The sequence below is a fragment of the Crossiella sp. NPDC003009 genome (genome assembly GCF_053591555.1).
Window position 1 is genome coordinate 1 of the sequence record NZ_JBSFUA010000040.1, and the last position, 85,179, is coordinate 85,179.

The following is an 85,179-nucleotide window of genomic DNA, read 5'->3' on the forward strand; positions in this document are numbered from 1 at the left end:
GACCTGGGCGGCCAGCGCGCCCGGCGCGTCGGTCCGGGCCAGCAGCACGACCTGCTCGGCGTGGATCCCGCACAACACGGCGAACCCGGCGGCGGCCGCGGCCAGCCGCCGCCGGGACACGCCGTCGGCGTGCACCACGAGCACCGCATGCCCGGCGGTCAGGTCCACGCCGAGCCGCTTGCCGCGGTCGACCAGCGTGCCGGGTTTGCGCTCGGGCGCGGTGAGCAGGTCGGTGAGCAGCTCGCCGCGGACCTCGTCCTCGGCCTTGGCCACCGACCGGCGCAACAGTTGCAGCAGCGCGGTGACCACGGCGGCGCGCTCGAACAGGCGCCGGTCGGCATCGCTGAGCGCGGCGCCGGTGCGCAGCACGATGCTGCCCAGCAGCTCCGGCCCGGCCTGCACCGCGCACACCCAGCCGTGCTCGGTGGCGGTGGCCCGGCCGGAGTTGTAGGAGGCGGTGACCGTCTCCGGGGCCGGGGCCGCGGTGGGCAGCCCGGCGTGCGCGAGCTCCGCGCCGCCCGCGGTGTAGACGCCGATGCCGCCACCCAGCACATCGGCGACCGCGGCGGCCACCGCGGGCAGTTCGCCGCCGCGCAGCACCAGGTCCATCAGCCGGTCGTGCGCCTGCTCGGCGCGCTCGACGTCCTGGCTGTGCGCGCTGACCTCGGCCAGCAGCCGCGCGTTGTCCAGCGCGACCGCCGCGTGGTCGGCCAGCGAGGACAGCAGCGCGATCTCCTCCGGGGTGAACTCCCGGGCGGCGCGATCGGCCGCGTACAGCACGCCGATGACGGTCTCGCCCACCGCGAGCGGCACCGCCAGCAGCGCGGTCAGCCCTTCGTCGCGCACCGCCTCGTCCACCGGCCCGGAGTGCAGGAAGTGCTCATCGGAGAGGTAGTCGGGGGTGGCGTAGGGCAGCGCCGTCTGCGCCACCAGCCCACCCAGCCCCACGCCCATCTTCATCCGCACCTCGGGGAACAGCGTGGACACCGAGCCGTCGGTCACCCGCATGTAGGTGATGCCCGCCTCGGCGTCGTTGAGCGTCAGGTAGGACAGGTCGACGCCGAGCAGCCTGCGCGCGCGGCGCACGATGGAGCGCAGCACCTCATCCGGGTCACGCAGCCGCGCCAGGTCGCCCGCGGTGTCCACCAGCGCCGACAGCTCGGCCTCCCGCCGCCGATGGCCGTGCACCGTGGCGTTGATCCGCAGCGCCAGCTCGACCGCGGTCGCGGACCGCGGCTCGGCCACCGCGAAGCGCGCCAGCTCGGCGCTGTCCGCCCCACCCGCGAGCAACTCCAGCAACCGGAAAGCGAAGTCCTCCACCCAGCCCGCCTCCTCACTCCCTGGCGCGGACCGTCCGCCGCTCGATCCGCTTGTCCACATCCCGGCCCACGTGCACCACCCGCTGCACGAACACACCGGGCAGGTGGACCTCGTCGGGGTCCAGCTCACCGGGCTCGACGAGGTCCTCGACCTCGGCGATGGTGACGCGGCCGGCCATCGCGCACAGCGGGTTGAAGTTGCGGGCCGACCGGGAGAACACCAGGTTGCCGTGCCGGTCCCCGGCCGCGGCGTGCACCAGGGCGTAGTCGCAGGTGATGGCGTGTTCGAGCACGAACCGCTCGCGCCGGCCGCCGACGGCGAAGGCCCGGACCTCCTTGGCCGGTGAGGCGATGAGAACCGCGCCGTCCGGGCCGTAGCGCAGCGGAACGCCACCCTCGGCGACCTGCGTGCCCAGGCCCGTCGCGGTGTAGAAGGCGGGAATGCCCGCACCGCCGGCGCGCAACCGCTCCGCGAGGGTGCCCTGCGGCACCAGCTCGACCTCCAGCTCCCCGGCGCTGAACTGCCGGGCGAACTCCTTGTTCTCCCCGACGTAGGAGCTGGTCATGCGCGCGATGCGGTGGTCGGCGAGCAGCACGCCCAGCCCGAAGTCGGCCACCCCGCAGTTGTTCGACACCACCCGCAGCTCGCCGACACCGGCGGCGTGCAGAGCCGTGATCAGCTCCACCGGGATGCCGCACAGCCCAAAACCGCCCACCGCCAGGCTCGCGCCTGCGGGGATGTCGGCCACGGCGGCGGCCGCGGTGTCGACCAGCTTGTCCATGCTGTCCCCTTCGCCCAAGGTCATGTGGACGACAACACTGCTGACCCGGCGACCACCGCGGCAATGTCCGGCGAACACATGCCTGAGCAGGCCATTATGTGTCGGCGCACATTGGTTCGCGAGGGGAGCGGACCTAGCGTTCCGCGGCATGAGCACAGCCGCCGCCTCGCCAGCGCGAGCACAGACCCGGATCGGCCGCGTGCTGGCCGCCAGCCTCGTCGGCACCGCCGTGGAGTGGTACGACTTCTTCCTCTACGGCTCCGCCGCCGCGCTGGTGTTCAACAAGCTGTTCTTCCCGGAGAGCGATCCCTTGGTCGGCACCATGCTGGCCTTCCTCACCTACGCCCTCGGTTTTGTCGCCCGGCCACTGGGCGGGCTCGTCTTCGGCCACTACGGCGACCGCCTCGGCCGCAAGAAGCTGCTGATGGTCAGCCTGGTCATGATGGGCGTGGCCACCGCGGCGATCGGCCTGCTGCCCACCTACGCCAGCATCGGGATCTGGGCCGCGGTCCTGCTCACCGCGCTGCGGCTGGTGCAGGGTTTCGCCATCGGCGGTGAGTGGGGCGGGGCGGTGCTGCTGGTCAGCGAGCACGGCTCGGCCCGGCACCGCGGGTTCTGGGCCAGCTGGCCCCAGGCCGGTGTCCCGGTGGGCAACCTGCTGGCCACCGGCGTGCTCGCCATCCTGGCCGCGACCATGGACGACGCGGCGTTCGAGAGCTGGGGCTGGCGGATCCCGTTCCTGTTGTCCGCGGTGCTGATCATCCTCGGCTACTGGATCCGCTCCTCCATCGAGGACGCGCCCGTGTTCACCGAGGCCCGCGCGAAGGCCGAGGCCGCGGGCGAGCCGAAGCGGGCGCCCGCGCTGGAGGCGTTGCGGCGCTACCCCAAGGAGATCGGCGTCTGCATCTCGGCGCGGCTGGTGGAGAACATCTCCTACTACGTGCTCACCGCGTTCGTGCTCACCTACGTCACCAGCCACCTCAAGCTCGACAAGAGCCTGGTGCTCAACGCGTTGCTGGTGGCCAACGTCGTGCACCTGGTCGCCATCCCCGCCTTCGGGGCGCTGTCGGACCGCCTCGGCCGCAAACCGGTCTACCTGGCGGGCACGATCGGCATGGGCCTGTGGGCGCTGGTGTTCTTCCAACTGCTGGACACCCGCAACGCCTGGCTGATCACCCTGGCCATCGCGGGCGGGCTGATCGCGCACGCGGCGATGTACGGGCCGCAGGCGGCGTTCTTCGCCGAACAGTTCGACACCAGCGTCCGCTACTCCGGCACCTCCATCGGCTACCAGGTCACCTCCATCATCGCCGGCTCCCTGGCGCCGCTGATCGCCACCGCCCTGCTCACCAGCTACGGCGGCCCCGCCCCGGTGGCCCTCTACGTCATCATCGCCGCGATCATCTCCACCGCGGGCGTGCTGATGGCCACCGAAACCCGTTCCCGCGACCTGGCGGAGGTGCCCGCCCGATGAGCCTCACCCGCGCGCAGATGGCCGCCCGCGCCGCCCGCGAGCTGCCCGACGACGGCTACGTCAACCTCGGCATCGGCCTGCCCACCCTCATCGCCGACCACCTCCCCCCTGGCAAACACGTCGTGCTGCAGTCCGAGAACGGCATCCTCGGCGTCGGCCCGTACCCCGTCGACGGCGCCGAGGACCCGGACCTGATCAACGCGGGCAAGGAGACCGTCACCGTCCAGGCAGGCGCCTCCTACTTCGACTCCGCGCTGTCCTTCGCGATGATCCGCGGCGGCCACATCGACGTCGCCGTGCTCGGCGCCATGCAGGTCTCGGCCACTGGCGACCTGGCGAACTGGATGATCCCCGGCGCCATGGTCAAAGGCATGGGCGGCGCCATGGACCTGGTGCACGGCGCGAAGAAGGTCATCGTCCTGATGGAACACACCGCCAAGGACGGCGCCGCGAAGCTGGTGCGCACCTGCACCCTGCCCACCACCGGTAGCCGCGTCGTGCACCGGGTGATCACCGACCTGGCGGTCATCGACATCACCCCCCACGGCCCGGCCCTGCGCGAGCTCGCCCCCGGCGTCACCATCCCCGACGTCCAGTCCGCCACCGAAGCCGAACTGCACGTGCCCACCTACCTGGGCGCCATGCGGTGACCGGCACGAGATTCTCCTGGGACCAGGAGCAACGGACCGCCGCCCGCTACGCCGCCCGCCACCTCCCGCACCCCCACCACCAAGCCGACCCAGCCGAGTTCGGCGTGGTCTGGGCGAACATGGCGCGCGGCTTCCACCTCGGCGAGCTCCGCGAACTGCCCCGGCTGGCAGAGGCTTTTCACGAGTGGCTCAACGAGTTCCGGCCGGCCCGGACGGAGCGGCAGCGGTGCACAACCCGGATTCGCCTCACCGGTCAACGCCGATGAGGCTCAGTGCCCGGGTGCGCGGTGGACCGAGACGGCGTAGTCACCGCCGGTGAACGGCTTCCGGTCCCAGGTGGCGTAGCGCTCGACGAGGGTGAGCCCCGCGGCCGCGCAGTGGGCGTCGTAGTCCTCGGCGGAGTAGCCGCGGTCGAGGGAGAAGCCCGCGATGAGCACGCCGCCGGGCGCGACGTGGGCGGCCACGCCGGAGACGAGGGCCTGCTGGGTGCCCTCCGGGGTGAACAGGGGGACGTTGCCCGCCATGACGACGACGTCGAAGCGGCGGTCGAGGGCCAGGCTCGTGAGATCGCGGCGGTGCCAGGTGACGTGCGGCGCGCGTTTCCTGGCGACCTCGAGCATGGAGGCGTCCACGTCGACCCCGACGACGTCGATGTCGTGCCGGGCCAGCTCGATGGCGACCCTGCCGGTGCCGCAGCCCGCGTCGAGGACCGAGCCCGGCCGGTAGTCACGGACGAAGTCGGCCTCACCGTGCACATCGGCGCCGGTGTCGGCCAGGCGGTCGAAGCGGCGCTGGTAGTCCTCGCCATCCCAGGTCATGGCGCCCACCTTGGCACAGGACCGGGGTGGGTCAGGGACAAACCCTGATGGCAGGGCGCCGGGCCGAGGGCACCATGGTCGTGTCAAGGCAGTTCCGCAGCACGAGGAGAATCATGAGCGAGCCCAACTCCGAGTCCACCCGTTCCGCCGCCGACTCCGTGGTCGACGCCGTTCGCGGGCTGGTCAGCGAAGGCATCAACCGTCGCGTGGTCGTGCGTGACAGCAAGGACGACGTGGTTCTGGAGGTGCCGGTGGCCATCGGCCTGGTCGCGGCGCTGGCCGCTCCGGTGGCGATGACGATCGGCGCCGGCGTCGCCCTGGTCGGCAAGTGCGGCATCAAGCTCGAGAACCGCCAGCAGCCCGGCGCCGCACCCGCGACGACGGTCGACGCCGAGCGCGTGTAGTCAGTCGCGGGGCACCGCAACGACGACGGCCCCGCCCGCACCAGCCAGGTCTGGCCCCACCGCGAACCAGCGAGACCCTTGCGCCGCAACGGGTCCGGCTGCTTCCGGTGGGGCTGGAACAGGCTGCCCCGGGTGGGCCGGACGCACGCGTGGGATCAGCCCGGGGACGGGCTGCCCGCGAGCCCGTCCCTACCTGTCCCGGTCGCCGGATTCGTCGCGGATCAGCCGCTGCACCTGCTCGACGATCGGCAGCAGCGAGGCGCGGCCGGCTCGGTCCGCGGAGCGCTCATCGGCGGCATCGGCCGGGATTCCCAGCAGCCGCCGCAGGCCCGAGCGCATCAGGGACCCGTCGACCGTGGCGACGCCGCTGAGCGCGAGCACCGACGCGCCCTGGTCGAGCGCGGCCATGAGCTGGGCGACCTCGTCGACCGCGAGCTCCTCCTCGGCCGTGCGATGGGTGGCGGCGACCCGCCCGTAGGCATTGAGCAACATCTGGACCCGGGCGCGCAGCGCGGGTATGAGCATCTCATCCCGTGCGGCGGTGGTGATGAACTCGAGCGTCGCGAGTCCGAACCCGCGCACCAGCCGCTCAGCCTCGCGCTCCTGGCCACCGGTCGGCCCGGGAGCGCATTCGGCCGCCGTCGCCGCGGAGGCGAGGGGATCCCAGCCCTCGCCGCGCAGTGCGCCCAGGTTGTAGTCGAGCACGGCGAGGAACAGTTCGGCCTTGCTGCCGAAGTTCGAGTAGACCGCGCCCTTGGAGAATCCGGCCTCGTTGGCGATCCCGTCGAGCGCCGCGCCGTGGTAGCCGTCGCGGCTGAAGACCACGAGACCTGCCTCGATCAGGGCATCGCGGGTCTCGCGCTTCTGTTCGGCTCTGGTGCGTCGCGTCCGTGGCGCGGGCATCACCCCGGGCTGATCCATGGCCGCATCCTAGCTTCTTGACGCACCGTCGGTATCTTCGTACCGTCGGTATCAATATACCGCTGGTATTCGAAGCCCGTGGTGTGAGGTGCCGTGCTGACTACGGAGATCACGATGATTGACGCAGTGCTGGAGATCGAGGGTCTGACAAGACGGTTCGGCACGGTTGTCGTTAACGACGAGGTGAACCTGCGAATCCGGCCCGGCGAGGTGGTCGGACTGCTGGGCCACAACGGCGCTGGCAAAACCACGCTTGTCTCGCAGGTCGTGGGGCTACTGCGCCCCACCAGTGGGTCCATCCGGGTGGCCGGGGTGGACGCGGTCGCGGACCCGGCGACGGCGCGACAGTGCGTTGCGCTGCAAGCCCAGGCCCAGGCTCCCCTCGACGGACTGACCCCGGGGGAGGCGATCGAGATCGCCGGGCGGCTGCGTGGCATGTCCCGGGCCGCCGCGCGGGCGAACGCCGAATCCCTGGCCGACGACCTGGACATCCGGGAGTGGATCGGCAGGCGGGCGAGACCGGACGGCGGTGGGATCTCCGGCGGGGTTCGTCGCCTGACCGCCTTCGCGATGGCCGCGGTGGCACCGGTGCCGCTGATCATCCTCGACGAACCGACCAACGACGTCGACGCGGCCCGCCGGCGGCGGCTGTGGACGATCATCCGCCGACTCGGCGACCAGGGCGCCGGCGTCCTGCTGGTCACCCACAACGTCGCTGAGGCCGAACACGTGGTGGACGAGCTCGTGGTGCTCGACCGCGGCCGGGTCGTCGCCACCGGATCGCCGAGTCAGCTTCGGGGGACCGACGAGGACCTGCGCCTCGAGCTCTCCCTGCCGCCGGACGGCGAGGAGCCGTCCGAGTCACCGGAGCTGCCCGCCCCGTTCAGCCGCCGGATCCGCGCCGGCCGCCGGGTGCTGCTGACCCTCCGCGCGGCCGATGCCGAGGCTGCGGTCGCGTGGGCAACCACCCTTCGCGCGGCCGACCGCATCGAGGGGTACACGCTCTCGCCCGTCACTCTCGAGGACGCCTACCTCGCGGCAACGGCCGGCTCCGGCGCCGCGCTCGCTGACGAGGAGCCCGCTCATGCCTGAGGCGACCACCGTCACGCACCCCGAGGCGCGGGTACCCGTCGGGATCCCGCCGCGCGCCGGCCTGGCGACGACGACCTGGACCCTGCTGCGCTGGACGATGGCCCAGACCGGGTCGATGCTGCCGCTGTTCGTCGTCGTCCAGGCGGCGATCGCGGCGGCCGTCATCATCGGATTCGGGTTCCTCATCCCCGACATCAACACGCGCACCGCGGAGCTGCTTTCTACCGGTGCCCCCACCGTCCTGATCATGGTTATCGGTCTGGTCCTGTGCCCGTGGGGCGTGGCTGGGGCCCGCACGAGCGGCACCTTCACCTACCAGCGCGCACTGCCCGTGCCACGCCCACTGCTGCTGGCGGCCGACCTGGTCGTCTGGCTGGTGATCGCGCTACCCGGTATCCCCGTCACGGTGCTGGTGGCTCGCCTGCGCTACGGGCTCGACTACTCCATCGACTGGCCGTTGCTGGTGGGCGCGGCGGTGCTGTCGACGGTCATGGCCGTCTCGGTGGGCTACGCGTTCGCGGTGCTGCTGTCCCCGGTGCTGTCCCAACTGGTCAGCCAGGTGCTGGTGTTCTTCGTGATGCTCTTCTCACCGATCACCTTCCCGAGTGGTCAGTTGCCTGGGTGGTTCCAGGCGGTCCACGACGTGCTCCCGTTCCGGCCTGCCGCCGACCTGCTTCGCGCTGGTCTGCTCTCAGACCGGTTCGGCGCGAGTGCTCAGGATCTGGTGGTGCTACTCGTCTGGTGCCTGCTGGGACTGGCCATCAGTGTCCGCGCCCTCATCCGACGTGGTTAGGAGGCCCGCTGTGGGTCGTTGGCTGGTACTGGGTGGCACTCGGTTCCTCTCCCGCGCGGTGGCAGCCACCGCAGTGGCGCATGGACACGAGGTGGTCTGCGCGGCGCGGGGGGAGTCCGGGACGGTTCCCGATGGCGCCCGATTGGTAAGAGTCGACCGTGACGTCGACGACGGGCTGGCCCCGCTGCGTGCGAGCGGTTCGACGCGGTGGTCGACGTCGCCATCATCTCCTACCGGTGGGTGCGCGAAGCCTTGGCCGAGCTGGGCGAGGCGGCCGGGCACTGGACTTTCGTCTCGACCATGAACGTCTATGCCGACCTGTCCCGCCGCCAGGGTGGCGTGGACGACCCGGTGCTGGAACCGCGCTACACGGACCCGGTGGGCCCCGAGGATTTTGGCGCGTACGGGTCGATCAAGGTGGCCTCCGAGCAGGCGGTCACCGAGACGGTCCGCGACCGCGCGCTTGTGGTGCGGCCCGGCCTGATCTGTGGACCCGGCGACGTGTCCGACCGGTTCGGGTACTGGCCGGTCCGGTTCGCCCGCGGCGGGCGCGCAGTGGTCCCCGACGCGCCCGACCAGCCGTGCCAGATCATCGACGTCCGCGACCTCGCCGAATGGGTTGTGGCCTGCGGCGAGCGCGGGATCACGGGCACCTTCGACGCCTCCGGCCCGCCCACGACCCTGGGCACCGTGCTCGACGAGGTCGCAGCCGCGGTCGGGGCCTCTGACTTGCAGCGGGTCCCGGTGTGCCCGGAGGAGCTCATCGCGGCTAGGGTGCTGCCCTGGCAGGGGCCACGTTCCCTGCCACTGTGGTTGCCAGAGAGCCACTTGGGCGTGGTTGACCGCGACACGGGTCCGGCCTGGGACGCCGGGTTGCGCTGCCGCCCGGTCGCCGAGACCGCCGTGGCGGCCCTCAATCACGAACGTGCGCTCGGGATCGAACGCGAATGGGAGGCCGGTTTGACCGCGGCGGAAGAAGCCGAACTGCTGGACCGGCGGTAAGACCGACTAGCACGTGGCCGACGCAGGCCGAGTGTGGCTAGGCCCGTCTTCCGCACATGGGAGCGGTTGACTTGGCCGGGTAGTCCGACAGCCTGCCCGACCAAAGGTTCTGCCAGGGTGTTCAATCCTGGATCAGCGTGAACAGCGGCATGCCCGATATGTCGCGGCGAGCGTAGAGAAGGCATTGGGCGCGTTGCCGGCGGTGGCCGACTACTGCCGCCGTCTGGACCTGTGCCGAAATCATCGACCAGGCCTGTCCGAAGCATGATCTCGCGCATCTGACGCATGGACAGGTGACCGAAACACTGGTCGCGAACTGGTTGGCCTCACCGACACCGCTGGACCGGGTGACCTACTGGGCACGCGAGTGGGCGGTCGAGGAAGTCTCCGGCATCGACCCGGCCATGGTGAATGATGATTGGAGGCCGGGCATTGGACGCGATCGTACCCGAGCTGGACCACATCGTCGGATCCGTTGGCGCGCAGGCGATCTCGACGTTCGGGATCGGTGTGTCCCGATGCCACTGGGACATGGCCTCGATCTCGCTGTAGGGGGCCTACGAGCGGACTGACTACGCCGCGCCGCGCTTCGGGCCAAGGTCACGATCTACGACTGGAGTTCTGGGTCTCGAAGAACTCGCCAAGATCACAAACAGGACCTTTGCTGAGGTGGAGGCATTGGCTCGACTAGACAAAAATGTGACAGATAGTGGAAAATCTCCACTTTTTACTGATAAGCGGTTTGTCTACCTCTAGTCTGTCTCCAACTTGCCACTGACGGAAAGGTTCAGACGTGCCGAATGAGGTTGTGGTCTCGATTCCGCTGACGCTCGTTGATGAGGGCGGAAGGTGGCTGGAGTCCTCGCCAGAAGGTGTTGGTATCGGAATGGTTCACCTGAACAGGTGGCAGATCCATCCAGTCAAGTTGGAGCCTGGTACTTTTGACGATTCCTCGGCTTTCCTGGTGAAGGTGAACTACCAGTTGGACCTGGAGCCAGACTGCCCGGCGCTGTCGTGGTTCGAGATCGGGATCCATTGCGACGGTGATGCCGCGGCTACCGTTTTGGACGCGGTACCTCACGGGGCACTCGATCCACGACCCGCGTGCTCCTACACCATCAACCGTCACACGCAACTCGTGGCAACCGAGTTGAGCGAGGACGCCCTTGCGTATCTTCCCGTCATTGATGAGCGAGTCGACCTGTACGGGATTGGCAGCTCATCGGTGCGTTGGCGGTATTCGACACAGGCTCGCGCGGGAACTCGACCAGGCTCAAGAGCAGCGTGGATGATCCTACTGACCCCTGATGGAATCAAGAAGCTAGACTGCCGACTCACCGTGCGATACGCGCTGCCGGTCGACGAGAACACCCCGTACCTGCCCACGCAGGAACCGGCCAGCTTCACGATTTCCCTGGACGATCCCCATCGCGGCTCAACGGTCAGCCCTTCGCAAACGGCAAGCTTGCGAACCTATCCGGTCGATAACCCCCGATCCGTGTTCATCTGCTACGCCCACGAGTCCCCCAAGTTCAAGTCGGATGCCCTGAGATTGGCGCAAGTCTTGCTGACCGTGGGGTTGGACGTACATATGGATCAGTTCGATGAAGGCCCGAGAATGCACTGGGGCGTTTGGTCACGCCGTCACTTCATGGAGCGAGACTTCACCCTGGTGCTCGCCTCACCGATGCTCCGGCGGGTCGGCGACGGCACGCTGGATGAAAATCGGCACCCTGGGCTACGCGCGGAGTGGAAGGTACTGGAGACGCTGTACCACCGCCATGCCGAATGGGCTCCGTATGTGCTCCCAGTCATCCTGCCCGGTCAGTCCAAGCTCGGCATCCCGCTGCTACTCGGCCCGGAGTGCGAGGACTACTACGAGGTGGACGACTTCACCCCGGAAGGCATGAGCACCTTGTTGAACGCGATCTTCACCACCGAACTCCGTAGCTGGAGGTTTGACTAGAGCAGCATCGACAAAGGTGGGTGCTGGCGCCGCCAGTCAGACTCGGCGGTGCCAGCACCCGGAAAGCCTCACCGTTTCCTGGATGTCATTCGTCGCCCGCTTCAGTCATCCGATACTCGGGGTGGTCCTTGTCCACCGCGATCCCCAGGTGCACAGGTCCGGGAGTGATCGTCCGGCCGTCCCAGGCAATGGGTTGTTCGCACAGCCGGGCCGCGAGAGCCGCCAGTTCCACCGGATCCCACAGTCCCGACCGGGCGATGACGATCTCTCGCGCGGTATAGGAATGCCAGGGTGTGCGCAGCTCCTTGCTGAGCTCGGCTGGAAGCGTCCAACGCGTGAACAACGCGCCGGTCCGGCCGTGTTTTGCCTCAAGGGACGCCGACTTGCCAGCGAAGAGCCAGGACGGCACGCTGCTCTCCACCAACCGGTAAACTCCCTTCCCCGGAGCGGCGGGCTGCAGCCTGTCCACTGCCTTGTTGCCCTCGTCGACACGGGTCACCGGTCTGCCGAGGTCAGCCATGTCGGCGTGCATGCGGATGACCGCGACGTCCAGTCCCTGTGCTCGCAGGGAGTCACCAGGCAGTGGTCCAGTCCCGAACCGGACGTTCTGCAAGCCGGACCAGATCGCTCTGGCTGCCTGGGCATCGACAAACACCGCGACCGGTACGTTCCGCAGATCCGCCGACACCAGCTCGGCAAGCCGATGCTCGACTTCCACGCGGGTGGTCTCCGCCTTCCCTTCAGCGCGACCAAGGTGGGTCACGCCGATAGCACCCGCGTGGAAGTCCGTCAGTCCCTCGGCGGCTCTGACCCAGCGCGCCTTGCTCTCGCTGTACATCAACACCCGCCACTGCTCGAGATCAGCAGGATCGGCGAGCACCGCGGTCATGGTCAGGACGAACGGGCGTTCTCCGTTCGCGGCGTTCTGTGCACGTGCGTTGATACCGAGCAGCAGGGTGCGACGGTCCAGCTTGTTCCGCAGCCTGTCCTTGGTAACCGCGTCGCGCATACGCTCATCGAGGACTCCTGCCGATCGCAGCAGGTCCCGGAGCGCCGATCGAGCCGCGTGCCGCTGGGTCTCCGGGCTGGCCCGTGTCGCCCCCTCCGGGAGGACGACCGGCTCGGTGGCGAGGAATTGGGTGGGGATGCCCAGGTGCCCGAACAGCCTTCTCAGGTGCGGCTTGGCATCGAACTCGGGGCGTTCCATGTCCGGGTGGAACTCCGTCTCCACCCATGCGACGACCAAGTGGTCCTCTTCCCTGGGCAAGTCCAGGTGGTCGAGGAACATGGCGCGGTTTGGTGTGCCGTGTTCAAGAAGCCGCGGGCAATGGCGTGCGACCAGGTTGAGTCGTTCGTGCACTGGCGTGAGAGACCCATCGGCGGCGGGACGGCACTTGGTCAGCTCGAGGAGCTGCTCCAGCATGCGGTCCCGAGCCTCGGCTGTCCGATAGAGACACGCGATGGTCATCTTCTTGTATCCGGTCGGTGCGATCGACTCCGGGAGCACCCCGTGCTTCGGGAATTTCTTGATCCGCTCGGGAAGGTTGATCTCCTTGTCCAGCTCGTAGGTCAACGGTACGAGCTGGGGGAGGTACTCTGTGATGTACTCATGCAGCCTTAGCATGAACCTCGGTCCAGGTCCACTGCCCAGCGACTGGGTTCCCCCCGAACTCAATCTCGGCCGGTGGGTCGCGGGACGGTCCGGGAACTTCTCCGGGAGCGACAGCGATTCCACCTGACACGCCTTCAGGATCGATGCGATGGCCGGATCGAGGTAGCGCTGCCACTCGCCCTCCACTTTGCGGATCCGGACAGGTAGGTCGAGCACAGGGGTTTCCGGTTTGCGATCGATCCAGATCCGCCTGTACCACGTGCCGCGTCGATCGAGCCGTGACAGGTGACCATCGAAAGTCAGTACCAGGTCTTGCACTCCAGGACGCGTCGTCAGGTTCACCGTCACGTTGGTCATGGCGAACGCCCTGCCACTGCTGGTGGCGATCAGATCATCGTCCTCCCAGGAGACGAGCCGGCCCGAGGTGTCCATGCGCAGCCGCACCGGGGCACGCCCGTCTATGACGAGAGGGTGGTAGGCAAGGGCTTTGGCGATCTGCCACGCTGCCACTCGGAACACCGAGTTGGGGGCGCGGGGTACCTCACCTGGCCGGAACTCGATGAAGCCGGCGAACTGGCGTGCCGGTTCCGGTTCGGGCAGGCAGTCGGGCAGGAGGAGCGGCCCGGAACCGCGGCTGTGCCGTTCCCATTCACGCACCGCGATCCGCAGGCGGTGGTCGAGAGCGGAGTCCGTCGTGAGCAGAAGTGCCTTCCCCCCGGACTCACGTTCCCGGTCCGCCAGATCACGCTCCCGGAAGAGCTGTACCGGCTTCCCGGTGGCGGCGACCAAGCCGGTGGCCAGGACGCCGTACCGGGGAGGTTGGGGAAGGGTTGCCCAGGCGTCCTGGAACCGGGCAGTCAGCGGGTAGGCGGTGACCGTGCCGAGGAGTTCGGCCAGGTGCTCGCGGGGAACTCGGTAGGCGAGTGTGATCAGCACCTTGCTGCTCCGTCTTCGGCTTTGGCGGCGTAGTCGAGGAAAGCATCGAGAGTGGAGCCGTAGTACTCGCGCATGTCGCGCAGTTGCTCCGGCCGCCATTCCTTCACCAGCTTGGCGATCAGGGTGGAGAGATCCGTGCCGCGATCACCGTCGTGGAAGGCTCCGTCAACCAGATGCAGCGTCGCGGACGTACCACCGCGCCTCGCCCGCCCGATGAGCTGGATGGCGCCAATGATGATCTCTGCCGCGACTCCCAGCTTCACCGGTTTGGGCTGGCTCTGGAAGTAGGGTGGGCAGCGGACGATCTCTTCGAGGAACCTGCCCGCTTCCTTGCGGCGCTCCTTGAGCAGTGCGCGCGGGTCGAGGACCGGGCCGGGGTGCTCGGCCAGCGCCCTCGCCTGGATGTGCGCCACCAGTTCCGCCGGCTCGTCGATGACCGGGATCGGCCGCACGATGAGCCAGACCGAGCCGAGAGCGGACTTCGAGTTCTTCCCGATGATGTTCACTCCGCGTTGCACGCGGGCGAGCGGTGCGATCAGGATGTCGGTACCGGACAACGAGGAGAACAGCTCGAGTTGGTCCGCGGCCAGCTCACGCCACAGCTGTTGGTCTGATGGCTTCGCCCCCGGCGGTACAGCAAGGCAAATCCTCCTGCCCTCGACTCCGGCTGCGACCAGGCCCTCCGCGACGTGCCGTCCGGCCACATAGGAGGTGGTGGCCAGCAGGACCCGCTGTCGTTCCTCATCCTCCGACGCCAAGCGTCTGAACTCCTGGGCGAGATGGCGCGTCCACAGCAGACCGGCGATCCGGCGGGTGGCCTCGGCCCTGGCCGTGCCCTGCACGCCTGAGATCCGGCTGGGGTTCCCTTCGTGATCGACGATGACCGCGGGGGCGATGGTCACCGTCCCACTCGAGTCATCACGCACCCACCACCGAGGCTGAGTGTGCACGTGGTGATGTGGGGCGAGTGGGAAATACGAGGTGGCGGACAATCCGAGGACGATGCGCCGGGTCCGGGCATGGGCCAGGGCTGTGACGTCCCCCAAACTCACGATGTGGGTGTGCGGGTCGCCGCCGAAGGCCGTGGTCGTCAGACGGGCCGGCTCGGTGCCGGCTCCGTCGTAGTACTCGGTGAAGGCGAAGACGAGTCTGCCGAGTGGGCCGGTCGGGGTGGCTCGCCACCGGCCGTAGGTGCCAAGGGCGTCCGCGACCGCCTGCGCCGACTCCACACCGATGTCCACCAGTTGGGAGTTGTTCGCCATCAACCGGTGCAGTGATCCCCTGATGTGTTCGAGGATGGCGCGGCGGAGCACCTCGTCGACGAACTCGCGCCGTTCCGTCTCGGACAGGGATGGAACCAGATGGCCAAGAACATGCCGAGCCTGTGGGATCGCGGTGCCCGCGGCTCCAGTCCGCACCGCTAGCTCGATCTGCCGCCTGGCTTCGGGGTATCCGTCGGGTTCGTTCGGCGCCGACGACGCGCTGCCAGAAAAGAGCGACAGGAATGCCCTCATCTGGTCTTCGCTGACCTGATCATCGGGATTGACGTTGAAGAGCCGCGCGGCAAGCCAGTTGTCCCGGTGGCGCGGGACGATCCAGGCCCGTCCTGGTCCGGGTTTGCGGGGCTTCTTGCTCCGTCTGGCCGGCCCGAGACGTTCATACGACAGGTGGCTGACGTAGTTCTCCGACAGGTAGCGGAGGTTGAAGTAGGCGTCGCGCACGTTCGCGTCGACCTCGTCGAGCAGTTTGCCGAAAGCCGCGCCGAAGTCCTCGTCGAGTGCACGCAGCGGTGTCCTCGTGTGCCCGGCCTGGTCCAGGACCAGGCCGCGGCCTGCCTGGTCGATCGCTGTCCGCTGGAACGAATCGACCTCGTCGATGACCACTACCTGGCACCGGCGCAACACCAGTTCCTCAACGCTGAGCCGGTCGTTCACGACATAGCCGTCGTACACCGGAGTCTGCAGGACACCCAGCAAAAGGTTCCCGTGGGTGGTAACGATGACGTCAGCTGTGCAGGCCGCTCTCGAAGCCTGGAAACGACCACAGGTGGTGCGCCACGGACAGGCCACGGCGCGCGCCTTTGCCTTCGGCACATGTGAGCGCAGGGTCGCGCACGGCTCTCGCCCGGGGATCCATCCGTCGACCGCGCCATCGCTGGTAGCCACAGCGGACAGGGCACACCCGTAGCCAAAACGGTCCCAGATCCAGTCGATGTCCGGACCCGTTCCGGAGACCCGGGAGCTTGCCTCCGTGGCGACGTGGATGCGCGAACGCGGCGAGGTGAGCGCGACGATCTCGCCGGTGAGCCCTACCGCTTCGACCGCCCGTTCGATCTGGTGAGTGACCTTCACGACATCGGCGTTCGTGGGCAGCACGAACGCGATCACGTGTTGCTGCCTGACCGCCCAGCACGCGAGCACCTCGACGAGGACGACCGACTTGCCAAAGCCCGTGTAGGCGAGGAGTGCGTTGAGCCTGCCAGCGGTGAGGTCAAGCCCCTTGACCTGGTCGGCCTCCCTTGACCGCACACACTTCTCGAACTTGCGCACCGCCCCCGTGCGGTGGTCCCCCGGGATATCCGGGCACCCGTCCAGCAGTTCGGCGATCTGCGCGAGTTCCTTGAAGGGCACCCACAGGTCGTCCAAAGGGGGTGAGTCGATGACAGTGGGCGGTGGCTGTGCGGGATCACGGTGGTGCGGCTGGATGTCGAAGCGGAAGTCGACGTAGCGATCAGCCGTCCCCTCGGGTCCTGGCACCCGGATGGACGTGGTGTGGGTGCCCGGCATCGCCGGAGGGAGAGCCTGTTTTCTGTTGGCGTGGAGGGTGTCCAGGTCGTCGAGAGCGGTGTCGATGAAATCCGCGAGTGACATGCCCGCGTCCACCACGATTTTGCCGCTCGCACCAGCCTTGTAGTCATCTCCGGCCCGACATCCACTTATCTTGCCGTCCAGCAGCAAGCGGTCGAGTGTGGTTCCCGCAGTCTCGGCGTTGGCGAGGTCGTTGAGGCGACGCTTGAGTAGAAGTGCGCAACGCAACCGGCGGCGTCCCGCCGCGATACCGGTGTCCGACCACCCCGACCACTCGGAGATGTGCCCGTCGAGCATGAACAGCACGTGTTCCCGGGTGGTGGTCCAGCTGATCCCGTCCCCATCGATCGGGAAGAGGTCCGCGGCCAATCCGGTCGCGGCGGCCATCACCCTGGGCAGGACCCTGCCGCCGTTGGTGTGGTTCGTGCGCTCGGTCACGAGTTCTCCTTGAGCTGCTTGCGGATCCTGGCGACGAACCGCCGCTCGGTCGTGACCCGCACGACCCTCGGCAGGGCATCCTTGAGAACCACGAGCTGATGTTCATGCGTGTCGGGCAGGACTATCTCGACGCCAGGTGGTGCGCCACGCAACTTGGCGAGGAGGCGCCTTACGGACTGGTACTCCTTGAGGTCCACCCTGTGCTTGGCGGTCCCCACCGTGACCAGGAGGTCATAGTCGTCGTGCTCTGGCCAAAGCTGAACCGAGGCACCGAGTTTGGCGAGAGCCTCGTACAGACGCAGCTCGCTGGCGCCAGGTACGACGACATAGCGCCAAATACCGGTCTCCACGCAGACGGCGTCGGCCGTGGGCCGCGCCACCGGCATGGCCACGCGCGGGCCCGAGTCGACACGGGTCAGCCTCGGCCGGGCCGAGGATCGCGAGTCCGGGGTGATCCGGTATGAAGTGGCATGTGGCCGGTAACGACACCGGACCCGGCTGCCGGTGACGGCCATCGGCCACCGGCAGGTAGGGCATGGCCACCACCAGCCCGGCCCGGCCCCCACCCGGTGGACCTGGTCGGTCGGGATCGGCTGGTACCCCCCGGGGGCGAGCTGGACTCCGCGTTCACTAATTGTTTCGCTCAGCTCTGCTTGGGACGCGGCAGCGGGATGCTCGATGAGGAACTTCCTGGAAGCCACGTAGTCCTCCTGCCTACCGGTCTCGCTCATGGCCTGATAGGCGGCCAGTTGGATCTGCTCGGCTCGCATCACCGTCCACGTGGGAAGCCACGCCGCCTTGTCGATGGCCTCTCCCAGCGGGGCCGCGTATTCGCAGGCGAGGTCGTAGGCGACATCGGTTAGGCGTCCCTCGGAGAGCAGGACCGCATGACTGATCGCTTCGTCGTCGCAGTCGGCGATCGCGGGCAACAGCCCGAGTCTGCCGTGCAGGGCGGTGGCGAACTCTCTTGGTGTCACCGGCCCGACGCCTGGCCCATGGGCGGCCATCACCACGCCGGTCATCCTTGCCACCTCGTGCATGGCCATGCTCTGCTCATGCCGCACCGACCAGGCATAGGCGGCCCGAAGTGCAGCGGCGAGGACCCGCTGCCATGGCGGAAGCGGGCCTACCGGGGAGTCGGTCATGGCTGGCCCTTCGACGCGTCCGGGCACCAACGGGCGTACGGGCAGTCGCGACATGCCCTGCCGGGTCTGGTCGGGTAAACCGTGTCGGTCAGCCAGTCCTCGACGAGCCCGGTGAGCACCGTGCGGGAACGGCTGAGCACGGCCGGATTACCGGCATTCACCCTGGTGAGGATCGGCCCGCGGCTGGTGAGCCGCTCCAGCTCTACCCGGAGCCGTGCCTTTCCCTCGGCCAACACGCCCGAGGCGGACAGCACTACCGCGAGTGCCAGCTGCGGGTAGTCCTGGAACAGTTCTCCATGGCTGGGAACACGCTGGGTCTTGACCTCCCGCAGGACCCAGCCCTCGTCATCCTGGTACAACAGGTCGGCTTTGATCCGCACCACCACGTTGACCGCCGGGTCGAACACGACGATCGAATGCTCCGGCAGTACCTGCGCATCGGCGGGCAGCCCCCGAATCGGGCACACCAGGGCGTGATCACCGATCATCTGCGACCCGAGCCTGGCCTGCACTCCCATGGCTTTCCACCCGCCGGAGTACCATGACTCAGTGGGCTCGGGGACGTCCGAAGCACGGCACGGGGTGTGCGGGACAGCCCGGTGTCGCTGTTCGATCCAGTGGTGCACAGCCCGTCCGCGACGAACGGCGTCCGAACCCTCCACCGCGCGGTCACCAGGCAGGAAGAGCCTGCCGAAGTGGGCTCGCGCGGGACAGTCCCGATATGTCCGTCCAGTGGTCACCGACCATGTCCGCCTCGGGAAGCTGCCTTCATCGACGCCGAGGAGCCCCGGCAGCGACGGCACGGCGGGGCAGACGTCAACCAGCACACAACGACCGCAGTCCTCCCCGGGGCGATAACCTCGTGCAGAGATGGCCTCGCCCACGGAATCGGCGACATCGCTGGCGTAGCGGCCCAATGCCTCCTGCGGGGTCCCCGAGAACAGGACCTGGGTGGAGGCGTCAGCGCATCCCACCTCCACCACCCGGACCCAGGTCGGTGCCTCGAACCGGCCGAGCCGGAACTCGTTGGCGGCCCATGGGTTGCTGAGCACGGGGCGGGCTTCGGCGACGACTCCGGCTGCGAACGCGACTTCGCGGTCGTCAATGGGCCGGTTCTTCACCGAGCCGTGCCGGAGGAGGCGGATCTCCCGGACGCCGTCCTCGTTCTCGTAGCGGCGTCCGTGCACCGTCTCCTCATACCTGCCCGGCTCACCAGTGGTGGCGGGACGCTGACGGGCCCACCACCGGGATACCGGAGCGAGACCTGTGGGCAGGCCCTCGATTCTCGCCTCGGCCGCCAACACGTTCGTCACCGCGTGGGTCACCCAGCGTTCGACACCGGGGTGCGGTGTTTCCCGATCCCGCCAACGGGCGATCGCGACGGCCGGGGCCAGCCGGTCGAACTCGACGGCGTCCAGCACGATGTGCACCCCCCGGTTGAGGGACGACTCGCTGTTCCGCCTCGCCTTCCCTCCGGTGCCGGTTCGTGAAAGCCCCGGATGGACCTCAACGGCGATCCGCTCGGGGCAGCGGTGGCTGAGGTCGCGAGCATGACCTGGGCGAATACGGACCAGCGACTTGTCCCCGGACAACACACTTGGTCTCGACCATTCGGTCAATGTCCTTCCCCCTGGAAGCCCGGGCAGTGCCCAATTTTCAATACCGAGTCAGCACGCTATCGTCCCGGACCAGCAATCCGCTACCAGGTCCGCACCTTTGTCGAAAAATTGGCGAGGAGAAGAAAACATGTCAGACGAGCGAGGGTTCCACGGGCTCTTCATCGGCGTGGACAAGTATCGGGACCCTGGGTTCACCGGCTTGAGATTCGCCAGAAGAGACGCGGAGGTCCTGCACGCGCTGTTCGCCGACACATTCGACTTGGATCCTGTTCTACTTCTCGACGAGGACGCCACCAAGGACAGAATCCTGACAGAAGTTCGTCAAATAGTTGCCACGAGCACTGCCTCGGACATCGTCGTCATCACTTTCTCCGGTCACGGCACTCGGACTGGCGAACTCGCCACACCGGACGCCCGCGTTGACCGGCTGGCTGAGACCGCGGTGCCGCTCGCGGAGTTCCTCGACCAGATCGCCCGTATCAAGGCCAAGCTGGTCATCGTAGTACTCGACTGCTGCTTCTCGGGAGCCGCTCTGACACCGGAGGGACTTCGTGGGACGACGTCCGTCGAGCATCAGGTCAGGGTGCTGCCCGAACCGGAGGAGAGGTACACCAGTCGCTCGTCAGACCCCGAGGTCAGCGCCCTTTTCCGTCAGGTTCAGGGCTCCGGGCACATCGTGCTGGCCGCGTCCGCGCCGGATGAGCGGGCCTACGAGAGCCCCGCGTTCAGACACGGCGTGCTCACCCACTACGTGCTCCAGGCATTGCTCGGTTATGGCGGTACCTTGGACGATGGCGAGATCTCGATGCTCGGGCTTGCGGACTATGTTCTGACAAACGTCGGCTGGCACAAGAATGGGATTGCACAACAGAGCCAGAACCCGATGTTGCGTGGCACGCTGTCCAGCGTCCGGCTCCCGGTGCTGCGCCCCGGCGCTCGGTACGCCAAGATCGAGGGCACGCCCCCGTCGCCGGCGACACACGCCCTGTCGTCACTCGAGAACCACGGCATCCATACCGCCTTCATCGAGACGTGGCGGCAGTCGATCAAACGACTGAACACGGTGCAGCTCAAGGCGATCAACGAAGCCGGTGTGTTGCGAGGCGAACCGGTGCTGGTGAGCGCCCCGACCGCAAGCGGGAAGACGATGATCGGTGAACTCGCGGCGATCAAGGCGAAGCAGGATGGTAGGCGGACTGTCTTCCTTCTGCCCAGCCGAGCACTGGTGCACGAACAGCATGAGCGGTTCCACGCCTTGTACGGGCCACTCGGGATCAAGACCATTCGTGCCACCGGGGACCTACGTGATCACCTACCCGACCTCTTCCGGGGCAACTACGACTTTGCCGTGCTGACGTACGAGAAGTTCGCCGGGCTGTTGAACGGCCGTCCCGATCTTCTCCGCCAGGTCGGTGTTCTGGTGGTCGACGAAGTCCAGTCGCTGTTCGACGTGACACGTGGTCCGGCCCTGGAAGCGTTGTTCACGCGGCTTCGGCGAATCCGGACAACGAGCACCGTCCCACAGCTCATCTGGCTCTCGGCCGTACTGGGCGATCCGAAGGGGCTCCAGCAGTGGCTGGGTATGGACTTGGTGCTCAGCGAGGAACGTCCCGTACCGCTTGTGGAAGGCGTCATCGGGCCGGACGGCCAGTACCACAGCCACCGCAGCGACAACGCTCTCCCACCCAAGGAGTTCCCGGAAGGCACGCGGCTCACCGAGGAGGTCCACAGTGGACTCAAAGACGATCTCCTAATCGCCCTGGTGGCCAAGCTGTTGGCGGAACAGAGGAACGTCATCGTCTTCCGCGCGACGCGCGCTGACGCCAAAAAGACTGCCGAGCGACTCGGGGGCGCGCTTGACCTGCCCGCCGCCGAATCGGCGATGGCCGAACTGCGGGGCGGTGACATTGGCGCCATGCACGACCAGCTGCGCAAGTGCCTCGTGCGCGGAGTCGCTTTCCACATCGCAGATCTCTCCGACCAGGAACGCCAGGTTGTCGAAAGGACATTCAGACAGGAAGACAGCCAACTCAGGGTCCTTGTGGCCACCACAACCCTGGCCCAAGGAGTCAACCTTCCCGCCGACTCCGTTGTGATCAGCGAACTCCAGCACCCTAGCGGTATTCCTTACTCGGTGTCGGAGTACAAGAACATGGTGGGCCGGGCAGGCCGGACGGATCGGCGGGGACTCGACGGCACCTCGTTCATCCTGACGGCCGGGGGCAACGACTCGGTGTCGAAGTGGGGCAACTACGTGACCGCCAAGCCCGATGCCAGGACGTCGGCGTTGCTGGCACCTGCCCAGGACCTGGGAACGCTGCTCCTCAACGTCGTGTCAGCGGTCGCGGCCGGCCAGGACAACTGCGGCGCCACCGACGTCCAGGATTTCCTCAACCACACCCTCGCCGCTCGGCAGGCGCGCTTCCAAGGGACACCAGAGCCGTTCCCGAACCACCAGGTCGCCACTGTCCTCGACCACCTGGTGCGGCAGGGCTTCCTGGCCTATTCCGACGCCGCGCCAGGGCTGGCTCCGACGAGGCTCGGCGAAATCGTCGTGCGGCACAACCTGAGGGTCTCCTCGGTGCGGACGGTCGCGGACGTACTCTCATCGCTGCCTCCCACCGACATGACGGAGCGCACCATGTTGTGTGCCGCGCAGCTCACAGAAGAGCTGCACGACAACCGTTTTGTGTGGAAGGCCAACGACCGGGGAGTCGTACTGCGCGGCCTGCAGAAGTGGCTCCGTGAGAGTCGGGTGTCACCCCAACTGGTTGATCTCCTGCCTGGCAAGGTCGAACCCGAAGTCCGAGGCCCGGCGAACGCGCGTCGGGCGCTCGCCAGCCTGCTGTGGGTGCGGGGCTGCTCACTGAACATGATCGAGCGCGCCGTACTGACGACCTCCCGCCCGAACAACGGCGCCAGCGATCCAGGACCGGTCCTATACGCGATGCGGCGAGCGGCAGACGTGATCAGCGCCGTGATCGACATCGCGAGTCACGTCCATCCGGCAGTTGACCTCGGTGACCTGCCGGAAACCCTCCCGGTCAGGCAGGAGCTGGGTATCGTCCCGGGTCACGTTCCCCTTGCTCGAAACCTCGACGCCGAACTCGACCGCAAGGTGTTCGTCGAGCTGACGAAGGCGGGACTGGACCACATCGCGGCGATCCTCGCCGCCGAGGACAATGTACTGCTGGACTGCGTGGGAGGGGACCACGCGATACTCGGCCAGCTGCGAGACGCGGCGAGGGTGGCCGAGGCGGAGGCGACCTGGCCGAAGCTCACCGACGTCATTCCTCCGTTGACCGACTGACGACCCTAACCTCGATGTACGCGTCGCGACGGACTGTCGAACCGGGCCACACCGTGCCGCCGAGAGAACCTCAGCGGCACGGTGTGAGCGGAGCAACGACGGCCCCTGCACGACCCGTGAACGACGGATCCGTCACGGTACGGGGTCAGTTGGCGAGGGGTTCCCAGGACAGGCCGTAGGAACGGCCAGGACGCAGATCACGGAACTCGCGTCGCACCTGGCCGCCAGGTTCGAGAGCGATCGTTCCCGTCGCGGCGGCCGGGTCGTTCGCCTCGTGTGCGAGGGCGCCATCAACCACTCGGATCAGCCGGGGCGGATTGGCCCGGTCGAACCTCACTTTGAGCTCGAACTCCTCACACGGGTAGATCGGGGTGCACAGGTAGAACGGCGATATGTTCGGCGCCAAGGCTCGGAACTCGAACTCATGCGTATTACCGTCGTCGAGGACCTCGGGGAGGTGCACGTCGAAGACGATCCGGCAGGACGTGACGAGGCGGGGCGAGCTCACATCGGCGCCGAAAACGGCGCGAAGGTTCACGTCGGCCAGGTTGAGCGGCCCCGTCATGTGAGCGGGCCGCACCGTGAGCGAGTGCTCGATCCCGTGCAGCCCATTCTGGCTGCTCCGAATCCTCCTGGCCTCCGTGACCTCGGCTCCGGAACCGTCGAGCAGCAGGGTGGTGCGCAACACCTCGGTCCGCCATGGCGGCTCGTGCGCCGAGTTCAGCGCCCGCCTGCCTTCCCCCTCGATGATCTCGGCGAGCAGCGCCAGCGCCTCGTCGCTGTAGCGCTGGAGACTGCGGCTTCCCAGTTTGAGTTCCGGCTCAAGCCGTACCAGCCGCTTGAGGTAGCGCTCATCCGGTTCGCTGTCGAAGCCCAGTGCGGCTCGGGCCACCGCCATATTGGTGGGGGAGAGGCGCCGCATCAGTCGGTCGAGAGTCGTGACGATCTTCCCTTTCGCGACTGCGTCGGAATCACCGTCCACCACTGCGGAGACGCGTCTGATGCCGGCTCCGACCTGGCGACCCCACCCTGATCCATTGATCCCACGACCCTTTCGCAGGTTCTTCAGCTCCCCCTGAAGAACTGCGGTGCCATCACCCGTTCGAGTCACCAACACTCCACCCCTTGTCCCGATTCCGCACTTCGGCACGAGATTGTACCCCTGGAAAGGAGGTCACCCAGAAGTCTCAAGATCAGGCACCAAGTTTCCAGTTTCAGGAAACATCGCAGTTCACAGCAGGTTTCCTGTGCCCACCAAATTCTGTCGACAAGAAACCCCTTCCTGCTTCAGGATTTTCGGTACAGCATCGGTTCGTCCGGCGGGCCCGCTCGACACACAGCCGATTCGCCGCCTTTCCCAAGGCTCCGCCGAAAGGAAGAACCATGCACACCCACCACTTCGTCACCACGTTGGACCTGATCTTCACCCTGTTCACCTAGCGATCAGCCCGGCCCCCGGACATTCCGCGGGCCGGGCGCACCCACATCCGGACAAGAGGAACCAGCGAGAACCATGACCTATTTCGGTTCTGAACTGCGGCGGAGGCGCCAGGAGTGCGGTCTGTCCCAGGCCGCGTTGGCCGATGCCGTACGTATCTCGACGAGCTACCTCAGCAAGATCGAAAACGGCCGGTCCGCGGCCACCACACAGGTGATCCAGGCCTGCGATGACGCGCTGGGGGCCGAGGGCGCCCTGGCCGTGTTGGCGCCATGCCGACCAACACCAGGATCTCCTCGGGTGCGGCACACCTCCGGCATGCCAGGCCCGCCTCAACTGTTTGTGGGCCGTACCGATGAGCGTGCCGTGCTGGCCTCAGTCCTGAATCCCCTGGATTCCACTCGCCTGTGCGTGATCAGCGGGCTGGCCGGAGTTGGCAAAACCGCGCTCGCTCTCGTCGCGGCCCAGGCCGCAGGGTCGAGTTTCCCCAGGTGGCTGCTCTACGTGGATATGCGCGGACACACTCCTGGCGTGCGACCGGTGTCCATCGGGGAGGCCGCGTACCGGCTGTTGAGCCAACTCGAGGTCGACCCGGCGCGGGTACCGGTCGGGCCCGACGACAGGGTGAGCCTGGTGCGTGCGATGTTGTCCGACCGCCGGGTACTGGTGGTGCTGGACAACGTCGTAGCCGCAGATCAGGTACGGCCGCTGCTCGTCACCAGTTCAGGCTGCAAGCTGATCGTGACCAGCCGAAACCGGTTGGCCGCTCTCGACGAGGCCTACCACCTGCCCTTGGAGACGCTGCCTCTGCAGGACGCGGTCGCGATCTTCCGAAGCGTGGCCAGGGATATGAGGTCTGATGATGTCGGCGCGGTCGCCGATATCGTCCGCCGCTGCGGCACGCTGCCACTGGCGATCCGGATCGCGGCAGCCAGGTTCGCCACCGGCAACTGGACCACCGAGAGGTTCCTGAAACGGCTCAGCGACGAGTCGACGCTCCTGCCCGCTCTCAACGACGGCGAACGCGATGTGGCGGCCGCATTCCGCGTGTCCTTGCGGGATCTTCCCGCCGAGCAACGGCGGGTTCTGCAGCTGTTGGCCATCCACCCGGCTGGCGCCATCACGACCGAGGCCGCAGAGGTTCTTGTGGGCACCGCGCACGGCGTCTTGGACGAAGTGCTCGATCGTCTGCACGACGCCCATCTCATAACGAGGGACATGGACGGCGACGTATGGATGCACGACCTGGTGCGGACCTTCGCGGCGCACTGCGCGCCACCGGAACTCGATGGACGTGAACGCGAGGTGGCGACCTCCCGGTTGATCGACTACGCGCTGTCCCTGGCTGTCGCCGCTGACGAACTCCTAGAGCCACATCGGTTCCGGCCACACGTTGACGCTCCCGCTTCGGACCGATGCCCGTTCAACGATGTGGAACAGGCACACCGCTGGCTGCGAGCACGCTGGAGCTTCCTGACCGAGATCACCCGGTTGGCCGAGGGGGACCCGAGATGCTGCCAGCTGGCCCTGGTCCTGCGGGCATTCTTCTTCCGAGACAGGCTCTTCGAGCCGTGGTTCACCACTCACCACGCCGCCCTGAATACCGCAGTCACCAGGGGTGACCACCTCTCGAGCGCGATGATCCTGAACAACCTGGGTATGGCCCACGTCGAGCAGGGTGACCTCGCGGCGGCACTGGACCGCCACGCCGAGGCACGAATCGAGTTCACCCGGGCTGGCGACTATCGCGGCGAACTGGACGCCCTGTCCAGCATGGCCTGGGTCCGCCTGTACCAGGGCTCCCCAGAAGACGCAGTGCATGGCCTGACCGCCGCGTTGGACAGGTATCAGCGCTCGGGACGAGTCCGCAACGCCGTCATCGCGATGCGCGGGCTTGCCCTCGCCTGCAGCGAGCTTGACCGTCACGACGAGGCGATGGACTACGCGGGTGAGGCCACGGAGCTGGCACAGCTCCCAGTCGACACAGTCATGGGCGTCAACTGCCTGGCCTGGGTTTGCTTTCAGGCAGGCAACCTCGACGACGCTGAACGCCACTACCAGGAAGCCGCCCGCACTGCGGAGGAGGCGGGCAGTCCCTACGAGCGGACTCGTGCGCTCACCGGTCTGGGCAACATCGCGGCACGCCGTGGTGACCCGGCTGAGGCAGTCAAGCTGTGGGATCGTGCCGACGAACCGGGGATTCTGGTGCGTCCCGTCGTGGTCGGTGAGGGGTCGACGCGGTCGTGGCTCGAGCCGCTAGCACGAATGGCGGGCCAGTCCGCAATGTTGAGCTGACCTCCAACGGACAACCGCTGAGAAACACCGAGGGCCTGACCACCTAAGTGATGGTCAGGCCCTCAGCTTGTTCTAGACCGTCGGGACGACAGGATTTGAACCTGCGACCCCTTGACCCCCAGTCAAGTGCGCTACCAAGCTGCGCCACGTCCCGGTCTTGCTTCGTTCTCTCGAACGTGATGAAGCCTAGCGCACCGCACCGCCCACCCGGAAATCGGGGCTCGCCGCGGGGATCTTGACCAGCCCGCAACCCCGCCAGCCGCCCCCCAGAGCCGACCACGCTGCCGGACCGGGAAGTTCAAACAACCCGCTGACCTGCAACAACACCGCACTGCACAACCGGACCGCTGGCGAACCCTGCCGCGAAGCAGTGATGCTGCCCCCGGTTGGCCGGTGACGCTTGCTGGGGAATGGAGTCGTCGGTTCAGTCGGTGCACGGCCGCGGGAACCCCCACCCGCCGGAGCGCTCGTCCCACCCCCTCGGGGCGAACTCCCGTCGTGTCGCCGGCTGGCGGAGGCCAACCATGGGAAGCCGTGGGCGCGGGATCCCTGGCTGGTGCGCCACGCGCTGACCCCGTGCGCGCGCCTGCCCGGTGGACCCCTCCTCGACAATCCGCCGGCCCGCGCCCGCGGCTACCCCCTCGCGTGTGCCAACGCCCTGTGACTGACCAGGGAGTTCCGGGGCGTGAAAGTGTGTCCGCCGGGACCATTGACAGCTCGTTGACGCCTCGTTGACAGCCCTCCGGTTTGCTTGTCGCCGAGGGGACGAGGAAAAGGGGCCGCCACCATGACCATGAGCTTGAGCTTGTCGAACCAGGTCGAGAGCACCGCGCTGAAATCCGTTGTTCCGGTGGCCGGTTCGCGGGCCGCGGAACCGCGGGACCGCATTGCCGTCGCGGTTCGGGTGGATGACCAGTTGCTGGCCGCGGAACTCGTTCCGCAGCTGGCGCTGTCGCCGGACCTGCATCTGCTCGCTGTTGGTGAGAGCGCTCCAGCGGATGTGGTGCTGGTGCTCGGCAACGCCGTCACCGACGAGCTGATCGACGATCTGGCCGCCATGGCCGAACGGGCCGAGAACGCCGCGCAGCGGGTGGTGCTGGTGGCCGGGCCGCTGCGGGAGCGGCACCTGAGCCGGATCTTCGGTGTCGGCGTGGTCAGCATCCTGCCCCGGCGTGACATCAGCGCGCGCCTGGTCATCCGCGCCCTGGTGGCCACCAAGGCGGGTGGCTCGGTGCTGCCGGAGAAGCTGACCCGCTGGCTGGTCGACGAGGCCCGCAATTTCCAGAGCGACCTGCTGGCCAAGCAGGGGCTCACCTCCGGCGGGCTGACCGCGCGGGAGGTCGAGGTGCTGCGGCTGATCGCCCAGGGCGAGGACACCGCGCACATCGCCGCGCAGCTGAGCTACTCCGAGCGCACCATCAAGAAGATCATGCAGGACCTGCTCTCCCGGCTGGAACTGCGAAACCGCGCGCACGCGGTCTCCTACGCGCTGCGCGTCGGAGCCATCTGATCCGGCCATTTCCCCCTGTCCCGGGCGAAATAGACAGCATGTGTGGGGGATTACACTCGAGTTCCAGGCAGCAGAGGGAGCTCAGTGAGGCAGGGTCTGGCGTTCGGGTTGCTCGGGCCGGTTCGCGCCTGGCGCGACGGAGCCGAGCTGAACCTCGGTTCCCCGCAGCAGCGGCTGACCCTGGCCACCCTGCTGCTGGCGCAAGGGCGGGCGGTCCCGGTCGAGGAGATCGCCGCCGCCCTGTGGGGCGCCGCCGTGCCCCGCGCCGCCCGCGGCACCATCCGCACCTACGTCCAACGGCTGCGCCGGGTCCTGGAGACCGCTGACGGCGAACCGGTCATCGTCTCCGCCGGTGGTGGCTACGCGGTCCGGGTGCCCGAGGAGGCCACCGACCTGGGCCGGTTCCGGCGCGCCGTGCGCGCGGCCGAAGCGGCCCGCGGCCGCGGCGAGGTCGCCGCCGCGGCCGGGCTGTACAAGGAAGCCGTCGAGGAATGGGACGGCGAGCCGCTGGCCGGGCTGCACGGCGAGACCGCCGACGCCGAACGCGCCCGGCTGCGCCGCCGCAGGCTCGGCGTGGTCGAGGAGCTGGCCACCCTCGAGCTGGAGCTGGGCCGCTGCCCCGACCTGGTCGACCGGCTCGCCGCCGAAGCCCAGGCCGAACCGCTGCGCGAGCGGCTGCACGAGCTGCTCATGCTCGCCCTCTACCGGGCCGGCCGCCAGGCCGAGGCGCTGACCGCCTACGACACCCTGCGCAAGCTGCTGGCCGAGGAGCTCGGCGTCGACCCCGCGCCCGCCGTGCGCGAACTGCACCGCCGCATCCTGCGCGCCGACCCCGAACTGCTCGGCCGGGCCCGCCCACGACCAGCCCCGCCGCCGCCCGCGCCCGCGGTCACCCCCGCCCAGCTGCCGCCCGACCTGCCCGCCTTCATCGGCCGCGAGGACGAGCTGGCCGCGCTGAGCGTGCCCGAGCAGCCCGATCGCCACTGCCCGGCGGTGGCCGTCGTGCACGGCACCCCCGGCGTCGGCAAGACCACCTTCGCAGTCCGCTGGGCGCACCGGGTGGCCGCGCGGTTCCCGGACGGCCAGCTCTACGTCGACCTGCGCGGCTTCGAACCCGAAGGCGTCGCGGTCGAGCCACGCGAAGCGGTGTGGGGCCTGCTGGACGCCCTGTCCGTGCCCACCCAGCTGCGCCCGGACCGGCTGGACGCGCTGACCGCGCTCTACCGCAGCGTGCTCGCCGGACGCCGCTGCCTGATCCTGCTGGACAACGCCCGCGACACCGCCCAGGTGCTGCCGCTGTTACCCGGCAACCCGAACTGTTTCGTGCTGGTCACCAGCCGGGTCGAGCTGTCAGGGCTGGTCGCGGCGACCGGCGCCCACGCCGTGGCCCTGGACATCCTCAGCGAGGACGAGGCCACCGGCTTCCTGGCCCGCCGCCTCGGCCGGGCCAGGGTCGAGGCCGAACCGGAGGCGGTGCGCGAGATCATCGCCGCCTGCGCCCGGCTGCCGCTGGCGCTGGCCGTGGTCTGCGCCCGCGCCGCCTACCACCCGGCGTTCAGCCTGGCCGCGGTCGCCGAGGAGCTCGACGCCGCGCGCGGCGGTCTGGACGCCTTCACCGGCGCGGACAGCCGCACCGACGTCCGCTCCGTGCTGTCCTGGTCCTACCGGGCGCTGTCGGCGCCGGCCGCCCGGCTGTTCCGGCTGCTGTCCTTCCACCCGGCCACCAGCGTCGACCTGCGCGCCGCGGCCAGCCTGGCCGGCCTGCCGACCGCCCGCGCGCAGGCCCTGTTCCGCGAGCTGACCGCCGCGCACCTGCTCGCCGAGGTCGCCCCCGGCCGCTTCCACACCCACGACCTGCTGCGCGCCTACGCCCTGGAGCTGGTCTCCGCCCAGGACAGCGCGGCCGACCAGCGCGCCGTGCTGCGCCGCGGCCTGGACTACCACCTGCACACCGCGCACACCGCGGCCCGGATGCTCTCCGCGCACCAGGACCTGCCCGCGCCCGGCGAGATCGACCCCGCGGTCAGCCCGCGCGGCTTCGCCGGCTACGAACAGGCGCTGGACTGGTTCATCCTGGAACACGCGGTGCTCATCGGCCTGGTGCAGCGCGCGGCCGCCGCCGGGTTCGAGCAGCACGCCTGGCAGCTGGCCTGGATGATGCGGCACTACCTGGACTGGGCCGGGCACTGGCGGGACCTGGAGACGGTGAACCGGACCGCGCTGCGGGCGGCCACCGAGACCGGCGACGCGGTCGGCGTGGCCTACGCCCGCCGCGGCCTGGCCAGGATCGAGACCCACCACGGCCGCTTCGACCAGGCCAGGGCGCTGCTCGCGGAGTCGCTGACCGGGTTCACCATCGCCGGGGACACCCTGGCCCGCGCCTACACCCACCGCCAGGCCATCGGCGTCCGCCAGCTCCAAGGCGACTACGCCGGAGCGCTGGAGGAGGCCACCGTCGCGCTGGCTCTCTTCCGTGCCGCCGGGTCCGCGGTCGGCGAGGGCGCCGGACTGCTCGGCCTGGCCGCCAGCCAGACCCGCCTCGGCCGTCACGAGGACGCGCTGCTCGCCGGCCGCCGGGCCCTCGACCTGCTGATGGCCGCGGGTGACCTCTACGACCTGGCCCTGGCCCTGGACGTGCTGGGCCGCGCCAGCTCCGCGCTGGGCCGCTTCGCCGAGGCCGCCGACTACCGCGAGCGCGGCATCGAGCTGTCCCGCTCGATGGCCAACCGCGGCGACTTCGTCACCTCGCTGCTGCACCGCATGGTCACCTCCGCGCTGATCTACCTCAGCGAGGCCCGCCACCTGGCCGGTCAGACCGAGCGGGCCAACCGCGCGCTGCGCGAGGCGCTGACCCGGCTGCGCGAGGAGCTCGACGAGCCCTACCTGGTCATCGGCGGCGCGGACGGCGCCACCGACGCGGCCTTGCGCGAGGTGCTGGCCACGCTGACGGAGTTCCTGGCCGAGCCTGCGGAGGGCGCGGACTGGTACGAGCGGGCGGGCACGGTGCTGCACAAGGTGGTCAGCACCGCGGAGGAACTGGGTCTGGGCGCGTACCTGTCCGAATGAGACCGGCGATCCGCTCGACGTCGCCCCGCTCAGCCGGCGGCAGCGGCGCGCCCACCGAGGCCCGCAACTCGGTGGCCCGCGCCAGCGACTCGGCCGCCCGCCGCCGGTCCCCGGCCAGCGCGTGCGCGCCCGCGAGTCCTTCCATGGCCAGCGCGACCGCTCTCGGATCACCGACGGCCTCCGCGGCCGCGAGCCCTTCCCAGTGCAGGGCAAGGCATTCCGCCGCCTGGCCACGCTGCTCGGCCAGGAAACCCAGCTCGGCCAGGATCAGCGCGACCCCGGCCGCGCCGTCGTAGCGGCGGCACCAGTCCAGCCAGCTCCGCAGCCACCGCTCGGCTGCCGCGAACTCGCCGCGGCGGCGGGCGATGAGGCCCAGGCCGACCTCGGCGAACTGCCTGCCGCGCTGGTGCGACTGCTCGGTGGCCAGCCGGGCGGCCACGGTGTGCAACTCTTCCGCTCGCGCCAGCTCGCCGGTGAGCAGGGCCAGCCGGCCGAGCCCGGCGTACTCGTAGGCGGCCTCGGTCCACAGCCCGAGCGACTCGGCCAGCCGCAGCGCCCGCTCGTGGCCGCGCGCCGCGGCCGGGTAGTCGCCGCCGATCTGGGCGAGCAGGGTGTCGATCTGCCCGGCCTTGAGCTGTCCCCAGCGGTCGCCGAGGTCGAGGAACCGCGCGGCGCACTCGGCGCCCAGCTTCCGCGCGGCCGTCAGGTCGCCCGCGGCCAGTGCCAGGGCGGCGCGGGTGTGCAGGGTGGCGGCCGCGCCCCAGCGCTCGCCGGCGGCGGTGAACGCGGCGTGCGCCCGCTCGGCCCAGGCGGCGGTGGCCGCCGGCGGCCCGAAGTCGCTGCGAGCCAAGCCGAGGAACCATTCCAGGTGGGTCCGCCTGCTCTCCTCGGTGATGGGGGAGAGGTCGGGGTCGGCGGGTTCGGGCAGGTCGGGGTCCCGGATGAGCAGGGCGAAGGCGGCCACCCACGCCGATGCCTCGGCCCGCACGGCGTCCGCGCCGCGGCCGGGTGCGGCGAGCAGTGCGGTGAGGGTGCGGTGTGCCTCGCCGTAGCGGCCGCGCAGGTACCAGTACCAGCCCACTGCGTTGGCCAGCCGGAGCGCGGCCGGGGCGGGACCGGTGAGCGCGCGGCGCAGGTTGGCCGACTCGGTGTCCAAGCGCCGCAACCAGGTCCGCTGCTCCGGGCCGCGCAGATGCCGGTCGGCTTCCTCGGCCAGAGTCAGGTAGTGCGCCTGGTGCCGCTGCCGGAGCCGCTGGTGTTCGGCCGGGTCGAGGTGCTCGGCGGTGAAGGCCGCCACGGACTCCAGCAGCCGGTAGCGCGGGCCGTCGGCGGTCTCGGTCATCACCACCAGCGAGCGATCCACCAGGCCCGCCACCAGGTTCAGCGTGCCCGGTAGTTCGCAGACCGCCTCGGCCGCGGCCAGGTCGCCGCCGTCGGCGAGCACGGACAGGCGGCTCAGCGCGGCCCGTTCCCGTTCGTCCAGCGGCTGCCAGCTCCAGTCGATCACCGCGCGCAGCGTGCGCTGGCGCGCAGGCGCGGTCCGGTTTCCGTTGTCCAGCAAGGAGAACCGGTCGTCCAGGCGGTCGGCCAGCGCCCGCACGCCGAGCGCGGGCACCCGGGTGGCGGCCAGTTCCAGTGCCAGCGGCAGGCCGTCCAGGCGACGGCAGATGACCGCCACCGCCGCCGGGTCCAGCCGGGCGCCCGGCGCGGCCGCGGTGGCCCGGGCGGTGAACAGCGTGGCCGCCTCGGCCGCGGGCAGCGGCGGCACCGGGAAGCGGTGTTCCCCAGGCACGGCAAGGGGTTCCCGGCTGGTGGCCAGCACCCGCACCCCTGGCGCGACGGCCAGCAGCCGGGTGAGCAGCCCGGCCACCGGATCCAGCAGGTGCTCGCAGTTGTCCAGCAGCAGCACCAGGTTCCGCTCCCGCAGCGCGTCCAGGTCACGCACGCCGAGCACCGCGGTGACCACGTCCAGGACCTCCCCGGCGGCGGCCAGCTCGGCCAGCCACACCCCATCGGGCGGGTCCAGCCGCCGGGCCGCCTCGACGGCCAGCCGGGTCTTGCCGACCCCGCCCGGCCCGGTCAGGGTCACCAGCCGCGCCCGCGCCAGCAGCGCGCCCACCGCGGTCACCGCCGCCTCCCGGCCGATCAGCTCACCCGAGGGGGCCGGCAGGTTGGTGCGCGGCCGGGCAGCCAGTTCCGGCGACCGCGTCAGGATCGCCTGGTGCAGTGCGAGCAGCTCAGGACCGGGATCCACGCCGAGTTCCTCGGCCAGCCGCCGCCGCAACCCGGCGTAGGCCGCCAGTGCCTCGCTCTGCCGCCCGGCCCGGTAGAGCGCGCGCAGCCGGATCCCGTGCAGCCGCTCCCGCAGCGGGTGCCGCGCCACCAGTTCGCCCAGCTCGGCGGTCAGGTCCGCGCCCAGCGCCAGCCGCGCCTCGGCGTGGTCCTCCACGGCGGTCAGGCGCAGCTCTTCCAGGCGCCCCACCGTGATCCGGGTGAACTCGGCGTCGGCGAACTCGGCGAAGGCCGGTCCCCGCCACAGCGCCAGCGCGTCGGTCAGCAGCTCCGCCCGCACCGCGGGGCCGGCACTGGCCCCGGCCTGCGCGAGGAGCGCCTGGAACCGCCAGAGGTCCACCGAGCCGGGCTTGGCGCGCAGCAGGTAACCGGATCCGGTCGAGACGACCAGGTCCCGGCCGATGGCCTTGCGCAGCTGCCAGATCCGGGTCTGCACGGCCTGCACCGGGTCCGCGGGCGCGCGCTCGCCCCACAGGTCCTCGACCAGCCGGTCCACGCTGACCGGGCGGCCGAGGTGCTGCAGCAGGTCGGCCAGCAGCGCGCGGACCTTGACCTCGCGGATCCGCACCGGGCCGCCGTCCTCCGCCCGCACCTCCAGCGGACCCAGCACCCCGAACCACACCGGCTCACCCTATCCGGAGCGGACCTGGAGCGGATCAAGAGCGCGCCCGGCCATGGTTGCCGCCATGAACACCTACGCAGACAAGAAAGCCGTGGTCACCGGCGGTACCCACGGTATGGGCCGGGCCGTCGTGCACGCCCTGCTCGACCGCGGCGCCGAGGTCCTGCTCACCGGCCGCAACCCCGCCAACCTGGCCGCCGCCCGCACCGAACTGACCGGCCGCCGCGCGCACGTCCTGCCCTCCGACGCCACGAACCTCGCCGACATCGCCGAGCTGGCCACCCACGCCGCCGACACCCTGGGCCGGATCGACCTGCTGTTCGTCAACGTCGGCCTGGCCCGCCTGGAACCCTTCGCCGAGGTCACCGAGGCCAGCTACGACCAGACCTTCGCGGTCAACACCAAGGGCGCGTTCTTCACCGTCCAGCGCCTGGCCCCACTGCTGGCCGACGGCGGCGCGGTGGTGCTGACCACCTCGATCGCCGACGAGGGCGGCACCGACATCCTGACCGCCTACTCCGGCGCGAAGGCCGCGGTCCGCGCCTTCGCCAAAGGCATGGCGAGCGCGCTGCTGCCGAGGCACATCCGGGTCAACGTGGTCGCCCCCGGCTTCGTGGACACCCCGACCATGGGCATCGCCGGCCTGTCCGCGGCGGAGCGGGCCGCGTTCACCGCCGAGGGCGACGTGGTGACCCCGATGGGCCGCCACGGCACTCCGGCCGAGGTCGCCGCCGCCGTGTTGTTCCTGGCTTTCGAGGCCACCTTCACCACCGGCGCCCGCCTCACCGTGGACGGCGGCATCGGCCAGGCCATCAGCCGGCCCCGGTAGCTCGGGCGCGGATCGTCAGTCGGCTGCCGGCGACCACTCCTCGCCCCAGCCGACCTCCCGGGCCGCCCGGTAGTCCGCGCCGTGCCGCTTGGTCACCGTCACCTCGGCCAGCCCGTCCGCGCCCGTGCACAGCCGCAGCGCCACCAAACCCTTGCGCTTCACCGGATGCCGCAGCACCCGGTTCGCCGCCCGGCCGGCCGGTTCGTTCGCCACCGCGACGTAGGAGAACTTCTCGTCCTCGAAGTTGAGCGTGCCCTCCTTGATCACCCGGTGCGCGCCGAGCCTGGGCAGCCGCGCGGAGAAGTGGCACCAGTCCCGCCCCGGCGTGATCGGGCAGTCCCGCTGGTGCGGGCACGGCGCGACCACCGAGCGGCCCAGCCCGATCAGCTCGTCCCTGGCCCGCAGTACCCGCTCGTACCCGGCCGGGGTGCCCGGTTCGATCAACACCAGCAGCCGCGCCGCCCCGGCCAGCCAGCGCACCGTGGCCGCCCGCACCGGTTCCGGCAGCTCACCGAGCACATAGGACAGTGTCACCACATCCGCGGCCGGGGCCTCGGCGGCCGGGTCGATCCGCCCGCGCCGCCAGCTCGTGCCGCGCAGCCGCGCCGAGGCGGCCATCAGCTTCCGCCCGAGCGCCACCACCTCCGGCGCCTGTTCCAGCACGCTCAGCTCGGTCAGCGACGGCCAGGTGTCCGCCGCCGCCCACACCGCCGTGCCGGTGCCGCCGCCCACGTCGACCAGGCTGCGCGGCGCGAACTCCGGCAGCTGCCGGGCCACCTCGGCCAGCGCGGCGCGCACCGCGGCGTAGGTGCCGGGCATGCGGTACCCGGCGTAGGCGGCCGCGTCCACCGGGCTGACCAGGATCGGCTCGGTCGCGGCCACACCCTGCCGGTAGCGGGTGATCAGCCGGGTGACCGCGCGCGCCAGCTCCGGCTGCGGGAAACCGCGCAGCGCGGTGTCCAATGCGGACTGGAGCTCCTCGGGCAGGGCGGTCATGGCAGGAATTCTGCCTTCTCACCGGCAGGCCTCGGCCGCTGCCCGCCTACCCGCCGCGACCGACCGGCCGGTCAGGCGACCGCGAGCCCGGCCAGCTCCGGCGCGACCTTCTCCGCCAGCGAGTGCGCCTGCTCGCGCGACTGGCCGGCCAGCTCCCGCAGCTCGGCCATGGCCGGGTTGACATCGGCCAGGGTCAGCTCGGCGTCGACCACCCGGAGGTCCATCGCGAACACATCGGCCAGGATGCGGTGCAGCCACGGCGTCCCGTGGTCCCAGCCCTCCCGGGGCGTGCCGGGCCCGTAGCCGCCGCCGCGCGCCACGATCAACGCCGCGGGCCTGCCCTTGAGCGGCTGCTGTCCCGAGGCCGGGGCCAGCCGGGGCTCGGTGAGCAGCAGGTCGATCCAGATCTTGGCCTGCTGCGGCACCCCGAAGTTGTACAGCGGCGCGGTCAGCAACAACCCGTCGGCGCCCAGCAGCTCATCGGCCAGCTCGGTGGCCAGCCCGGCCGCCGCCCGGTGCCCGTCGGTCCACTCCTGTGCCGGGGTCCAACCGGTGGCGACGGAGTTCGCCCAGGCGTCGGCGGGCAGCGGATGCCGCCCCAGGTCACGGCGCGTGACTGGGGTGCCGGGCCGCGCGGCGAGCCAGTTCCGCTCGAAGGTGTCACCCAGCGCCCGGCTGACCGAGCCCTCGGTCCGAATACTCGAGTCCACACGCAGCAGAGTCATCGTCTTCCCTCCAGAAGCGCTGCTCTCCAGAACAGCTGTCACCAAGATGTTCTGCTCAACAGACCTTCTTGTCAACAGAACGTATCCCGGCGCACAAACGGCATAAGATGGGTAGGTGACCCAAAACCACCACCGACCAGCGCGGTTCGACTTCGGCCTGGCGCTGAGCGCGGTCGTGCGGGGTTACTTCAAAGCCGCCGATCACGCGGTCGACGACCTGCCCGGCGGCCCCCGCGGCTACCAGGTGCTCAGCGCCGCCGCCCGCGGCGAGGCCCCCAGCCAGATCGCCCTGGCCCAGCAACTCGGCGTCGACCGCACCGTCATGACCTACCTGCTGGACGACCTGGAACGCGCCGGCTTCGTCGAACGCCGCCCCGACCCCGCCGACCGCCGCTCCCGCCAGATCGTCATCACCGCCCCAGGCCAACAAGAACTCTGCCGCCTGGAACGCAAACTCCACACAGTCGAAGACACCGTCCTCACCCCCCTCACCCCAACCGAACGCGAAAACCTCCGCGACATGCTGTCCCGCCTGGCCGCCTACGCCGGCGACGTCCCCAACGCCTGCCAACTCGCCGAACACGCCCTCACCGCCGAACCCCCCAACCCCACCGGCGCCTGCTGACCCACCCGGCCGCGCTGGCTTTGGCCTCCGGAAGCCACCCAGCTATGCTCGGCCAGTCGCTTGACCAGCACATTCACCACAGCGGCCGCCCCATCCGAGCCGAAGATCAGGACGAGGAGCAACCTTTTCGGCCGGAAAAGCGTTCCGCAGAGGAAGCGGAGGCGCGGGCGGGGAACAGGCGGGCCGGGCCCCGGGTCACACGGGTCCGAACAAGCGGTGTGGCGGCCGGGCGAGCAGGCAGTGTGGGGCGGCAGGGGTGAGCAAGAGGCGTGGCGGCCGGGGCGAGGCAAGTCGGCACCGGCAGATCGGCCCTGGTGGATCGGCCCTGGTGGATCGGCCCTGGTGGAGCGACTTCGGTGAAGCCAGTCGGCACCGGGCAGGACGGGCGTCGACGATTCGCGGCCCAGCGGCCCAGCGGCCCAGCGGTTCGCGTTGCGGCCGGCGGTTCGCGTTCGCGCTGGTTCGCGGGGTCACAGGTGTTCGCGGCCCCAGGCGCCGAGGGGGCGGAGGGCCTCGTTGAGGGCGATGCCGCGTGGTGTCAGCGAGTACTCGACGTGCGGCACCGGTCCGGGGCGGGCGTCTCGGACGATGATCCCGTCGGCGATCAGCTCGCGGAGTTGGTCGGTGAGCACCTTCTCGCTGACGCCGGGCACCAGTCGCCGGAGTTCGCCGTAGCGCTGCGGCTGCTGGCCGAGCGCCCACAGGATGAGGACCTTCCACTTGCCGCTGATGACCTCCATCGCGGCGTCCAGGCCGCAGTGGGTCGGGCGGGTTCGGACGGTCATGTGCGCACCCCCAATCGAAGCCAGGATAACGCCGTGGGGCACGCACTTTGATGTGCGTACTTGAGGTGAATTGCGAGGCGGCCTAGGTTGAAAATGTGATTACAGTGCTGGGACTTGGTCGGATGGGATCGGCGATTGCCGGGGCTTTCGTGAAATCCGGGTATTCGACGACGGTGTGGAATCGGTCCGGTGGCAAAGCTGAGCCGCTGGTCGCGCGAGGTGCGGAACGCGCGGCGAGTGTGGCTGACGCGGTGACCGCCGGCGACATTCTGGTGGTGTGCGTCCTGGACTACGCCGCGTTGTACGAGATGCTCGATCCGGTGCGCGGGCAGTTGGCCGGGAAGGTTCTGGTGAACCTCACCTCCGGTCTGCCCAGCGAGGCGCGGGCCGCCGCGGATTGGGCGCGCGAGTGTGGTCTGCGCTATCTGGACGGCGCGGTGCTGGCCGTGCCGCCGGCGGTTGGGCAGCCGCAGACTCAGTTGTTCTATGCCGGTGACCAGCAGGTTTTTCGCGAGCATGAGCCGCTGCTCGGCGCGTTGGGCAGCAGCGTGTACTTCGGCGCGGACCCGGGCAGCGCGGCCGGCTATGACCTGGCCTTGCTCGGCATTCTGTGGGCCACCCTGACCAGCGCGCTCCAGGGTTTCGCGCTGGTTGGCTCGGGGGGGCGGAGGGCCTCGCGGAGTCGTGGCTGACCAATGTGGTGCTGCCCAGTATTCGAGGTGCGGCGAGACAGGTCGACTCCGGTGAATACGGGAATGCGGTGTCCACGGTTTCCTTGAATGCGGCCGGGCTGGCGAAAATGGTTCGGGTCGGTCGCGAGCAGGGAATAGCGACCGACCTCATGGTGCCCATCAAGGAGTTCCTGGACAAACGGGTAACCCAGGGTTTCGGTGCGGACAGCCTGGCCAGCATGTTCGAGGTCATCAGGAATCCGGGCGCGCCGACCGGTGCACCGCCTCCAGACGAGCCAGCTCCTCATCGGTGAGCCGCAGCGACCCCGCGGCGACGTTGGCCGCCAAGTGCTCCGGGTTGCCGGTGCCGGGAATGGCCAGCACGTGCGGCCCGCGCCGCAGGGTCCAGGCCAGCCGGACCTGTGCGGTGCTCACCCCGTGTGCGGTGGCGACGGCCAGCACCTCGGTGTCCTCCGCCCCGCCCGCACCGGACTCCTTGCCCGCCCCGGCGATGGCGAAGAACGGCACGAACGCCACGCCCTGCTCGCCGCACAGCCGCAGGAACTCGTCCTGCCTGGCGGGCGCGCCGATGCCGTACTGGTTCTGCACGCACACCACCGGCGCGATCGCCTGCGCCTCGGCCAGGTGGTGCGCCCGCACGTTCGAGATGCCCAGGTGCCGGATCAACCCTGCCGCGCGCAGGTCGGCCAGGGCACCGAAGTGCTCGGCGATCGACTCCGGTCCGTGCACCCGCAGGTTCACCACATCGAGGTGGTCCCGGCCCAGCTGCCGCAGGTTCTCCTCGACCTGCCCGCGCAACTGCTCCGGGCGCGCCAACGGCAACCACTCCCCGGACGGGTCCTTGCCAGGGCCGACCTTGGTGGTGATCACCAGGTCGTCCGGGTACGGCGCCAGCGCGGTGTTGATCAGCTCGTTGGCCGAGCGCAGCGGCGAGAAGTAGAAGGCAGCGGTGTCGATGTGGTTGACGCCCAACTCGAGCGCGCGGCGCAGCACCGAGATCGAGCGGTCCCGGTCGCTGGGGGAGCCGTCGGCCTGGTGGGTCAGGCGCATCGCGCCGAAGCCGACACGGTGCACGGTCAGGTCGCCGAGGGTCCAACTGCCCGCGTCGGCCGCGGTGATCGTTTCCCAGGTCATGCCGGAAGTCTGCCCCGTCACCCAGCCGTGTGCGCCGCCCGCCCTACCGACCGGGTGGTAAGGCGGGCGGCGTCCGACCGGCGCGCCGCTGCCGAACCGCTGTTCGACCCGACGTGCACGCGTTGGCAGGGTGGACCACTCGTCAGCCGGTACGCGTCGGCTTCGTCCGGGTCGGTGGCGGGGTGGTCGGCCTGGCCGAGGTCGGCGGCCGGCTCGGCGTCGTGGTCACCGGGCGACCACCGGTGCTCGTGGTCGGCGGCGGTGGCGCGGGGGTGCGGGTCCGGGTCGGCTTCGGCCGCTCGCCCGCCGCCTCGATCTCCGGCGGCCGCGGCCGATCGCTGTTCAGGTACCGCCCCTCGACCTCCGGCAGCCCGGCCACCGGCAGGTCGTTCATGATCCCGCCCTGCCCGTTGTCGCCGTTCATCGCGCGGAACCAGGTGCGCGCCGAGTACTTCCCGCCATAGATGTACCGGCCCTGCGAACACGGTCGCGGCGGCTGGTCCGGGCCACCGTCGCACAGGGTCTGCGGCGCAGAGGTGTCGTCGAAGGTGAACACCGCGGCCGACAGTTGCGGGGTGAAGCCGAGGAAACCGGCCGACTTGTGCTCCTGGGTGGTGCCGGTCTTGCCCGCCATCGGCCGGTCCCACTTCACCAACTTGGCCGCCGTGGTCGCGGTGCCGCCCAGGGTGTCCTTGCTCAGCGCCACCGTCATCGCGTTCGCCAGCCCCGGCTGCACCACCTGCTCGCACTTCTGCTCCTGCACCGGAACCGGCTGGTCCTTGCGGTCCAGCACCGCCTCGATTGGGCTGGGCGGGCACCACATGCCCTCACTGGCCAGGGTCGCGCCGACGTTGGCCAGCTCGAGCGTGCTGGTCGGGGTGGGGCCGAGGGTGAACGAGCCGAAGTTCTGCTCGGCGAAGAACCGGCCGATCGGGCGCTTCTTCCGGTCCTCCGTCGCGGTCATGGTGCCCAGCGTGCGCAGGCCGAGTCGCTGCGCCATGTCCACCGCGGCCTTCACCCCGACGCGCTCCAGCAGGTGCACGAAGGTGGTGTTCGGTGACTTCGCCAGCGCGTCCTGCAGGCTCATCCGGGGCGGGTAGTTGCTGTTCTCGGCGTTCTGCACGCAGTACTTGCGCAGGCCCATCGCGCCCTGCGGGCAACTGGCCCCGCCACCGAGGAAGACGTTGGAGACGTAGGTGCCGGGCACCGGCACCGACTCGGTCAGCGTGCCGCCCTGTTCCAGCAGCGCGGCCGCGGTGAAGATCTTGTAGATCGACCCGGCGCCGTGGTTCTGCGGCGCGTACGGCAGGCCGAGGGTGGTCTGGTGGGCCTTGCGGTTCAGGCCGTAGGTGCGGTTCGCGGTCAGCGCGACCACGCGGTGTTTGTCCTTGCCGGGCTTGACGATGGCCATCGCGTTGGCCACGTTCTGGGTCTGCGGCGGGACTTCCTTGTCCACCGAGGCCTTGGCCTTGGCCAGTGCGTTGCGGTCCAGGGTGGTCTTGATCGTGTAGCCGCCGCGGCGCAGGTCGTCCCGCTGAAAGCCGGAGTTTTCCAGGTACTTCAACGCATAGTCGCAGAAGTAGCCGGGGTCGCCGACTCCGACGCAGCCGTTGGGCGGGCGGGCGGGCGTGGGCGACAGCTCGAGGTTGGTCTTCTTCTCCGCCTCGCCGACATCGGCAGGGAGGCGGCCCTGGCGCACCATCTCGTCGATGACCACGTTGCGCCGCTCCAGTGCCCGCTCCGGATGCCGGTAGGGGTTGAGCGCGCTCGGCTCGTTGACGATCCCGGCCAGCAGCGCGGCCTGGGCGACGGTCAGCTTGTCCTGGGTGGTGTCGAAGTAGGCGCGCGCCGCGGCCTGGATGCCGAAGGAGTTCTGCCCGAACGGCACGGTGTTGAGGTAGCGAGTCAGGATCTCGTCCTTGCTCAGGGTTTGTTCCAGCTGCAGCGCGATCCGCAGTTCGCGGATCTTGCGCGCCATCGACTGCTCCTGCGCCCTGGTCCGCTCCACCGGGGTCTTGGCCGAGATGTGCGTGAGGTGGTTCTTCACGTACTGCTGGGTCAGGGTCGATCCGCCCTGCGAGATCCGCCCGGCGACCGCGTTCGAGATGGCGGCCCGTCCCAGTGCCACCGGATCCACGCCCTGGTGGTCGTAGAACCGGTGGTCCTCGATCGCCACGATCGCCGACTTCACCGTGTTGGAGATCTCGTGCGCCGGCAACGGCACCCGGTACTGGTCGTAGATGTGGGCGAAGGGCTTCCCGTCGGTGTCCAGCAACGCGGTCATCTGCGGCACCTCGTCGCCGATCAGCTCCGCCGCGGTCCGATTCACATCGTCGCTGGCCAGCACCGCCACCGCGCCCGCGCCCCCGGCGAGCGGGAACAACACGCCCGCGGCCAGCATCCCGGCCAGCGCGCACAGTCCAACCAGCTTCAACACCCCGCTCGCGACCCGCCGCGCCCGGGGCGGCCCCGGGTCGGCCTCGTCCAGCAGGGTGTCGAACGGTGTGCCCGTGGATCCCGTCATCGCGATCAACCCGCCGTTCGGAGTGCCCAGGTATCTCCCATGGTGGTAGCCCGAGTACGGCACAGGCAACCAACTCGATCAGGTGGCGTGTCGCCTACCGCGTGTTGCGGCCCGCGTTTCCCGCGTGTGTGTCCTGCGTGCGGACCTGCCGGGACGAGCCCGGAGCGCCCGACGCCAGACGACGCCAGCCGGGGCTGCGGGCGAGGTGCGTCGAGGCGATGTGCGAGCGGGCCGGGCCGCGGACCGGGCCGGGCGGGGCGCGGAGCCGGTGGGGCGGGGCGCGGAGCCGGTGGGCTGTTGCGATGCCCACGGGCTGGGGGTTGCCCGGGCCGATGCGCGTCGGCGCCGCTGGAGTCGCGCCGACAGCGGCGACGCGCCGGCCGCGATGCGTCGGCGGTGAGGCGTCGGTGGTGAGGCGCAGGCGGCGGGTGCCGTAGCCGACGGCGGGTCCGCGGTCCCGCGGCGGGACCCACCCACCCCGGAGCCGACGACCGGGCCGTTGGGCTCGCGCGCTGGGACCGGCGCATTGTGGCTGTAGCGCCGGGCCTGGGACAGCCGGTGCTGAGCTGTGTCCGGCCCGCGTGTTCCCCGCCCCGCCCTCCGCTTCCTCTGCGGAACGCTTTTCGGGCCGAAAAGGTTGCTTTGCGTCTTGATCTTCGCGTCGGCTGGGGTCAGCGAATGCCGGTTGAGCCGACCGCAGTCTACCGCGCCGCGAGCACCCGACTCGGCCGCCCCACCAGTCCCCATACGCCAGCGGCAGCTCTCTGAGCAGGGGAAACAGCTCCGCGGGCACTGTGCAAGCGCGGCTGGCTCGTCGCAGCTATCCACAGGCTCAGCCGGAAAAGGCGAGGACCCCGTCACCCGGACGGGGTCCTCATTCACACTCCATTCGAGTGAGCAGTCGGGCTCACGGCGCCATGGAGAACCAGTTGAACGTCTCCACCATCTGCCGGGTCGTGCCCACGTAACGCGGTCCGGTCAGCTCCCAGCGGTTCACCGTCCGGTAGGTGCCGGGCTTGAGGCTCTCGTCCTCGGCGGTCTCCGGGTTGTCGTCCACCGGCAGGTACTCGTTGATCACCCGGCGGGTCAGCGTCACGTCCAGCGACTCGTACGCCGACTGGGTCTTCAGGTAGTCGCCGTCGCCGTGGTCCCAGGCGCGGCCCGGGTCGGCCAGCTTGAGCTGCACCGTGTTGCCGCCGAAGGAGCCCTTGGCCGCGACCACGGTGACGATGTGGCCGCCGTTGCGCTCCAGGCTGCCGGTCTGGGGGCCCTCCTGGTAGCGGCCGTAGACCAGCTGGACGGGGCCTTCGTTCAGCTTCTTGGCCAGGTCGCCGGAGAAGTCGGCGCTGGTGTGGCTGCTGGTGTTGCCGGAGGTGGTGGTCCAGCCGGCGTCGCGGGCCTTCTTGGTGGCGATGGTGAAGGCGTTGCGCAGGTTGCCCATGTTGGTGCCGCCGTCGTACTTGGCGTCCACGCCGATGCGCCCGATCGAGTTGGTGATGACGTTGTAGTCGGCCTGGTCCTTGGGGTTGAGGTTGCGCAGGTCGGTGGTGAGCCAGCCGACCGGGGCGCTCTTCTCGTGCGCCCAGTAGTGCAGCACGTTGTACAGCGAGGCGGGGCCGCAGTAGGCGCTGCCGTTGTTCTCCAGGCCGGCGCGGAACTGGTCGACGTCGCTGACGCCGCACTGCTTGACGTCGAAGTCGGCGCCGCTGACATCAGTGGAGCGGACGCAGGTGGGCGGGGGAGCGATGTCCGCCGATGCGGCGCCGGGGAGCGCGGCCATGGTGGCGGCGGTCGCTGCTGCGGCGAGGATCAGGGTGCTGGCCTTGCGGATCATGGCTCCTACCTTCGGTTTCTCCGCCGCCCCTCGCGGCGTGATAGGTAGAGCCTGTTCTCCGGGACCCCCCACGGGCATGAGGGGCGAACCCCCAAATCCGCCCCGACCCCCTACACCAGCGCCTGTGCCAGGTCCCGGCGGCCGGTGATGCCGAGCTTGGTGTAGATCCGCCCCAGGTGGTTCTCCACGGTCTTGGGCGTCACGAACAGCTCTTGGGCGATCTCCCGGTTGGCCCGCCCGGCCGCGGCCAGCCCGGCGACCCGGCGTTCGCTGGCGGTCAGCGCCTCGGGCCCGGCGAACACCGGTCGCCGCGGCCGGTCGCCCAGCGCCTCCAGGGCTTCCACCGCGCGTTGCCGCAGCGCCGCCGAGCCGCAGTCCCCGGCCAGGTCGATGCCCCGGTGCAGCACTTCGCGGGCGTCCCCGCGCCGCCGCGCGACCCGCAGCGCCTCGCCGAGGTCGACCAGGGACCTGGCCAGCTCCAGCCGTGCCGGGCTCGCCCGCAACACCGCGACGGACTCGGTCAGCAGGTCCAGTCTGCGCTCCGGGTCGGCGTGTGCGAGCAGCCGCAGCGCCGCCCCGACCTCGGTGGCCGCGCCCCACCTGCGGGCGATGGCCAGCTGTTCGGCGGCCAGCGTGCCCGCCTCGGCGGTGTCGCCGAGCAGCATGGCCGCGCGCACCGCGGGTGCCCGCCACGGGATGGTCGGCGGGTCCAGACCGGCCTCTGCCATCAGGTCCCGCTGCCGGGCGGACTCGGCGCGGGCGAGGCGGGGATCGTTGCGCCCCAACGCGATCAGCGCCCTGGGCTCGTGCAGCCAGATGGTCGGCATCATGGTCGGCCGGTCCGGGTGCGCGGTGTCGAAGCGGTCCAGCGCGGCGGCCGCGCCGTCCAGGTCGCCGCGTTCCAGGGCGGCGTAGACGGTGAAGTGGGTGCCGGTGGCGCGCAGGGCGATCACGTGCGGGGCCGGGTCCTCGTGGGTGATCGCGGCCAGCGCCCCTTCGGACTCGGCGTCCACCGCGGCCACGTCGCCGAGCCGCCAGCTCAGGAACAGTCCCGCGTTGGCCACCATGGCGAACTCCACCGGGGAGCCGTGCGCGCGCACCCGCAGCCGCGCCCGGTCGATCTCCCGCCGCGCCGGCTCCACGCCGTCCGCGGAGATCAGCGCCAGCAGCGCGACCACCCAGGCGACCATGGCCTCGGTGGAGCCGGTGGCGTCGTCGAAGTAGGCGCCGTTGGCCAGCGCCCGGCTCGCGGTGGCGGCGACCTCGGCGGCGGGGGAGACCTCGTAGCGGCCCATCTGGGCGAGCAGCCCGAGCAGCGTCCGCTCATCCGGTGTGCCGCCCGGCAGGTCGGCGTATCCGCGCAGGTGGGCGGAGGAGCGGTGCCGTTCCTCGGCCATGAACGAGCGGATCACCGCCAGCCGCGCCTCCAGGTGCAGCCGCCCGGCGTCCCGGTCTCCGGCGGGCCTGGCCCGGATCGCGGCCTCCAGCTCGGCGATGGCGGTGGCCGGGCCGTCGACCACCGCGGTCGCCGAGGCCGCCGCCGCGAGCAGCTCCGCGTCGGGCAGACCGGCGGCCGCGGCGCGCAGCTCATCCCTGGCCCGCGCGGCCTCCCCGGTGCGCAGCAGCGCCCGCCCCAGCTCCGCCCGCAACGCCGGATCGTCCGGGTCCTCGTCAACCGCCCTGGTCAAGTGCTCGGTCGCGGTCCGGGCGTCCCCGGCAGCCAGCAGTGCCACCGCGGCCCGGCGCAGCACCGCGGCCGCCTCCGGCAGGGTCCCGCGCGGGGCTTGCGCCAGGTGCGCGGCGATCCGGTCGGCAGGCGCGTTCGCCGCGGCCAGCTCGACCGCGGCCCGCGCGTGCAACCCCCGGCGGGCCACCGGGCCCAGGTCGGCGAGCACCGCCTCGCGCACCACCGGATGCACAAAGACCAGGTGGTCCCCGTCGCTGACCAGCACGTTCGCCGCGGCGAGAGCTTCGGCCGCGGCGGTCAGCTCGGCCGGGTCGAGTCCGGTGATCGTCGCGGCCTGCCACGGGTCGCTGCCGACACCGAGCACCGCGGCCGCCCCGGCCAGCCGCACCGCCGCCGAGGGCAACCGGCCCAGCGCGGCCCGGAACACCGTGCTCGGGCCCAGTGTGCCGACCCGCGCCGCGGTGGCGGCCGCATCCAGGGGCAGGCCCAGCGCGTCCAGCTCGTCGACCAGAACCCTTGCCAGGAAAGGGTTTCCGCCGCTGGCCGCGTGCAGCGCCGCGACCACGGCCGGTGCGGCGGCCGGTCCGGGGCGGGCGGCGAGCAGTGCGGTCAGCGCCGCGGCGGTCAGTGGCCGCGGCAGCACCCGCTCGGCCTGCCGGGACACGCTCAGCTGGGCCAGCGGCCCGGTGTTCTCCGCGGGCGGCCGGGTGGCCACGACCAGCGCGATCGGCAGGTCGGCGATCCGCCGCGACAGGTAGACCAGGAACTGCGCGGAGGACAGGTCGGCCCAGTGCGCATCGTCCACGGTGATCAGCAGCGGCCGGGACGCGGACAGGTCCACCGCCACCCACCACAGCGAATGCAGGGTGCGGGCCAGTTCCGCCTCGCTCGGGTCGGTGGCCGCGGCGTCCAGCGCGCGCAACGCGTCCCCGGACGGTCCGGCCAGCAGCGCGGCCCTGATCTCCCCGGTGTAGCGGGAGACCGACCGCTCCACCATCTGCCGCACCACACCCCAGGCCATCGCGCTCTCCAGGGCGTCGCCGACGGCCTGCAGCCGGCCGAAACCGCGTGCCTTGGCCAAGTCCCTGGTGGCCTGCACCAGGCGGGTCTTGCCGATCCCGGCGCGGCCCTCGATCAGCAGCACCCGGCCCTCGCCGCGGGCGGCCGAGTCCAGCGCCGCCTCGATCCGGGAAAGCTCCGACTCGCGTTCGAGGACTGCGGAGTCAGGCGTGCGCACGGCCGGATCGTAGCCGCGAAAACCGCCGGTGGAGCCGCTGATACCCCGTGGTGATCAACCTGGGCGAACGCCGTGACCCGGTTGGCCGAACACCGCCCGCCCGGCAGGCGGTTCAGGGCGCGGCCGTGCCGTCCAGGACCATCCGCCAGTGCACCAGGTTGTGGCAGGTGATCAAGATGTTCGGATGCCACGGCCCGAGCACCCGCACCTGGTCGTCGAGCACCCTGGCCAGCTCGGTCACCGCCGCCGCCGGATCACCGGCGTGACCGCGCCAGCGCGCCAGGTTGTGCCGGGTGGTCAGCGTGTTCGGGTGCCAGGGGCCGAGGGCGAAGATCTGGTCCCGCAGCAGCCGTTCCAGCTCGGTCACCGCGGCCGCGGCGTCACCGGTCGCGCCGCGCCAGCGGGCCAGGTCGTGCCGGGTGGTCAGGGTGTCCGGGTGGCGCGCGCCGAGGATCTGCACCTGCTCGCGCAGCACCGCCTCCAACTCGGGCACGGCGCGCGCGTGCGCACCGGCGTGGCCGCGCCAGCGCGCGAGGTTGTGCCGGGTGGTCAGGGCGTGCGGATGGCGTGGCCCGAGCACCCGTTCCTGGTCGGCGAGCACCCGCTCCAGCTCCCGCACCGCGCCCGCGGCGTCACCGGTCTCGCCGCGCCAGTAGGCCGCGTTGTGCCGCGCGGTCAACGTGCTCGGGTGATCCGCGCCGACCAGCTGCCGGGTGAGCCGGTGCAGCCGGTGGAACCAGCGGGTGGCCGCGGCGACCTGCCCGCTCTCGCCGAGGCTGTTGCCAGCGTGGAAGAACAGCTCGTGCTCGGCGGTCCAGCGCTGGTCGGCGGTGTGCCGGTGCAGCGCCGCGGTGTTCGCCCGCAACGCCCGCACCAGCGGCAGGTCCTGCTCCGCCGGCGGCCACACCTGGCGCAGCGCGTCCGCGACCAGCTTCGCCCAGCAGGGCAGGCGTTCGCCCAGCTCCTCCCGCGCGGCCCGCTGCACCAGCGTGTGCACCCGGACCGCGCGGTGCGGCGTGCCCGGGTCGTGGGTCACCAGGTTCATCCGGTGCAGTCCGCGCAGCGCGGTGCGCGCCTGCTCGGCGTCCACCGGCCTGCCGACGATCTCGCCGAGGTGCTCGAGCACGGCAGGGCTGGTGAACACCGCTTCCGGCGCGCCGTTGGGGTCCAGCACGCTGGCCACGGTCAGCAGCGGCCGGGCCAGCCCCGCCGGTTCCAGCCGGTCGGCGCGCTCGATCGACAGCGACCAGGCCGCGGCGACCGTGGCCAGGTGCTCATCGGGCAACGCGTCCCGCTCCGGCAGCAGCGAGTCCAGTCGCCGCCGCCGGTCGGCCAGCCGCGCGCGGTACTGCGCGCAGGTCAGGTCCTGGTCGATGATGTACGCGCTGGCCTGCGCCAATGCCAGCGGCAGCCGGCCGAGGTCCTCGGCAAGGCCGTCCGCCCCGGTTAGTAGGCGCGGGGTCCCGGCGAACTTCGCGGCCAGGTAGGCGGCTGCTTCGGCGGCGCTGAACAGCCCGACGTCCAGGATCCGGCGTCCAGCGCCGCGCAGTGCCGCGTCCAGCCTGCGGGTGGTGGCCAGCACCGGACCCGGCGGCCACAGGCCGTTGAGGTCGGCCGGCGCGCGGACGTCGTCCAGGACCACCAGCCAGCGCTGCGGCGCGTGCGCCAGCCAGGCGAGGAAGCGTTCCGCGGCGAGCTCCGCGCCACCGCCGAAGCCGGTCAGGTCGGCGTAGGCGGAGGCGTAGGCGGCGATCACCGCCTCGCGGGAGTTCGCGGTCACCCAGACGAGCAGGTCCAGGTCTCCGGAGAGGCGGCGGACGTGGTCGGCGGCGAGCTGGGTCTTGCCGGCCCCGGCGGGACCGGAGAGCACCACCGCGGCACCGTGGCCATGATCGGCACCAGGCCCATTCCCGCTCCCGCCGCTGCTTTCGTTCCCGCTTTCGTTCCCGCTCTCGTTCTCGGTCGCGTTCTCAGCCGCGGGCGTGGTCAGTTCGGCCAGCCGCGTGCCCTCCGCGCGCGGCTGGAAGCAGTCCGCCCGCGGCGGCACCACCCCGTACCGCCTCGGCCAGCGCGGCTCCGCGGTCGACGCCCCGGCGGCCCCGTGGAAGTGCACGCCCCCGTGGACCTGCCCCACCATCGCCGCGCCACCCCGCACCCCTCCGGCGAGCGCATTCCTGTTCACGTGTCCTGCCCCCTGTTACCAGGCGATTTACCTGTACAACCACCGCTCGCGAACGAGTGATGGCAGTCACGCTAATGGGTGTGTCAACACGAGTTGCTGGGCGGTCCGCACACTCGGGGTCGCCGCGCTTGTGCGTCACAAACGGAACAAATCGGGCTCGAATCCGGTGACGCCGAGTCGTTTGTCCACTGTGGACATTCTCGACGCTGGGACTGTCTCGCGGAGGCCGCGTCGGCGGTCGGCCGGTCGCTCCCCGGCCGGCGGTCCTCGTCGTCGATATCCGCGTGGGTGTCCGGAGAACGCACAACTTCGTTGGGCCGAACGGGTGCTTCGGTGTACCCCCTTTTCCGTACCGTGACCGTTTCGGAAAGTGCGGTGACGAACGCCTCAACACGGCTTCGCAACGGCGCTCGCGTCTGCGCGCCAACGGCAACGCCGCTGCTCCGGCGAGGGCGAAAGTTGCTGATCATGACGGGTGCGACCGGCAGAACCGGCTCGCGGCAACCCATCGGAAGTCGAGTGGCCGAGTCCTATTAGCAGTATTCTTCTCCGATTCGTTACCCTCTCTGTGGGGGTACTTCTCAACTGGCCAGAACGGAGACGTTCGTGTTCACGCCGCACCCGGTTCGGCGAAGCCGTATCACCAGTTCGAAGGTCACCTGGCGGGCCGCGATGCCACGCATCGCGCACGGCCCGGCAAGTGCGAACGGGAGTCAGGCCACGGTCACCGAACCGTCCAACACCACCACTGGGCAGCAGGACCTGTTCGCGCTCGATCGCGAGCCAGCACAGCCGGTAGATGACCGCGTCGATCTGCCCGTCGACGAGTTTCCGCAGGTGGAGCTGACCGGCGAGGACGACGTCCTCCCGCCGGAGATCAGCTTCGAGCTGTTCCTTGAACGCCTGGACGAAGTCCTGCGCGCCGAGGCCGACGCCAACTCGGTGAGGTCCTGATCCACCAGCCCTGACCCGTTGGCGGGTCGGGGACTTCCCCTCGACGGACATCGAGCCGCCGAGGACGCTAGCGGTCGCGCCAAGATCACCTGATCTTCCTCAGGCCGCGACCCGGGGGTGCAGGACTACCCCGATCGGGTCACCCAGTACATCAGGCACATCAGGTTCACCCGTTCGGGGCCACTTGCCGGTCATCCGGCCACTGGCCCCGGCGAAGCCGTGCGGCGTTGGCTGGTGCCGGACCACTCCGGCATCGGCCGAGCCGCTCGCCGGGTCGGGGTGACTGTCCACAAGGGACGGTCGCTTCCGCTTGTCTTCCGCCGGTTGCCGCCGGCCTCCCGCCGCTGTCTCGCGCCGGTTGCCGGTTGGCCTGTTGTCAGCGCCGGTGCCGAGCCGGTGCTGGTTGCCGACGGACTCGTGCCGGGGCCTTCGTTGCGTATGTGTCGTGTGACGCCGTGGGCGGGGCAGCGGCGGGCTTCGGAGGCGCGAGACGCTTCTGCCGCAAGCGAAATCCGCCGTGAGCGCGTCCGTTGCCTGGCGGCGGTCACGCTCGTCGCTCAGCGTCGGAGATGTTCTTGTGGCCGCTCGACTTCGCCCGTTCGTGTGGCCAGTTGGGAGCGGATGCCGTCACCCCGCCTCGGACGCGCCCTGCCAGCCCGCTGCCGGTTGCGCTGCCAGCCGCTGCCGGTTGCGGTGGCGCCCGTCGCTCGCGGCTGACGCCTCGAAGGGCGCGCGATCCCGTCCCGCGGCCGGCGCTTGCGGCGGCTCATTCGTCGACGCCTCGTTGGCCTCCGGCGCTCGCGACCGTTGCCGCCGCTGTCGCCAGGTCCGCGGCGTTGCGGCTCGCTCGACGGGTCGGCAACGGGCAAGGCGCTCCCGCGGGTCGCTCCTGATCGCCGGTGTGCGCCCGACGCTCGGCCGCCGCCTGGCTCCGCGCGCTCGGAGCGTCACGCTGACCTGGTCGCGTGCCCGCGCCTATCCTCGCGCCAGGACCGTCCAGCTGCGCGCCGCGGCCAACACGATCGCCGGGTCGCCCGGCTGGCCTGCGCAGGTGGCCACGTCCCGCCAGGCCGGTGACCCGGTCGCGCCAGGCGGGCCTGGGGGTGGCCGTCTGGGGGCTCGGCTCGGCTCGGCTGGGCTGGGGTCGGTGGCTGGCCTGGGCTGGGCTGGCTCGGTGTGGTTGGTGGCCGGGTGGGCCGTGGCTTGCCCGCTTGTTTCCCCGCCCGCGCCTCCGCTTCCTCTGCGGAACGCTTTTCGGGCCGAAAAGGTTGCTTTCCGTCTTGATCTTGAGCGTCTGATTGTGTTCTGGCGATCTCCGTCCTCGGGCTGTGAGTGGGTGTTTCCGGTGGTCAAGTGCTGTGCTGGGGCGAGTCTGGCAGAGGCTGGGGAAGCGTTCGCGTGCCGAAGAAGGGTTCGCGGTCTGGGACGCCTGCGATTGACGCTATGTCCAGTCCTCCTCGCCGGCCGCCAGCCTTCGTTCGATTCCCAGGGCCGCCGTCTGGAGGGCGGGGGCTTGTTTGGCCAGGTCGGCTCGTACCGTGTGCAGGACCATGCCCAGGGCGGCGAGGACTGTTCCGTCGGTGTCGCGGACGGGGACGGCCACCGAGCAGGTGCCCAGGCTCATCTCCTCGGAGGTGAGGGCGTAGCCGCGGCGGCGGACCTCGTTGAGTTCGCGGAGCAGGCGGCCTGGTTCGACGATGGTGTACTTGGTGCATCTGGCCGGGGCTGTGGTGCAGAAGCGGTGGATGAAGTCTGGGTCTTGGTGGGACAGCAGGATCTTGCCCACTCCGGTGGCGTGCAGGGGGAGGCGGCTGCCTGCTCGGGAGATGATCGCTACTGAGCGGTGGCCGCTGAGGCGATCGACGTACAGGGCCTCGTCGCCTGCTCGGACGGCCAGGTGGATGTTTTCGCGGGTGGTTTCGTAGAGCTCCTGCATGAAGGGGAGGGCTGCTTCGCGGAGGCGGTTGACCGCCGGGGTGAGCATGCCCAGCTCCCACAGGCGCAGGCCTATCCGGTAGCCGCCGTCGGGGTCCTTGGTGATCGCGCCCCAGTCGGTCAGGTCGCGGAGCAGGCGGTGCGTGGTGGCCAGGGGGATGCCTGCTCGGCGGGACATCTCGGAGAGGGTTTGGCGAGGATGGGCTGGGGTGAAGGTGGCGAGCAGGGTGAGGGCGCGCAGGGTGACCGAGCGTGGCGGTTGACTGTCCATTGTGGACTCCACGGGGTCTGCTAGAGAAAAACTGGTGGGGGTGGGCTGGGGGTTTCCGGTGAGTGGAAGACTACCGTGGTAGCCGCTCTATCCGCGTTCCTAGGCTTGCCCAACCCTCGGACGGCCTGGCGAAGGAGCCCCCGTGACGCAGACTGGAAACCCGCACGGCAAATGGGTGCAACCCCTCTGCTGGACCGCGGTCCTGCTGGACGGATTCGACCTGGTGGTCCTGGGTGTCGTGCTACCCGTGCTGCTCGGCGAACAAGTCTGGGGCCTGACCGCGGGCACCGGCGCGGCGGTCTCCACCGCCGGGCTGGTCGGGATGATGATCGGCGCGCTGGCCATCGGCACCGTCACCGACGTCATCGGGCGGCGCAAGACGCTCATCCTGTCGGTGACGATCTTCTCGCTGTGCACGCTGCTGTGCGCGTTCGCGCCCTCGGCGCTGATCTTCGGCCTGTTGCGGTTCCTGGCCGGACTGGGGCTCGGCGGGTGCCTGCCGACCGCGATCAGCCTGGTCGCGGAGACCAACGCCGAGCGGGGGCGGGCCAGCAGCGCGACCACGCTGGTGATGACCGGCTACCACGCCGGGGCGGTGCTGACCTCCTTGCTGGGGCTGCTGCTGATCCCGCAGCTGGGGTGGCGGGCGATGTTCGTCGCGGGGGCGCTGCCCGCGCTGGTGCTGGTGCCGCTGATGGTGCGGTACCTGCCCGAGTCGCCCACCTTCGAGCGGGCCCGCGCCGCGGCCGGGTCGACCACCGCCGCGGCGGGCAACGCGGTGCGCTCGCTGTTCCAGGGCAAGCTGTTGCGGGCCACCATCGCGTTCTGGGTCAGCACCTTCCTCGGGCTGGTGCTGGTCTACGGGCTCAACACCTGGCTGCCGCAGATCATGCGCCAGGCCGGGTATCCGCTCGGCGACGCGCTGGGGCTGCTGCTCACCCTCAACGTCGGCGCGGTGGTCGGACTGCTCGTCGCGGGCCGGGTCGCGGACCGGACCGGGGTGCGCAAGGCGGTGATCGGCTGGTTCCTGGGCGCGGCGCTGTTCCTGGCGCTGTTCAGCCTGCGGATGCCGACGCTGGGGCTTTACGTGGTGGTGTTCCTGGCCGGGTGCTTCGTCTTCAGCGCGCAGGTGCTGATCTACGCCTACACGCAGCACATCTACCCGCCGCACGCCCGCGCCACCGGACTGGGCTGGACCGCGGGCATGGGACGGATCGGCGGCATCACCGGGCCACTGCTGGGCGGCTGGCTGGTCTCGGCCGGCATCGCCTACCCGTGGGGGTTCTACCTGTTCGCGGTGTTCGGGTTGCTGGCCGCGGTCGCGGTGGCCGCGGTGACCGGGCGCGGGGCCGCACCGGAAGCCGGTTCGGCGGTGGCGGCTGGTTCGGCGACGGTGGAGCCGGACGTGCCTGGGGCCAGCCGGGAGGCGTCGCCGGGGGCCGCGCGGGCGTGATCAAGGCACGGGGCCGCCACTGGCATGCTGGTGGCCATGGTGCGCGCGAACCTCGACAAGCAGACCAGCCAGGTGTCGGCCATGTTCGACCAGGTCGCCGACGGCTACGACCGCACCCGCGCCCGCCTGTGGTGGGGACGGATGGACGCCTGGGGCCGGGAGATGGCCGCGGCGGCCAATGCCGGTCCGGGCAGGCGGGTGCTGGACGTGGCCGCCGGCACCGGCACCTCCACCGCGGCCCTGGCCGCCACCGGCGCGTACGCCGTGGCCTGCGACCTGTCCCTGGGCATGCTCGGGGTGGCCGGGCGGCGGCATCCAGACCTGCCCCGGGTCGCCGCCGACGCGCACGCCCTGCCCTTCGCCAGGGACAGCTTCGACGCGGTGACCATCTCCTTCGGGCTGCGCAACATCGGCGACGTGGCCGCCGCGCTGCGCGAGATGCTCGCCGTCACCCGGCCCGGCGGCCGGCTGGTGGTCTGCGAGTTCAGCATCCCGCCGGCACCGCTCAACGGCGCGCTTTTCACCGCCTACCTGCGGCACGTGGTGCCGCTGATCGCCCGCAGGGTCAGCACCAACCCCGACGCCTACCGCTACCTCGCCGAGTCCATCCAGGCCTGGCACACCCCGCCCCGGCTCGGCGAGCAGCTCACCGCGGCCGGCTGGGAACGGGTGGCCTGGCGGCCGCTGACCGGGGGAGTCGTGCACCTGCACGTGGGCACCGCACCGCGCTGATCGGGTTCCCCCGGGGGCAGTGATCATCGCCTGGTCGGGCACCGTGCGCCGGTGAGCGCGTGTCCGGGGAACAAACCGGACGGCAACCGCTTTGCTCGCACATGCGACTGTCGATCCGGGCCGCTCTGGCCACCCTCCCGCTGCTGGGCGCGACGCTGCTCGCCCCGCAGGCCTCGGCCAGCGGAACTGGCGCAGCACCGCCAGGGCCGAGGTGGCCAGGTGCGCCCTGCTGCTGACCAGGCTGACCGCGCACATCCGCGGCCAGCAGTAGCCGCGACGACGAAGCCCCGCCCACCGGTTGGCAGGCGGGGCTCCGCGATATCCGTTGCGGCTAGGTGAGATCACCGCACTTGCGGGCGTCCGGATCACCGGCCGCCTTGGGCACCCAGCGCACGTTGGCGAAGGAAGCCTGGAACGCGCCCTCGGTGTAGACCAGGAACGGCGTGTTGACCGCCTCCAGGTCCAGGCCCTTCTCCGCGAAACAGGACACCGGGATCTTCACCGTCTGCTTCTGACCCACGGGCAGGTCAGTGAACAGCTTGGTCGCCGCCACCTCGCCCTGGCACGGGTAGCCGCAGTGGGTGGAGATCACCGTGCGGCTGGCCGGGGCCTTGCCCACGATCACGTCGAAGACCAGCGCGCCGTTGGCGTTGCCGTACCCGCGCAGGTCCTCACCGGGTGCGGGGGCCTGCATGTACAGCTGGCCGGGCGCGGTGCCGTTCCAGGTGGTCTTGAGACCGTCGCCCTGCACGCTGACATCGGTCGGCTCCACCGCGATCGAGGCGTGCGCGGCCGTGCCGTCCGGGCCGATCTCGGTGCCACCCCAGTTCTCCGGCGACCCGAGGTAGCCCTTGAACGGCGCGATGTCCTTGCGCACGAACACTTCCAGGTCCTCTTCCGCGGTGCCGCCACCGGGCGGGGAGCAGCTCTCCGGCGAGGTCTCATCCAGCTTGCCGACGTTGCCGGTCTCCCAGGAACGCAGGCCGTAGCCGTACCTGAACAGCGGGTCGTAGTCCTTCTGCTCGGCGTTGAGCGGCGTCTGGCAGGCCGCCTTCGGCCAGGAGTAGGACAGCTTGCCCTGGTAGCCCAGACCGGTGTGCCTACCGCGCACCAGCATGTCCGCCACGCCCGCGCCCTCGGTGCCCGGCAGCCAGGCCGCCACGAACGCCTCGGAGCGGTTGAGCTCCTTGTTCACGTGCAGCGGACGGCCGGCGACGTAGACCGTCACCACCGGCGCGCCCTTGCCGGCGACCTTGTCCAGCACGGCCAGGTCCTCGGGAAACAGCTTGGCCGCCTCCAGGGAACGCTTGCCGATGTCACCGGTGCCCTCGGCGTAAGGGGTCTCGCCGATGACCGCGATGACCGCGTCGAACTTCGACGGGTCGACGTTGTCGGCCTTCTCGCTGAAGGTCACGTTCGCCTCGCCCAGCGCGCCCTTGAGCCCGCCGAGGATGGTGGTGCCGTTGGGGAAGTCGGCGTTGGTGTTGCCGGTGCCCTGCCAGGTCAGCGTCCAGCCGCCGGTCTGGTTCTGCATGCTGTCCGCGCTCTTGCCGACCACCAGCACCTTCGACCGCGGCGAGAGCGGCAGCACGCGCTTGTCGTTCTTCAGCAGCACCTGCGACTTGCGCACCGCCTCGCGGGCGATCTCCTTGGCGCGCTGGGCATCGGCCTTGCCCGCGTGCTCACGCTCCGAGGGCTTCTTCGCCTCGAACAGGCCCGAGCGCAGCTTGACCCGCAGGATCCGGGTGACCGCGTCGTCGATGCGCGCCATCGGGATCTCGCCGCTGTTGACCTGGGCGATGGTGTTGGTGATGAAGGCCTTCCACTCGTGCGGCACCATGAACACGTCGATGCCCGCGTTCACCGCCCGCGCGCAGCTGGCGTTGGTGCAGCCCTCGACCTGGCCGTGGCCGTTCCAGTCCGAGACCACCAGGCCGTCGAAGCCCATCTTGTTCTTCAGGACCTCGTCCACCATCAGCTTGGAGCCGTGGAGCTTGCCCTCCTTGATGCCCAGCTCCTCGTTCGTCCAGCTGTTGAACGAGATCATCACGCTCTGCGCGCCCGCGGCCAGCGAACCGTAGTAGCCCTGACCGTGGGTGTTGATCATGTCGGCCTTGGCCGAGGAGTTGACGCCCTGGTCCTTGCCCTTGTTGGTGCCGCCGTCACCGATGAAGTGCTTGGCGGTGGCGATCACCCCGTCGGAGCCGATGCCGCGCGGGTTGTTGCCCTGCAAGCCCCTGGTGGCCTCGTAGCCGTAGGCGCGGGTGATCCGCGGGTCCTCGGAGAAGCCCTCGTAGGTGCGGCCCCAGCGGTCGTCCTTGACCACCGCGAGGGTCGGCGCGAACGCCCAGTCCTGGCCGGTGGCGCGCACCTGCTCCGCGGTGGCCTCGCCGATGTCGCGGACCAGGCAGGGGTCCTGCGCGGCGCCGAGGCCGATGTTGTGCGGGAAGACGGTGGTGCCGAAGACGTTGTTGTTGCCGTGCACCGCGTCGATGCCCCAGATCACCGGGATCTTGGTGCGGGACTCCTTGGCTGCCTGCCAGTAGGCGTCGGCCAGGTCCAGCCACTCCTTGACGGTGGCGTGCTTGTTCTTGCCGGGCCAGGAGCCGCCGCCGTTGAGCACGGTGCCGATGCCGTACTCCTTGACCTCGGCCGGAGTGATCGCGGCGATCTCCGGCTGGGTCATCTGGCCGACCTTCTCGGCCAGCGTCATCTCCGCGACCATCTTGGCGATCCGCCGCTCGTCCGCGGCGTTGCGCCCGATGTTGCTCTTGACCTTGGGCCAGTCGGCGAAGGCGGGCAGCTTGTCCTGGATGCGGGCGCAGCCGTCCCAGCCGAGGTCGGGCTTGCCGACCACGGGCTGCTTGGTTCCTGCGGTGGCCTCCGGCTCCGGCGTGGCGCTGGCGATGCCGCCGGCCATGCTGACCCCGAGCAGCACGGCCAGTCCGATCCGACAGGCGCGAGAGCCAACCGACGATCTTCTTGCCATGAACGATCCGTTCCTTGAGGCGGAAGTTGCGGAGTGTTACGGCGCGGGCCTGGGAAAGCCGCGCCGATCCTCACCGCCGGCTGACATCCGTGTCAAGGGTTTCGTGGAAGCGCTCTCGCAGGCGGCTGCCCGCGCATTCGGACTAGCGCTTGATCACTCAGAGACGGGTCAGCTGCCGGACGGCTTCGGTCACCGTCTCCCGGCGCGCCTTCTTGGTGGTGACGAACCGGGTCGAGGCGGCGTCTGGGTTGCCCGCGGTCCACATGGTCGCCAGCACCAGCACCAGGCTCAGCAGCCCGGCCGCCGGGATGTGGCCGGGCAGCCTGCCGTCGGCCTGGGCGGCGGCGATGGCGGCGATCTTGTCCCGGTGCGCGCGCAGCACCTGTTCGGGCAGCGGACCGTCCGCGCCGCGTTCCAGGCGGTGCCAGGCGGACAGGCGCACCACCTCGGGGGACTGCCAGAACCGGTCGAAGAGGCGGCCCGCGTAGCCGGGCAGGTCGTCGGCGTCGATCGGGACCGCGTCCACGGTGCCGGTGACCAGCAGGTCGTAGGCGGCGTCGAAGAGCTGTTCCTTGTTGCCGAAGTAGGAGTAGATCATCGCCTTGTTGGCCTTGGCCTGCTCGGCGATCCGGTCCACCCTGGCGCCCGCGATGCCGTAGGCGGCGAACTCGGCGATCGCCGCGTCCAGCAGGCGTTTCTTGGTCTGTTCCGCATCGCGTGCCACGCGCGCAGGGAAACAGCCTGCCGTCGCCTTTGTCAACAGAACGGTTGGTTGTCAGCCGGGCGGTGCAGTCCATTGTGGACTTGACCTGGAGTGCGCTCCAAGGTCTAGCGTCGAGGGCATGCGACTGGGTATCCACCTCACCACCTTCAACCACCCCGAGGATCCGGCCGGGCTCGCCGCCGAGCTGGCCGCCACCGGGCGGGCCGCCGAGGCCGCGGGCGCGGAGACCCTCTCGGTGATGGACCACTACTTCCAGATGGAGCAGAACGGGCGCGCCGAGCACCCCATGCTGGAGGGCTACACCACCCTCGGCTTCCTGGCCGCGCACACCACCTCGGCCCGGCTGGGGCTGCTGGTCACCGGGGTCACCTACCGCCACCCCGGACTGCTCGCCAAGATCGTCACCACCCTGGACGTCCTCTCCGGCGGCCGGGCCTTCCTCGGTATCGGCGCCGCCTGGTACGACCGCGAGCACCGGGGCCTCGGCGTGCCGTACCCGAGCACCGCCGAGCGGTTCGAGCGGCTGGAGGAGACGCTGCGGATCTGCCGGCAGATGTGGGACCCGGCGGACAACGGGCCGTTCGAGGGCAGGCACTTCCAGCTGGCCGAGACGCTGAACTCCCCGCCCGCGCTGAGTTCTCCGCGGCCGAAGGTGCTCATCGGCGGTGGCGGTGAGCGCAAGACGCTGCGCCTGGTCGCCCAGTACGCCGACGCCTGCAACCTGTTCGCCACCTCGCCGGAGGAGGTCGCGCACAAGCTGTCCGTGCTGGACGCGCACTGCGCCGACCTGGGCCGGGACCCGGCCGAGGTCCAGCGCACCATGCTCTACCGCAGCGAGGCCCTCAACGACGGGGACCTGGACCAGGCTGCCAAGGACCTGGCGGTCTACGCCGACATGGGGATCAGCACGGTGATCCTGGTGCCGCCGGGGCAGGGCAGCCCGGCGGAGTGGATCGAGCGGCGGTGCGTGCCGCTGGCCCCGAAGCTGGCCGAGCTGGGCTGAGCCTCAGGCCGGCGGGGGTTCGGCCTCGGCCAGGCGGGCGAGCACCGCGGCGGAGATCTCGGTCAGTGCGCTCAGCTGGGCCGGGGTCAGCGCCTCGGCGAAGTAGCGGCGCACCTCCCGCACGTGCAGCGGCGCGGCGGCCTCGATGGTGGCCCTGCCCTTGGCGGTGAGGGTGGCGAAGGCGCCGCGGCCGTCGGTGGGGCACTCCTCGCGCAGCACCAGGCCGCGCTCCTGCATCCGGCTGATCTGCTTGGACAGCCTGCTCTTCTGCCAGCGCAGCTCGAAGCCGAGCTCGTTGAGGCGCAGCCTGCCCTGGGGCGCCTCGGACAGGCCGACCAGCACCGCGTAGTCGGCGTCGGAGAGGCCGCTCTGCCGTTGCAGCTCGCGGGCCAGGTGCGACTGCAGCCGGGTCTGCATGGCCATGAAGCCGCGCCAGGCCTGTTGCTGCCGCTCGTCCAACCAGGGATCACCTGCCATGGTGACCACTATACTGATCTGGTTGACATGGAAACCATGGCTGGTTAGCGTCGGGGCATGGCCGAGCAGGACGCAGCTGTCGAGGTGCACCGGGCGGAACAGGCGAACCGGTACGAGCTGACCGTGGACGGCGAGCTCGCCGGGTTCGCCGCCTACGAGGAGCGGGACGGGCGGACCTACTTCACCCACACCGAGGTCTTCGACGCCTTCGGCGGCCGGGGCCTGGGCAGCGTGCTGGCCGAGCGGGCGCTGGCCGATGCGGTGCGGCGGGACCGGGAGATCGTGCCGCTGTGCCCGTTCATCGACCGCTACCTGCGCCGCCACCCGGACTTCACCGGCCGGGTGGCCCGGCCCGGGCAGGCGTGATGAGCAACCTGGACGCCACGCCCGCGATCACCCCCTGCCACGCCGGACCCGGGGCGGTGACCGAGCTCCTGGCAGCCAGGGAGGTGCCGCTGGGCGGGCTGCGCGCGATGCGGGTGCGCCGGGTGCTGCCGCAGCGGGCCCGCTCCACCGTGGGCGCCTGGTGCTTCCTGGACGAGTTCGGCCCGCAGCGGCTGGAGATGACCGTGCTGCCGCACCCGCACACCGGGCTGCAGACCGTCACCTGGCCACTGGCCGGGGAGATCCGGCACCGGGACACCGTCGGCTCCGACGTGGTGCTGCGCCCAGGACAGCTCAACCTGATGACCGCGGGACACGGCATCGCGCACTCGGAGTTCTCCGTCGGCGCGGACCCGCTGCTGCACGCGCTGCAGCTCTGGGTCGCGCTGCCCGCCGCCAGCGCCGGCGTGGCCCCGCACTTCGAACAGCACCTCGACCTGCCGCGGTTCACCGGCGTCGGCGCCGAGGCGGTGGTGTTCATGGGCGAGCTGGGTGGCGTGCGCTCGCCCGCGACCACCTACACCGAGCTGGTGGGGGCCGAGGTCGCCCTCGCACCCGGCGGCGGCCGGCTGCCGCTGCACCCGGACTTCGAGCACGCCGTGCTGGTCATCGACGGCACGGTGCGGATCGACGGCGTGGAACTGGCCGCGGGGCCGCTGCTCTACCTCGGCCTGGACCGCGAGCACCTGGAGATCGACAGCGCGGCCGGCGCGCGGCTGGTGCTGCTGGGCGGCGTGCCGTTCCCGGACGACCTGGTGATGTGGTGGAACTTCGTCGGCCGCACGCACGAGGACATCGCCGCCGCCCGCGAAGCCTGGGAGTCCCCCGACCCGGCGCGCTTCGGCGTGATCGCGGCGCACCACGGGGAGCGCATCCCGGCCCCGGCCCTGCCGACCGTTCGGCTGACTCCCCGCCGCCGCTGACCAGTGTCGTGAGTCGGAAGTGCGCCAGCGGTCTCGACGGCCCAGCTTCCCGCTGACCGCACCGCGGGAAAGCCCACGTACAACCCGGTACGAGGGCTTCCCCTCGGCACGCCCAGCGGAAAGCTGGACCGCCGATACCGCCACCGCACTTCCGACTCACGACACTAGCCGGTGTAGACGCCCTGCTTCACCAGCTTGGCCGAGCGGCCGAAGATGAACCAGCCCAGGCTGCCCAGGAACGGATAGGCCAGCGCGACCACGATCCACAGGAACTTGCCGCCGCCGGTCAGCCGCTGGTGCCGCAGGATCGAGATCAGCGCGAAGATGAACAGCAGCAGGTACAGGATCCCGAGGATCCCGCCGGTGACGCCGAAGACGATGCCGAGGATGCGGTCCAGGGTGTCGTCGGGGCGGTCTTGCGCGAGGACGGTGAGCGACATGCCCGGAAGGTAGGGCCGCGACCCCGAACCGGCCCGCCCTGACCCGCAAGATCAACCGAACGAGTGGCCGGCAACCCCTCGATCGGCGCTGTCGCCGTCCGCGCCCGGCTGGCTACGCTCTGGCCACCGCGACAAACGAACCATTTGCGAACCTGGTGCGGAACACCGGCGGCGAGGTGGGTCATGGAAACGGTGCTGGGGCTGGTCTTCCACGCCCAGGGGCTGGCGGCCTTCCGCGCGGCCGCGGGCACGCTCGCCGGGGTCCGGCTGGAGTGGGTCACCTACCAGCGGGAGGCCGAGATCCGGCCCGCGGTGGCGCAACTCCTGGCCAGCCGGCACATCGACGGCCTGCTGCTGGGCCTGGTGCCCTACACCGAATGCCGCGACCTGCTGCCGCCCGAGCTCCAGGTCGCGGTCACCAAACCGGTCGCGCTCGACCTGGCGCTGATGTTCTGCCGCGCCCAGGCCCGCGGCTGGCCGCTCACCCCGGCCAGCATCGACACCTTCGACACCGAGACCGTGGACGAGGTCGCCGCCGCGCTCGGCGCCGACCGCGACCGGATCGCCGTGCTGCCCTACGCCACGACCAGCTCCGCCGCCGAGATCACCGCCTTCCACCGCGAGTTCCAGGACAAGGAGCCAGGGGCCTGCGTGCTGACCCTGCGCACCGCGGTGGCCCGCGAACTGGGCGGAACCCGGCTGATCACCACCGACCAAGTTCTCTCCACCATCCGGGCCCGGCTGCACGAGCTGGTGCTGCGCATCGAGTCCGAGCGGGCCAACGCCCAGCGCTTCGCCGCCGGCGTCTTCCTGCTGTCCACAAAGGACGGTGCGGTGGACCTGGACCGGGCCCGGGTGCGGCTGCTCAACCTGCTGGTGCAGACCAGCGACTTCGCCGACGCCTGGATCGAGAACCGGGACCGGCGCGGGGTGGTGGTCTTCGCCCACCACGCGCTGTTCGAGCGGATCACCGACCACTGGGTGTCGGTGCCCATCCTGGGCCACGCCGAGGCCGCGCTGGGTTTCCGGGTGGTGGCCGGGTTCGGGGTCGGCGCCTCGGCCCGCAACTGTGTGCTGCTGGCCGAACGCGCCGCCGCCCGCGCCGAGGCCGAGGGCGTCTCCTGCGGCTACCTCATCGAGGACAGCGGCGTGATCATCGGCCCGATGGGCCGGTCCCAGCCCGCGCTGGCCTTCGCCTACCGGGCGCACACCGCCGAGCTGGAGACCCTGGCCCGCGGCGCCGGGCTCAGCACGGTGACCCTGTCCCGGCTGGCCGCGCTGGAGAAGACCTTGCACGGCAAGGCGATCGCGCCCAGCGACCTGGCCGACTCGCTGGGCATCACCGATCCCAGCGGTCGCAGGCTGATCCGCAAGCTGCTCGCCTCCGGGCTGGTCCAGTCCGACGGCACCGCGCAGCATCACCGCAAAGGCCGCCCGACCCGGCTGTACCGGCTGGCCATCGGGGAGGCGGTCGAGGCGGTCCGGGGAAGGGAGTCGTGATGGGGATGTCCCGCCGCACCCTGCTCACCGCGGCCGCCGCGCTGCCCCTGCTCGGCGCCTGCGGCGGGGCCCGCGCGCGCACCGGCGCGGTGCGCTTCGAGGGCTGGGACTACGAGGCGAGTCTGGTGCAGCAGAACCTGGACAGCTTCGGCAAGGCCAACCCGGACCTGCGGATCGAGTACACGCCGATCACCAGCTCGCAGTACGTGCGCAAGGTGGTCGCCGAGTTCACCGGCGACAACGGGCCGGACGCGCTGTACTGCTACGACGACTCCCTGGCCAGCTGGGCCCAGGCCGGCTACCTGCAACCCCTGGACGGGCTGCCCGGCGTGGACGAGGTGTACCAGGGGCTCTACGAGTCGAACGCGAAAGCCTTGACCTACCAGGGGAAGCGCTACGGGCTGCCCTACTACACCGACTCGCACGGCCTGCTCTACAACGCCGAACTGCTCGCCAAGGCCGGCATCAGCACACCACCGGTCAGCCTGGACGAGCTGGAAGCCCAGGCCCTGCGGATCAAACAGGCCGGGATTTTGCGCTATCCCATCGGGTTTCCCGCCCAGCTCTCCGACACCTGGGCCAGCTGGACCTGGTCGCTGCTCTACGCCAGCGGCGGCACCCCGTTCACCGACGACCTGCGGCCCAACGCCGCCGGAGACCCGGCGGTGCGCGCGGTGCTGGACTGGGTGCGGCGCGCGGCCACCGTCAGCAAGGTCATCGACCCCGCCTCCCTGCAACAGACCCCGGTGCCGCTGGACAACGCGTTCATGGCCGGGCAGTACGCCTTCACCATCGGCGCCCGCTACGCCGTGCGCGCCTACAACGACCCGGCCCGCTCCAGGATCGCCGGGCGGGCCAAGCTCGGCTACGTGCCCAGCCTGGACGGGCGGCGGCTGGGCACCGTGGGCAACACCAGGATGTACTGCCTGGCCGCGCACACCCAGGTCAAGGAGCAGGCCTACCGGCTGCTGCGCTACCTCGGCGGCTACAACGAGCAAGGGGTGCCGGTCACCGCCCGGTTCTGGTTCCTCAAACGCGGCCTCGGCTTCGCCTTCCGTGCCCTGGAACGGGATCCGGAGATCACCGCCGAGCTGGCCCGGTTCACCGACCCGGCCGTCTACTCCGGGCTCGCCGCGATCGCCAAGTCCCGCAACGTGCTTTCCGTGCCCTGGTACGCCGAGTACGAGCACGGCATGCAGAAGACCATGCAGCGGCTGCTCACCGACCAGAGCGACGCCGCCGAGGCGGCCACCGCGCTGGATGACAGCGCGGGCCTGCTCGCCCGGAGGTACTCGTGAGCCGCCGGCCCTGGAGCGACACCGCGCGCGGCTACGCCATGAACGCCCCGGCGCTGCTGGCCCTGCTGCTGCTGGTGGCCTACCCGATCGGCTACTCGTTCTGGGTGAGCCTGCACCGGGACAACCTGGCCCAGCCCTCGGTGCGCAAGTTCATCGGCCTGGACAACTACCTGTCCCTTGTGGACGATCCCGCGTTCCTGCGCTCGCTGGCGGTCTCCGCGCTGTTCGTGCTCACCGTGGTCGGCGCCACCGTGCTGCTCGGCCTGGCCATGGCCATGGTGCTCAACGAGACCTTCTTCGGCCGCGGTGTGCTGCGCAGCCTGGTGCTGCTGCCCTGGGCGATGCCCGGCGTGGTCAACGGACTCATGTGGCGCACCGTCTTCGATGCCAAGACCGGCGCGCTCAACGGTCTGCTCACCGACCTGGGCTGGATCGAGGAGTACCAGGCCTGGCTGTCCTCGGCCACCGGCGCGTTCCTGCTCACCGCCTTCGCCCAGGTCTGGAACACCCTGCCGTTCGCGGTGATCATCCTGCTGGCCGGGCTGTCCACCATTCCGGGCGAGCTCTACGACGCGGCCACCGTGGACCGGGCCGGACCGTGGCAGCGCTTCCGCGAGGTCACCCTGCCCTGGCTGCTGCACCCGCTGCTCATCGTGCTGATCCTGGAGACGGTGAACGCCTTCCGCGCCTTCGACACCATCTACGTGCTCACCGGCGGCGGACCCGGCGATGCCACCGGCACCGTCGCCCTGCTCACCGTGCAGCGCGTGCTCGGCTACACCGACGTCGGCCTCGGCAGCGCCTACGCCTGGGTGATCACGCTGATCACCATGGTGATCTCGGTCGGCTACGTCGGGCTGCTCTACCGGCGAGGGAGCTTCGAGGTATGACCAGAGTCCCGCTCCGCTACCGGATCCCCTGGCGCAAGATCCTGGTCTCCGTGCTGGCCCTGGTCTTCGCCGCCTACCTGGTGCTGCCGTTCTACTGGATCGTGGCGATGAGCTTCATGACCGAGGCCGACGCGAACTCCCTGCCCCCGCAGTGGATCCCGGAACACCCGACCCTGGAGAACTACCGCGCCTTCGCCGACCCCACCGCCGCGCAGGCCCTCCTCGGCTCGCGGGCGGTGAAGGAAACCCCGTTCGCGCTGGGCAACAGCCTGCTGGTGGCCACCCTGACCGCGCTGCTCAACCTGCTGCTCGCGGTCTTCGCCGCCTACTCCTTCTCCCGCATCCGCTTCCGCGGCAGCCGGGTGCTGCTCATCCTGTACCTGGTCACCAGGATGGTGCCGGGGGTGGCCATCATCGTGCCGTTCTACCTGCTGATGCGGCAACTGGACCTGCTGGACACCTACTGGGCGCTGATCCTGTCCTACACCACCTTCGCGCTGCCGGTGACCATCTGGGTGCTCAAGGACTTCTTCCGCGCGGTGCCGCGGGAACTGGAGGACGCGGCCAGGGTGGACCGCTGCGGGTGGCTGCGCACCATGTGGTCGGTGGTGCTGCCGATCTCCGCGCCCGGACTGGTCGCCGCCGCGGTGTTCTCCTTCATGACCGCCTGGAACGAGTTCATGTTCGCGCTGTTCCTCACCAGCACCACCGCGGCCAAGACCATGCCGGTGATCGCGGCCAACTTCGCCACCGACCTCAACACCCAGTTCACCGTGATGGCCGCCTCCGGCGTGCTCGCCGTGCTGCCACCGCTGGTGCTGGTGCTCATCTTCCAGCGGCTCATCGTGGCCGGCATGGCAGCCGGTTCGGTCAAGGGATAGGAGGGCCGATGGCCGAGGTACGCCTGGACGCGGTGCGCAAGGAGTTCGGCCGCGCCACCGCCGTCGACGACCTCACCCTCACCGTGCGGGACCGGGAGTTCCTGACCCTGGTCGGCCCGTCCGGCTGCGGCAAGTCCACCACGCTGCGGATGATCTGCGGCCTGGAACGGCCCAGCGGCGGCGAGATCTACTTCGACGACCAACCCGTCGGCTACCTGCCTGCCAACAAACGCGATGTGGCCATGGTGTTCCAGAGCTACGCGCTCTATCCACATCGGACGGTGGAGCAGAACATCGGGTTCGCGCTGAAGATGATGCGGGTGCCCAGACCGGTGGTGGCGGAGAAGGTGCGGGTCGCGGCCGAGGCGCTCGGTATCACCGACCTGCTCGATCGCAAACCCCGCGAGCTCTCCGGCGGGCAGCGGCAGCGGGTCGCGCTCGGCCGGGCCATCGTCCGCGAGGCCGGGGCGTACCTGCTGGACGAGCCACTGTCCAACTTGGACGCCCAGCTGCGGGTGCACATGCGTGCGGAGATCAAGCGCCTGCACGCCGACCTGGCCCGCACCTTCATCTACGTCACCCACGACCAGGTCGAGGCGATGACCATGTCCGACCGGATCGCGGTGATGGCCGGCGGGAAGCTCCAGCAGTGCGCGCCGCCGGAGGAGATCTACCAGCGCCCGGCCAACCGGTTCGTGGCCGCGTTCATGGGCAGCCCGCCGATGAACCTGCTCTCCGGCGAGGTCCGCGACGAGGACGGGGTGCGCCGGTTCCGCGGCGGGGGAGTGGTGCTCGACCTGCCCCCGGCCGCCGCCGGCCTGCCGACCGGCGCGGTGGACCTGGGCATCCGGCCGGAGCACGTGCGGATCGCCGACCTGCCCAGGCCGGGTTACCTGCCGGGGCGGGTGTTCGTGGCCGAGCTGCTCGGCTCCGACGTGCTGGTCACCGTCGAGGTCGGCGGCACCCTGGTCAAGGCCAGGGTGCCCGCGCCGTTCCTGTTGCGCCAGGACAGCTTCGTGCACATCGGACTCGACCCGGCCGAGATCCACCTGTTCGCGACCGAGGACGGCCGCGCGCTGACGAGAGGACGACCGTGACCGCCACCAACACGGCCCGGGACCCGGCCAACGCGGTGATCACCGTGCCCAGGCCGCCGGACTTCACCGAGTTCTGGGCCCGGACCCTGGACAGCCTGCCCGACCCCAACCCCACCTTGGCCCACCTGCCCTCGCTGTCCACCGGCACGGTGGCCGTGTTCGACCTGCGCTACACCAGCTACCAGGACGTCGAGGTCGCCGCCTGGTACGCGGTGCCCCGCGCCGAAGGCCGTGTTTTCCCTGGCCTGGTCACGATCCCCGGCTACATCAGCGAACCGGACGTGCCCCGCCGCTGGGCCGAGCTCGGCTACGCCACCATTTCCGTGGCCCCGCGCGGAAAACTCCGCTCCAACGCGGTGGTCAACCCCGGCTACCCCGGCCTGCTCACCCACCACATCGTCGACCACCACACCTACGGCTACCGCGGTTTCTACGCCGACGTGGTCCGCGCCCTGGACGTGCTCGCCGCCCGCCCCGAGGTCGACGCGCAGCGGATCGGCGTGCAGGGCTCCAGCCAGGGCGGCGGACTCGGTATCATCAGCGCCGCGCTGCGCCCCGGCCTGGTGCGCTGCTTCGCCGCCGGCGCGCCGTACCTGTGCGGCATCTGGGAGGCCGCCAAGCTCACCCATTCCTATCCGTACGAGGAGATCACCGAGTACCTGCGGGTGCACCCCGGCCGCGCCGAGGCCGTCCAGCGTTCGGTGGCCTACTACGACGGGATGAACTTCGCGCCGCTGGTGCGCTGCCCGTCCTACGTCTACCTCGGCCTGGAGGACGACGTCTGCCCGCCGGAGACCGGGTTCGCGGTGTTCCGCGCACTGGGCGGGGACAAGGTCCTGGACACCTACGAGGGCTGCGCGCACCACGCCGGACTGCACTGGGTGCGCGCCAAGTTCGAGGCCTTCCTCGCCCGGCACCTGAACCCGGAGGCGGTGGCATGACCGAGTTCGACGCCTACTGGCAGGCCGTGGACGCCGAACTGGCCGAGGTCCCGGCCCGCCCGGTGCTCACCCCGGTCCCCGCCCGGTCCACAGTGGACTTCACCGCCTACGACGTGCGCCTGACCAGCATCGGCCCGTACCGGATCTTCGGTTACCTCAGTGTGCCCACCGGCCACGGCCCGTTCCCCGCGGTGCTGGAGACCCCGCGCTACGGCAGCGTCAACCAGCCGCCGCACTACCGGGACCGGCTGCGCTACCTCACCTTCACCGTGATGCACCGCGGCCAGCGCCTGGCCGACGAGCCGTTCCAGGCCGCCTACCCCGGACTGGCCACCCTGGGCATCGAGGACCCACTGTCCTTTGTGTACCGGGGAATAGTCGCCGATTGCCTGCGCGGCGCGGAGTTCCTGCTGAACCGCCCCGAGATCGACCCGGCCAGGGTCGCGGTCACCGGTGACGACCTGGCCCTGCTCACCGCCGCCCGCCGGTCCCGGTTCACCGCAGTGCGCAGCTCCGGGCCACCCGAGGTCGAACCCGAGATCGCCGACCACCTGCGCCTGCATCCGGAACAGGCCGAACGGATCCGGCACAACAGGTCCTTCTTCGACCCCGACCGGCACGCCGAGTCGATCAACGCCAACGTCCTCCGCGTCGGCAGGGACTACCGGCTCACGCACCGGGACGCGGTGGACGACGCGGCACTGGACTCCTGGCTGGCCGGACAGCTCGGCGTGGCCCCGATGTCGAAGTTCGGCCTGGTCCCGCGATGACCTACCAGGACCTCGGCATCCGGCCGGTGATCAACGCCGCCGCCACCCTGACCGCCCTCGGCGGCTCGGTGCTCGCACCCCCGGTGGCGGCCGCGATGACCGAGGCCGGGCGACACTTCGTCGACCTGGCCGAACTGCACCGCAAAGTCGGCGACCGGCTCGCGGCACTGACCGGCAACGAAGCCGGATACGTCACCTGCGGGGCGTGGGCCGGGACCGTGCACGCGGTCGCCGCCTGCCTGGTCGGCACCAACCTCGACCTGGCCCTGCGGCTGCCGGACACCAGCGGGCTCGCGCGGGACGAGGTCGTGGTGTTCCCCGCACAGCGCAAGGGATACGAGGAGGCGGTGCGGCTCACCGGGGCCAAGCTGAGCACTAAGGTCGGGCCGCGCACCGCGGCGGTGCTCTGGTACGCCGGGCCGCGGTTCGCCGACGGGGCCCCGGGACTGGCCGAGGTGGTGGCCACCGGGGTGCCGGTGATCGTGGACGCGGCCGCGCAGATCCCGCCGATCGCCAGCCTGTGGCGGCACACGGTGGAGCTCGGTGCGGCGGCGGTGGTGGTCAGCGGTGGCAAGGGGTTGCGCGGGCCGCAGTCCTCCGGGCTGGTGCTGGGCAGGCGGTCGGTGATCGAGGGCTGCCGGGTCAACGGCTCGCCGCACCACGGGGTCGGTCGCGGGATGAAGGTGGGCAAGGAGGAGCTGCTCGGGCTGCTGGCGGCGGTGGAGTGGTCCCTCGCCCAGGACGAGACCTCGGTGCTGGCCGGGTACGAGGCGGTGGTGGACCGGTGGCTGGCCGGGCTCGCCGGGTTCCCTGGAGTGGAGCGCGGCTATCCCAGCGAGGCCGGGCAGCCGCACTCCAGGGTGATCGTCCACATTGGACCGTACCGGAACCGGGTGGTGGCCGGGTTGCTGGCCGGGGACCCGAGGATCGCGGTGGGCGTGCTGGGAGAGGAGGCGATCGCGCTGAACCCCCAGACCGTCGCCGAGCACGAGGTGGAGCCGGTGCTCACGGCGGTGCGGCGGGCGCTGACCGCGGTCAGCCCAGCTTGCTGAACTCCTCCATCTCCCTGGCGATCTCCGCCGGTCCCGCCCCCTCGGTCGGGAACAGCACCAGCTCGTCCACGCCCAGTTCGCGGTAGGCCTCGGCCTCGGCCCGGGTCGGCGCGGCGGGGGCCTGGACCAGGTGGATGCGCAGGCGGCCGAGGCGTTCCGGCCGCTCCACCTGGTCCGCGGCCTTGCGCAGGCCGTCCAGGCTGCGGCGCAGGTCGTCGGCGTTCCCGGCGATGCCGTACCAGCCGTGGCCGCGGGAGACCGCGCGGCGGTAGGCGGCCGGGCTGTGACCGCCGACCACGATCCGCTGACCCGCGGGTTTGGGGTGGGCGTCCACGTTGGCGAAGCTGGCGAACTTGCCGTCGAAGGCGGGGGCGGGCTGCGTCCACAGCGCGTGCATCGCGTCCAGGTACTCATCGGTGCGGGCGCCGCGCTCGGCCATCGGCACCCCGACCGCGGTCATCTCCGGTTCCAGGTAGCCCGCGCCGACACCCAGGGTGAACCGGCCGCCACTGAGGTGGTCCAGGCTGGCCACCTGCTTGGCCAGCACCACCGGGTTGCGCTGCGGCAGGATGACGATCGCGGTGCCCAGCTGCAACCGCTCGGTCACCGCGGCGACGAAGCTCAAGTGCACCAACGGGTCCAGGATCGGATCCTGGGGGTTCATCGGCACGTCAGCGGTCGCCGGGCTGGGTAGCACCACGTGGTCGCTGGCCCACCAACCGCGGAAACCCAGGTCCTCGGCCAGTCGTGCCAGCCGGGTCGTCTCCGCCGGGCCCACCGTGTTTCGCAGGTTCAGGCCCTGCACGCTTAGATCCATGCCGCCATCGTCTGTGCGATTTCTCGCCGCGTCCAAGACCTGTTGTTATAGCCTGTTGCTATGGAGCCTCACCTGCGTGACCTGCGCTACTTCGTGGCCGTCGCGGAGGAGCTGAGCTTCACCAGGGCGGCCACCGACCGGCTGTTCATCGCCCAGCCCACGCTCAGCCGCCAGATCCGGCAGCTGGAGACCCAGCTGCGGACCGAGCTGTTCGACCGGGACCGCCGCACCGTCGCGCTCACCCCGGCCGGCTCGGCGCTGTTGCCGCTGGCCAGGGAGATGCTGGCGCAGTGGGAGCAGGCCAGGCGGCAGGTCGGCGAGGCGGCCTCCTGCTGTGACACCGTGCTCACCGTCGGTTTCCAGACCCGCATCGGCCGCGGCCTGATCCCGACCGTCACCGCGCGGCTGGGCGCGGTGCTGCCGCAGTGGCGGCTCAGCTTCCGGCAGGTCAGCTGGACCGACCCGGCGGCCGGTCTGCTGGACGGGCAGACCGACGTGGCCATCGGCTGGCTGCCGGTGCCGCCCAACGCGGGCCTGTCCTGGAAGGTGGTCAGCACCGAACCGCTGTGGGCCGCGCTGCCACCCGCCCACCGTCTGTCCACTTCGGACAGTGTGTCGTTCGCTGAGCTGGCGGGGGAGCCGTTCGTGGCGCTGCCCCCGGCCGCCGGGCCGCAGCGGGACTTCTGGCTGGGCACCGCGCACCGGGACCGGCCCGCGCTGATCGGGGTGGAGGCGGCCACCGCGGAGGAAAGCTTCGAGGCGGTCGCCGCCGGACTCGGCGTCAGCCTGCTCGCCGCGGGCAACGTCGAGCTGTACCAACGGCCGGACGTGTGCTGCCGCCCGGTCACCGGCCTGCCGCCCGCCCAGCTGGCGGTGATCTGGCGGGCCGAGGACGACCGGGAGGCGGTCCGGGTCTTCGCCGACTCCTGTGTGCACTGCCTGTGTCAGCAGGCAGCCTGACCGAGGCGACTGGGGGGCACGATGACGAGCGCGGCCGAACTACTGGCCAGGGCGGCCGAACTGCGGCCGCTGATCAGCGACAACGCCGAGCAGGGCGAACGGGACCGGCGGATCCCGGCGGAGACGCTGGACGCGCTGGTTTCCGCCGGGCTGTTTCGGCTGGTCCAGCCGAAGGACTACGGCGGGCACGAGCTGTCCATGGCCGAGCTGCTGGAAGTCTGCGCCACGGTCGCGGAGGCCGACGGGGGCACCGGGTGGGTGCTGACCCTGAGCAACATCGGGGCCTGGGTCGCCGGACTCTTCCCCGAGCGGGCGCGGGAGGAGCTGTGGGGCGCGGACCCGGAGGCGTTGATCTGCGGCGCGTTGCCGCCGACCTCGACCAGCCGCAAGGTCGAGGGCGGGTACCGGCTCACCGGCCGCTGGCACTGGAGCTCCGGTTCCTGGCATGCGAGCTGGGCGGTGCTGGGCCTGCCGCTGACGGATGACTCCGGCGCGGTGGTGGACCAGGGAATGGCCCTGGTGCCCAAGGCGGAACTGGGGTTCGAGGACACCTGGGACATGGCCGGGATGCAGTCCACCGGCAGCAACTGCCTGATCGCCGAGGACGTGTTCGTGCCGGCGCACCGCATCATCTCCCTGTCCGAGGCGGTCCGCGGTGAGCTCGGCGTGCACCACCCCCGCTACCGCGCCGGTTTTGGCCCCACGCTGACCCTGGTGCTCGCCGCCCCGCAGCTGGGCATGGGCCGGGCCGCGCTGCGGATCGTGCGCGCGGCCGCGGACACCAAGGCCGTCGCCGGCACCACCTACGCCCGGCAGACCGACTCGGTGGCCTTCCAGCTCCAGCTGGCCGAGGCCGCCACCCGCCTCGACACCGCGCACCTGCACACCTTCCGGGCTGCCGCGGACCTCGACGCGGCCGCCGCGCGAGGTGTCCACCCGGACCTGGTGACCAGGGCCAGGGTCCGGGCGGACACGGTGTGGGCGATCGAGCAGGTGCGCCAGGCGATCGAGCTGCTGCTGACCGCGCACGGCGCCAGCGGTTTCGCGCACAGCAATGCGCTGCAACGGATCTGGCGGGATTCCGCGGTCGCGGCCCGGCACGCGTTCGCGGTTCTCCCGGTGGGGCTTGAGGTCTACGGCAAGGCGCTGCTGGGCCGGGACGACCAGATCGCGCCGGTGTTGTGACTCAGGCCCCGTAACCGCCGTCCACGTCCAGGCTGGTGCCGGTGATGAAACTGGACTCGGGACCCGCCAGGTAGGCCACGAAGCTGGCCACCTCCTCGACGTTTCCGTAGCGCGGCAACGCCATCAGGCCGCGCATGGTGTCGGAGTGCGGGCCGTCGGCCGGGTTGCCCTCGGTGTCCACCGGGCCGGGCTGCACGTTGGTCACGGTGATGCCGCGCGGGCCGAAGTCGCGGGCCAGGCCCTTGGTGAGGCCGTCGATGGCGGCTTTGGCCGCGGCGTAGACCGAGCCGCCGGGCACCGGGATGCGGTCGCCGTTGATGCTGCCGATGGTGATGATCCGCCCGCCCTCGCGCAGGTGCCGGCTCGCGGCCAGCACGGCCACGAACACCGCGCGCACGTTGACCGCGAAGGTGCGGTCGAAGTCGGCCACGGTCAGCTCGTCCACGGTGGCCCAGCGGCCGCCACCGGCGTTGTTGACCAGGATGTCCAGCCCGCCGAACTCGGTCACGGTCTGCTCGACCGAGGCCACCACCTCCGCCTCGGACGCCGAGTCCGCCTTGATCGCCACCGCGCGCCCGCCTGCCTCGGTGATGGTGGCCACCACCTGCCGCGCCCGCTCCGGCGAGCTGGCGTAGGTCAGCGCGACCGCCGCGCCCTCCTTGGCCAGGCGGATCGCCACCGCCGCGCCGATGCCCCGCGAACCACCCGTCACCAACGCGACCCGTCCCGCCAGCTGCTGTGCCATGCCGTGCTCCCCATCATTGCTTATCGGTCGGTACACATTTAAGGCTGGCGGCCGGACATGGTCAAGCTTATTCTGTACCGAGTGGTATTCGTTACGGTGACGGAGGTGTGCGATGCCCGCCGGACGGCCTCGTGAGTTCGACGTGGACGCGGGACTGGACGCCGCGCTGCGGGTGTTCTGGCGACAGGGCTACGAGGGCGCCGCGCTGACCGACCTGACCGAGGCGGTCGGGGTCAACCGGCCCAGCCTATACGCCGCCTACGGCAACAAGGCCGAGCTGTTCCGCCGCGCGCTGGCGCACTACTCCACGCACTACGCCACCCACATGCGCGAGTCGCTGGCCCAGCCGACCGCGCGGCAGACCGCCGAGGTGTTCCTGCGCGGCGCGGTCCGGGTCACCACGGCCAAGGGCTGCCCTCGGGGCTGTCTCGGCGTGCAGGGCGCGCTGGCGGTCGGCCCGGACCACGACGGCATCCGCCAGGAGCTGTTGGACTGGCGGCGCGAGGGCGAACGCGCGCTGGCGGCCCGCTTCCGTCAGGCCCGGGCCGACGGCGAGATCGCGTCCACAGTGGACTGCGCTGACCTCGCCCGCTACGTCAGCGCGGTGGCCTTCGGCATCTCGGTGCAGGCCGCGGGCGGCACCAGCCGGGCGAAACTGGACCGGGTGGTGGACCTGACGCTGCGGGCCTGGGACGGCATGGTGGCCTGAAACCTCAGCGCAGCAAGGGAAGCCCGCCGACCAGCTTGTCCACCCGGTTGCGCGGCCCGACGATGGCCAGCGCGCGGTAGCGGATGTCCTCGGCGGCCAGGGTGGCCAGCGCGTCCTGGTACTCGTCGTAGACCCGGCCGTTCTGCGCTACCTCGGACATGTCGGCGATGAGCATGTCCGGCCGGTCCTGTGCCTTGGCCCGGATCCGGCTCAGTCGCTCGGCGCCGGCGGCCAGGATCGGGCAGCCCAGCCAGGGCAGTCCGGGATGCACGCTGCCGGAGCCGTCCTTGCTGTCCGGGCCGAGCACGTTGGGCAGGGCCCGGCCGATCACCGCGCCCAGGCAGGCGGTGGCGTTGGCGATCAGCCCGATGGGCAGCTCGGGATCGACGGCCATGACCCACTTGATCCGGGTCTGCCGGGTGGACTGGTCGGTGCGCAGTTCTTCGGTGACCAGCTCAGTTGGCGTGACAAATGCGGACATGAGACTGGATGCTAGGCACTCGCGCGTTAGTATCGCTGCTCAATCGAACTTAATTCGGAGAGAAGCCGACAATGGACAGGCTCGACGAACTAGATCAGGCACTGCTGCGGGAACTCCAGCGAGATGGTCGGCGCACCAACCGCGAACTGGCTGCGGCCACCGGCGTCTCCCCGTCCACCTCGCTGGAACGGGTCCGTGGCCTGCGCGAGCGCGGCGTGATCCGCGGCTTCCGCGCCGAGCTCGACCTGGACAAGATCGGCCGCCCGGTGCAGGCCCTGATCGCGGTCCGGCTGCGCCCGCCGTCCCGCCCGCGCATCGAGGCCTTCCGCGAGTGGGTCACCCGGCTGCCGGAGACGGTCGGCGTGTTCGTGGTGACCGGCGGCGAGGACTTCCTGATCCACGTCGCGGTCCCGGACAACCACAGCCTGTACGCCTTCGTGATCGACCGCCTGACCGAGCGGCCGGAGGTGGCCGACGTGCGCACCAGCGTGGTCTACGAACACATCCGCAGCGCGGTGGTCGATCCCGCGGAAAGCTAGGGGGCGCGCCAGGACTGGAAGGCGGTCAGGCCGAAGGCGACACCGGGTCTTGGGGTGCCGACCACTCGTAGGGCGGTCGTTTCCAGCGGTGGGAAGGTGATCCTGGTGAGGTCGTTGCCGATCGGGGTGGCCGGGGTGCGGTGCTGGGCGGGGATGTCCTGCCAGCTGCCGTCGGGGAGGCGGTGTTGCAAGGCGAAGGCCGCTGGGGGCTGGACGCCGCCGCGGTCGTCGTAGAAGTACAGGCGGACGTCGGAGACCATGGCGGGGCGGCCGAAGTCGATGGCCAGCCAGTCCTGCGGGTTGGTGGAGCGGTAGCTGGTCCAGCGGGTGGTGGGCACGTCCAGGAAGTGGTTCTGGCCGTCGTTGGCGCGGCGGGGATCGTCGCCGGGGTTGGCGTAGGAGGCGGTGGCGGCGGGATGGCCCTGGGCGGTGGGGTTGGCCGCGTCGTCGACCAGGTGCGGCAGGGGCCGACGGGGGCCGTCGGGGACGGGGAGGCGGAGCGGGCCGGGAGTCGGGCGGGCGGCGACCAGCTTGCCGTCGAGGTAGACGCGGAAGCCCTTGCCCTGCTTGTACTTCGCGCCGTCCTTGTCCCACAGCACGGTCAGGTTGCGGCCGTGGTAGGGCAGGTTCTCCAGGGCGAAGTGGGTCCAGTCGGCCGGGGTCAGCGGATGCAGCAGGACGGAGCTGTCCAGCTGCGGGCGGACGCCGAGCAGGCCGGAGAGGACCAGGTCGGTGTAGGTGGAGTGGTTGTAGTCCTGGCTGTGGCCCGGCGTGTCGTACATCCACTGTGGACGATCGGGGTGGTGCGCCTCGGCCACGTGCGGGCGGCCGTTCTTGTACTGGGTGAGCGCGTAGCGGCGCAGCGCGGTGTAGTAGTCGTCCTTGTCCACAAAGGACTGGCGGGGGTAGTCGATGAGCAGGTTGGCCAGGCCGGTCAGAGTTTGGCTGGTGGCGTAGGGCCAGCTGGGGCCGTCCCAGCGGCAGCAGCCCTGGTCCGCCTCGTGCATGAACCAGCGGCTGCGCCGTTCCACCGTGGGCGGGCCGTAGGGGGCGTCGAAGCCCTGCGGGTCGGTGAGCTGCGCCCAGGCCGGGGCGTTCGCGGCCGGGGCGGTGTGGAAGGCCCAGGGGACGAAGCCGATCTGCTCGCGGTCGGCGATCTTGCGGCGGTCCGGGTTGTCATCCCGCATGACGTGCTTGTAGAAGGCCGAGTTCGAGTCCCACAGCCATTTTTCCTGTGCGGCGGACAGCTCGCGGGCACGCTGGGTGAAGTAGGCGGCGGTGGTGTGGTCGCCGGTGCGGCGGGACAGGGCGGCGATCGCGCGGGCGTCGGCGATCTGGTAGGTGTTGAGCGTGGGGCGGAAACCGTCGCCGCCGTGGTACGGATCGGGGCTCTGGTAGGAGCTCGCGGTGTACTCCATGGCGTCCCACACCGGGGTCTGCCAGTACAGGCCGGTCCCGGTGTCGAACTGCGGCGACCAGCGGTCCCAGTGGCGGCGCAGCTCCGGCAGCAGGCCGGTGGCGAACCGCCAGTCCCCGGTGACCGAGGCCCGCGCCACGGTCGCGTCGGCCAGCCAGCTGGAGTACTGGTGCGCCCAGTCGGTGGTGTTCTTGTTCAGGAACTCGGTGGCCGGCTTGGGCCCCGCGCCGCTGCCGCGCAGCCAGTAGCGCAGGTAGTCGTCCAGGTAGCGGGTGTCGCGCAGCCAGCGGCCCTCGTAGACGTGGTGCCCGGCCGCGGCCACGATCCCGCCGTTGGGCGCGGAGTAGCCGACCGGGCCGAGGAACTCGCTGACCAGCCAGCCCTCGCGCGGGCCGGTGTTCTTCAGCGCCTCCTGGAAGACCTTCCACCGGTAGTAGTAGATCTCCTGCACCTGGGCGTCCGGCAGGTCCACGAACGGGATGTTCGCCTTGAACCAGCCGGGTTCCGGCAGGTCGCCGAGCAGCCGGTCCTGGTCCAGGAACCGGGTCCCCGCGCCCACCGCCGGGTACGGGTCGGCGGCCGGGGCCGCGTGGCCGGGGCTCGTGCCGAGGCCGAGCGCGAGGCAGGCCGTCAGCACGAGCGCGGCGAAACGTCGTGGCATGACTGGGATTCTGGCGTTACCGGGTGACGGCCGGGTCCTGGTGGCCGACAACGGTCAGCCCCGGTTCGGGCAGGCGGCGGCCCAGCAGCCAGGCCGCGGCGGGCAGCAAGGCCAGCAAGGCCAGGGTGAGCTGCAACGAGGTGACGTCGGCGAGCAGGCCGAGCAGCGGGGCGAACGCGCCGCCCGCGCTGACCGCCAGGCCGAGGGTGAGGCCGCTGGCGGTGCCGATCCGGTTCGGCAGGTAGTCCTGGCCCAGCGTGACGTGCAGCGAGAACGGCACCGCCAGGGCGAGCGCGGTGGCCGCGACGAAGGCGTACAGCGCGGGACCCGGCACCAGCGCGATCCCCGCCATCGCGGGAACCGCCGCGGCATAGGCGATCCGCAGCACCCGCACCCGGCCCCAGCGGCGGGCCAGCCTGCCGCCGAGCACCGTGCCCAGCGCGCCACCGACGTAGAGCACGGTCAGCGCGGCCGCGCTCGCCGCAGGGCTCGCGTGCACCCGCTGCAACACGAACAGCCCGAGGAAGGTGCTCAGGCCGAGATAGCCGATTGAGCGCAGCACGACGATGGCGGACAGGGTGCGGAAGGCGGGCCAGTTGTCCTTGCCCGGCTTGGCGGTGCGCGCGCCGCGTGCGGGGGAGTGCTTGCCCAGCAACGGAAGTGTGGCCAGCAGGCCGAGCGCGGTGAGCACCAGCAGCAGCGGGGTCGCCCGCAGGCCGCCGATGGCCAGCACCGGGGCGGCCAGGATCGGGGCGAGGGCGAAGCCGATGTTGCCGCCGACGGAGAAGGTGCTCATGCCGACCGGGTCGCCGCCGGTGATCGCGCGGGCCAGCCGGGCCGCCTCCGGGTGGTAGGCGGCCACGCCCAGCCCGCTCAGCGCGACCGCGGCGAAGGTCAGTGGGTAGCTCTCGACCAGTCCGGCCAGCGCGATGCCGAGCCCGGCCAGCACCAGGCCGGCCGGGGCCAGCCAGGGCAGCGGGCGCCGGTCGGTCCACAGCCCGAACAGCGGCTGCACCACCGAGGACAGCAGGCTCGCGGCCAGCGCCAGCCCGGCGACCGCGACATAGCCGTAACCGCGTTCGGCGACCAGGAACGGCACCAGCACCGGTACCGCGCCCTGGAACAGGTCGACGCTGCCGTGCCCGGCCGCCAGCAACAGCGTGGGCACCCGTGGTGAAGTCCGCATGGCCTCAAGCGTGGCCTGCGCGGGGTCGGCGTGCTTCCGATAAACTGCCAGACAATGTCGAAATCCCGCCACATGCCGGTGGCGCCGACCACACACCGGGAACTGGCCGCGGGGTCGGGCATCGACCCGCACCGGCACGACGACAACCAGATCCACTACGCCGCCACCGGGGTGCTGGCGGTGACCACGGACGCCGGCCGCTGGCTGGCCCCGGCCACCAAGGCGCTGTGGGTGCCCGCCGGGGTAACCCACGAGCACCGGGCGTACGGGCGGATCGAGCTGCATCTGATCGGCCTGCCGGTCAGCCAGAACCCGCTGGGGCTCACCCATCCCGCGGTGCTCGCGGTCGGGCCGCTGCTGCGCGAGGTGATCATCGCCTACACCGCCATGACCGGGGACACCCCGGAACGGCGACGGCTGCTGGCGGTGCTGCTGGACCAGCTCCGGCGCTCGCCGCAGGAGCCGATCCGGCTGCCCGCCGCGCGCGATGCCCGGCTGGCCGCGGTGTGCGCGCGGCTGCACGCCGACCCGGCGGACGGGCGCACGCTCGGTGAGTTCGGCGCGGAGATCGGGGCCAGTGAGCGGACGCTGTCCCGGTTGTGCCGGGTGGAGCTGGGCATGTCCTTCCCGCAGTGGCGGACCCAGCTGCGGTTGCAGCACGCGCTGATGCTGCTGGCCGAGGACCTGCCGGTGACCACGGTGGCGCACCGCTGCGGCTGGGCCACCGCGAGTGCGTTCATCGACGTCTTCCGCCGCGCCTTCGGGCACACGCCCGGCCGCGGCTGACCGGCGGTCGCCCTACCGGCTGTCCAGGCAAGCCACCCGCGCCAGGGTGGACCGGGCCTCGGTGACCAGGTTCTCGATCAGCTCGGCGCAGGTGGGCAGGTCCTCGAGCAGGCCGACCACCTGTCCCGAGGCGAGCACCCCGGCGGCGGTGTCACCCTGGACGAGCCCTGCCCGCAACAGCATCGGTGTGTTCGCGGCCATGACGGTCTGCGCCCAGCTGAGCTTCTTGTTGTGGCGCAAGGCGATGCCGTCGCGGAACAGGGTGCGCCAGCTGTGGCCGGTCAGCCTGCGGAACCGGCGCGCGTTGCCCAGCGCCCGGAGCAGGCCGCGCAGGTTTCCGTGCTGCTCCAAGCGGTCGATGAGGTCGGTGCGCAGCACCCGGTGCGGCAGGCCGTCGACCTTGTGCGTCACCACGGTGCCGTTGATGTCGTGTGCCAGGTACTGGCGTTTCACCGCCTCCGGCACCGGGCTCTCCTGGGTGAGCAGGAACCGGGTGCCCATCGCGATGCCCGCCGCGCCGTAGCACAGCGCCGCGGCCAGGCCCCGGCCGTCGAAGAAGCCGCCGGCGGCGATCACCGGGATGTCCACCGCGTCCACCACCGAGGGCAGCAGCAGGGTGGTGGCGATGCCGCCGGTGTGCCCGCCGCCCTCGTTGCCCTGCACCAGCACCGCGTCCGCGCCCCAGCCCGCGACCTTGCGCGCATGCCGGGCCGCGCCGACCGAGGGGATCACCACGACCCCGGCCTGGTTGAGCTTGGCGATCAGCTCGGGTTTTGGTGCCAGCGCGAAGGAAGCGACCCGGACCTGTTCCCGGATCAGCAGCTCCACCCGCTGTTCGGCGTCGTGCGCGTCGGCGCGCAGGTTGACCCCGAACGGCTGTTTCGTGCGGGCTCGGGTCTCCTGGATCGCGTGCGCCAGCTCGGGGTAGGTCATGGTGGCGGAGGCCAGGATGCCCAGGCCGCCCGCGTTCGCGGTGGCCGACACCAGCCGCGGACCGGCCACCCAGCCCATGCCGGTCTGCACCACCGGATATCGCACACCGGTCAGCCGGGTCAGCGCGGTGTCCATCACGGCACCTCGCGGTCGCGCCGGGCCTGCGGGTCGAGCCGCCGGATCAGTGCGAGCTCGTGTTCCTCTGGTTGGCGGGTCTCGGTGACCTCGCTGGTGTCGAGGGGGAACCCGGTCTGCGCCACCACTTCTTCGACGGTGACGCCGGGATGTACTGAGCACAGCCGCAAGGTGCCGCCGGGGCCGGTGAGGTCGAGCACGGCGAGGTTGGTGACTACCCGGTGCAGGTCGTGGAAGCGGCCGGGGTCGCGGTTGGTGCCGACGCCGGAGACCACGTCCACCTCGGGCACGAACACCCTGGCGCTGTGCCGGGGCACCCAGTAGCTGGTGCGGTGGTTGACCGTGTTGCCAGGCGCGCCGCGCACGCCGAGCAGTTGGCGGACGGGCCGTTCGTGCGGGCCGATGCAGGAGATGTTCTGGTTGCCGTGCCGGTCCAGCTGGTTGGCGCCCATCACCACGTGCCTGCGGCCGTGCGCGACCACGTCGAAGACCCTGCGGTAGGGCAGCCAGCCCTCGGCGGGCGCTGACTCGCCGAGGGCTGGCGCCTCGGCGAGCAGGGTCGCCTCGCCGTCGCTGAGCAGCAGGTCGGGGGCGGTGGTGCGGCGGGCGAGGCGGGCGCCCAGGGTGGGGATCAGGCCCATCGGGCTGGCCAGGATCTCGCCGTCGTGGCGGAACAGGTCGGCGCAGGCGGCCACGCACACCTCGGCCCTGGTCGCGGTCATCTCAGTCCTCCCGCAGATAGCTGTCCACAAAGGACTCCCAGCTCTGTTCCCGTGCCGCGGTCGCGTAGGCGCGCTGGCCCTGCTCGTCGCGGTCGTAGTCCGGCACGCAGCTGGTGAAGCCCGCGCCGCCGGGGGCCTCGACCACGCCGTCGACCATCATCCGGTTGAGCAGCAGGCCCTGTGGCGGCCCGGCGGCCACGAGTGCCGCGGTGTCCACGACCCGCTCGCAGGAGACGTAGCGGCGGGCGGCGGCCAGGCAGAACAGGTCGTCGAAGTAGGGATCGGGGCCGAGGTAGCGGGCGTTGCCGTGCGGGTCGGCCAGGTTGAGGTGCACCAGCGCGGCATCCAGCGGCAGCGCGGGCATGGCGAGCAGTTCCTCGCCGGTGTAAGGACATTCGACCAGGCGCAGGTCCGGGTTGAGGCGGAGCACGTCGGAGGCCAGGCCCGCGCGGATCGGCAGGAACGGCAGCCGGTGCCCCGCCGCGCGCAACCCGGTCTGCAGCATGCCTTCGTCCACTTCGGACACTTCGAGGCTGCCGCGCTGGCGGACCTGCTGGAACCACGGGTCGTAGGGGATGGAATCGAGCGAGACGAACCCGTAGACCGCCCTGCGCACCTTGCCCGCCGCGCACAGCATGCCCAGGTCGGGGCCGCCGTAGGAGACCACGGTCAGCTCGCGCAGCTGGGACCGCAGGATCGCCTTGACCAGCGCCATCGGCTTGCGCCGCGACCCCCAGCCGCCGATCCCGACGGTCATCCCGTTGGCCAGCTCGCCGACCACCTGCTCGGCGGTCATCCGCTTGTCCCGCACAGTGATCCTCCCGTTCAACCGCGGTCCAGGAAGGCGGCGCGGGCCTCGTCCGCGGCCCCGGTCAGGTTCAGCTCGAAGGTGAAGCCTTGCTCGTAGCGGTAGCTGCGGTGCACCGGCTGCGGGTCGATCCCGTTGATCGCCTCCTTGGCCCGCCGGATCACCCGGGGGTCCTTGGCCGCGATCTCCCGCGCCACCACCAGCGCCGCCTCGTCCAGCTCCGCGCGCGGCACCACCCGGTACACCGAACCGTGGTGCCGCAACGCGTGCGCGTCGATCCGGGCCGCGGTGAAGTACAGCGCCCGCATCAGGTGCTGCGGCACCAGCCGCGCCAGATGGGTCGCCGCGCCCAGCGCGCCGCGGTCCACCTCCGGCAGCCCGAAACTGGCATCCTCGGCCGCCACCACGACATCGGCATTCCCCACCAGTCCGATCCCGCCACCAAGGCAGAACCCCTGCACCGCGACCACCACCGGCACCGGGCAGTCGTACACCGCGCCGAACGCGGCCGCGCACCCCCGGTTCACCCCGATGATCGCCGACCGGTCCGGATCGGCCTGGAGCTCCTTGAGATCCACCCCCGCGCAGAACCCACGCCCCTCCGCGCGCAACACCACCACGTGCGTCGCCGGGTCCCGCCCCGCCTCGGTGATGGTGTCGGCCAGGTCCTGCCACGCCCGCGCGGGCAACGCGTTGACCGGCGGAAAGTCCAGTGTCACAACGGATATCGAGGTCTCGGCCGCGTTCCGGGTGATGCCCATGGCGCCTTCTTCCAAACCTAGCGATTGCTTGGTACGTTAACAGCAAGCCCGGCGCCCGGCCTAGGGCGTGTCTGACGGATCTCGTGTGCGAGGGCCGGAGCCCAGGGTGTTCCGGCGGTGCCGCCGGGGCAGCCTCGTACCGGGCGTACTCGGCTGTTCCGGCGGTGTCGCCAGGGACGGCCTGGGCCCGGCGATCGCGCACGAGATCCGTCAGACACGCCCTAGCCCCGGAGGTGGCGGTGGACCTGTCCCTAGCTGGCCGAGTAGTCCTGATCACCGGCGGAGTGCGCGGTGTCGGTGCCGGAATAACCCGAGCGTTCCTGTCCGCGGGAGCCCAGGTGGTCACCTGCGCCCGCCGCCCACTCGATCGGCCGATCCAGGAAGCGGGCCGGACACCCGAACACCTGCCCTGTGACGTCCGCGACCCAGCCCAGGTGGACACCCTCATCGACTCCATCACCCGTCGGCACGGTCGCCTGGACATCCTGGTCAACAACGCCGGTGGGGCCCCGTTCGCCATGGCCGCCGAGGCCTCGCCCCGGTTCCACGCCAAGGTGGTCGAGTTGAACCTGCTGGCCCCTCTGCTCGTATCCCAGGCCGCCAACCGGGTGATGCAAGAGCAGGACGGTGGGGGCACGATCGTGATGGTGAGCAGCGTCAGCGGCAGACGAGCGAGCCCGGGAACAGCGGCCTACGGCGCGGCGAAGGCGGGCATCGACAACCTCACCGCCACCCTGGCGGTCGAGTGGGCCCCCAAGGTCAGGGTGAACGCCCTGGCCGTCGGCATGGTCCGCACCGAGCTGTCCCACCTGCACTACGGCGACGAAGCGGGTATCGCCGCAGTAGGCCGCACGGTGCCCCTAGGCCGCCTGGCCGACCCAGCGGAAATCGGTTCCTGCGCGGTATTCCTGGCCTCCCCCCTGGCCTCCTACGTCAGCGGCGCTACGCTCCCGGTGCACGGCGGAGGTGAGTCCCCGGCCTTCCTGTCGGCAAGCACCTCCCGGGAGGTTCCATGACCCCGCTGTGCCACAACCGCGTCGTCATCATCACCGGCGCGGGCAGAGGCCTGGGCCGCGCGCACGCCCTGGCCTTCGCCCAGGCCGGGGCCAGGGTCGTGGTCAACGACGCCGGCCTGACCCTCAACGGCCTGGGCGCCAACACCGGCCCAGCGCAGCAGGTGGTCAAGGAGATCACCGCCATGGGCGGCCAGGCGGTAGCCAACACCGAGGACATCGCCGACTGGCAAGGCGCCCAGCGACTCATCCGCGCCGCCGTAGAATCCTTCGGCCAGCTGGACGTCCTGGTGAACAACGCGGGCTTCCTGCGCGACCGAATGCTGGTCAACATGGAAGAACATGAGTGGGACGCGGTAATCCGAGTCCACCTCAAAGGCCACATGGCCCCCCTACGCCACGCCGCCGCCTACTGGCGCTCCGAACACCGAGCAGGCCGCCCCATCGCCGCCAGGGTCATCAACACCAGCTCCGGCGCAGGTTTACTGGGCAGCGTCGGCCAAGGCAACTACTCAGCGGCCAAGGCGGGGATCGCGGGCCTGACCACGGTCGCGGCAGCGGAACTGGCCCGGTACGGGGTGACGGTGAACGCGATCGCCCCAGCCGCGAGAACCCGGATGACGGAACTGGCCTTCGCGGAAACCATGGCAGCGCCAACGGAAGCGGAGTTCGACGCGATGGCACCGGAGAACGTCTCGCCGCTGGTGGTGTGGCTGGGCAGCGAGGCGTCGGGGGAGGTGACGGGCCGGATGTTCGAGGTGGAGGGCGGCCGGATCGGGGTCGCGGACGGGTGGCGGCACGGACCGTTCATCGACCGGGGCTCGCGGTGGCCGGTGGAGGAGGTGGGGGAGGCGGTGCAGCGGTTGCTGGCAGCGAGTCCCGCGCCAGCACCGGTTTATGGAACTTGACCAGGACAAGAGCGACCGCAGGGCGAAGCCCGCGAACCAGCGACGGGCTGGCTTTTCGAAAACCTGTCCGAAGTCTTGAGGTTCCCCATGCCCGTCAACCTGGAGAAAACTAACCACATCCCAGCGAGCAGACGCTCA

At 70.7% G+C, this 85,179-nt stretch carries 68 protein-coding genes, 1 tRNA gene and 1 pseudogene; 37 read left to right on the plus strand and 33 right to left on the minus strand.

What is annotated here, in order from left to right; all coding sequences use genetic code 11:
- Positions 1 to 1,380 (minus strand): GAF domain-containing protein (locus tag ACWDY5_RS31265; RefSeq protein ID WP_449725732.1); only part of this gene is annotated, 1,380 nt, incomplete at its 3' end.
- Positions 1,334 to 2,101 (minus strand): CoA transferase subunit A, encoded by a 768-nt coding sequence (locus ACWDY5_RS31270; protein ID WP_449725733.1) that lies wholly within the window; start codon positions 2,099 to 2,101, stop codon positions 1,334 to 1,336. The genes ACWDY5_RS31270 and ACWDY5_RS31265, both read right to left, overlap by 47 nt.
- A 148-nt stretch (positions 2,102 to 2,249) precedes the next feature.
- Here ACWDY5_RS31270 and ACWDY5_RS31275 point away from each other — a divergent pair, with 148 nt between their 5' ends.
- From ACWDY5_RS31275 to ACWDY5_RS31285, 3 genes are read left to right on the plus strand one after another with little or no spacing between them, the layout of a single operon-like run.
- Positions 2,250 to 3,575, plus strand: coding sequence for an MFS transporter (locus ACWDY5_RS31275; RefSeq protein WP_449725734.1), 1,326 nt, complete (start codon positions 2,250 to 2,252; stop codon positions 3,573 to 3,575).
- Complete coding sequence (locus ACWDY5_RS31280; RefSeq protein WP_449725735.1) at positions 3,572 to 4,225, plus strand: 3-oxoacid CoA-transferase subunit B; 654 nt, start codon at positions 3,572 to 3,574, stop codon at positions 4,223 to 4,225. Before ACWDY5_RS31275 ends, ACWDY5_RS31280 begins: the two co-directional genes overlap by 4 nt.
- A complete protein-coding gene (locus ACWDY5_RS31285; RefSeq protein ID WP_449725736.1) occupies positions 4,222 to 4,491 on the plus strand; it encodes a hypothetical protein in 270 nt (89 codons plus the stop codon). Before ACWDY5_RS31280 ends, ACWDY5_RS31285 begins: the two co-directional genes overlap by 4 nt.
- Positions 4,492 to 4,494: 3 nt before the next feature.
- On the opposite strand, the gene ACWDY5_RS31290 is transcribed toward ACWDY5_RS31285, so the two are convergent.
- Positions 4,495 to 5,043: a class I SAM-dependent DNA methyltransferase gene (locus ACWDY5_RS31290; protein WP_449725737.1), complete on the minus strand. Its 549-nt coding sequence runs from the start codon at positions 5,041 to 5,043 to the stop codon at positions 4,495 to 4,497.
- 113 nt (positions 5,044 to 5,156) lie between these two features.
- On the opposite strand from ACWDY5_RS31290, the gene ACWDY5_RS31295 reads away from it, so the two are divergent.
- Entirely contained in the window at positions 5,157 to 5,447 is a 291-nt protein-coding gene (locus tag ACWDY5_RS31295; RefSeq protein ID WP_283664532.1) for a DUF4342 domain-containing protein, read from the plus strand.
- 189 nt (positions 5,448 to 5,636) lie between these two features.
- On the opposite strand, the gene ACWDY5_RS31300 is transcribed toward ACWDY5_RS31295, so the two are convergent.
- Positions 5,637 to 6,368, minus strand: coding sequence for a TetR/AcrR family transcriptional regulator (locus ACWDY5_RS31300; protein WP_449725738.1), 732 nt, complete (start codon positions 6,366 to 6,368; stop codon positions 5,637 to 5,639).
- 114 nt (positions 6,369 to 6,482) lie between these two features.
- Between ACWDY5_RS31300 and ACWDY5_RS31305 the strand changes: the two genes are divergently transcribed.
- The 5 genes from ACWDY5_RS31305 (at position 6,483) to ACWDY5_RS31325 (ending at position 11,221) form a co-directional block, all read left to right on the plus strand.
- Positions 6,483 to 7,460 (plus strand): ABC transporter ATP-binding protein, encoded by a 978-nt coding sequence (locus ACWDY5_RS31305; protein ID WP_449725739.1) that lies wholly within the window; start codon positions 6,483 to 6,485, stop codon positions 7,458 to 7,460.
- Positions 7,453 to 8,253, plus strand: a complete 801-nt coding sequence (locus tag ACWDY5_RS31310) for an ABC transporter permease (RefSeq protein WP_449725740.1) — start codon at positions 7,453 to 7,455, stop codon at positions 8,251 to 8,253. Before ACWDY5_RS31305 ends, ACWDY5_RS31310 begins: the two co-directional genes overlap by 8 nt.
- Before the next feature lie 207 nt (positions 8,254 to 8,460).
- A complete protein-coding gene (locus ACWDY5_RS31315) occupies positions 8,461 to 9,255 on the plus strand; it encodes an epimerase (protein ID WP_449725741.1) in 795 nt (264 codons plus the stop codon).
- 242 nt (positions 9,256 to 9,497) lie between these two features.
- The gene (locus tag ACWDY5_RS31320) at positions 9,498 to 9,827 is read left to right on the plus strand and encodes a DUF4277 domain-containing protein (RefSeq protein ID WP_449725796.1); all 330 of its coding nucleotides are present in this window, start codon (positions 9,498 to 9,500) and stop codon (positions 9,825 to 9,827) included.
- Positions 9,828 to 10,048: 221 nt separating this feature from the next.
- A complete protein-coding gene (locus ACWDY5_RS31325; protein ID WP_449725742.1) occupies positions 10,049 to 11,221 on the plus strand; it encodes a hypothetical protein in 1,173 nt (390 codons plus the stop codon).
- Positions 11,222 to 11,306: 85 nt separating this feature from the next.
- Here the strand turns inward: ACWDY5_RS31325 and ACWDY5_RS31330 are convergent, their stop codons facing one another.
- From ACWDY5_RS31330 to ACWDY5_RS31345, 4 genes are read right to left on the minus strand one after another with little or no spacing between them, the layout of a single operon-like run.
- Positions 11,307 to 13,769, minus strand: coding sequence for an RNaseH domain-containing protein (locus ACWDY5_RS31330; RefSeq protein ID WP_449725743.1), 2,463 nt, complete (start codon positions 13,767 to 13,769; stop codon positions 11,307 to 11,309).
- On the minus strand, positions 13,763 to 17,014 hold the full coding sequence (locus ACWDY5_RS31335; protein ID WP_449725744.1) for a hypothetical protein: 3,252 nt from the start codon (positions 17,012 to 17,014) through the stop codon (positions 13,763 to 13,765). Before ACWDY5_RS31335 ends, ACWDY5_RS31330 begins: the two co-directional genes overlap by 7 nt.
- The gene (locus ACWDY5_RS31340; RefSeq protein ID WP_449725745.1) at positions 17,011 to 18,159 is read right to left on the minus strand and encodes a restriction endonuclease-related protein; all 1,149 of its coding nucleotides are present in this window, start codon (positions 18,157 to 18,159) and stop codon (positions 17,011 to 17,013) included. The genes ACWDY5_RS31335 and ACWDY5_RS31340 overlap by 4 nt, the downstream gene beginning before the upstream one ends.
- A complete protein-coding gene (locus ACWDY5_RS31345; RefSeq protein WP_449725746.1) occupies positions 18,156 to 19,580 on the minus strand; it encodes a PD-(D/E)XK nuclease family protein in 1,425 nt (474 codons plus the stop codon). Before ACWDY5_RS31345 ends, ACWDY5_RS31340 begins: the two co-directional genes overlap by 4 nt.
- Before the next feature lie 325 nt (positions 19,581 to 19,905).
- Between ACWDY5_RS31345 and ACWDY5_RS31350 the strand changes: the two genes are divergently transcribed.
- Entirely contained in the window at positions 19,906 to 23,088 is a 3,183-nt protein-coding gene (locus ACWDY5_RS31350) for a DEAD/DEAH box helicase (RefSeq protein ID WP_449725747.1), read from the plus strand.
- A gap of 145 nt (positions 23,089 to 23,233) precedes the next feature.
- On the opposite strand, the gene ACWDY5_RS31355 is transcribed toward ACWDY5_RS31350, so the two are convergent.
- Positions 23,234 to 24,199, minus strand: a complete 966-nt coding sequence (locus tag ACWDY5_RS31355; protein ID WP_449725748.1) for a hypothetical protein — start codon at positions 24,197 to 24,199, stop codon at positions 23,234 to 23,236.
- A 402-nt stretch (positions 24,200 to 24,601) separates the two neighbouring features.
- Here ACWDY5_RS31355 and ACWDY5_RS31360 point away from each other — a divergent pair, with 402 nt between their 5' ends.
- Entirely contained in the window at positions 24,602 to 26,821 is a 2,220-nt protein-coding gene (locus ACWDY5_RS31360) for a tetratricopeptide repeat protein (RefSeq protein ID WP_449725749.1), read from the plus strand.
- Between the two features lie 80 nt (positions 26,822 to 26,901).
- Here the strand turns inward: ACWDY5_RS31360 and ACWDY5_RS31365 are convergent.
- Positions 26,902 to 26,975, minus strand: a tRNA-Pro gene (locus ACWDY5_RS31365).
- 633 nt (positions 26,976 to 27,608) lie between these two features.
- Here ACWDY5_RS31365 and ACWDY5_RS31370 point away from each other — a divergent pair.
- Both ACWDY5_RS31370 and ACWDY5_RS31375 read left to right on the plus strand, forming a co-directional pair.
- The gene (locus tag ACWDY5_RS31370) at positions 27,609 to 28,331 is read left to right on the plus strand and encodes a helix-turn-helix transcriptional regulator (RefSeq protein WP_449725750.1); all 723 of its coding nucleotides are present in this window, start codon (positions 27,609 to 27,611) and stop codon (positions 28,329 to 28,331) included.
- Between the two features lie 84 nt (positions 28,332 to 28,415).
- Positions 28,416 to 31,397 (plus strand): BTAD domain-containing putative transcriptional regulator, encoded by a 2,982-nt coding sequence (locus ACWDY5_RS31375; RefSeq protein WP_449725751.1) that lies wholly within the window; start codon positions 28,416 to 28,418, stop codon positions 31,395 to 31,397.
- On the opposite strand, the gene ACWDY5_RS31380 is transcribed toward ACWDY5_RS31375, so the two are convergent.
- Positions 31,351 to 34,311, minus strand: a complete 2,961-nt coding sequence (locus tag ACWDY5_RS31380) for a BTAD domain-containing putative transcriptional regulator (protein WP_449725752.1) — start codon at positions 34,309 to 34,311, stop codon at positions 31,351 to 31,353. The genes ACWDY5_RS31375 and ACWDY5_RS31380 overlap by 47 nt on opposite strands.
- Positions 34,312 to 34,375: 64 nt before the next feature.
- On the opposite strand from ACWDY5_RS31380, the gene ACWDY5_RS31385 reads away from it, so the two are divergent.
- A complete protein-coding gene (locus ACWDY5_RS31385) occupies positions 34,376 to 35,140 on the plus strand; it encodes an SDR family oxidoreductase (RefSeq protein WP_449725753.1) in 765 nt (254 codons plus the stop codon).
- 15 nt (positions 35,141 to 35,155) lie between these two features.
- Here ACWDY5_RS31385 and ACWDY5_RS31390 read toward each other — a convergent pair whose 3' ends face one another.
- The gene (locus tag ACWDY5_RS31390; protein ID WP_449725754.1) at positions 35,156 to 36,136 is read right to left on the minus strand and encodes a small ribosomal subunit Rsm22 family protein; all 981 of its coding nucleotides are present in this window, start codon (positions 36,134 to 36,136) and stop codon (positions 35,156 to 35,158) included.
- A 71-nt stretch (positions 36,137 to 36,207) separates the two neighbouring features.
- Positions 36,208 to 36,861 carry an FMN-dependent NADH-azoreductase gene (locus tag ACWDY5_RS31395; RefSeq protein WP_252483277.1) on the minus strand — a complete coding sequence of 218 codons (654 nt, stop codon included), beginning with the start codon at positions 36,859 to 36,861 and terminating at the stop codon, positions 36,208 to 36,210.
- A 115-nt stretch (positions 36,862 to 36,976) separates the two neighbouring features.
- Between ACWDY5_RS31395 and ACWDY5_RS31400 the strand changes: the two genes are divergently transcribed.
- Positions 36,977 to 37,486 (plus strand): MarR family winged helix-turn-helix transcriptional regulator, encoded by a 510-nt coding sequence (locus tag ACWDY5_RS31400; RefSeq protein ID WP_449725755.1) that lies wholly within the window; start codon positions 36,977 to 36,979, stop codon positions 37,484 to 37,486.
- Between the two features lie 470 nt (positions 37,487 to 37,956).
- Here ACWDY5_RS31400 and ACWDY5_RS31405 read toward each other — a convergent pair whose 3' ends face one another.
- Complete coding sequence (locus tag ACWDY5_RS31405; RefSeq protein WP_449725756.1) at positions 37,957 to 38,271, minus strand: winged helix-turn-helix transcriptional regulator; 315 nt, start codon at positions 38,269 to 38,271, stop codon at positions 37,957 to 37,959.
- A gap of 122 nt (positions 38,272 to 38,393) precedes the next feature.
- Here ACWDY5_RS31405 and ACWDY5_RS31410 point away from each other — a divergent pair.
- Positions 38,394 to 39,256: pseudogene (locus ACWDY5_RS31410) on the plus strand (NAD(P)-dependent oxidoreductase).
- Here the strand turns inward: ACWDY5_RS31410 and ACWDY5_RS31415 are convergent.
- From ACWDY5_RS31415 to ACWDY5_RS31435, 5 genes are all read right to left on the minus strand, one after another.
- Positions 39,195 to 40,097: an aldo/keto reductase gene (locus tag ACWDY5_RS31415; RefSeq protein WP_449725757.1), complete on the minus strand. Its 903-nt coding sequence runs from the start codon at positions 40,095 to 40,097 to the stop codon at positions 39,195 to 39,197. The pseudogene ACWDY5_RS31410 and the gene ACWDY5_RS31415 sit on opposite strands and share 62 nt — an antisense overlap.
- Before the next feature lie 142 nt (positions 40,098 to 40,239).
- The gene (locus tag ACWDY5_RS31420; RefSeq protein ID WP_449725758.1) at positions 40,240 to 42,621 is read right to left on the minus strand and encodes a transglycosylase domain-containing protein; all 2,382 of its coding nucleotides are present in this window, start codon (positions 42,619 to 42,621) and stop codon (positions 40,240 to 40,242) included.
- Positions 42,622 to 43,528: 907 nt separating this feature from the next.
- Positions 43,529 to 44,455 (minus strand): hypothetical protein, encoded by a 927-nt coding sequence (locus tag ACWDY5_RS31425; RefSeq protein WP_449725759.1) that lies wholly within the window; start codon positions 44,453 to 44,455, stop codon positions 43,529 to 43,531.
- A gap of 110 nt (positions 44,456 to 44,565) precedes the next feature.
- Complete coding sequence (locus tag ACWDY5_RS31430; protein WP_449725760.1) at positions 44,566 to 47,379, minus strand: AAA family ATPase; 2,814 nt, start codon at positions 47,377 to 47,379, stop codon at positions 44,566 to 44,568.
- Between the two features lie 112 nt (positions 47,380 to 47,491).
- Positions 47,492 to 49,561 (minus strand): tetratricopeptide repeat protein, encoded by a 2,070-nt coding sequence (locus ACWDY5_RS31435; RefSeq protein ID WP_449725761.1) that lies wholly within the window; start codon positions 49,559 to 49,561, stop codon positions 47,492 to 47,494.
- 606 nt (positions 49,562 to 50,167) lie between these two features.
- On the opposite strand from ACWDY5_RS31435, the gene ACWDY5_RS31440 reads away from it, so the two are divergent.
- Positions 50,168 to 50,515: a hypothetical protein gene (locus tag ACWDY5_RS31440; RefSeq protein ID WP_449725762.1), complete on the plus strand. Its 348-nt coding sequence runs from the start codon at positions 50,168 to 50,170 to the stop codon at positions 50,513 to 50,515.
- Between the two features lie 1,441 nt (positions 50,516 to 51,956).
- Here the strand turns inward: ACWDY5_RS31440 and ACWDY5_RS31445 are convergent.
- Positions 51,957 to 52,721, minus strand: coding sequence for an IclR family transcriptional regulator (locus ACWDY5_RS31445; RefSeq protein ID WP_449725763.1), 765 nt, complete (start codon positions 52,719 to 52,721; stop codon positions 51,957 to 51,959).
- A gap of 142 nt (positions 52,722 to 52,863) precedes the next feature.
- Between ACWDY5_RS31445 and ACWDY5_RS31450 the strand changes: the two genes are divergently transcribed.
- Both ACWDY5_RS31450 and ACWDY5_RS31455 read left to right on the plus strand, forming a co-directional pair.
- A complete protein-coding gene (locus ACWDY5_RS31450) occupies positions 52,864 to 54,174 on the plus strand; it encodes an MFS transporter (RefSeq protein ID WP_449725764.1) in 1,311 nt (436 codons plus the stop codon).
- Between the two features lie 36 nt (positions 54,175 to 54,210).
- Positions 54,211 to 54,906: a ubiquinone/menaquinone biosynthesis methyltransferase gene (locus ACWDY5_RS31455; RefSeq protein ID WP_449725765.1), complete on the plus strand. Its 696-nt coding sequence runs from the start codon at positions 54,211 to 54,213 to the stop codon at positions 54,904 to 54,906.
- A 331-nt stretch (positions 54,907 to 55,237) separates the two neighbouring features.
- Here the strand turns inward: ACWDY5_RS31455 and ACWDY5_RS31460 are convergent, their stop codons facing one another.
- Both ACWDY5_RS31460 and ACWDY5_RS31465 read right to left on the minus strand, forming a co-directional pair.
- Complete coding sequence (locus ACWDY5_RS31460) at positions 55,238 to 57,826, minus strand: glycoside hydrolase family 3 protein (protein ID WP_449725797.1); 2,589 nt, start codon at positions 57,824 to 57,826, stop codon at positions 55,238 to 55,240.
- 226 nt (positions 57,827 to 58,052) lie between these two features.
- Positions 58,053 to 58,619 (minus strand): TetR family transcriptional regulator, encoded by a 567-nt coding sequence (locus ACWDY5_RS31465; protein ID WP_449725766.1) that lies wholly within the window; start codon positions 58,617 to 58,619, stop codon positions 58,053 to 58,055.
- Between the two features lie 118 nt (positions 58,620 to 58,737).
- Here ACWDY5_RS31465 and ACWDY5_RS31470 point away from each other — a divergent pair, with 118 nt between their 5' ends.
- A complete protein-coding gene (locus tag ACWDY5_RS31470) occupies positions 58,738 to 59,622 on the plus strand; it encodes an LLM class F420-dependent oxidoreductase (protein WP_449725767.1) in 885 nt (294 codons plus the stop codon).
- 3 nt (positions 59,623 to 59,625) lie between these two features.
- Here ACWDY5_RS31470 and ACWDY5_RS31475 read toward each other — a convergent pair whose 3' ends face one another.
- Complete coding sequence (locus ACWDY5_RS31475; protein ID WP_449725768.1) at positions 59,626 to 60,099, minus strand: MarR family winged helix-turn-helix transcriptional regulator; 474 nt, start codon at positions 60,097 to 60,099, stop codon at positions 59,626 to 59,628.
- Positions 60,100 to 60,156: 57 nt separating this feature from the next.
- Here ACWDY5_RS31475 and ACWDY5_RS31480 point away from each other — a divergent pair, with 57 nt between their 5' ends.
- Entirely contained in the window at positions 60,157 to 60,465 is a 309-nt protein-coding gene (locus ACWDY5_RS31480) for a GNAT family N-acetyltransferase (protein ID WP_449725769.1), read from the plus strand.
- Positions 60,465 to 61,406, plus strand: coding sequence for a pirin family protein (locus ACWDY5_RS31485; RefSeq protein WP_449725770.1), 942 nt, complete (start codon positions 60,465 to 60,467; stop codon positions 61,404 to 61,406). The genes ACWDY5_RS31480 and ACWDY5_RS31485 overlap by 1 nt, the downstream gene beginning before the upstream one ends.
- A gap of 164 nt (positions 61,407 to 61,570) precedes the next feature.
- On the opposite strand, the gene ACWDY5_RS31490 is transcribed toward ACWDY5_RS31485, so the two are convergent.
- Complete coding sequence (locus tag ACWDY5_RS31490; RefSeq protein ID WP_449725771.1) at positions 61,571 to 61,846, minus strand: PLD nuclease N-terminal domain-containing protein; 276 nt, start codon at positions 61,844 to 61,846, stop codon at positions 61,571 to 61,573.
- Between the two features lie 183 nt (positions 61,847 to 62,029).
- Between ACWDY5_RS31490 and ACWDY5_RS31495 the strand changes: the two genes are divergently transcribed.
- From ACWDY5_RS31495 to ACWDY5_RS31530, 8 genes are read left to right on the plus strand one after another with little or no spacing between them, the layout of a single operon-like run.
- Positions 62,030 to 63,346, plus strand: coding sequence for a hypothetical protein (locus ACWDY5_RS31495; RefSeq protein ID WP_449725772.1), 1,317 nt, complete (start codon positions 62,030 to 62,032; stop codon positions 63,344 to 63,346).
- The gene (locus ACWDY5_RS31500) at positions 63,346 to 64,644 is read left to right on the plus strand and encodes an extracellular solute-binding protein (protein WP_449725773.1); all 1,299 of its coding nucleotides are present in this window, start codon (positions 63,346 to 63,348) and stop codon (positions 64,642 to 64,644) included. Before ACWDY5_RS31495 ends, ACWDY5_RS31500 begins: the two co-directional genes overlap by 1 nt.
- Positions 64,641 to 65,534: a carbohydrate ABC transporter permease gene (locus ACWDY5_RS31505; protein ID WP_449725774.1), complete on the plus strand. Its 894-nt coding sequence runs from the start codon at positions 64,641 to 64,643 to the stop codon at positions 65,532 to 65,534. The genes ACWDY5_RS31500 and ACWDY5_RS31505 overlap by 4 nt, the downstream gene beginning before the upstream one ends.
- Positions 65,531 to 66,415, plus strand: a complete 885-nt coding sequence (locus ACWDY5_RS31510; RefSeq protein WP_449725775.1) for a carbohydrate ABC transporter permease — start codon at positions 65,531 to 65,533, stop codon at positions 66,413 to 66,415. The genes ACWDY5_RS31505 and ACWDY5_RS31510 overlap by 4 nt, the downstream gene beginning before the upstream one ends.
- Before the next feature lie 8 nt (positions 66,416 to 66,423).
- The gene (locus tag ACWDY5_RS31515) at positions 66,424 to 67,512 is read left to right on the plus strand and encodes an ABC transporter ATP-binding protein (protein WP_449725776.1); all 1,089 of its coding nucleotides are present in this window, start codon (positions 66,424 to 66,426) and stop codon (positions 67,510 to 67,512) included.
- The gene (locus ACWDY5_RS31520) at positions 67,509 to 68,453 is read left to right on the plus strand and encodes an acetylxylan esterase (protein ID WP_449725777.1); all 945 of its coding nucleotides are present in this window, start codon (positions 67,509 to 67,511) and stop codon (positions 68,451 to 68,453) included. The genes ACWDY5_RS31515 and ACWDY5_RS31520 overlap by 4 nt, the downstream gene beginning before the upstream one ends.
- Positions 68,450 to 69,223, plus strand: coding sequence for an acetylxylan esterase (locus tag ACWDY5_RS31525; protein WP_449725778.1), 774 nt, complete (start codon positions 68,450 to 68,452; stop codon positions 69,221 to 69,223). The genes ACWDY5_RS31520 and ACWDY5_RS31525 overlap by 4 nt, the downstream gene beginning before the upstream one ends.
- Entirely contained in the window at positions 69,220 to 70,275 is a 1,056-nt protein-coding gene (locus tag ACWDY5_RS31530) for a hypothetical protein (RefSeq protein WP_449725779.1), read from the plus strand. The genes ACWDY5_RS31525 and ACWDY5_RS31530 overlap by 4 nt, the downstream gene beginning before the upstream one ends.
- Here ACWDY5_RS31530 and ACWDY5_RS31535 read toward each other — a convergent pair.
- Positions 70,259 to 71,092: an LLM class F420-dependent oxidoreductase gene (locus ACWDY5_RS31535; protein ID WP_449725780.1), complete on the minus strand. Its 834-nt coding sequence runs from the start codon at positions 71,090 to 71,092 to the stop codon at positions 70,259 to 70,261. The two genes, ACWDY5_RS31530 and ACWDY5_RS31535, sit on opposite strands and share 17 nt — an antisense overlap.
- 60 nt (positions 71,093 to 71,152) lie before the next feature.
- Here ACWDY5_RS31535 and ACWDY5_RS31540 point away from each other — a divergent pair, with 60 nt between their 5' ends.
- Together ACWDY5_RS31540 and ACWDY5_RS31545 are read left to right on the plus strand one after the other, a co-directional pair.
- Complete coding sequence (locus ACWDY5_RS31540) at positions 71,153 to 72,052, plus strand: LysR family transcriptional regulator (protein WP_449725781.1); 900 nt, start codon at positions 71,153 to 71,155, stop codon at positions 72,050 to 72,052.
- A 21-nt stretch (positions 72,053 to 72,073) separates the two neighbouring features.
- Positions 72,074 to 73,237, plus strand: a complete 1,164-nt coding sequence (locus ACWDY5_RS31545; protein WP_449725782.1) for an acyl-CoA dehydrogenase family protein — start codon at positions 72,074 to 72,076, stop codon at positions 73,235 to 73,237.
- A 1-nt stretch (position 73,238) separates the two neighbouring features.
- Here the strand turns inward: ACWDY5_RS31545 and ACWDY5_RS31550 are convergent, their stop codons facing one another.
- Complete coding sequence (locus tag ACWDY5_RS31550) at positions 73,239 to 73,982, minus strand: 3-oxoacyl-ACP reductase family protein (RefSeq protein ID WP_449725783.1); 744 nt, start codon at positions 73,980 to 73,982, stop codon at positions 73,239 to 73,241.
- Positions 73,983 to 74,094: 112 nt separating this feature from the next.
- Here ACWDY5_RS31550 and ACWDY5_RS31555 point away from each other — a divergent pair, with 112 nt between their 5' ends.
- A complete protein-coding gene (locus ACWDY5_RS31555) occupies positions 74,095 to 74,691 on the plus strand; it encodes a TetR/AcrR family transcriptional regulator (protein WP_449725784.1) in 597 nt (198 codons plus the stop codon).
- Between the two features lie 4 nt (positions 74,692 to 74,695).
- Here ACWDY5_RS31555 and ACWDY5_RS31560 read toward each other — a convergent pair whose 3' ends face one another.
- A complete protein-coding gene (locus ACWDY5_RS31560; protein WP_449725785.1) occupies positions 74,696 to 75,172 on the minus strand; it encodes a DUF2000 domain-containing protein in 477 nt (158 codons plus the stop codon).
- A 71-nt stretch (positions 75,173 to 75,243) separates the two neighbouring features.
- On the opposite strand from ACWDY5_RS31560, the gene ACWDY5_RS31565 reads away from it, so the two are divergent.
- Positions 75,244 to 75,711, plus strand: a complete 468-nt coding sequence (locus ACWDY5_RS31565) for an Lrp/AsnC family transcriptional regulator (protein WP_449725786.1) — start codon at positions 75,244 to 75,246, stop codon at positions 75,709 to 75,711.
- On the opposite strand, the gene ACWDY5_RS31570 is transcribed toward ACWDY5_RS31565, so the two are convergent.
- Both ACWDY5_RS31570 and ACWDY5_RS31575 read right to left on the minus strand, forming a co-directional pair.
- A complete protein-coding gene (locus tag ACWDY5_RS31570) occupies positions 75,708 to 77,789 on the minus strand; it encodes a discoidin domain-containing protein (protein WP_449725787.1) in 2,082 nt (693 codons plus the stop codon). The two genes, ACWDY5_RS31565 and ACWDY5_RS31570, sit on opposite strands and share 4 nt — an antisense overlap.
- A gap of 16 nt (positions 77,790 to 77,805) precedes the next feature.
- A complete protein-coding gene (locus ACWDY5_RS31575) occupies positions 77,806 to 78,975 on the minus strand; it encodes an MFS transporter (protein WP_449725788.1) in 1,170 nt (389 codons plus the stop codon).
- 54 nt (positions 78,976 to 79,029) lie between these two features.
- Here ACWDY5_RS31575 and ACWDY5_RS31580 point away from each other — a divergent pair, with 54 nt between their 5' ends.
- Positions 79,030 to 79,761: an AraC family transcriptional regulator gene (locus tag ACWDY5_RS31580; protein WP_449725789.1), complete on the plus strand. Its 732-nt coding sequence runs from the start codon at positions 79,030 to 79,032 to the stop codon at positions 79,759 to 79,761.
- Between the two features lie 12 nt (positions 79,762 to 79,773).
- On the opposite strand, the gene ACWDY5_RS31585 is transcribed toward ACWDY5_RS31580, so the two are convergent.
- The 4 genes from ACWDY5_RS31585 to ACWDY5_RS31600 are packed head-to-tail and all read right to left on the minus strand — an operon-like array spanning position 79,774 to position 83,120.
- On the minus strand, positions 79,774 to 80,829 hold the full coding sequence (locus ACWDY5_RS31585; protein WP_449725790.1) for an NAD(P)H-dependent flavin oxidoreductase: 1,056 nt from the start codon (positions 80,827 to 80,829) through the stop codon (positions 79,774 to 79,776).
- Positions 80,829 to 81,551 carry a CoA-transferase subunit beta gene (locus ACWDY5_RS31590; RefSeq protein WP_449725791.1) on the minus strand — a complete coding sequence of 241 codons (723 nt, stop codon included), beginning with the start codon at positions 81,549 to 81,551 and terminating at the stop codon, positions 80,829 to 80,831. Before ACWDY5_RS31590 ends, ACWDY5_RS31585 begins: the two co-directional genes overlap by 1 nt.
- Position 81,552: 1 nt before the next feature.
- Positions 81,553 to 82,362 carry a CoA transferase subunit A gene (locus ACWDY5_RS31595; RefSeq protein WP_449725792.1) on the minus strand — a complete coding sequence of 270 codons (810 nt, stop codon included), beginning with the start codon at positions 82,360 to 82,362 and terminating at the stop codon, positions 81,553 to 81,555.
- Between the two features lie 14 nt (positions 82,363 to 82,376).
- On the minus strand, positions 82,377 to 83,120 hold the full coding sequence (locus ACWDY5_RS31600; RefSeq protein ID WP_449725793.1) for an enoyl-CoA hydratase family protein: 744 nt from the start codon (positions 83,118 to 83,120) through the stop codon (positions 82,377 to 82,379).
- A 233-nt stretch (positions 83,121 to 83,353) separates the two neighbouring features.
- Here ACWDY5_RS31600 and ACWDY5_RS31605 point away from each other — a divergent pair, with 233 nt between their 5' ends.
- Positions 83,354 to 84,136, plus strand: coding sequence for an SDR family oxidoreductase (locus tag ACWDY5_RS31605; RefSeq protein WP_449725794.1), 783 nt, complete (start codon positions 83,354 to 83,356; stop codon positions 84,134 to 84,136).
- Positions 84,133 to 85,041 (plus strand): SDR family oxidoreductase, encoded by a 909-nt coding sequence (locus ACWDY5_RS31610; RefSeq protein ID WP_449725795.1) that lies wholly within the window; start codon positions 84,133 to 84,135, stop codon positions 85,039 to 85,041. Before ACWDY5_RS31605 ends, ACWDY5_RS31610 begins: the two co-directional genes overlap by 4 nt.
- Positions 85,042 to 85,179 lie beyond the last annotated feature (138 nt).

Coding starts and splice junctions, on each gene's coding strand:
- ACWDY5_RS31535 (WP_449725780.1), bottom strand. CDS start 71,092: ATGGATCTAAGCGTGCAGGGCCTGAACCTGCGAAACACGGTGGGCCCG.
- ACWDY5_RS31275 (WP_449725734.1), top strand. CDS start 2,250: ATGAGCACAGCCGCCGCCTCGCCAGCGCGAGCACAGACCCGGATCGGC.
- ACWDY5_RS31580 (WP_449725789.1), top strand. CDS start 79,030: ATGTCGAAATCCCGCCACATGCCGGTGGCGCCGACCACACACCGGGAA.
- ACWDY5_RS31490 (WP_449725771.1), bottom strand. CDS start 61,846: ATGTCGCTCACCGTCCTCGCGCAAGACCGCCCCGACGACACCCTGGAC.
- ACWDY5_RS31470 (WP_449725767.1), top strand. CDS start 58,738: ATGCGACTGGGTATCCACCTCACCACCTTCAACCACCCCGAGGATCCG.
- ACWDY5_RS31575 (WP_449725788.1), bottom strand. CDS start 78,975: ATGCGGACTTCACCACGGGTGCCCACGCTGTTGCTGGCGGCCGGGCAC.
- ACWDY5_RS31295 (WP_283664532.1), top strand. CDS start 5,157: ATGAGCGAGCCCAACTCCGAGTCCACCCGTTCCGCCGCCGACTCCGTG.
- ACWDY5_RS31460 (WP_449725797.1), bottom strand. CDS start 57,826: ATGGCCGGCGGCATCGCCAGCGCCACGCCGGAGCCGGAGGCCACCGCA.
- ACWDY5_RS31555 (WP_449725784.1), top strand. CDS start 74,095: ATGCCCGCCGGACGGCCTCGTGAGTTCGACGTGGACGCGGGACTGGAC.
- ACWDY5_RS31385 (WP_449725753.1), top strand. CDS start 34,376: ATGAACACCTACGCAGACAAGAAAGCCGTGGTCACCGGCGGTACCCAC.
- ACWDY5_RS31600 (WP_449725793.1), bottom strand. CDS start 83,120: ATGGGCATCACCCGGAACGCGGCCGAGACCTCGATATCCGTTGTGACA.
- ACWDY5_RS31530 (WP_449725779.1), top strand. CDS start 69,220: ATGACCTACCAGGACCTCGGCATCCGGCCGGTGATCAACGCCGCCGCC.
- ACWDY5_RS31280 (WP_449725735.1), top strand. CDS start 3,572: ATGAGCCTCACCCGCGCGCAGATGGCCGCCCGCGCCGCCCGCGAGCTG.
- ACWDY5_RS31475 (WP_449725768.1), bottom strand. CDS start 60,099: ATGGCAGGTGATCCCTGGTTGGACGAGCGGCAGCAACAGGCCTGGCGC.
- ACWDY5_RS31480 (WP_449725769.1), top strand. CDS start 60,157: ATGGCCGAGCAGGACGCAGCTGTCGAGGTGCACCGGGCGGAACAGGCG.
- ACWDY5_RS31485 (WP_449725770.1), top strand. CDS start 60,465: ATGAGCAACCTGGACGCCACGCCCGCGATCACCCCCTGCCACGCCGGA.
- ACWDY5_RS31610 (WP_449725795.1), top strand. CDS start 84,133: ATGACCCCGCTGTGCCACAACCGCGTCGTCATCATCACCGGCGCGGGC.
- ACWDY5_RS31550 (WP_449725783.1), bottom strand. CDS start 73,982: ATGGCACAGCAGCTGGCGGGACGGGTCGCGTTGGTGACGGGTGGTTCG.
- ACWDY5_RS31425 (WP_449725759.1), bottom strand. CDS start 44,455: ATGATCCGCAAGGCCAGCACCCTGATCCTCGCCGCAGCAGCGACCGCC.
- ACWDY5_RS31525 (WP_449725778.1), top strand. CDS start 68,450: ATGACCGAGTTCGACGCCTACTGGCAGGCCGTGGACGCCGAACTGGCC.
- ACWDY5_RS31445 (WP_449725763.1), bottom strand. CDS start 52,721: ATGGACAGTCAACCGCCACGCTCGGTCACCCTGCGCGCCCTCACCCTG.
- ACWDY5_RS31585 (WP_449725790.1), bottom strand. CDS start 80,829: ATGGACACCGCGCTGACCCGGCTGACCGGTGTGCGATATCCGGTGGTG.
- ACWDY5_RS31565 (WP_449725786.1), top strand. CDS start 75,244: ATGGACAGGCTCGACGAACTAGATCAGGCACTGCTGCGGGAACTCCAG.
- ACWDY5_RS31590 (WP_449725791.1), bottom strand. CDS start 81,551: ATGACCGCGACCAGGGCCGAGGTGTGCGTGGCCGCCTGCGCCGACCTG.
- ACWDY5_RS31310 (WP_449725740.1), top strand. CDS start 7,453: ATGCCTGAGGCGACCACCGTCACGCACCCCGAGGCGCGGGTACCCGTC.
- ACWDY5_RS31570 (WP_449725787.1), bottom strand. CDS start 77,789: ATGCCACGACGTTTCGCCGCGCTCGTGCTGACGGCCTGCCTCGCGCTC.
- ACWDY5_RS31415 (WP_449725757.1), bottom strand. CDS start 40,097: ATGACCTGGGAAACGATCACCGCGGCCGACGCGGGCAGTTGGACCCTC.
- ACWDY5_RS31360 (WP_449725749.1), top strand. CDS start 24,602: ATGACCTATTTCGGTTCTGAACTGCGGCGGAGGCGCCAGGAGTGCGGT.
- ACWDY5_RS31270 (WP_449725733.1), bottom strand. CDS start 2,101: ATGGACAAGCTGGTCGACACCGCGGCCGCCGCCGTGGCCGACATCCCC.
- ACWDY5_RS31350 (WP_449725747.1), top strand. CDS start 19,906: ATGTCAGACGAGCGAGGGTTCCACGGGCTCTTCATCGGCGTGGACAAG.
- ACWDY5_RS31455 (WP_449725765.1), top strand. CDS start 54,211: ATGGTGCGCGCGAACCTCGACAAGCAGACCAGCCAGGTGTCGGCCATG.
- ACWDY5_RS31370 (WP_449725750.1), top strand. CDS start 27,609: ATGACCATGAGCTTGAGCTTGTCGAACCAGGTCGAGAGCACCGCGCTG.
- ACWDY5_RS31395 (WP_252483277.1), bottom strand. CDS start 36,861: ATGACTCTGCTGCGTGTGGACTCGAGTATTCGGACCGAGGGCTCGGTC.
- ACWDY5_RS31510 (WP_449725775.1), top strand. CDS start 65,531: ATGACCAGAGTCCCGCTCCGCTACCGGATCCCCTGGCGCAAGATCCTG.
- ACWDY5_RS31515 (WP_449725776.1), top strand. CDS start 66,424: ATGGCCGAGGTACGCCTGGACGCGGTGCGCAAGGAGTTCGGCCGCGCC.
- ACWDY5_RS31540 (WP_449725781.1), top strand. CDS start 71,153: ATGGAGCCTCACCTGCGTGACCTGCGCTACTTCGTGGCCGTCGCGGAG.
- ACWDY5_RS31290 (WP_449725737.1), bottom strand. CDS start 5,043: ATGACCTGGGATGGCGAGGACTACCAGCGCCGCTTCGACCGCCTGGCC.
- ACWDY5_RS31390 (WP_449725754.1), bottom strand. CDS start 36,136: ATGACCGCCCTGCCCGAGGAGCTCCAGTCCGCATTGGACACCGCGCTG.
- ACWDY5_RS31560 (WP_449725785.1), bottom strand. CDS start 75,172: ATGTCCGCATTTGTCACGCCAACTGAGCTGGTCACCGAAGAACTGCGC.
- ACWDY5_RS31340 (WP_449725745.1), bottom strand. CDS start 18,159: ATGACCGACTCCCCGGTAGGCCCGCTTCCGCCATGGCAGCGGGTCCTC.
- ACWDY5_RS31495 (WP_449725772.1), top strand. CDS start 62,030: ATGGAAACGGTGCTGGGGCTGGTCTTCCACGCCCAGGGGCTGGCGGCC.
- ACWDY5_RS31420 (WP_449725758.1), bottom strand. CDS start 42,621: ATGACGGGATCCACGGGCACACCGTTCGACACCCTGCTGGACGAGGCC.
- ACWDY5_RS31300 (WP_449725738.1), bottom strand. CDS start 6,368: ATGGATCAGCCCGGGGTGATGCCCGCGCCACGGACGCGACGCACCAGA.
- ACWDY5_RS31545 (WP_449725782.1), top strand. CDS start 72,074: ATGACGAGCGCGGCCGAACTACTGGCCAGGGCGGCCGAACTGCGGCCG.
- ACWDY5_RS31305 (WP_449725739.1), top strand. CDS start 6,483: ATGATTGACGCAGTGCTGGAGATCGAGGGTCTGACAAGACGGTTCGGC.
- ACWDY5_RS31405 (WP_449725756.1), bottom strand. CDS start 38,271: ATGACCGTCCGAACCCGCCCGACCCACTGCGGCCTGGACGCCGCGATG.
- ACWDY5_RS31500 (WP_449725773.1), top strand. CDS start 63,346: ATGGGGATGTCCCGCCGCACCCTGCTCACCGCGGCCGCCGCGCTGCCC.